Source organism: Nocardia sp. NPDC003482, assembly GCF_053588115.1.
The window spans coordinates 1-113547 of record NZ_JBSFPI010000007.1 but is presented as its reverse complement, the minus strand read 5'-3'; the positions used below and the strand labels follow the sequence as shown (position 1 = coordinate 113547).

Genomic DNA, 113547 nt, shown 5'->3' with positions numbered 1-113547 from the left:
CTCGGCCACCTGCGAGGTCACCTTCGGCGGCCACGGCGTTCCGGCCAAGGGCTGGCTCGTCGGCGAGGTGCACAACGGCATCGCGCAGATGTTCGAGGTCATCGAGCACGCGCGAATGATGGTGGGCACCAAGGCCATTTCGACGCTGTCGACCGGCTACCTGAACGCGCTGGACTACGCCAAGCAGCGCGTGCAGGGCGCGGACCTGACCAAGATGACCGACAAGACGGCCCCGCGCGTCACCATCACCCACCACCCCGACGTCCGCCGCAGCCTGGCGACCCAGAAGGCGTATGCCGAGGGTCTGCGGGCGATCTACCTGTACACGGCCGCGCATCAGGATCCGGTTGTGGCCGAGCGGGTTTCGGGTGCGGACGCGGATCTGGCGGCGCGGGTGAACGATCTGCTGCTGCCGATCGTGAAGGGCGTGGGTTCGGAGCGGGCCTACCAGTACCTGACCGAGTCGTTGCAGACCCTGGGCGGTTCGGGGTTCCTGCAGGATTACCCGATCGAGCAGTACATCCGGGATTCGAAGATCGACTCGCTGTACGAGGGCACGACCGCGATCCAGGCGCAGGACTTCTTCTTCCGCAAGATCGCGCGTGATCGTGGTGTGGCGTTGGGTCATGTGGCGGGGCAGATCCAGACGTTCATCGACTCCGAAGCCGGCAACGGCCGGTTGAAGGGGGAGCGCAAGCTGCTGGCGACCGCGCTCGAGGATGTGCAGGCGATGGCGGCGACGCTGACCGGGCATCTGATGGGCGCGCAGGAGAATCCGGCCGAGTTGTACAAGGTCGGTCTGGGTTCGGTGCGGTTCCTGCTGGCCGTGGGTGATCTGCTGATCGGCTGGCAGTTGCTGCGGCAGGCCGAGGTCGCCCTGGCCGCGTTGGACGGGGGTTCGACCGAGCCGTTCTATCAGGGCAAGGTCGCCACCGCGCAGTTCTTCGCCCGCAACGTGCTGCCGGAGCTGACCGCCGTGCGGACCGTGCTGTCGAACCTGGACAACGACATCATGGAGCTGGACGAAGCGGCCTTCTGATCCGAGGGTTCCACTCAGGCCCCGTCACCCCGCGGTGACGGGGCCTGATCCGTTTTCCGGAGCCTGCACGATGACGACGGTGTTGCCGCCCGCGTTCTTGGCCCGGTACATCGCGACATCCGAGGCGCGCAGCAGGCGGCGGCCGGTCTCCTCGGCGTCCTCGGCGGCCCCGGGCTCGCCGAGCGCGACGCCCACGCTGGCGGTGAGGCGAATGGGAAGGTCCCGGATCGAGGCGATGGATCTCCGCAGCCGTTCGGCGATCTCGGTGACGTCCTCGGCGGGTCGCAGCGCGCCGACCACCACGAACTCCTCGCCGCCGTTGCGGGCCACGACCGCGTCCGGGGCGGCCGCGATCCGCAGCCGTTCGGCGGTCTCGACGAGGGCGTCGTCGCCGGAGGAGTGGCCGAAGGTGTCGTTGACGGATTTGAACCGGTCCAGGTCGAGGGTGATCACATAGGCCCGGCGACCCACCCGGGCGGCGTGCGAGTCGACGTAGCGGGACAGGTAGTAGTCGAGCCCCCGCCGGTTCAGCAGCATGGTCAGCGGATCCGACAGCGCGTCGCGGCGCAGCAGCCACGTGCAGAAGTGCAACTGCGGCAACGCGATCAGCATCGCCGCCGCGATGATCAGCACGATCGACCCGGCCAGGGCGTAGTCCCCGCCGAACTCCTGATCGCCCAGCACCAGCCGCGCGGACAGCGCCACCACCACGAGCAGCGACCAGCCGACGTGCAGCGCGAGCAGCCGCGGCCCGTGGAAGATCGTCACGTACCCGCCGATCACCACCGACAGCACCGTAGCGACCGCGCCGAAGAGCCGGTTCTGCTGGGCCAGGCAATTGCCGAGCACGGCGAGATCGGCCAGGCTCACCCAGATCAGCGATTCGGTCCGGCTCGGCCAGGGCAACAGCCACCACCGCAGCGCCCACGCCGCCGACAACACCGCCACCAGCGCGCTGACGGTCAGTCCGGCGACACCCCGGGGACCGGCCGCGGACAGCGCGCTGAGCACGGTGATGGCCAGCAGCAGCGCGCCGCCGGAACCGACCATCCAGCGCATCGGCCGCAGCGCGTGGTGGGATGCGAAAGTATCCACCAGCCAGCGATAATCGACCCGATCTCGCCACCACGCACGCACCATGGAACGGCTGCCGCTCATCGGTACCGCCTTGTATCGGAGGACAAGGGGTTTACTGACCCGAGCGTGCCACATACCCTCGGCGTGACTCACGGAAGGGACCGCAGAGAATGAAAAGATCGCTGTCCGCGCTTGCCGGAGCCTGCGCCGCTGCCGCCGTCCTGGCGGTGGCGGCAGCGCCCGCGGGTGCGGATCCCAACAACATCAACCCGTTCCCGGTGCTCAACGGCACCAACGGGTTGCCCACCCTGCCCGGGCCGACGCAGGCCGTCTTCCAGCTCACCGGCATGGCCAGCCCGAACCACACCGACGGCAACAACGTCCTCGGCACGGATCTGGGCATCATGTGGGACGACGGCCACGGCCAGATGCTCAGCGCCTACGGCGACACCGCCGGGATCGGCGCGCCGAATCTGCTCGCGGGCAGCCTGTGGGCGTGGCGGTCGAACGTACTGTATCGCAGCCCCGCCGGGATCTCCCCCGCCGACGGCATCCGCTACACCAGCTTCGTCGACAATCCGCTGCCCAGCCCGAAGATCCCGGGCATCGAGATCAGCTTCATCCCGACCGCGGGCGTATCCGTCGGCGGGGTGCAGTACATGAGCATGATGTCGGTGCGCGAGTGGGGCGCGGACGGCAAGTGGGAGACCAACTTCTCCACGCTGGCGGTCTCCGGCGACGACGGCCAGACCTGGGCGCAGCTGCCGACCACGCGCCGATCCAACGACGACGGCTTCGACAAGTTCCAGCAGGCGGCCTTCACCAAGGCCGACGGCTACGTCTACCGCTACGGCACGGCCGCGGGCCGCGACAACCTCGGCTTCATCGCGCGCGTCAAGGAACCCGACATCGCCAACTGGGACGCCTACGAGTTCTGGGACGGCCACGGCTGGAAGCCCAAGGACGCCAACGCGGCCCAGCCCATCGTCGGCGGCGTGGGCGAGCTGTCGGTCGGCTGGAACGACCACCTCGGCCGCTACGTCATGCTGACCACCGACCCGGCCAACTCCGTCGTCATGCGCACCGCGCCCGCCCCCGAGGGCCCGTGGACCGACCCGCAGGTCCTGATCGACGCCCGCGACCTGCCCAGCGCCTACGCGCCGATGATCTACCCGTATCAGACGGGCCGTGACCTGTACTTCGCGCTGGGTATCCACAACCAGTACAACGTGGTGCTCATGCGGACGCCGCTGTAGCGGGACGGAAAAGGCCCCGCGGTCATCGCTCGGGGCCTTCGAAACGGAAGGCCCCGCGGTCCTCACTCAGGACCCCCGACGACGGAAAAGGCCCCGTGCGGTTGCCGGGTCGGGGGTCTGGCAACTGCACGGAGCCGATCTGTTTATCGGTGGCCCGCTCGGGGCGTTACACGGGTTCGCGAGAGAATCGACCACGGGCACTGCGACCTGAGAGCTCGGACCCGCCGGAGCTCGGACGACTCGAGGAGATGAGTATGCAGCTGGGAATGATCGGGCTCGGCCGGATGGGCGCCAACATCGTGCGCCGCATCGTCCGCGACGGCCACACCGCGGTCGGCTATTCGCGGCACGAGGACCAGATCAAGGAGTTCAGCGCCGAACTGGGCGAGAACTTCTCGGGCGCCACCGACTACCCCGCGTTCGTCGCGCTGCTCGAGAAGCCCCGCGTGGTCTGGGTGATGATCCCCGCGGGCGCCACCGGCGCCGTCATCGACCAGGTCGCCGACCTGCTCGAACCCGGCGACATCATCATCGACGGCGGCAACAGCCGCTACCACGAGGACATCAAGCGCGCGGAAGCCTTGCGCCCCAAGGGCATCCACTACCTCGACATCGGCACCTCCGGCGGCGTCTGGGGCCTCGAGCGCGGCTACTGCCTCATGATCGGCGGCGAGGCCGAACAGGTCGCCCACCTCGAACCCCTCCTGAAGTCCATCGCCCCCGGCGTCGAGGCGGCCGAACGCACCCCCGGCCGCACCGGCGACCCCTCCCCCGCCGAACAGGGCTGGCTGCACTGCGGCCCCGCCGGCGCGGGCCACTTCGTCAAGATGGTCCACAACGGCATCGAATACGGCGCCATGGCCGCCTACGCCGAGGGCATGAACATCCTCGCCAAGGCCAATATCGGCAAGATCCTCACCGAGGAGCACTCGGCGGAGGAAACCCCCATGGAGAACCCCGAGCACTACCGCTACGACATCAATGTGCCCGAGGTGACAGAGGTTTGGCGCCGAGGCTCGGTCGTGGCCTCCTGGCTGCTGGACCTCACGGCCGCGGCCCTGTACGCCGACCCGGAACTGTCCTCGTTCGGCGGCCGAGTCTCCGACTCCGGCGAGGGCCGCTGGACCATCCACGCCGCCATCGACGAGGGCGTCCCCGCCCCCGTCCTCTCCGCGGCTCTGTACCAACGGTTCTCCTCGCGTGGCGAGGCGCTGTACGCGGACAAGGTGCTCTCGGCCATGCGCAAGGCGTTCGGCGGGCACAACGAGTTGCCGGGGAAGTGATTCGGTTGCTTCGCGCGGCTCTCTCGAGGGCCGCGCGAGGCTCCGCTCATTCGATCATCGATATCTCGACAAGCCTGTACGGAGATTCACCGACCGTCGCCCACCCGCCGACCGGCTCGGCACCCCACCATTCCCGCCCCTCCGGGTCGACCCATCGCACATCGTCCGGATCCGGTGGGCCACCGGCCATTTGGACGTCGAGCAGATTCGACGCCTGCTTACTCGCGAATCCTGACACCCGGTCCTCGACTCCTGGATGCAGCGCGCCACTGATCGGGGAAATCTCGGCCCGAGCACGGAAACCGAAGCGGCCCAACGAGGTTGAACTCTCCCCATAGGCGCTCGGCCTGTTCGAGTACTGCACGCAGATGGCCAATTCGGTATCAACCCAACACGAATCAATCCCGTGCAGCGCGGACGGCTGAGCCGCCAACCACACCAGATTCTCTGCCACAGCGATCGCCCAGCGGCAGTGTGCATCACCGACCAATTCGGTATAGGAGGGGTTCGGTGGACGCGGACCTACGGCAGCGGAGCGGATCGCAGGGACGGAGCCCTCACTCGCCCCGCCGACATAGTTCTTGAAGTGCTGAGGCTCACTCATTCGGCCCGCCCACTGACGACCCGTTCCGAGAACCCGCCATGCTCACACAGTAGGTGCTGATTCGACCACAGGCTCGCTCATCGGCCTCCCTTGACCGTGTTCGGAGTCGATGCATCAAACGAAGCGATCACCTCATCGCGAATACCCACCATCGTATCGCGGTCGGGCGCTTCGACATTCAGCCGCAAGAGTGGCTCGGTATTGGAAGGACGGAGATTGAACCAGGCACCCCCGTCGAGTCGGACCGTCAGACCCTCGAGCCGATCGATGTCAGCGCCGTCGTACTTTTCCTCGATTCTGGCGAGGGTGTCCGGCACATCGGTGATCTGGAAGCTGATTTCGCCCGAGGCGGCGTAGCGGGTGTACTCGCGGACGAGAGTGGACAGGGGTTTGTCGGTGGAGCCGAGGGCGGCCAGGATGTGCAGGGCGGCGAGCATGCCGGTGTCGGCTCGCCAGAAGTCGCGGAAGTAGTAGTGGCCGGAGTGTTCGCCGCCGAATATCGCGTCGTGCTGGGCCATGAGGGATTTCATGAAGGTGTGGCCGACGCGGGCGCGGATCGGGACGCCGCCGTGTTCTGTGACGATTTCCGGGACCGCGCGGGAGGTGATCGCGTTGTAGACGATTGTTGATCCGGGGGCCTTGGCCAGTTCGCGCGTCGCGATCAGGGCGACGATGGCCGAGGGCGGTACCGGAGCACCGGTTTCGTCGACGACGAAACAGCGGTCCGCGTCACCGTCGAAGGCCAGGCCGATATCGGCTCCGACTTCGCGGACCTTGTTCTGGAGGTCGATCAGGTTGGCCGAAACCAGTGGATTCGCTTCGTGATTGGGGAATGTGCCGTCCAATTCGAAGTACATGGGCACGATTTCCACGGGCAACCCGTCGAACACGATAGGCACCATGTGCCCGCCCATCCCGTTCGCCGCGTCCACCGCGACCTTCAGGGGCCGAATCCCGTTCAGATCCACCAACTCTCGCAGATACTCGGCGTATGCGGATGTCAGGTCGCGGCGTGAAACACTGCCGCGCACACCCGTATAGGCGGGAACGCCGCCCTCGAGCATGGCCCGAATCTCCGCCAGCCCGCTGTCCTGACCCACCGGCGTGGCCCCCGCACGGCACATCTTGATGCCGTTGTAGCGCGCAGGATTATGACTCGCCGTGATCATCGCACCGGCGACATCGAGCCGTCCCGCAGCGAAGTACACCAGATCGGTACTCCCGAGCCCGACGTGAATGACGTTCTCCCCCTGGCTGATCACACCTTCGGCGAACGCCTCCGCGAACGATTCCGACGACGGCCGCATATCGTGCACCACCGCGACCGCAGTACCCACCAGACGCGCGAAAGCCGCCCCAACCTCCCGCACGATATCGGCGTCGAGTTCGTCATCGACAAGCCCCCGAACGTCGTACGCCTTGATCAGCTTGGCCAACTCCCGCATACGATGGTGTCCCTTCGTCGGCTCGATAATGCCCTTCGCCGAGCATAGGCCGCGCGGGATTTCGCCCCTCGCTGCGCGCGCAAGGGGACTACGACAAATTCAGGTGACGGTTCATCGCCATCGCCGCATCCGCCAGCTCGGGAATCTCGATGACCGAAACTCCTTCTTGCTGAAGCTTTTCCACGCCGACGCAATCCTCGACGAACGTAGCAGGCTCGCGCCAGGCGATGACGACAGTCGGTATTCCGGCCCGCAGAATCCTGTCGGTGCAGGGCAGGCGAGTCTTGGTCGCTCGCTCGGAACAGGGCTCGAGGGTGCTGTAGATCGTGGCCCTGGCCAATCTGGGATCGTTCGCGTCCAGCTTGTCCAAGGCGGCCTCCTCGGCGTGCACCTTCGGATCGCTCTCCCGGGAGTAACCGGTGGAGATCTCCTCACTATCGACGACAATGACCGCGCCGACCGAGAACGCCCCCTCGACGACCGGGCACAGCCGGGCAAGCTCGATGGCTCGATTCATCCAGTGGTGATGGTCGGTCACGAGTTCTCCTTGGGTTTGTAATGGACTCCCTGTCACGCGAGGAGCAACTGCCGGACGTCTTGGAGGCGGCGGTCGACGCGATCGGAGCCGATATCACCGGTGATCAGTTCCAGTGTGGCCGCGGCGGCGTCGAATTGGCCCGACTTCGCGAATGCCTCGGCGAGCCACGTCCGGTAGAGCGCTACCTCCCGTTGGTGTTCGGTGGGGTAGGCGGCTATCGCACGGGACAGCAGTGGTTGGGCCTTGGGGCCGTCACCGAGTTCGACGTAGCAGCGGGCTGCCATGATGTCGATTTCGTCGCGATTCAACCAGTAGACCCAATCCGGTTCGGGGACTTCGCCTTTCCTGGCCTCGTAGGCGTCGTCCACGGCGTCGAGTGCCCGCCGGGCGCTGTCGGCGTCGCGGGCTCGGGCACTGGCCCACGCGACGCGCTCCCAGAGGAGAGCGCGGGTGACGGGAGTGGCGTCCCGGACTCCCGCCACCGCTGACCGGGCGAGCAGGAGGGCATCAGCGGCGTTGCCGGTATTGGCTTGCTGATAGGCCAGGGTCGAGAGCAACTGCGCGGCCAAGGGCCGGTTGCCCGCCGCCGCCGACGCGCTGTGGCCGTCCAGATAGATGCGTTGCGCTTCGACGACATGCCCGGCGTCGGACGCCACCCACCCGGCGAGCTGGGACAGCTCCCCGACGACGGTGAGCAGGCGTCGTTCGACCGGCGCGCTGTAACTCCCGTCGCGAACCACGGTCTCGACGTCCCGTAGCTCCTTCGAAACGACCGGAAACAGATCGCGCCCTCCGATCGAATCATCCAGTCGCCGAATCTGTTTGACGCGTTGCTCGAGTTCCACCACGAGGCTCTGACCCACGGTGCGCCCAGCACGGCTGTGCACAACTGCCGGAGTGTCGTTCACGAGCCACTCATGGGCGACCCGCAAGGGGTCGTCCGGCGGGGACGTGAGCGTCAGAACGCTGACACCGAGTGCCCGTGAATACGCGCTCACATGTTCCGGCCGAATCTGCCGCTGCCCGGTCTCCAGCAGCCCGAGAAGCGCTTTCGAGTAGTGCGTGCGCGCCGCCAGCGCGGAAAGGCTGAGCCCCACCGATTCTCGCGCGGCTCGAAGACGACTGCCGGTGACAGGATCCACTCTTCGAGTTTAAGCCCGCTGTCGACGCGTGTAGACCCCGAAAGCCTGTTTTCCGTTACGGCTAGGGGCCACTCTGGCGGGGCAGCGTTGTCTCAGCAGAGGGGAAGACATGCGGCAGTACTCGGTTCGGGTTCATTGTTGCGGTTCGCGCTGGATCGTTCACGTCCCCGCGTATGAAATCTGGACGCTCGTGGATGACAAGAAGGCGATAAGGCGGACCGCCACAGCGATGATTTCCGAATCGTCCGGATTGTCGGCAGAGTCTTTCACTGTGGACCTCGAAGAGGGTCGTGTCCTCGCAGGGCCGGACGAATTCGTACTCGGCTTCATCTTCGCTCAGCGCTGGGACGGAGTCAGCGGTGCATCCGATGAGATTTTTCCACCGAGAGAGGAGACGTGATATGCCAGCAATGGGATCGACGCTTGCCCGCCGCGCACTCGGGCGGCAACTCCATGCCCTGCGGAAGAAGGCAGAGATCAGCCAATTACAAGCGGCGAAGTTTCTAGGGATATCGCCACAAACCATGGGGCGCATGGAAGATGGCGTGTCCATGCGGTCGGCCACGGATCTGCATGTGAACGAGTTGTGTAATCGCTACGGCGTGGATGACGAGAAGCGGCGGATGGTCTTGGCACTGGCTCGGGAGGTGCGGATTGTGGCCAAGAATGGGGGTGGTTGGTGGCGGGCGGATGCGGATCAGGGGGACGGGTTCGATCATTATCCGGTCCTGCTCAGCGCGGCTCGACGGATGACGGCCTGGCGGGTGATTCTGTTGCCGGAAGTAGTGCAGACGGTGGACTATCAACGCGCGGTGGTGTGGGCGAAGTACCCCAACCTGACGTCCGAGGAGATCGAGAAGCAGATCGAGTCGGCGGCGAGTCGGCGACGGCCGCTGGATGATTCGGCGTTCACCGTCGAAATCTTCTTGCCCGAGGCCGCGATACGTGAGGAGTGGGGTGGTCCGGCCGTTATGGCCGAGCAGCGTCAGTACCTTGCCGATATCGGGCAACGGTCCAATGTGTCGATTCGTGTGGTGCCGTTCCGGGCGCGCAGCCATGTCGGAGCGCTGGCCGGTTCGTTCTCGCTTCTGGAGTTTCCGGTCCTGGCTCACTCGAAGCTTGTCGAGCCGCCGGTTGTCCATATCGAGGAGTACACCGGTACCCTCTATCTCGAACGAGCGGAAGAGATCCGCCGCTATCGCGACGCGATCGCCGAGTTGCGGCGGGTGGCATTGAGTGAGAGCGACTCCAGCGCACTGATCCTGGGGATATGAGTCCGGGCGGTGGGAATCCCACCGCCCGGCTTTCAAGCAACAGTCACTCGAACGACCGATCCAGCCAATCGATCGTCTGCATACCGAAAAGATCCGTCCCCCAACCGTAAAGATTGGTGATCATCCGAATCATGCTGCAATCCGTGGGCTGGTAGCTGACGTCCACGCCCTGAGAACGGTACGTGTCGGCCAGTTCCCGCGAATCCCGCGCCGGAACCAAAGACATGAACGAATCATCCGCCGCACACGAGGCGATCAGGACCTTCGCCTTCGGCGTCCCCGCCTTACCCAGTTCATTGTCATCGAACACCGCCTGGAAGTCGGGCTCGTCGGCCGGATTCCGGTTCGTGTTGAACAAGGTGTTCAGCGGAAGGAACGGGAGGCCGAAATAGGCGGGCGTCTGGCACTGGGTGCGGAAGAAGTTGGCGATGCCCTGCCCGGCCGGGGTCAGCTTCGAGTCCAGCTTCATCTCCGGATACCAGGGGTCCAGGCCCAGCAGCGTCGCGAAGGCGAATCCGGAGCCGACCGAGCCGTTCGCCACGCGCATGAAGTTGCGCTGGTTGACGACCATGCCCTCCAGGACCGCCGACTTCACGTTCAGCTCCGGCGCGTACTCGGGCTGCAGTTCCGCCGAAAAGCCCGCTCCCACACCGCCTCCCGCGATGCCGAACAGGGCCACGGGAGCGTTCGGATCCAGGCCCGCGTCGCCGTAGCCCAAAGCCGCGCGCACCCCGTCCAATTGAGCGTGTCCCGCGAACTTCCCCGCGAACACCCCGTGCGGCCGCCGGTCGGCATCGTTTCCGACATCGGAGATCATGACCGCGTACCCCTTGCCGAACATCAACGCCAACGGCCCCAGCGCCGACCACGACGCGCCGTCGAGCGGATCACCGCCCGTCCACTGAGTGCTCGGATGGCAGCCCCACCCCACGCTGTCGTTGGCCTCCTGATACGAGACCACCCGCCGCTCCGAATTCGGCCGTCCGTCACGCGGAATCATGAGGATGCCCGTGCTGACGACCGGAGTGACACCATCGACGCCCGTGGTCACGTACATCAGTTTGTAGGCGTCCAGATCCGCGGGCTTCACGCCGGTGAACAGGACATCCACCCGCTTCGCCTTCAACAGCGTGCCCGGCTTCTCGTCGCCGGTCAGCGGGGGCTCCTGATAGAACGGGTCGTCCGCGCGCAGGGCCTCGAACGCCTCCTGGGGTGAGGCCAGGGTCGCGCCGCGCAGCGTGCCCACGACGTAGCCGTTGAACACCTCGTCCAGGCCGGGGGTGCGGCTGGGCGTATCCGTCTGCGCCCCAGCGGTTCCCGCGACGCCCAGCGCCAACGCCACGACCACCACGACCAGAGTTCGTACCCGCATGTCAGTCCCCTTGCCCCGCGGGCTCCACCCGCAACTCGTTCGCCGCCGACAGCAGCAACTGCGGAATGTTCAACAACGGCCGATGCGATTCCAGCTGCACCTCGTACGGCGTCCGCAGCGTGGCTTCCAGTGCGGGCCAATTGTTCTCGACCTGCCACTTGTACTTGGGCAACAGTTCGCCGGTGATGTAGTCCCAGCGATCGTCGAGCACCGACCAGTTCCAGCTCGGCAGCGGCAGCACCAGGCGCAATGGTTCGCCGTTCGCGCCGGTGAAAGGCACTCGGACGGGCCGGAATTCGCGCGGCGGGATCACGCCCGCCACCGATGGCGATCCGGCCGCACCGCTGAGGTAGGTGATGGCCTCGCCGACGCTGCCCTTGTAGGCGCGGGTCTGATCCCACTGACCGCCGATGGCCCAATCCTGTTCGCGGCGCAGCAGGGTGGCGTTGCCCGTCGCCACGCGGTTCTCGTCGCCGGAGGCGATATCGCGCCACGCGCCCATGATGTCGTCGCCGAACAGGCCCGCCGCCTCGAATTCGCTCAGCGCGGGCAGGCCGCCGGTCACGTAGGCGTCGTGCATGGGCATCAGATCGGAGAAGATGTTCTTCTGCATCACCAGGATCATCCCCAGGATCCAGCGCAGATCCTCGGGCGTGATCCGGGTTCCGGCGTCGGCCAGCGCGCGCAACCCCTCCGGCAGCAGCGCGAGCGCCTGCGGGCCCGCGGTCTGCACGACCGCGTTCACAACGGTGCGGGCCGCGTCCGCGATTCCGGGCAGGTCGTAGATATCGCTCATCAATTCGAAATCGATGAGCCCGCCGCCGAAATCGGCCCCGACCTGACCGCCCATTCCGGCCCACTGCAATTCGCGATGGGCCAGTTGCAGGTCCTCGTAGTAACGGTAGGAGCGAATCAGGTTCTCGCGGTTGGCCTGCACGCCCGCGCGCGGATTCCAGGAGGCCAGATCGATCCCGGCCTTGGTGGTCGCGTCGACCAGCCAGTACTGGTACAGCAGCGCGGCGTATCGGGTCGGCGGCACGCCCCGCGAGCGCGCCTCGTCCAGCAGGCCCGCGAGTTCGCCCTCGTCATAGGGCAATTCGGGGTTGACCCCGCCCGGTCCCTGAGCCGCGTCGCGATTGACCAGCGGCAGATCCAGATAGTGGTAGAGATCGTCGGCCGCGACCGCGGTGCCCGCGGTCCCGAGTCCGAGCGTCAGCACTGCCGCGAGAGTCAATCCCGCGCCACGCACGAGCGCGCCGATGCGCATGGTGTTCAGCCTTCCGAGTTGGGATTACCGAGCGAACGAGTCAGGACACGCCGATCAGCCGTCGAATAGCCGATTTCCGCCCAGACGATAATTCACGATCGACCGAACTCCTTTACCGACGTGCCGAGAGTCACCGAGCGACTCCTGGGTTACGGGCAGGTTACCAACCGGTGGTCACGGCTGGCGGCGCGGGTCGCGAGGACACCGGAAGATCCTGTCCGGAAATCGAATTGGGTAATCACGTTTCGATAACACGCGCCACGCGCCCGCGACCGACCGCGTGCCGCCGCGCCGATTCTGGTTTTCCGGCGCTCCCACGCGGTACGGTCGGAACCCATGCGCATCGTTCCGGGGATCCTCCTCGCCGTGGCCGCGGTCGCCCTGTCGGCCTGTTCGAGCGGCGGCGGCGACACCACCGCGTCGTCGAGCCCGTCGACGCCCACCCCCGCACCCACCACCACGACGGAGACCACGACGACCAGCCGAACCGATTGCGGCGCGGGCTATCTCGCCCAGTTCTCCACCCGGCAGAAGCTGGCCCAGCTGCTCACCGTGGGCGTGGCGAGCGCCGCGGACGCGGAGAACGTGGTGCGCGCCGAGCAGATCGGCGGCATCTTCGTCGGCAGCTGGACCGACCCGGCGCTGTTGGCGGACAAGCAGATCGACCGCGTCAAGGCCACCGCCCGCACCCCGCTCATGGTCACCATCGACGAGGAGGGCGGGCGAGTCTCGCGGCTGGCCAACCAGATCGGGGCCGCGCCCTCGGCCCGGGTCACCGCGCAGACGGTCTCCGCCGACGACTTCTACACCCAGAGCCTCGCGCGCGGGCGGGCCATGAAGGACCTCGGCGTCACCGTCGATTTCGCGCCCGACGTGGATGTCAGTGCGCAACCGGACGATTCGGTGATCGGCGACCGGTCCTTCTCCACCGATCCCGCGGTGGTCACCGAGTACGCGGGCGCGTTCATCCGGGCCATGCACGACGCCGGGGTGGGCGCGGTCATGAAGCACTTCCCCGGCCACGGTTCCGGTTCGGGCGATTCGCACACCGGCGCGGTCCGCACGCCGCCGTTGGACCAGTTGCAGCAGGTCGACCTCGTGCCGTTCCGCAATCTGGTGGGTTCCGGCGCGGCGGTCATGGTCGGCCACCTCGACGTGCCCGGCCTCACCACGCCGGACACCCCGGCCAGCATCAGCCCGCAGGTCATGTCGCTGCTGCGGCAGGGCAGCGGCTACGGCGCGGCGCCCTTCGACGGGCCGATCTTCACCGACGACCTGAGCGGTATGGCCGCCATCACCAGCCGCATGGGCATCGCCGACGCGGTGGCCGCCGCGCTCGAGGCGGGCGCGGACAACGCCCTGTGGATCAGCACCGACGCGGTCACCCAGGTGCTGAACCGGTTGGAGCAGGAGGTCCGCGACGGCCGCCTGCCGCTGAAGCAGGTCGACGACTCCGTGCTGCGCATGGCCCGGTTCAAGGGCATCCCGCTGACCTGCTGATCACCGGCGAATCGTCGGCAATTGTGCCCAGTGGAACTTACCTTGGAGTAAGATAGGGGCTTCGACATGGGCTAGGGAGAGACGGATGGCAGGCGGAACGAAGCGGCTCCCTCGGGCGGTTCGTGAGCAGCAGATGCTGGACGCCGCCGTCGAGGTGTTCTCGCGCAAGGGTTATCACGACACCTCGATGGACGCCATCGCCGCCGAAGCCAAGATCTCCAAGCCCATGCTGTACCTGTACTACGGGTCCAAGGACGAGTTGTTCCGGGCCTGCATCCAGCGCGAGAGCATCCGGTTCATCGAGGCCGTCGCCGTCGCGGGCAACCCGAAGCTGACCCCGCACGAGCAGTTGCGCGCGGGGCTCGAGGCGTTTTTGTCCTATGTGGACAACAACCGGTTGTCCTGGCAGGTGCTCTACCGGCAGGCCCTCGGGCAGCAGCCGTTCGCCTCGGAGATCGCCAACAGCCGTGAGCGGGTGATCGAGCTGACCGCGAAGCTGCTCGAGTCCAGTGCCAAATACGCCGAGCCGGGGACGAATTTCGACATCGTGTCGGTCGCGGTGATCGGCGCGGGCGAGGCCATCGCCGACCGGATCGCCAGCGGTGAGGTGGATGTGGCCGAGGCGGTCGATCTGCTCGACAATCTGGCCTGGCGTGGTCTGGCGGGCAAGAAGAAGGCCGAATAGAGTTCATGATCGAGTGACGGGACGGCCGCATCCGGCCGCTGAGCTTCGGGACGGATGTGTTCGGACTTCTCACCCCCTGCGCGCACCACGCGGGCGACCACGGCATCGACGCGCGCGAATGGCATTCCCAGCTCTGCGGCCTGTGCCTCGGCCTGCGCGACACCCACGGCCAAACCGCCCGCGCCGCAACCAATACCGACGCCGTCGTGCTGAGCATCCTCACCGAGGCGCAATCCCCCGCGGCCACGGCCCGCACGACCACCGGCCCCTGCGCCCTGCGCGGCCTGCGCCGCACCAGCGTCGCGCCCGCCGACTCCCCCGGCGTCCGGCTGGCCGCCACCGCGTCCCTGCTGCTGGGCGCGGCCAAGATTCGCGACCGCGTGGACGACGGCGAGGCCGGTTGGGCCGGACGCCCGATGGCCCTGGTCGCCGACCGCTGGTTCGACCGCGCCCGCACGAGCGCGGCCCCCCTCGGCCTCGATATCGAACCGCTCATCGCCGCCATCCGCACCCAGGCCGCGACCGAGCGCGCGCTAACCCGAAACCCTTGCGGTGCTGACGGTTTCGCCGCTCCCATCAGTGCGGAGACCGCAGCCGAGCCCGATCACCCGCTCCGCGACGCCCTCGACGACCGAGGCGCGAGCGCCGAACATCCGCACTGCGACGCGGGCCGCGACACCATGGCCGACCAAGGCGCGAGCGCTGAACACCGGCACCGGGACGCGGGCCGCGACACCATCAGCGACCAAGGCGTAAGCGCCGAACACCCGCACTGCGACACCGCCAGCGACCAAGGCGCGAGCGCCGAACACCTGCACCGGAAAGCGGCCCTCGACGGCCGGGTAGGCGACGAGCGTGGGTTGGCGGCGCTGACCGCCGCGACCCAGTTGTGCGCGGCCGAATTGTTCGGGCACACAGCCGTTCTGGCGGGGCGGACCGAGAATCGGGACGCGTTGTGGGAGGCCGGGTGGCATTTCGGGCGGATCGCGCATCTGGCCGACGCGATCGAGGATTTGGACGAGGACGCGCGGCGGGGGCGGTTCAATCCGTTGACGGCGACCGGGACCTCCCGGGAGCGGGCGTACGAGCTTGTGCGGGAATCGGATTCGCGGATCCGGGCGGCGCTCGGCCGGGCGGGGTTGAGCGAGGCGGGGCTGGTGCGGTGGTGGTTGCTCGATCCGTTGCGCGGGGTGGTGTGGACCCTGCGGCGGGCGGCGGGGCTGGCGTGCGGATGTGCTCGGGGAGCGGCCTGTTCGGTCGGGGCGGCGGCGGGGACGGTCGCGCTGCTGGGACAGCCGATGATGCACGCGTCGGGGAAGTCGGTGCGCCCGGAGCAGCCCGGCCTGCTGGAGGGCATCGGGATCATCTGCACGCAGTACTGCACCGGATACGCCTGCTGCGCCGAGCACACCCGCCCGTGCAGCGGCGAACGGCGGCGGGCGTGGTCGGATCGCTGCGATTGCGACTGCGATCCGGGGTGCGGCGACTGCGGTGAGTGCTGCAACTGCTGCGACTGCGGGTGCGACTGCGGCTGCTGAAATCCGCTGGGCCACAGCGCGTCCGCGGGCGGATCGGATCCCCCGTGCGATCCGATCCGCCCGCGGCCCGGCTCAGCGCAGTGTCGCGGTGAGGTGCGGGTACCCCTTCTTCGGGTGCTTGAGCGACAGATCCCAGCCGCCCTCGACCTGATCGGCGTACACGTTCACCGTCGACGGCAGCAGGATGGGCTTGCCGAACTTCACCGCGTAGGTGGTCCGCGCGGGGATCCGGCCCTCGATCGCGCCGAGAACCGCGGCGCACGACCACATTCCGTGCGCGATCGCGCGCGGGAACCCGAACGCCTTGGCGCTCAACGCCGACATGTGGATGGGATTGCGATCGCCCGCGGCCGCGGCGTAGCGGTGGATCAACGGCTGATCGACCTTCAACGTGCGCAGCGGCGGCGGGGGCACCTCCTCCGGCTTGGGCTCGGGCTTCGGGCCGCCCGACAGCGACGTCCGCTGCTGGTGCAGGAAGGTGGTCACCTGCCGCCACACCAGTTCCCGGCCCACCTTGACCTCGCTGATCGCGTCGACCAGCAGACCGCGCGGATGCTCACGCAGATTCTCCACGTGCGCGTGGATGTCCAGCGGCTCGCTGACCGAGATCTCGCGGGTGCGCTCGATCAGGTTCTCCGCGTGCACCGCGCCGACCGCGATGAACGGGAAGTCCCGCGCGGCGACCAGCTGGGTGACCACCGGGAAGGTGAGCACGAACGGATAGGTCAGCGGCAGCGCGTCCCCGAACCGCAACCCGGTCGCGTGGCAGTAGGCGGCCAGATTGTCCGGATCGACGCGGAAGTTCCGCAATTCGACCGCGCGATCGGGGATTTCGGGTTTGCGCGCCGAGACCAGCGGCAGCGGCAGGGCGCCCAGCGCCGCCTTGAGGTAGAGGCCGCCGAGCTTGGGTGGCTCGGACAGCGAGATGGTCTCGGTCATCTCAGGCTCCGATCATGGCCTGGCCGCACACGCGAACCACGTTGCCGCTCACCGCGTTCGAGGCCGGGCTGGCGAAGTAGGCGATGGTCTCGGCGACGTCGACGGTCTGGCCGCCCTGCAGCAGCGAGCTGAGCAGGCGGCCCGCCTCGCGGGTGCCCACCGGGATGGCCGCGGTCATGGCGGTCTCGATGAAGCCCGGGGCGACGGCGTTGATGGTGATGCCCTTCTCGGCCAGCTTCGGGGCCTCGGCGTTCACCATGCCGATGACGCCCGCCTTGGACGCGCCGTAGTTGGTCTGGCCGCGGTTGCCCGCGATGCCCGCGATCGAGGAGACGTCGATCACCCGGCCGCCCTCCTTCAGCGCGCCCTTGGCCACCAGACCCTCCGTAATGCGGTGCGGGGCGGCCAGATTCACGTTCAGCACCGAGTTCCAGCGCGCGTCGTCCATGTTGGCGAGCAGCTTGTCCCGGGTGATGCCGGCGTTGTGCACGATGATGTCGATGCCGCCGAACCGCTCGGTGGCGAACGCGGCCAGCTTGTCCGCGGCGTCGGGGGCGGTGACGTCGACCGCGATGGATACGCCGCCGACCTTGTTGGCGGTCTCGGCGAGCGCCTCCCCGGCGGCCGGGATGTCGGCCACGATGACCTTCGCGCCGTCGCGGGCGAAGACCTCGGCGATGGTCGCGCCGATGCCGCGCGCGGCGCCGGTGACCACGGCGACCTTGCCGTCCAGCGGCTTGGCCCAGTCGATTCCGGCGGCGGCGTTGTCGTCCTTGCCGACGCGGAAGACCTGGCCGTCGACGAAGGCCGACTTGGCCGAGAGCACGAAGCGCAGGGTGGACTCCAGGCCCGTCGCGCCCGCGGCGGCCTCGGGGTGCAGGTACACCAGGTTCGAGGTGGCGCCGCGCAGCAGCTCCTTACCCACGCTGCGGGTGAAGCCCTCGAGCGCGCGCTGGGCGATCTGGCCCTCGACGCTGCCCGCGAGTTCGGGGGTGGTGCCGATGACGAGCACGCGCCCGGACGGGGCGATGCTGCGCATGGCGGGCTGGAAGAACTGGAACAGCTGCTCGAGCTCCTCGACCGAATTGAGTCCGGTGGCGTCGAAGACGAGCGCGCCGAACTTCACGCCGGGGCTGACGGAGTCGACGAACGTGTAGTCCGACAACAGGTTCCGCACGGCGTCGGCGACGCGGCCCTTGCCGCCGAGCAGCACCGGACCCGGCAGGGCCGGTTCACCCGGGGTGTAGCGGCGCAGCTTCTCCGGCTGCGGCAACCCCAGCTTGCTCGCCAGGAAGTGACCGGGGGCCGAGTTGACGAACGATCCGTACAGGTTGGGAGCGCCCTTGTTCTTGCTGGCTGCCACTTTTCCTACCTTTTCCTTCGTGTCGGATGAGGTCCGGTGTCGACAATTAACTTACTCCAGAGTAAGTTTAATGTAAACCGACGTCGAGACATGTGGAGACTCGAGTGACCAGCAAAGCCCGTTCGACGAAGGCCGCGTCCGCGAGCGGCGGGGCCAAGTCCACCAAGCAGACCCGTCCCGTCGCCGTTCTGGGCGGTAATCGCATCCCGTTCGCGCGGTCGGACGGCCGCTACGCCCACGCCTCCAACCAGGACATGTTCACCGCCGCGCTGAACGGTCTGGTGAGCCGCTTCGGCCTGCAGGGCGAGCGGCTCGGCATGGTCGTCGGCGGCGCGGTGCTCAAGCGCGTCGGCGAGCACGGCATGATCCGCGAGAGCGTGCTCGGCAGCGAGCTGTCGCCCTACACCCCCGCCCACGATCTGCAGCTGGCCTGCGGCACCGGGTTGCAGTCGATCGTCACGGTCGGCGACGCGATCGCGCTGGGCCGCATCGAGGCCGGCGTCGGCGGCGGCACCGACACCACCTCCGACGCGCCGATCGGGGTGAGCGAGCCGATGCGCGAGTGGATGCTCGACGCCAATCGGGCCAAGAAGAACTCCGACTACGTCAAGCTGGTCGGCCGGTTGCGGCCGAGCATGGTCGGCATCGAGATCCCGCGCAACGCCGAGCCGCGCACGGGTCTGTCGATGGGCGAGCACGCGGCCATCACGGCCAAGGAGTTCGGCATCGCCCGCGAGGCGCAGGACGAGCTGGCCTACCTGTCGCACAAGAACATGGCCGCCGCCTACGACCGCGGCTTCTTCGACGATCTGGTCACCCCGTTCCTGGGCCTGACCCGCGACGACAACCTGCGGCCGAACTCCTCGCTGGAGAAGCTGGCCACGCTCAAGCCGGTGTTCGGCACCAAGCTGGGCGACGCGACCATGACCGCGGGCAACTCCACCCCGCTCACCGACGGCGCGTCGGCGGCGCTGCTGTCGAGCGAGGAGTGGGCCGCCGAGCGCAACCTGACGCCGCTGGCCTATCTGGTCGACAGCGAGGTCGCCGCGGTCGACTACGTGTGGGGTCCGGACGGGCTGCTGATGGCCCCGACCTACGCGGTGCCGCGGCTGCTGGCGCGCAACGGACTCACGTTGCAGGACTTCGACTTCTACGAGATCCACGAGGCGTTCGCCTCGGTGGTCCTCGCGACGTTGCAGGCGTGGGAATCCGACCAGTACTGCAAGGAGCGCCTGGGCCTGGACGGCGCGCTGGGTCCGATCGACCGCAGCAAGCTCAATGTCAACGGCTCCTCGCTGGCGGCCGGTCACCCGTTCGCGGCCACCGGCGGCCGCATCATCGCCCAGGCCGCCAAGCAGCTGGCGGAGAAGGGCTCCGGCCGCGCGCTGATCTCCATCTGCGCCGCGGGCGGCCAGGGCGTGGTGGCCATCCTGGAACGCTGATTCGGAATGCCCTGCCCTGCGCCCTGGAGGGCACAGGGCAGGGACAAATGAGCGCGGCCCGAGGCGGGGCGGGGCGGGGACAGAAAACGAGCGCGGCCCGAGGCGGGGACAGAAAACGAGGGCGTCCTGAGGAGAGCCCGGCGCGTCGCGTGATGCGCGAATGAGCTCGCGCGCGGCCTGGTTCGGTGGCATGGCCTCATCCGACCGGGCGTGGGTAGTGGTCGGTGACGTGGCGGCGGGACAGGTCGAAGGTGCGGCGGGCGAGGGCGGTGATGCTGGTGCCGTCGTAGCCGGAGACGGCGGTGTGGAGGGTGTCGTGCAGGGGGGCGGTCCAGTGGGTGGGGATGCCGCTCGCGCCCGCGAGGACGCCCGCGACCGATCCGGCCGTGGCGCCGTTGGAGTCGGTGTCCCAGCCGCCCTGCACGGTCAGGCCGATGGTGGTGGTGAAATCGCCCGCGCCCCAGAGTAATCCGGCGGTGATGACGCAGGCGTTGCCGATCGCGTGCACCCAGTTGTAGTGCCCGTGGCGGGCGTGGATCGCGGCGAGGGCCGTGTCCCAGCCCATTCCGCGTCGATGGTCGTCGAGCACCTCCGAGATCGCCCGCGCCAGACGGGAATTCGCGGGGATCACGCGCTGGGCGACGTCGAGCGCGGCGGCCGCCGATCCGGCCGTGAACGCGGCGGCCACCAGGGCCGCGCCCCAGCTCGCCGCCCAGACGCCGTTGCCGGTGTGCGAGACCGCCGCGTCGCGGGCGGCGAGTTCGGCGGCGCGGATCGGATCGCCGGGGCACACGTAGCCGTAGACGTCGGCCCGGATGAGCGCGCCGATCCATTCCCGATAGGGGTTGCGGTGGCGGGCCGTCTCGGGCGGGGCGAAGCCGTCGATGAGATTGCGGTAGGCCACTCGCTCGGCGGTGTAGGTCTGCAGGAACGGCAGCAGTTCCAGCCACTGGCCCGCCACGTCGGCGGCGGTGAACCCCCAGCCCTGCTGTTCGAGCAGGTGCAGACCGAGCACCGTGTAGTCCAGATCGTCGTCGCGAGGGCAGCCGTCGACGCGGTCGCGGGTGGACTCGGGCCAATTGCCCTGGAGCCGAGGGCCTTCCGGCATCGGGGACAGGACGGGCACATAGTCGGTCAGCGGGTAGGCGTCGGCGCGCTCGAGATAGGCGCGGATGCGCCCGGGGGACCACAGCACCCCGTTCTCGAGCGGTTTGCCCAGGGTGCAGCCCACGCAGCGGCCGAGCCAGCCGCCGAGGACGCGGTCGTAGAGCCGGGTCGGCACGGGCGGGTCGCCGGGCGCGGGCGGGTCCTCGACCGGATCGCCGTCCTCGACGTAGGGCCACGACGGATCGCGCGGCGCGGATTCGACGCGGTCGAGCAGCCGCCAGCAGGCCCCGTCGTCGGCGATCGGGGCCCCGGCGAGATCGTGCACCTCCTCGCCGAAATCGTCCACGCGGAAACCGGATTCACGGCGCTGCGACCATTCGAAGTACAGCAGGGCGCGCGGGTCCCCTTCCGGGTGCCGGAAGTGGGCCGTATCGATGAATTCCATGACCTTCACAGGATGGTGATGACCGCCGCGACGAGCTCGGACAGCAAGGGCAGCGATTCGTCACGCTGCGGGGGCCGAGCCCACCAGCGCCCCTCGTGGGTATGCCGGCCGAAACCGGTGGGCAGGATGACGTTGCTGCGATGCGGGCCGATATCCACGCCGTGACGCTCCAGTTGGACAGTGCATTCCAGGGGAGGGTACCCATCGAAGACCGCGAGGAACGTCCGTCGCGCCGGTCGATCCCGCACCAGCACCGGCCCCGCGGTGCCGCGCCGGATCATCTCGTCGAGTATCAACGCGCCCAACGGTTCCGGCGTGTTCACCGCCGCGATGGAATCCACCAGCGGTAACACGACGAATCCAGGGGAGGTGACGTGCACCCGCGGGAAGCCGAACACATACCGATACACCGCAGCCCAATCCTGCGGGGTGACAAGCTCTTCCAACCGCACGACAACCTCGCTCGGCGCTCTCCGTACCGACATCCCTGCCCCGACGTCGGTGATGGTGCTGACAGTCAATCCCGAAACGTCCGGTGTGGCAGCGATTTCGGTGAATCGTTAGCGAATTGTCGAAGACCGCTCCGTGCCGGAGGCATACGGACCGGACGTCCCGCACTTCCGGATGGATACGACAATGATTCGATCACCTTTTCCCATCGCGACCGGAAAATGCCGAGGCGATACCCTCGGATGCCCGTTTTCCGGCGGCTCCCCGGGTACGCTCGGGCACGTAGCCGACCGCTGAACCTGGGAGGTTCGTCATGGCGTGCGATCTGATGCTCATCGCCTACGACGGTTCCGAGAATGCGAAACGAGCCGTCGAGTACGCGGGCCGATTCCTGTCGGCGACCAAGGCGATCGTGCTGACCGCCTGGGAGCCGATGGTGCGCCAGGCCGCGCGCATCTCCGGCCTGTCGGGTGTCACGCAACCGGAATGGATCGGCGACGAGGAGATCGAGGACGTGGCCTACGTCGACGCCAAACAGGTCAATACCGAGGGCGTGCGGCTGGCCAAACTCGCCGGGTTGAATGCCGAGGCGCGCACGGTGGAATGCACCTCGACGATCTGGAATGCGATCGTCGACGTCGCCGACGAACTCGATGTGGACATCATCGTCGCGGGGACGCGGGGGGCCACCGGAATTCGCGCGTTACTGCACTCCAGCGTCGCCGAGGCGGTCCTCAAACACTGCCACCGTCCCATTCTGCTGGTGCCGCCGGGCCGAAATCCGGTCGGGCACGAGCATTGACGGGCGGATTGAGATATTGATCGCTGTCCGGCCGTTCGGGCGGAATGCGGGGGCTATGGTCGGGTCATGGACGGCTTTCTCCTCGCGCAACCCGGAGGTGTGATCCGGACGTCGGGAATCCGGCGCACCTTCGACGACGCCGGGCGGGCCGCCACGGCACTGCGCGCGGGAGCCGGGCTCGTGGTCGGGGCGCTGGCGTTCGACCCCCGCGAACGCGCCGCGCTGTGCGAGCCCGAGCGCGCCGAACGCACCGCCGGGCCGTGGCGTCCGGCCGCGCCGCCGGAGCCGCCGCCGGTGCGGGTGGTCACCGAAATGCCCAGTCCCGCCGAACATGTCGCGCGCGTGACGAAACTCGTCGAGCAGCTCTCCGATCCCGGGCAGCCGCTGCGCAAGGTGGTCGCGGCCCGCTCACTGCTGCTCGCCGCGGACGCCCCGCTCGATCCGGTGGTCGTGGCGGCGCGGTTGCTGACACGGCATCCGCGGGCCAATGTCTTCGCCGTCGATCTGGGTCCGGCGGGGCGGCCCGGCGCGACCCTGGTCGGCGCGACGCCGGAGGTGCTGGTCGCGCGGCACGGCGATACCGTCACCCTGCGTCCGCTCGCGGGCACCGCCCCCCGGCATCCGGATCCGGGGATCGATGCCGAGCGTTCGCGAGAGTTGTTGGCCAGCACCAAGAATCGCGCCGAGCACGCCTTCGTCATCGACTGGATCCGCGAGCGCCTCACCCCGGTCTGCGCCGAACTCGACGTGCCCGCCGAGCCCGAGTTGATCAGCACGGCCGAGGTGTGGCATCTGGCCACCCCGATCCGCGGGCGCCTGCGCGATCCGGAGGTGACCGCGCTCGAGCTGGCGGTCCTGTTGCATCCCACCCCCGCCGTCTGCGGCACCCCGACCGAACTGGCCCTCGAGACGATCACCGGGCTGGAGGAGGACCGCGGCTTCTACGGCGGCGCGGTCGGCTGGTGCGACGGCCGCGGCGACGGCGAGTGGGTGGTGGCGATCCGGTGCGCCGAACTGTCCGCCGACGGCCGCACGGTCCGCGCGTTCGGCGGCGGCGGCATCGTCGCCGACTCCGACCCCCGGGCCGAACTCGACGAGACCACGGCCAAATTGCGCACTCTGCTCGGCGGGCTGCGCTGCGAACTGCCGCCCGCCTGACCCGCCCGACTGCCCGGTCCGTACGCCATGTTGTAGGTTGGCTCGGAATACGACTGTGTCGACCATGTGGGAGTGCCGCGATGAAGTTTGCCGTTCCTGGGGTAGCGAGCGCCGTCGCCGGGGCTGTGCTCGGTGCCGTCGCGGTGTTCGTCATCACGCTGGCGGCGCAGCAGAATTCGCGGCCCGAGGTGGATCGCAGCGGCAACGCCTCCTCGTCGCTGCTCAACAACGTTGAGTACGGCGCACGCTGATTCGCCCTCTCGCGTCGATCCGGCAGCACCGCTAGGGGCGCGCTGGGTCGTCGGCACGGTCGTCGCGGCGTTCCTGCTCACCTTCGCGCAGGCGCCCGGAAACACCGTCGCCGACACGAAATACGATCTCGCCCAGAACCCGCTGGGCTTCCTGGCCCGCGCGGCGCACCTGTGGAGCAGTCAGGCCCCGATGGGGCAGGTGCAGAATCAGGCGTACGGCTACTTCTTCCCGCACGGCGCGTTCTTCTCCCTCGGCCATGTGCTCGGATTGCCCGCGTGGGTGACCCAGCGGATCTGGTGGGCGCTGCTGATCCTGGCGGGCTTCTGGGGGATCGTCCGGCTGTGCGAGGCGCTGGGCATCGGCTCGCGCGGATCGCGGGTGGTCGCGGCGGTGGCGTTCGCGCTGTCGCCGCGCGTGCTGACCACCATCGGATCGATCTCCTCGGAGACGCTGCCGATGATGCTCGCGCCCTGGGTGTTGCTGGCCCCGGCCGCGCTGGGCCGCATGCGGTTGCCGCGCCGGGGCGCGGCCTCACCCGCGGGCAGCGCGCTCGCGCTCGCGTTGATGGGCGCGGTGAACGCGGTGGCGACCGCGGCCGCGTTCCTGCCCGCCGCGCTGTGGTGGATCTCGTATCGGCCGGACCGGAATTGGTGGCGCTTCACCCGGGTGTGGCTTCCGCTGCTGGTGCTCGCCACATGCTGGTGGGTGGTGCCGCTGCTGGTGCTCGGCAAGGTGAGTCCGCCGTTCCTGGACTACATCGAATCCTCCGGGGTGACCACCCAGTGGGCGTCGCTGGGTGAGGTGCTGCGCGGCACCGACAGTTGGACGCCGTTCGTCTCGCCGGAGCGGATCGCGGGGGCGGTGCTGGTCACCCAGCCCGCGGCGGTGCTGGCGACCGGACTGCTGGCGGCGGCCGGGACGGCCGGGCTCGCCCTGCGGTCCATGCCGTGCCGCGGCCGGTTCACCCTCGTCCTGATCGTGGGACTGGTCGGGATCTGCGCCGGATACGCCGGGCAATTGGGCGGGCCGTTCGCCGAATCGGTGCGGATGTTCCTGGATTCCGGCGGCGCGCCGCTGCGCAATGTGCACAAGCTCGAACCGTTGATCCGGATTCCGCTGGTGGTCGGGCTGGCGCATCTGCTGCGCCGGGTGCCGCTGCCCGCGTCGGTCCGAATGCCGGTGTGGCGCAATGCCTTCGCCCATCCCGAGCGGGACCGGATGGTCGCGGTCACCGCGCTGATCCTGGCCGCGCTGACGCTGGCGACCTCGCTGGCGTGGACCAGCCGACTCGCCCCGCGCGGCGCGTACGACGCGGTACCGGGCTACTGGCGGCAGACCGCGCAATGGCTGGCGCACAACGCCTCCGACACCCGCGCGCTGGTGGTGCCGGGCGCGCCGTTCGGCAGTCAGATCTGGGGACTGACCCGCGACGAACCGTTGCAGGCGCTGGCCACGACCCCGTGGGCGGTGCGCGACGCGGTGCCGCTCACCCCGCCGGGCGCGATCCGGGCCATGGATTCGGTGCAGCGGCTCATCGCCGACGGGCGGGCCTCGACCGCGCTCGCGCCGACCCTGATCGATCAGGGCATCGGAATCCTGGTGCTGCGCAACGATCTCGACCCGGACACCTCGCGCTCGACCCGCCCGATGCTGGCGCACGCGGCGATCGAGGGTTCGCCGGGGCTGACGAAGGTCGCCGAATTCGGCAACGATATCGAGGTCGGACACGGCGACGGGCTGGTCACCGACGGTGATCTGCGGCCGACGTATCCGGCGATCGAGATCTATCGGGTGACCACCCCGCGGCCCGGCACGCCCGTCGAACCGCGCAGCGGGACAGGCGCTCCCGGATCGTTCCCCGGCGCCTACACGGTGCCGCTCGGTTCGGTGCCCGTCGTGCAGGGCGGACCCGAGGTGCTGGAACGGCTGCGCCGCACGGCCGCCGCGCCGAACGGTCCCGCCCTGCTGGCCGCCGACGCGCGGCAGGCGGGGCTGGCGAACCCGTCGGTGACGGTCACCGACACCCCGATGGATCGCGAAACCGATTTCGGGAAGGTGGACAACCACAACTCGGCCCTGCGCGCGCCGACCGACGCCCGCCGGACACACAACCTCGTGCCGGACTACGCGGTGCCGGGCGAACGGCTCGTCGAGGGCGAATGGTCGGGGGCCGTGGTGACCGCGTCGAGCTCGGCCGCCGACGCCACCCAGCTCGGCGGGTCCGCGCCGGGCAGTTCCACCGCCGCCGCGGTCGACGGCGATCCGACCACGGCCTGGCTGAGCAACAGCGCGGAAACCGCTGTGGGGCAATGGCTTCGGCTTCAGCTGGCACAGCCGGTCCGGGTCGGGGTGCTGCATGTGACGACCAGTCCGGCCGCCATCGGCGATCCCGTGAAGTGGATCGAGGTGCGCACCGCGGGCGGTACGGTCGCCGCGCGCATCACCGAACCCGGTGCGCCTGTGACGGTTTCGCTGCCGCCGGGCAGCACCGACTGGCTCACCGTCACCGCGACCCGCACCGAGAACGGCACGGGCGGTGGACAGTTCGGGATCAGCGAGATCTCTCTCGAGGACTACGCCGATCGGGAGAATCCGCGGGCGGTGGAGATCCGGCATCGCACGGTGCTGCCGCCGGTGGCGGCGGACACGCGCGTGCGGGGATGGAGTCTGGGGCAGGAATTCCCCGGGCGCGCAGGCTGTTTCGACGCACCCGACCGGGTGCGGTGCAGTAAGGGGCTGGGCCTGCCCGCCGAGGAACCGGGGGCGTTCGAGCGGACCCTCCAGGTGCCCGAACCCATGACCGTCACGCCGGGGCTGACCGTCCGCGCGCGGCAGGGGCCCGCGCTCGAGGCGCTGCTCACCGATCCCGACCGGCCCGTCGCCCGCGGCAAGGCCGATGTCGCGGATCTGCGCGGATCGGCGTTCGCGGCGACCGACGGCGATCCGCGCACGAGCTGGATCGCGCCCGAGGAGGATGTGCGCGCTCCGGCCGGGGCCAAGCCGACGCTGACCCTGTGGCTGCCGCGGGCGGAGCTGGTGACCGGATTGGACGTGACGCCGTCTCCGGGGGCGCTGCCCGCGCGGCCCACCTCCGTCGCGGTGAATCTCGGCGACGGGCCGCAGGTGCGCGAGATCGATCCGGACGCCGAGCCCGGGACGCCGGTGCGGGTGCCGCTGGAGCCGCGGGTCACCGATCGGATCGAGCTGAGCATCGACAGCTGGAAGCCCGTATTGGACCGCAACGCACTGGGTTTCACGCAGGAGCAGCCGCCGGGGCTGGCGGAGGTCGCGGTGCTGGGGCCGGATCTGCCGCCGTCCGGCGGGCCGGACCGGCCCGTCACCGTCGACTGCGAGCACGGGCCGACGCTCATGGTGGCCGGGCGCGTCGTGCACACGTCGGTGACCGCGACGATGGACCAATTGCGTTCCGGGGCACCGGTTCCCGCGCGGGTTTGCGCCGGGGACGGCGATCCGGTGGAGCTGCCCGTGGGCCGGGTCGACACCGCGGTCTCCCCCGGCGACCTGTTCTCCGTCGACGAACTGCGCCTGGACCGCACCTCCGACGTCACCCAGCCCGTCGCCGCTCCGCCCGGCACCCGGCTGCTGGTCCTGCCGTTGAGCACGAATGTCGGCTGGCGGGCGCGGACCGGCGACGGGCACGTCCTCACCCCGATCGTCGTGGACGGCTGGGAACAGGGCTGGCTGCTGCCCGCCGACGCCGCCGGGCCGGTGACCATCGACTTTCCCGTGGATCGCTGGTACCGGTGGGCGATTTTCGGGGGGCTGGTGTTGTTGATTCCGTTGTTGGCGTTGGCGATTCCGGGGCGGCGACGGAGAGGCACCGCTCGTCCGCCGGAGGCAACGAGTAGGACTGCGGACGCCGTCGCCACGGAAGAACCACTGCCGCAGGCGGATTCGTCGGCGTTTAGTCGGACGACGGCTGGCGACGGCTTCCCGCCTCGGGCGGATCGGGCGCCGGCGTCGGCACGGACGGCGGAAGACGAACTGCCGCATCATGATTCGCGGCCTGGGGCAGCCGCAGGCGAGCCGCCGCGGCCGTGGCGGGCTCGGGTCGTGGGAGCGGTGGGGTTGGTCGCGGCGGCGGGAGTGATCTCCGGCCCGGTGGGGGTCGGGTTGGCGGGGGCCGGGCTGGTCGCGGCGTGGCTCTTCCCGGCGGTGATGCCCCGGGTGTGGGTGGCGCTGGCCGGGTCGGGGACCGCGGTGTCGGCGGCGGCCTTGTCGACGGGGCCGTGGCGTGCGCCCGGAGGGTATATGGGCGGGTCGTTGTGGGTGCAGTTCCCGGCCCTGGTGGCGGTGGTGGCCGCGGGGCTGGCGGCGCTCAGCCGAAACGGCGGCGAACCCAGTGGCGGACGGGTTCTTCCACGAGTGCGTAGCTGGCGGCGGCGAGGGGGACGGTGAACGCGATGGTCAGGACGAGGACGTGCAGGAAGCCGCCCGCGAACGGGATCATGCCGAACACCGGGAAGATGATGGCCAGCACCGCCAGATGCCAGATGAAGATGCCGTAGGACCAGCGGCCCAAAGTCGCGGCCACGCGGCTCTCCAGCCAGCGGTGCCGCCCGTCGCCCAGGACCAGGGGGGCGAGCAGGCCGAACCCGATCAGCGCGCCGAGCCCCATCTTCACGACGTACTGCCACGGCTCGCCGCGGGTCAGCCCGACCGGTCCGGCCAGTTCGGTCGCGGCCAGCGCGAACGCGACCACCGCGAGAGACCACATGGCCCAACGGTTTCCGAGGATCCGCCACGCGCGCGGCGACTCGTCCTCGACCAGTTCGGCGAGCACCATGCCCGCCGCGAACCACGGTAGATAGCCGGGCAGCCAGTTGTCGGCGTGGATCGCGTCGGGCGTCGGCACCGGCACCAGATTCCAGCCGAGGCCGACGATCCCCAGCCCCGCGACCGTCGCCACCCGCCAGCGCGGCGAGCGCAGCCGCACCAGCGCCCACGCCAGCACCGGCAAGACGAGATAGAAGGCCACCTCGACCGACAGGCTCCACATCTGGGTGAGCCCGTCGGTCAGCGTCAACGGCACGAACACCTGCACCAGAGCCAGATTCGCGAACCACACCCGCCAACCCGCCGACGCCGCCGCCGACGGCAGCAGGATCAGCACCGCGCACACCACCACCCAGTAGGCGGGCAGGATGCGGGCCGCGCGATGCAGCAGATAGCGACCCGCCGACGGCGCGGCGCCCCGGCCCCGCGCGGCGGCCGCGTGCGGACGCCACAACAGGAAGCCCGACAGTCCGAAGAACACGGCCACCGCCATATCGAAGCGCTCCCACACCCGGCCCAGCACCGGCATGGAGGTCGCGCCGGTCTGAAACGCCGCATGGGTCAACAACACTCCCAGCGCCGCCAGCGCGCGCATCCCCTCCAACGCGGGCACGAACGCGCGCGGCGCCACCCGCGCGGGCGCGGGGGAAATCGGTGCGGCGGCGTCGGTCACGGTGGCTGTCATCGCGCTCCAGTGTGCCCGGTAACAGCGGGCGCGCGAATTCCCACTCGGATTCGGGAACTTTCGGCACTCGGCTCGCCACTGTAGGGTGCGCGGCTGTTAGTGTCGGGGCTCACGGCGGCAGTGACCGCCCGGTAACGGCCTGTTCGACGACGAGGAGAGTTTGCATGGCACTCGGTGCCGGTACCAAGAGGACGGTGGCCTGCGTGCTCGTAGGGCTCGGCACGCTGCTGATCGTCGCGGCAGTGCTGACCCCCACGTATGCGGTCTCACAGCTGGCCAAGACTCCCCTCGATCTCGAGATCACGACCATCGCCACCAACAATCCGAACGCGCCCAGCGAGGTGCTGGACTCGAAGTCGCTGACCTCGGGCACGGATCCGGCGAAGGTCGACAAGAACGTCTCGCTGATCTCGCAGCGCTTCCTCACCGTCGAGGATCCGTCGGACAAGAAGAATATGACCATTCAGGCCGGTCAAACGCTGCGACGCATCGACAAGCAGGGCGACACCGGCCTGCTCACCGCGACCATCGACCGGGTGACCATCGACCGCAAGACCGGGATGCCGATCGATTCGGACCCCAACGGTTCCATCGCGGTCACGGTGAACAGCAAGGGTGAGAGCGTCGCGGATCCGGTGCAGCACACCGGTTTGCAGTACCGCTTCCCGATCGGCACGGAGAAGAAGGACTACCCCTACTTCGATCTGAACGTGCGCAAGACCTTCGACATCAAGTTCCTGGAGGAGACCGAGATCAACGATCTGAAGGTCTACCACTTCCAGCAGCAGGTCCCCGTCACCGATCTGGCCAAGGTGGTCAACTCACCCACCAACCGGCTCACCCTGCCCGCCGCCAAGTGGGGCGTCGAGGGTGACGGGGATGTGACCATGGACCGCTTCTACTCCAACACCCGCGACGTGTGGGTCGAGCCCAAGACCGGCACGGTCATCAAGGGCGGCGAGCAGCTCAATATCTTCTACGCGCGTTCGGGTGACAAGCCCGAGGTCACCGCGCTGAAGTCGAATGTGGTGTTCGACGACAAGACGATCGACTCGCAGATCGCGGAGGCGAAGAAGTACAGCGACGAGATCTCGCTGTACAGCCGGGTGTTGCCGATCGTGCTCGGGGTGATCGGGGCGGTGCTGTTGATCGCGGGGATCGTGCTCGGGTTGCTCGGGGGCGGGGATGACAAGCCGGGGCGGGTGGTGCGGAAACGGCCGGCCGGTGGGGCTACGGTCGCTGATGACAATCCGACCCAGCAGATTGATATGGGGCGGCGGCTTTAGGGGTTGGGTGGTGGCCCCTCGGAGAGTGTCTCCGGGGGGTCATTTTTGTTTTCGGGGTTCAGTGCTCCGGCTGCGGTATGTGGTTGCTGTCGCGGCGGCATCTCGCGGCGTTCGGCGGTGGGCGTAACCTGAGCGCAGGGCTTGTTCGGTCGGGCGTACGTCAACTCAACTCTGTTGACTTGCAAGCGTTTTCGGCTGGGTGGACAGAACGAAGGCGATGAGGGCGGCGGTGACCGTGGCGGTGACGGCGGTCGTGAGCGCGATCAAGGCGGGGAGGGAGTGAATCACGGTGAGCGCCAAGGCGATTTCGATCCCCAGGCCCACCCAGGTGAGGACGGCCGGAGCCGTCCGATCGACCGCGATGGCAGACAGCAAGGCCCCCTGGAGCAACGCGAGCAGGGCCCCGTCGAGGGCGAACAACCACAGCAAGCCCTCGATCGGCGCGTAATCCCGTCCCGCGAACAACGGGGCCAACGGCGCCAATACGGCCGCTCCCACCACCGCCACCACCCCGATCCCGGCCAACACCCCCAACGCGTCCCGCACGGCCCGAGCCGAATGCCCCGGCCGAGCCATCCGCGGATACAACACCACCCCCACGGCCTGCGGCAACCAGAACGCGATCTTGGTAGCGATAGCCCCCAACGCATACCGACTCGCATCCACCTCCCCCAGAACAACCCGCGCCACAATCAAATCCACCGACGACAACGCCATCAACGCCGCCTGCACCTGCGCCGCCCGCACCACCGCCCCCACCCCAGCCCGCCTCCCACGGCCACTCCCCCTAATGCCCGGCAACCCAGCCGCACCCTTTATTCGCATCCGCACCCCTTGCAGGGCTCTGAAACGGGTGCGGATTCGAATAAAGGGTGCGGCTGGAGTTGCCTCAGCTTGGTGGGGGTGCTCCTGGGGTGGGGCGGGGTCCGGGGTTGGGGTGGGTTCCGCCGCACTCTTTATTGGGATCCGCACCCCTTGGGGGGGCTTGAAGGGGGTGCGGATTCGGATAGGGGGTGCGGATTGGGGTGGTGGGTTTTGGGTGTGGGCGTAGAGGGCGGCGAGCGTGAGGCCCAAGGCGGCGGCGGTGAGGGTGGGGGTGGTGGTGGCGCCCAGGGCGAGGGTGAGGAGGGCGGGGGTTACTCGGGCTGTGCCGGTCAGGGCTAGGACCTTGGCCAGGGGGCGGAAGCGGTGGGTGCCCTGGAGGATGCCCTGATCGGCGGAGATGAGGACGAGGATGGGGGCGGAGACGAGGGCCGCGGCGGCGGCGGTGACGGGGACGTGGAGGGCTAGGGCGGCGGCGGGGGTGAGGGCGGCGGCGAGGAGGGCGACCAGGGCGGCGCAGCGGTAGCCGAGGGCGCGGGCCTCGGAAACGGGGATGCCCCGGACGATTTCGCGGGCGATCACGTTCTGCAGGGCCAGGGCGGGGACGGCGCACAGGAGCTGAACGGCCAGCAGGCTGGCGAATTCGCTGTACCCGGCCACGCCGAGCCAACGGCCCGCCAGCAGTTGCAGCAGGTAACCCGCCACATTGGCGACCATGGCACCCGCCGTCACCAGGGTCATGTCCGCGACCATGGGCAGACGACGCGAGGCAGGCACCCCGCCATGCTGCCACCCCGCATCGGGCGGCACGTAGGGTGGCTGAGCGTGACGGCGGGTGATCGGGACGGCGGCGGCCCTCGGCGGCAGTGGCTCCCGGCCGCTTGGAGCCTGGCCCTCGCCCTGCTCGTCGTCGGCCCCCTGCTCGCGCCCGGCTACCTCTTGCTGCGCGACGCCGTGAGCACCCCCCGCTCCTACCCCACCGACGCGGCCCTCGGACTCGGCGACGCCGCCCCCCGAGCGGTCCCCCAGGACGGACTGCTGGCCGCCCTGTCGACCGTCGTGGACGGCGGTCTCGTCGTCAAGGCCGTTCTCGTCGCCGCCCTCTGGGCCGCTGGCTGGGGAGCCGCGGTCCTCACCCGCCGCACCCTACGCGCCCCCCTCGGCCCGCAACTGGTCGCCGCCACACTGGCCATCTGGAATCCCTATGTCGCCGAACGACTTCTACAGGGCCATTGGAGCCTGCTCACCGGCTACGCCGCACTGCCGTGGACAGCCCTGGCGGCCCAGCGCATTCGCTCGCGCACGGACACCACCGGCAGATTCCGCCGCGCTCCCCGCCAGCACCCTGAACGCCACCACGACTCCGGCGGCCCGAATCACCAGACCCAGCAGGCCGATTCGACATCCGCGACGAACAGGGTGCCGGAACCGGGCCGCTGGTTCCGTCGCGCCCCGCGGCCGTTCGACGTGCGCGACCGCCAGCACGTCGACCACGACCACGGCGGCGAATTCAGCGGCCCGGGTCGTGAGGTCGGCCAAGTGGGTTCGGCGACGGTGGGGGGCGGCGGGGCGTCACGTCGACGGGCCAATGGACGCCGATGGCTTGCGCCGAAGGTTCAGCGGCGCTACGACTCTCGGCTCACGGGCAATCGCGACGGGTGGAGCGGCTCGCGCCGGGAAGTGGAATCCGGGACGGGACGGGAGTGGGCGGGGCTGGCGGGGTGGTTCGCCGTCGCGGGATTGACGCCGACGGGGTCGTTGTTGGCGGGGATTGTCGCGGTGGTTGTGGTGGGGCGGCGGAATGTGCTCGGGGTGCTGGGGTTGTGGGTGGTGGCTGCCGCGCCCTGGTTGGTGGGGGCGGGGTTGTCGGGGGGTGGGGCCGAACCTTCGGATCCGGCGGGGGTTGTGGCCTTTGCGGCGCGGGCCGAACCGGGGCTCGGGACGTTGGGGAGTCTTGCCGGGCTCGGGGGGATCTGGAATGGCGACGCCGTACCGGCTTCGCGCACAACGGGTTTCGCGCTGGTCGCCACGGTCGTGTTGGTGTTGCTCGTGGCGAGCGGGGTGCGGGCGGTGGCCGCCGCGGGTGATCCGGGGACCCGGCGGCTGCGGCGGGCGCTGCTCGTGATCGCGGCGGTGGCCGTGGTGATGCCCGCGCTGGGAGCCACGGGGTGGGGGTTGGCGGTCGGGGAATGGCTGGTGACGCGGGTGCCGGGGGCCGGGCTGTTGCGGGACACCCAGAAGTACGTGGCCTTGGCCGTGCCCGCCTACACCGTGTGCGCGGCGGCGGGCTGTCGCGCAGTCGCGGCCGCCGTGCGGAACCGGGCCCCGGCGGTCGAGGCGGTGCCCTTGGTCGCGGCACTGTTCGTCGCCGTGCCGCTCGTCACCCTGCCGGATCTGGCCTGGGGAGTGGGCGGGGCGCTGCGGCCCGTGCACTATCCGGCCGGATGGCAGCGGGTGGCGGCCGCGATCGACGGGCCGGGGGATGTGGCGGTGTTGCCCGCGGGCATGTTCCGCCGATTCCCCTTCAGCGGCCGGGTCGCGGTGCTCGATCCCGCGCCGCGCCTCCTGCCGCGCGATGTGCTGCAAACGGGCGAACTTCCCGTGCGCGGCCGCGTCGTGGCGGGCGAGGGCGGCCGGGCGCGGGACGTCGAGCGACTGCTTGCGAACGGGGCCGCGCCGGGCGAACTGGCCGCCCGCGGCGTCGGCTGGGTGCTGGTCGAGAAGACCACCCCGGGCCCGCTCGGCGCCTCGGAAACCACACTGGCCCAACTGGATTCACGCTACGCGGACGCCGACCTCGCGCTCTACCGGGTGCCGGGGCCGATCGATCCGCACGGCCCGTCCGATGCCACCCACCGCGCCCTCGCCATCGCCGCCCACCTCGTCTGGGCGCTGTGTCTGCTCGGCGGCGCGGTGTGGTCGACGGCCCGGCGCGCGAGAACGTCGCCTGCACGGCGGTGACCAGCCGGGCCGCGAGCACCTCGGCGGCGTCGGCGTACGGGATCGCCTTCTCGCCAGCCTGGGGTCGGCTCGGGTCCATCCGAGAGAATACGGCCATGACCAGCTACCCCACGCTCCGATCGATAGTCCTCGACACCACCGACGCGCGCGGGCTCGCCGAGTTCTATCGGAGCCTGCTCGGCTACGAATACCGGGCGGGCGACGAACCGCCCGACGCCGTGGAACGGGACTGGCTCGTGCTGCGCGATCCGGCGGGCACGGCGCGCATCGCGTTCCAGCGGGTCCCGGACCTGCCCGCGTCGACCTGGCCGGAACCCGGAGTGCCGCAACAACTTCACCTCGATCTGACCGTCACGAGCACCGACGAGCTTGTCGCGCAACGTGATCGGGCCCTCGAACTCGACGCGACACTGCTCTTGGACCGTTTCGACGATCCGGCCGAGCCGCTCTACGTCTTCGCCGACCCCGCGGGCCATCCGTTCTGCGTCTTCGTCGCCGACCCGAACGAGGAATAGGTCAGGCCGCGCGGTCGCTGTCCGAGCGCGCGGTGACCAGGCCGGAGGCGAACTCGCCCCGCACGGCGGCCGCGAGCACCTCGTACACGCCGTTCGCCGTTTGCTCCCAGGAGAATTCGCGGGAGCGGGCACGGGCCTTCTCGCCCATCACCGTGCGCTCCTGGGAATCGACGAGGAGGTCGCCGACCGCGGTGGTGAGGTGGGTGACGTCGTCCACCAGCAAGCCCGTGACGCCGTCGACGATCGAATCGGTCAGGCCGCGCGAGCCGCGGTAGCCGACGGTCGGGACACCGTGCTGGGCGGCCTCGATCACGGCCAGGCCCCAGCCCTCCTTGCGGGAGGGCAAAACGTGCACCCAGGCGCGAGCGAGCAGTTCGTGTTTGCGGCACTCGTCGACGTGGCCGTGGAAGGTGACGGCGTCATCGATATCCAGTTCGCGCGCACGGGTTTTCAGGTTGTCGGCCCACCAGCCGTCGCCGATCACGTCCAGCCGCAGCCCGGGAACGCGCTGCCGGAGCCCGGCGACCACCGCGAGGGCGTCCTCGATCTGCTTGTGCGGCACCAGCCGGGACAGCACGACGATGCTCGGATGGCGGGTGCGGGTCGCGCCCGCACCGGTCGGGGCTAGCGCCGGAACGGGCTCGGCGCCGTTGCGCACCACCGCGATTCGGGCACGGTTCACCCCGAGCGTCGCCAGCTCCTCGGCCGAGGGCAGCGACACCGTCAGGTACTGGTTGTGCCGATGCACCCGGGGCGAGAGCCGCGACTCGATCCACCAGCCGATCCGCCCGACGAGCCGACCGGCGACCGGCCACTGTTCGCGATGTCCGTGGTGCACCAGCACCACCGCGGGCGCGGGCGTGGCGAGGCGGGCGAAGAACGGAATGCCGTTCTGGGTGTCGATCACCACGTCGGGGCGCAGCCCGCGCAGCGGACCCAGACCGGCCCGGCCGAGCAGCATGGCCGCGAGCGCGCGGGGATAGACGCTGAAACGGCCACCCGCCCTGCTGATCTCGATGCCGTCGCGGCGTTCGCGCCGGGGCGCGCCCGGATAGCGGGCGGTCCGCAGCGTCACCTTGATCCCGCGCGCGGCCAGGTGCGCGCCGACCTGCTCCAGATAGCGCTCGCTGCCCCCGCCCTGGGGATGGCCGGTATCGCGCCAGCAGAGCAACAGCACCTCACGCACTCTGCCGGGATCGGACACGGCACAACTCCAGATGATCTAGGGACAAGTGGCTCCACCCTACAGCTTGGGCGCGGGCGGTCTCATCGAGCCGCTGTGCGAAACTGGTTCGCCATGCTCACCGACCTTCGCTTCGGGCGCCGCGCCACGCTGCGCCGATCGCTGCGGCTGCTGAGCAGTTTCCGGTTCGAGCAGACCGACCCGGGCCTGTTCTACGGCGGCATCGCCGCAGACACCGTGGATCTGGTCGACGACTTCCATCGCGATCTCACCGGCCGCGACCTGTCCGGCACCATCGTGCTGGATGTGGGCGGCGGGCCCGGCTACTTCGCCGATCGGTTCGCCGCGGCGGGCGCGCGCTACCTGCCGGTGGAACCGGATCCGGCCGAGATGCACGCGGCCGGGCTGCGGGTGCCGGGTTCGGTGCGCGGTTCCGGGACGGCGCTGCCGTTCCGCGACGACGCGGTCGACATCTGCGTCTCCTCCAATGTGGCCGAGCACGTCGCGGATCCGTGGCGGATGGCCGAGGAGATGCTGCGGGTCACCAAACCCGGTGGGCTGGTGGTGTTCTCGTACACGGTGTGGCTCGGTCCGTTCGGCGGGCACGAGACCGGGCCCTGGCATTATCTGGGCGGGGAGTTCGCGGCGCGGCGGTATCGGCGCAAACACGGCCGCGAACCCAAGAATCGTTTCGGCACATCGCTGTTCGCGGTCACCGCGGCCGCGGGGCTGCGCTGGGCGGACGGACTCGGGGGGCGGGGCGAGGTGCTCGCGGCGTTCCCGCGGTATCACCCGCGCTGGGCGTGGTGGCTGGTGCGGGTGCCGGGACTGCGAGAGTTGTTGGTCAGCAACCTCGTTCTGGTGATCGCGAAGCGCTGAACCCGGGCGGGGTCAGCGATCCTGGCGACCGCGCAGCCACGTCCGGCGCGCGCCGTGCACGGCGGGTTCGCTCCAGGGTGGCTCCTGCATGGCGAGGCCGACGGTCTCGAGCGGGGTGAGCCCGACCCGGTCGGCCAGCGCGCGCACCGCGGCCACCGCCTCGGCGGCCTGCAACGCCGCCGCGGCCTGTTCGAGGGTGAGGGTTCGGCCGGGCAGGAAGGACACCACCCAGCCGCCCATGCCGACACACCTCGCCTGATGTGGGGTCTGATCGCTGGTCATCAAGGACCGGCCGACCACTTGCACCGCCATGACTCGGACTCCCCTGCGATTGCATCTGAAAAATCGAGCGGCTGAGAGCGAATAGCTACAAGCATGCTCCGACCGCTCGCGGAACGCAATAGTGCGTTTTCGCGAAATGCCAACCGGCAGGTAGGGTTTGGGGCTTTCGTTCAGTTCTCGGGCATGCGCACCCGAAGCACGGGCTGCCCGGCGTGATCGGCGCGGAACGGATCGACGATGTCGACCTCCCAGCCGGGCGGCAGCACGGCCTCGAGGCGGCGCGCGACCCGGCGCAGCGGAGTGCTGGCGGCCGGATCGAACGCCTCCGGTACCAGGGGTGCGTCGAACTGTAGATCGGTCATCCCAATCACCCATCTCTCACACGCTCGGCCCGACCGGTCGCGGAGGAGACGAACCCGCGAGCAACGGTGTGGCAATCAGTCCACTCGAATGGCTAACTACCTGCAATCGAACTGGTCAGTCATGAGATGTAGAACACACCCAGAACTCGGGCAACCGCCTCGAATGCATCTTTACACAGCGCGCGCGGCCCGGGAAAGGAAACGCCCGCACACCTGGGGAATACCCAGATGCGCGGGCGTTAGGCCGGGGACTATCCCAACCGCTGCTTCAGGGCCTCGAACTCGTCCCGGACGCCGGAGGGGAGCTTGTCGCCGATGAACTCGAACCACTCCTCGATCAGCGGGATCTCCTTGCGCCACTCGTCGAGGTCGACGCCCAGGGCCTCGTCCACATCGGCGGGGTTGACGTTCAGATTGTCCAGGTCGAGGTGGGCGGCGGTGGGGACGTTGCCGATCGCGGTGGCCTCGGCCTCGGCCCGGCCCTCGATGCGGTTGACGATCCACTCCAGCACGCGGGAGTTCTCGCCGAAGCCGGGCCACAGGAAGCGGCCGTCGTCACCGCGGCGGAACCAGTTGACGTAGTAGATCTTCGGGAGCTTGGTGGCGTCGGCGTTCTTGCCCAGGTTGATCCAGTGGCCCAGGTAGTCGCCGACGTGGTAGCCCAGGAACGGCAGCATGGCCATCGGGTCGCGGCGCACGGTGCCGACCTTGCCCTCGGCGGCGGCGGTCTGCTCCGAGGACAGCGTCGCGCCCATGAACACGCCGTGCTGCCAGTCGAAGGACTCGGTCACCAGCGGGACGGTGGTCTTGCGGCGGCCGCCGAACAGGATCGCCGAGATCGGCACGCCCTGCGGGTCGTCCCACTCGGGGGCCAGCGTCGGGCACTGCGACATGGGCGTGCAGTACCGCGAGTTGGGATGGGCGGCAAGCGTTTCGGTCTCCCGCAGGAACCAGTCGTGGCCCTTCCAGTCGATCAGGTGGTCGGGCTCGTTCTCCAGACCCTCCCACCACACGTCGTTGTCGTCGGTGAGCGCGACGTTGGTGAAGACGGTGTTGCCCGCGTCGATGGTGGCCATCGCGTTGGGGTTGGACTTGTGGTTGGTGCCCGGCGCGACCCCGAAGAATCCGAACTCGGGGTTGACAGCGTAGAGGCGGCCGTCCTTGCCGAAGCGCATCCAGGCGATGTCGTCGCCCAGGGTCTCCGCGCGCCAGCCCGGCACGGTCGGCTGGATCATCGCGAGGTTGGTCTTGCCGCAGGCGCTGGGGAACGCGGCGGCGATGTAGTAGTTCTTGTTCTCCGGGGAGATCAGCTTGAGGATCAGCATGTGCTCGGCCAGCCAGCCCTCGTCGTGGGCCATGGCCGAGGCGATGCGCAGCGAGTAGCACTTCTTGCCCAGCAGCGCGTTGCCGCCGTAACCCGAGCCGTAGCTCCAGATCTCGCGGTCCTCGGGGAAGTGGGTGATGTACTTGGTGTCGTTGCACGGCCACGGCACGTCGGCCTGGCCCGGCTCGAGCGGCGCGCCGACCGAGTGCAGACACTTGACGAACGGCTTGTCGGCCCCGAGCTTCTCCAGCGCAGCCTTGCCCATGCGGGTCATCACGCGCATCGAGACGACCACGTACTCCGAATCGGTCAGCTCGACGCCCAGCTTGGGGTCCTCGGCGCCCAGCGGACCCATGCAGAAGGGGACCACGTAGAGCGTGCGGCCCTTCATCGAACCGCGGTACAGCTCGGTCATGGTCTTGCGCATCTCGTCGGGGGCGACCCAGTTGTTGGTCGGTCCGGCGCCGGACTCCTCGCGCGAGCAGATGAACGTGCGGGATTCGACGCGGGCCACGTCGGAGGGATCCGACAGGGCCAGGAACGAGTTGGGCTTCTTGCTCGGGTTGAGCCGCTTGAACGTGCCCGCGGCGACGAGTTCGGCGGTCAGCCGGTCCCACTCCTCGTCGGAGCCGTCCGCCCAGACGACGCGCTCCGGCTGGGTGAGTTCTGCGACCTCCTGTACCCAGGCGAGCAGTCCCGCGTGCTCGGTCGGTGCGGTGCCATCGGATCCGTGAAGACCGGGAATGGTCACTGAGGTCATCGAAAACTCTCCTGAGTGGGGCGGCGACTCCCGGCAGCTCGCGACGCCGGAGAGCCACCGTTGGCGGGTGGGTACCCGCTCCGGCTCGACGGCACGCCCCGGGTCGGACGGCGTACAGGACGAAGCGGACGCCCAGGTTCCTTGTGTAAAGAGGTTAACGCGATGTGACCGCCGGTACGGAATGGGGTTCCTCACTCGATATCCGGCTGAAATTTGCCGGGCGCGTGCGGTGAACGTGTTATCGCGCGTCGAGAACGGCCAGGTCGCGTTCGCATGCGGCCAATTGCGCCGGACGATTCGAGTGCAGTTGGCGCAATTGCGCCTCGAGTTCGGCGATCCGCTGGTCGGTGGCGACGACCCGCGCGGTGCTCGCCCGCACCACCTGGTCGGTGAGTTCCGACTCGGCCTCCATGAGCGCGGTGGACATCCGCCGCTCGAGTTCGGACTTGACATTGCCGAGGGCCTCGGCGATCCATTCGCGCAGGTGCGCCCGGTCGGCCACGTGCCCGCGGGCCCGGACCACCCAGTAGGCCACGCCCGCGCCGAGCGCGAGTGCGATCGGCCACGTCGCGTAGTCCAGCGCGGGGACCAGCGACAACGGAGCGACCACGAGCCGGCCGAGTCCGAAACCGGCCGAGGCGCCCACGGCAACCATCAGGCGATCCTCCACGCCGCGGCGGCGCGGGGCGAAGTCCGGGCGCAGGCGTGGGGGCGGATCGGTGCGCGGGACGGGCGCGGTGGCCGGACCGGTGAGGGCCTCGAGCTGGCGGGTGATCTCGGCGAGCCGACGGGTGAGCATGGCGTCGAGTTCGGCGGTCAGCTCGTGCACGGCCTGTTGGAGCCGGTCCTGGAAGGCGGCGGCGTCGCGGCGGCGGAGCCGTTCCAGATCGGCGCGGGCGGTGGTGTTCAGGGTGCGGACGCGGGCGCTGGCCTCGTGCACCAGATCGAGCCGGGCCAGATTCGCGCGGTTGCGCAGGGCGCCCAGGGCCTGGGCGCGGCCGCCGTCGCGCCCGGCCAGCAGGGTCGCGCGCTCCTCGCGGACCTGTCGCGCGAGTTCGCCGGAGCGCAGCGCCTCGGCCTGGTCGAGGATGCGGCGGCGGGTGTCGGCGAGGACCCGCTCGACGACGACCCCGTTGCTCCCGGCGGGCGCGCCGACCGCCGCGGTGAGCCGGGCGTGCAGCGCGCCGACGCCGGACCGATCGAGCAGGGCGGCGTCGCCGCGGTCGCGGGCGGTGGCCGCCATGCGCGCGGACACCGGCAGCACCTCCGGCTCCGCGCCGAGCGCTCGGCCCAGCAGGGTCCGATCCCGTTCGTGGATCGCCCGCCATTCGGCGTGGGCGTGAAAGCCGTTGAGCGCGAACACCATTCGCGACCCTGCCGCGTGCAGCCGGGCGGCCAGATCGAGGGTCGCGGCGCCGAGGGCGGCGCCCGCGTCGAGCAGGATCAGCGCCACGGCGGGCGGGGCGGCCGGATCCGGGCCGGGCTCGGCGAGTTCGACGCAGGGCTCGAATCGGCCCAGTTCCCAGCGCAATTGGGCCGTGGTGGCGTCGTCGGGTCCGATCACCGTGACCGGGACGCCGCCCGCGCCGCCCGCCGGGGGCACCGCGCGCAGCAGCGCGTCACCCTGGGGATTCCAGCGGGCGACGACGGCCGCGACCGCCGGGGACAGCGGTTCAGAGTCCGACACTGCTCATCCGCTCCCAGATCCGGACGTACCCGTTGTGCACGCGGACCGCGGCCCGGCGCGCGTCGGCGGGCAGATCGCTCGCGATCACCGCGCGCCAGCGCTCGGCCCGGGCCAGGGCGTCGTCGGCGTCGGCGGGCCGCGCCGGACCCGAGGCGAGGTGTCGCACCTGCGGGCAGGCCAGCCCCGCTCGCACGCCGAGCCACAGCGCCTCGTCCCCGGCCAGGTAGTCCTCGATGAGATCGCTTGCGCGCGAATCGGATTCGGGCAGCGCGCGGGCGGCGAGGCGGGCGAGTTCGTCGAGCAGTTCGCCGCCGCGCCGCGCGACGATTCCCTCATATTGCACGTGGACGCGGGTGTGCACGGCGTCGATGCCGCTGACCGCGTGCAGCAGCCGCAGCAGCGGTTGCGGGCCCAGCCCCGGTTCGTGGCGCAGCGCGACGAGCGCGCAGGCCACCCCGTAGAGACCCCAGCGATCCAGCAGCGCCTGCCGATCGGCGGTGTCCGGGCCCGCGTCGGCGGCGGTGAACAGCTCCGGGGAGAGGGTGAAGGCCGGATCGTCGCGGCCCGCGTGGCGGCGCAGCGTGCGCAGATCGTCCTCGCTCGGCGTGCCCGCGCGGGTATGGGCGGCCAGCGCGGACACCACCGGCAGCACGGGCAGGCCGAGTTCGCGGGCGTAGCGGTCGGCGGCGGTGACCGCGTCGGCCCAGCGCGAGCCGATCGCGTCGGCCTTGTTCAACACGACCACGACCCGATCCGGCGGCAGCGCGGCGAGGACGCGGCGATCGGCGGGTTGCAGCGCGGCCGCGAGGACGTAGACGATCAGGTCGCCGTCGAGGTCCGGTTCCGGTTCGCCCGGTTCGTCCACGGGCGCGGTCTCCTCCGCCGAGATCAGCGCGAGGGCGCGCAGCAGGGTGCTCTTTCCCGAGCGGGCCCGGCCGGTGACCTGGATGCGCAAGGGCCGCCGCCATTTTCCGACCGCCGCGGCCAGTCCCTCGGCCGCACCCGGATCGCCCGCCCGCCGCAGCGTCGCGAGCAGCTGATCGAGACCCGGTGTGCGCCCGCCGTAGTCGCCGACCAGGCCGGACGCCGTGACACCTGCTGACAACGGAGCGCACCCCCTTCCGGCGAAGGATTCTGTCAGAAGTGGGCCGAATTGTCGGCAGGGCGACCGGTTTTCCTGTGTCCGCGCTCACAACCCGTGGGCGAGTAGTATGGACGGTCTGGGGAAATCGTCACGATATGTTATGGCTTGTCCTGTGGGACAGCACAATTGGCACCGAACTGTCTTCCTGCGTAAACAGCCGGTCACCTATCGTGAACGGATCGGCGCTTCGCCGATGCGCGGCTTCGGCACCGCGGTCCCCGGGCAGATCCGGCGCCTGCGCGCCGCCGGATCGGCGGCGAACCGGAGGAGGTTGGGGATGAGCGTCATCGGTGACGTCATCGAGGAGATCGGCGCGGGCCGCCCGCTGCCGCCGTCACAAGACCCGTTCCTGCGCCCGCCCGTCGACCTGGCCGGATACGCCCCGGGCACGATCCTGCGCACCCGCGCGGTCCGGGTCGCGCTGCTGGGCCTCGTCCCGCAGCAGGTCTCGGCCTGGCAGCTGCTGTATCGCAGCAACGATCTGCACGACCGGCCCGAGGCCGCCATCACCACCGTGCTGCTGCCCGCGGACGCGGATCCCAGCCAGCCGCGACCGCTGCTGGCCTTCCAATCCGCCATCGACGCCGTCTCCGAACGCTGCGCGCCGTCCTACGCGCTGCGGCTGGGTTCGGCCGCGCTCGGCTCGATCACCCAGTTGGAGTGGATGCTGGTCGCGGGCGCGCTGCGGCGCGGCTGGGCGGTGAGCATCGCCGACCACGAGGGACCCGACGGCAACTTCGGCGCCCCGCGCGAACCGGGCTATCGGGCCCTGGACGGCATTCGCGCGGCGCTGCGCTTCCCGCCGCTGGGCCTGCACGCCGACACCCCGGTCGCGGTCTGGGGATATTCGGGCGGCGGTATGGCCAGTTCGTGGCTGGTCGAGATGGCGCCCACCTACGCGCCCGAGATCGATCTGGTCGGGGCCGTGCTCGGCGCGCCCGTCGGCGATCCGGGCCAGGTGTTCCTGCGGCTCAACGGCGGCCGGTACGCCGCGCTGCCGGCCATCGTGATCGCGGCCATGCACCGCATCTATCCCGCGCTGGGCAGGGTCATCGACGAGGATCTGACCGAGACCGGGATGAAACTGGTCCAGCGGGCCGCGCGGCTGACCCCGGCCGCGGCGATCTTCCGGCTCGCCAACCAGAACGTGGAGGATCATCTGCGCCGCCCGCTGGCCGAGGTGCTCGACGAACCCGAGATGCGGCTCATGCTCGACGACATGCGCCTGGGCGGCCACGCCCCGCGCTGCCCGATCCTGGTCGTGCAGCCCGTGCACGACCAGATCATCCACGTCGAGGGCATCGACGGACAGGTCGACCGGTACCGCCGCGCGGGCTCGGTGGTGACCTATCTGCGCGACCGCCTCAGCGACCATCTCACCCTGTTGCCGTTGAGCACGCCGCTGAGCCTGGAGTGGCTCGCCGACCGGATCGCCGGGCGGCCCGTGATCGATACCACGACGCGAACCGTCTGGTCGGTCACCACGGCACCGGAGAGTCGCCGCGGCCTGCTCGAAATGCTCGGCACCGCAATACGAGTCGCGCTCGGCCGCCCGTTGCGGCAGGAGAGCGCACCGGAACTGCGCCCGGCCCACACCCTCGCCGCCTGAGCCCGGCACGACGCCCCGGGGATGCGGTCGATTGCTGCGCCGATGATCGAACCTGGACAATGGACGAGTGAACGACGCCGCGAACCACACTGCCGAGACAGTCCCGGGGCCGCGGTCCACAGCCACCGGCTCTCGCCTGTATCCCCGCGTGACCAGTTTCCGGTCCCGCCGAGGCGCGCTCACCCCGAGCCAACAGCAGGCGTGGCAGCGGACCTGGCCGCGGATCGGACGCGAGGTGGGCGACGAACCGCTCGACACCGCCGCTTGGTTCGGCCGCGAGGCGCCGCTGATCGTCGAGATCGGCTGTGGCACCGGCACCGCGACCGCGGCGATGGCCCAGGCCGAACCGCAGTTCGACCTGCTCGGCATCGAGGTGTACAAGCCGGGCCTGGCCCAGCTCGTGCACCGCATCGAGCGGGAGGGCATCGAGAACATCCGGCTGTTGCGCGGTGATGCCGTGGACGTCCTCGAAAACATGATTGCCGACAATTCGCTGACGGGCGTTCGCGTCTTCTTCCCGGATCCCTGGCCGAAGGCCCGCCACCACAAGCGGCGATTGCTGCAACCGGCCACCATGACCCTCATCGCGAATCGGCTGCGGCCCGGCGGCGTGTTGCACGTGGCCACCGACCACCCCGGCTACGCCGAGCACATCGCCGCCGTCGGCGCGGAAGAACCCCAGCTCATCGGGCTGAACACGGCCGCCGGCGGCGACGACGAGACCTTCCGCGCGACCGCCCCGATCGGCTTCGATCGGCCCGTCACCAAGTTCGAAGGCAAGGCGCATCGGGCCGGTAGCGCCATTACGGAGCTCATCTGGGGGAAGATCGAGGCATGAGCGTCAGTGAGATGGCCCACGAGGTCATGGATGTTGCCGAAATAATGCACGGCAGTGTCTCCGAGGGCCCGAGCACCTCGTCGGCGCTGCCGCCGGGCGGAGATCTGCGCCGGGTGCTGCTGGTGTGGGACGCACCCAATCTGGATATGGGCCTGGGCGCGATCCTCGGCGGCAGACCCACGGCCGCCTACCGCCCGCGCTTCGACGCGCTGGGCCGCTGGCTGCTCGCGCGCACGGCGGAACTGTCGGCGGGCAGTCCGCATCGGGTGGAGGCGGAGGCGACCGTGTTCACCAATATCGCCCCGGGCACGGCCGATGTGGTGCGGCCCTGGGTGGAGGCGCTGCGCAACGTCGGCTACGCGGTGTTCGCCAAGCCCAAGATCGACGAGGACTCCGATGTCGACAGCGATATGCTGGCGCACATCGAATTACGCCGCCGCGGCGCCGGACTCGCCGGGATCATGGTGGCCTCGGCCGACGGACAGGCCTTCCGCGAACCGCTCGAGGCGCTCGCGACCAGCGGAATTCCGGTGCAGGTACTGGGATTCCGCGAGCACGCGAGTTGGGCGGTGACGTCCGATATCCTCGAGTTCATCGACCTCGAGGACATCCCGGGCGTGTTCCGCGAACCGCTGCCCCGGGTCAGCCTCGACTCGCTGCCCGAAGAGGGAGCCTGGCTGCAGCCCTTCCGACCGCTGTCGGCCCTGCTCACCTCCCGCCCCGCACAAGGAGTCGCTTAGTGTTCACCCGCTGGGGCGACCTGGTCTTCAAGTTCCGCTTCGCCGTGCTCGCCGCGGTGGTCGCCGCGCTGCTCGGAATGGGCGGATACGGCTTCGGGGTGGAGAAGCACCTCAGCTCCAGCGGGTGGTTCGATCCCAATGCCGAGTCGTCGCAGGCGGCCCGGCTGGTCGACGAGGCGTACGGGCGCGACCACACCGGCGACGTGCTGCTGCTGTACACCGCGCCGGACGGGAAGACGGTCGACGATCCCGACTTCAGCGCGCGGATCACCGACTCGCTCAACGCGCTGCCGCAGCAGCATCCGGACCAGATCACCGGCGTCAACGCCTCGTACTGGCGGCTCGCGAATTCGAAGACGCAGTACTCGTCGATCCTGGCGACCCAGGACAAGAAGGTGGCCTTCGCGTCCGTCGCCATCAAGGGCGACGACGACACCACCACGATGAACAACTACCGGGATGTCAAGGACGCGTTCCTGATTCCCGGGGTGAACGTGCAGATCGCGGGCCTGCAAGCGGTTTCGGGCACCCTGCAGGACACCATCGCCAACGACCAGCACCGCATGGAGGTGCTGGCGATCCCGGCGGTCGGCGTGCTGCTGTTCTTCATCTTCGGCGGCGTGGTGGCCGCGGCCCTGCCGCTGATCCTCGGCGGGCTGACCATCTGGGGCGCCAACGGCATCGTCCGGTTCATCACCAACTTCACCGAGGTCAACTCGTTCGTCGGCGCGGTCGTGTCGATGATCGGCCTGGGTCTGGCCATCGACTACGGCCTGTTCATCGTGAGCCGCTTCCGGGAGGAACTGGCCGAGGGCTACGACACCCGGGCGGCCGTGCGCCGCACGGTGATGACCGCGGGGCGGACCGTCACGTTCTCCGCGATCATGATCATCGCGGCGAGCGCGGGCATGTTGCTGTTCCCGCAGGGCTTCCTGAAGTCGCTGGCCTACGGCACGATCGCGACCGTGCTGCTGGCCGCGGTCTCCTCGATCACCATCCTCCCGGCCATCCTGAGCATCCTCGGCCCGCGCGTGGACCTGCTGGGCCTGAAGTGGATGCGCAAGACCAAGACCGCCGAAGAGGTGGAGAACGGGCTGTGGGGCCGCAGCACCCAGTGGGTGATGAAGCATCCGCTGAAGGTGGCCATCCCGCTGTGCATCGCCCTGCTGCTGCTGATCATTCCGGTGAAGAACCTGCAGTTCGGCGGGATCAGCGAAAGCTATCTGCCGCCGGACAATCCGACGCGCGTGGCGCAGGAGGAGTTCGACCGCCTCTTCCCGTCCTTCCGCACCGAGAAGATCCAGCTGGTCGTGGTCGGCACCGACACCAATGCCGTGGGCTCGGTCATCAAGCAGGCGAGCAAGGCGCCCGGCCTGATCCAGAGCTTCCCCACACCGGGTTTCCCGCCCAAGGGTTCGGACGTGTGGAAGACCGACGCCCAGCCGAAGGATCCGGACCATTCCGAGGAGACCGTGGACTATCTGCGGTCGATGGATGTGCCCGATTCGGTGAAGGTGTACGTCGGCGGGCAGCCGGTGCTGATGAAGGACAGCCTCGACGCGCTCATGCAGCGGATGCCGATCATGATCGCGCTGGTGCTGTTCGCGACGACGCTGCTGATGTTCCTGACGTTCGGTTCGCTGGTGCTGCCGATCAAGGCCGCGCTCATGAGCGCGCTCGGATTGGGTTCCACGCTGGGCATTCTCACGTGGATCTTCGTCGACGGGCACGGCGCGGGACTGCTGAACTTCACGCCGCAGCCGATCATGGCGCCGGTGCTGGTGTTGATCATCGCGATCATCTACGGCCTGTCGATCGACTACGAGGTGTTCCTGTTGTCGCGCATGGTGGAGGCGCGCGCCCAGGGCGCGTCCACCACCGAGGCGGTGCGCATCGGCACCGCGCAGACCGGGCGCATCATCACCGCGGCCGCGCTCATCCTGCTCGTGGTGACCGGGGCGTTCGCGTTCTCGGATCTGGTGATGATGCAGTACATCGCGTACGGCATGGTGTCGGCGCTGTTGATCGACGCGACCGTGCTGCGCATGTTGCTGGTGCCCGCGACGATGAAGCTGCTCGGCGACGACTGCTGGTGGGCGCCGGCGTGGATGAAGCGCATCCAGCAGCGGGTGGGCCTCGGCGAGCCGATGCTGCACAGCGAGCGGCCCGGCGACGAGGACGTCGTGGACCTGGTCAAGACCACGCCGGTCACCGATCCGGTGACCATGCAGATCCCCATGCTGCCCGACGGCACCCCGGCCAAACCGGCCCGGAAACCCAAGCGCGCCAGGTTCGTTCGCGACGCCGATCCCGACGCGCCGACCGAACGTTTCGGCCGGGTGCCGAAGAAGGGCGCGGCCCGGGTGACGCCGCCGCCGGTCGTTCCGCTCGCGCCGCCGCCCGAGCCGGACGCCGGATCGACGGCTCGGTCGGAAACCATTGCGCCGCACGGTGATTCGCGGCCGCCGACGCCGCCGCAACTGCCCAGTGTGTCCACCCCGCAGGTCTCCCGGCCCGCCGCGCCGCCGCGCCTGGCCCCGCCCACCCGGGGCGTCGATCCGGCCGCGCCGACGGCCCCCGTCGGGGCCACCCCGCGCGTCCTCCCGCCCCAACCGCAGCCGCACCCCGCGAGCCGGGCCCAGCACTACGCGCGGCCCGAACCCGAACAGGGCGGCGCGGAGAGTGCGGAGCGGGACTACCCACGGCCCGAGCAGCAGGGCACGGAGAGTACGGAACAGCACTACCCACGGCCTGAGCCGCAGGGCGCGGAGAGTGCGCAACAGCATTACCCGCGGCCTCAACAGCAGGGCGCGGAAGGTGCGGAACGGTACTACCCACGGCCCGAACAGCGGGACGTGGAGAGTGCGCCGGAACGTCGCGCGCCCGAGGGCGCGGAGCAGCGGGGCGTGGAAATGCCCGCGCCCGAGGCGGATTCGGTGCCGGAGCCCGATCCGGCCGATCGCAGCAGCATCGAACGGTGGATGTCCGATCTGCGCGCCTCCCGTCGCCGCCCGAATCCCGGTGACGCCGACGGTCCCAAGCAGCCCGGCAACCCGAGCCGCACGGTCAGCGTGAACGAACTGCTCCGCCGCCAGAACCGCGACTGATCGGCGGACTCAGAACCCCGACATCATGCGCCGCCACTGCGCGGCGAAGGGGTGTTTGGCGGTGACCGAACCGAACCGGGTGCGGCCGTGCACGACCAGGTGCAGCGGACCCATCGGCGGCCCGGTGCGCACCTTGTTGTTGGCGCTGGACCCGATCAGCTCCACGCCGTTGAGGTCGGCGGTCGCCTCGGCGGGCAGGATGAGCGTCAGCGAGCTGCAGAAATCGTCGAGCCGCACCTCCACCACCTGGGTGCTCATGACGGCCTGGGTGAAGTCGAGCGTGACGCCGGACAGGTAGTTGTTCAGATACAGCGTCGGCGGCACCTGCCACGGACCCTTGCGGGTGACCCCGGACATGCGGGCGCGGATCACATTGCCCGCGGGTCCGGGCGCGCTCGGCGGCGGCGCGTACCGCGGCCGGGGCGTCGAATTCGGCTGTCCCGCAAGGCGAATCCCGGGTAGATCGATCAGCACCGCGTTCAGTTCGCCGCGCGTCTTGGCGGCCAGCGCGGTATCCATCCGCTCGGTGAACTCGCCCAGCGACAGCATCCCGAGCCCGACCGCCCGTTGCAGCAACATCCCCACGTGTTCCCGCTCGGCATCCGACACCCGCAGATCCCGATCGCCCACGGCGGGAGAAACCGTCTCGCCCATGCGATCGAGGCTACCGACGCGACGGCTCCCGCACATCAGGGCAATCCCTGATCCGCTGGGCCTAGGGGCCTGATTGTCCACAAGCAATCCCTGATCCGCTGGGCCAAGTGCCGGGGGCCTGATCAGGTCCACGGGCAATCCTCGATCCGCTGGGCCGGGTGCCGCGCGCGCCGGGGTGGCCCGATCAGGTGGCGGGGGCGGGTGGGTCGTAGCGGCCGGGGGTGGGCTCGTCGGGTTCGGCGTGGAACAGGCGGGGCTCGTCGTCGCCGGTGTTCAGCTCGTACAGCTCCTCGGGGCTGTCGGCGAGCAGGGAGCGGATGGCGGTGTTGAGGACCGCGACGAACGGGACGGCCAGCAGGCCGCCGGGGATTCCGGCCAGCACCACGCCGGTGGTGATCGCCAGCACCACCGCCAGCGGATGGATGTCGACCGCGCGGCCCAGCAGGAGTGGTTGCAGCACATGGCCTTCCAGCTGCATGACCGCCACCGTGATGCCGAGCACGATCACCGCCGTCACCCAGCCCTTGGTCATCAGCGCCAGGAACACCGCGATGGAACCGGCCAGCACCGAACCGACGATGGGGATGAACGCGCCGATGAACACCAGCGACGCCAGCGGCAGCGCGAGCGGCACCCCGAGGATCGCCAGGCCCGCGCCGATGCCGATCGCGTCCACCGCCGCGACCATGACCGTGCCGCGCACGAACCCGATCAGCGTGCCGAAGCCCAGCCGCCCGGCGGTGCGGACCCGTTCGCGCTGCGGGGTCGGCACGATCCGGGTGAGGAAGTCCCAGATGTGGTCGCCGCCGTAGAGGAAGAAGATCAGGATGAACAGCGTCAGGAACGCGCCGGTGAAGAATTCGCCGATCGCCGCGGCCGTGGTCAGCGCGCCGTTGGTGAGCGAATCCTGGTTGGACTCAACGGTTTTGATGATCGTATTGCCCGCGTCGCGGATCTGGTCGTTGCTCAGGTGCAGCGGCCCGTTGATCAGCCAGTCCTGGATCTGATGGATGCTGGTCTTGAATTCGTCGGTCAGCTGCGGGACACCGGTGACGGCCTGTTCGATCACGAACGTGAAGATGCCCGCCACCAGCCCGAGCGACCCGATCAGCGCCACGAACACCGCGAGCCCGCGCGGCACCCCGACCCGCTGCATCCAATCCACCGCCGGGGAGAGCAGCGCCGCCGCCAGCAGCCCGATCGCCAGCGGGATCACCACCGTCGTCAACTTGTGCGCCAGCCACGCGACGGCCAGCACCGCGACCAGGATGATCAGCAGCCGCCAACACCACTCGGCGGCCTCGCGCACCAGCGGATGCACGGCGTCGGCCGCCGACTTGCGCGCCCGCTCCGCCCCCGATCTCCGCGCCGAACCGGCGGTCGCCTGGATCTCCGTGCCCTCGTTCACGTCGCGAGCCTATCCGCCCCGGCCCGCGCGGGCACGCGCGTAATACCTTGTCGCCCCGCCCCGCCCACTTCGATATCCGCTGTCGAGGGCGAACACGGCCGCGCGAACGCGGCCCGGCGACTGCCACGCCCCCGGCGTGGGCACGTGTGTGCGAGGGGCTGGCGCTAGATTGGTGATCGTGTCGGCGCCCACCCTCGAAGCGGTCAAACAGACCATGCGAACGCGCTGGCCGCTGTACCTCGCATCGATGCTGGCGGCCAACGCCTTCGGTGCGATTCTGGTGTACGCGTTCATCCAGTACGGCCTGCCCGCGCCCGAGGGCAGCCCCAACGGGATTCGCCGGACCGGGGTGCTGGTGCCAGGGCTGGTCTTCCTCGTGGGCGGGGCGCTGAGCGTGACCGCGTCGGCGCTCATGCTGCGGCCGGTGATGCGCTGGCAGATGCGCGGCGGGCCGCCGAGCCGGCAGGAGCAGATGGCCGCGCTGCACGCGCCGCTGCGGCAGGCCATCGTGCATCTGGCGCTGTGGCTGGTCGGCGGGGCCGTGCTGGCGTGGTCGATCATCGCCGACACGCCGCGGCTCGCGGGCGCGGTGATCGTCACCGAATGTATGGCCGCCACCATCGTGTTCGGCTTCACCTACATGCTGGGCGAGCGCATCCTGCGCCCGGTGGCCGCGCACGCCTTGCAGACCGGCACCTTCGACCACACCCTCACCCCGGGCGTCGGCACCCGCATGGCGATGACCTGGGGTATGGGCACTTTCGCGCCGACCATCGCGATCGTGCTGCTGTGCGTCACCCAGATCACCTCGCAGGTGCAGTTCTCCGCTCGTTCGCTGGCGGTGTCGATCCTGCTGCTGTGCGGGGTGGTGATCCTGCAGGCGCTGGCGCTGTCCATGCTGACCGGCTCGAGCATCTCCGATCCGGTGCGGCAGCTCTCGCGCGCGATCGATCGGGTGCAGGAGGGTGCCCGCGATGTGCAGGTCGAGGTGTTCGACGGCAGCGAGATCGGGCTGCTCCAGGTCGGATTCAACCGGATGATGGAGGAGGCCGCGCAGCGCCGCGAACTCCAGGAGCTGTTCGGTCAGCACGTGGGCGAGGAGGTCGCCCGCCGCGCGCTCGAGTACGGCACCGAACTCGGCGGTGAGACCCGGTTCGTGGCGGTGTTGTTCGTGGACATGGTCGGTTCGACGGCCACTGCGGCCGAGCGCCCGCCGACCGAGGTGGTGAGCCTGCTCAACGAGTTCTTCCGGATCGTGGTCGATGTGGTCGACCGGCACAGCGGCCTGATCAACAAGTTCGTCGGCGACGCCGCGCTGGCCATCTTCGGCGCGCCCCTGGATCGTCCCGACGCGCCCACCGCCGCGCTCGCCGCCGCCCGCGAACTGCGCGAGGCCCTGCGCGAGGTGCCCGGTCTGGACATCGGCATCGGCGTGTCGGCCGGGCTGGCGGTCGCGGGAAACATCGGCGCCGCCAACCGTTTCGAGTACACCGTCATCGGCGATCCGGTGAACGAGGCGTCCCGGCTGACCGAACTGGCCAAGGAACATCCCGGCCGCGTCCTCGCCTCGGGCAGCGCGCTGTATTTCGCCGACGGGTTCGAGCAGCAATTCTGGAATACCGGCGAAGAGGTCCAATTGCGCGGCCGCCGCCGCAAGACCCAATTGGCCTGGCCGAAGGAGGGTTCGGCGCTGTTAGGCTGACCTCGTGACGGCCGATGGTGACTCCGCCGACGGCCCCCCGTCCGCGGTGCGGCCCCGTCGTCGGGGGCGTTTGCGCTGGGTGAAGCGGATACTCGTGGTAGCCGTGGCCGCCCTGCTGGTGGTCGAGGGCGTGTATCTGTGGCCGCGGCTGCACGAATCCTGGCGGACCCTGACCGAGATCCATTGGGGCTGGGTCGCGGTCTGCGTGCTGATGCAGGCCGTCTCCATGGACGGCTACGGCCGCATCCAGAAACAGCTCCTGCACGCCGGTGGCGTGAATGTGAACCAGAGCAAGTCGGTCGCGGTGGTCTACGGCGCGACCGCGATGTCGGTGACGCTGCCCGCCGGGCAGGTGTTCTCCACCGCGTTCACCTATCGGCAGACCCGGCGCTGGGGCGCGAGCCCGGTGCTGGCCTCCTGGCAGCTGGCGATGTCCGGGGTGGTGGCCGCGGCCGGGATGGTGCTGCTCGGGGTGGGCGGCGCGGTGCTGGCCGGGGATCGGATCGGGCCGGGCAAGCTGATCCCGACGCTGGGCGGGGTGGTGCTGCTGGTGTGGGCGGGGAACTACGCCTCGCGTCATCCGGGTTCGGTGCGGGCACTCGGCCGTCGAATCCTGCACCTGGTCAACCGGATTCGCGGACACCGGCCCGACGACGGCAGCGACAAACTCGCCGAGACGCTGCGGCAGCTGGAATCGGTGGAGCTGGGCCGCCGCGACGGGGCCCTGGTCACCCTGTGGGCCCTGATGCACCGGCTCGGCGATGTGGCCTGCCTGGCGGCGGCCTGCTACGCGGTCGGGGCCGAACCCCGCGTCGCCGGTCTGATGATCGCGTTCAGCGTGGGCAAGGCGGTGGGCACGATCCCGCTGGCCCCCGGCGGCCTGGTCTACGTCGAACTGACCCTGGTCTACAGCCTGTCCGCGGCCGCGGGACTGCCCGCCGCCCAGGCGGTCTCGGCCGCCTTCGTCTACCGCCTGATCAGCTTCATCCTGGTGGCGGTCGTGGGCTGGATCGTGTTCGCCTTCCTGTTCCGCAAGCCGCACGCCGACGACGCGGCCCTGGAGCGCGAATTCGAGAGCCGGTACTAGCCGATTACCCTGGCGGCGTGACGAAACTGGTGCCGCTCGCGCTCGACGCCCTGCTGGTGCTCGTGTTCTGCGCCATCGGCAGGCGCAGCCACGACGAGGCCGTCCTGCCCGGCCTGCTCCGCACGTTCTGGCCCTTCGCGAGCGGGCTGCTGCTGGGCTGGCTGCTGGCCCTGTGGTTGTTCGCGCGCGCCGAATCGTCCACGGCCGCGCGCGGTTTCGAGGACCGGGGGCGGTTGCCCACGGCCGTGCTCACGGGGTTCGACGCCGGGCGGCTCTGGCCCACGGGCGTGGTCGCCTGGCTGGGCACCCTGATCGGGGGCATGGTCCTGCGCGCGGTGAGCGGGCAGGGCGTCGCGGTGAGTTTCGTGATCGTCGCGGCCGTGGTGCTCGGATTCTTCCTGCTGGGGTGGCGCGGGGCCTGGAAGGCGTTGCGCTGAGCCGCTATTTGTCGTCCGGGGCCGCGAGCGACTGGAGCAGGCGGGCGGCCATGCGGGCGGTGGCGTCGCCGGAGTCGACATCGTCGATGTGGATGGCGAAGGCCAGATCGCCCATCGTGGCCACCAGCCAGCCGTTGGTGCCCGCGGTGGCGGCGTAGGCGCCCACATCGGCGTAGCGGCGCAGGCCGGCCAGTTCGGGAGCGGCGAGGCCGTCGCGCAGCGTGCCGCGCAGCCGGTCCACGACCTCGGGCGGGAGCGGGGCGAGGTCGGCCTCCGTCGTTGCGGGACGGCCGATTTCGATCATGGGCGGCGCCACGCCGCCGCGCGCGATCGCGGCCGCCGCGACGGCCAGCCCCAGCGGGCTGGCGAGAATCGGGTCGTTGCCGCCCTGGCGGACCTGTTCCACCCCGCGCCCGCCGATGGGCAGGCGGCCGGTGGTCTGGTCCAGGCCGGGCACCTTGAAGCCGATGCCCACGCCGACGGCGGCCGCGGCCTCGGCCATGTCCTGCGTCGAAACGTCCTGCGGCGCTTTCTTCTTGACGATCGCGGCCACCGCGCGGAACAGCTCGTTCATCCCGCCCGTCGGGTACACCCCGGTGAAGGCCACCGACCCCTGCGCGCTGGCGTAGGTGTTCTGCGCGGCGGCGACCACCGCCCCCGTGGACGGCTGGATGGCCACGATCGAGGCCGCGGTGCCCGCGCTGACCACGGCGTCCTCGGCCGCCCGCTGCAATCGCTGATCCATGGTCGAGGCGATGTCCGGGCCGGGCGGCCCCTGTTGCCCCGCGAGCTGGGTGACCAGTTTGCCGTCCGGCTCGAACAGCTGAACGCCCCAGCCCGCGTGCTGATCCCGGTTCTCCTGCCAGACCTTGCGCAGCCCGTCCAGCAACGGTGACCACACACGCCGGTCCGCGGCGATCAGCTGCGGCTGCTTCTCCATCACCACACCGGGAATCGGCGCCATTCGCGGTTCCAGGATGGCGAAGTCGTCCTCGCGCAGGTTCACCGCGACGATCGGCTTGCCCTGGGAGGCGGCGAGCTGCTGCATCAACGACGGTCCGGTGATCAAAGGCGCCACCGGCGCAATGGCGTCGGCGAGGGCGTTGGTGGTCCCGACCGGGTCGCCGGTGCGGCTCGGATCGACCTTGATCACGTTGATGATCTGCTCGGTCATCAGGGGTGCGCCCGCGTTGTCGTTCACCTTCGGCGACGGCGTGGCGTCGGTCTTCACCAGTTTGACCGTGCGCTTGTAGTCGAGCTGCGGCATCACCACGTTCGGCTCCCACGAGATTCGCCAGCCGATCGCCAGTTTGCGGATGCTGCCCTGGAGGTCGTAGGTCCAATCCTTACCGGGCCCGAAGTTCCAGTCCGCCTTCAGGTTGAACATGGCCGCGTCGGCGTCCAGGCCGATGTACTGCTCGACCTCGTAATCGGGTTTGCCGGGATTGAGCCCGGCGAAGATCTGCTGCAACGTGGCCTCGGCCCCGCCGGGGTAGGAGGTCAGCTGCGCGGCGCCGGTGGCGTCCTGTTTGTCCAACAGCTGGGTGAAGCGTTCGACGATGGATTTGGGGTCGCTCGGGGTGTCGTGAAACCCGCACGCTCCCAACGCGATCGCCAGGGCGGCAGCCGTCCCGGCTGCCACTGCGCCCCGAACGCGAAAGCGGCGGGATCCCCACACATCCATATCGCCCACTCTTCACTCTTGACACTTCAGCAACAAGACCAACGGTAAATTCACCATGCTCAGCGACCACAATAGTGCCCGATTCGACGCAGCCCGGGCACCGGTCGCCGAATCGTCGGCCACCGTTGCCGAATCGCCACCCGACCTCGTTCTCCCAGAGCGCAACCCGCGCGTCGCATTTCGTCGTAATCTTGTAATCACTGAAACACTTCTTGCACAGACAAGCGAGGCATTACTCATGCGACACGGACACAGAGGACGCGGATTCGGTCGTCCCGGCGGCTGGCAGCAGGCCGACCTCCCCGACGCCGCGGACGCCCCCGATTGGTTCGCGGGAAGATTGCCCGCGGACTGGTTCGTCGGGACGCCGACGGTGGAGATCGATCGCGACGAGATCGTCGTCATCGGCGAACTCCCCCTGCCCACCCCCGATTCCGGCCCGACCGACGCCGAACAGCCCGCCGACGCCGAACCGCCCGCCGGCTCGGTTCCCCGGGCCACCCGCGACGGCGCGGTCGCCCGCTTCCGCGAATCCACCCGGCCCGCGCGAATGCAGATCGCCCAGGAGGCGCAGGCCCGCTACGGCCGCAGCGTGGCCTGGGGCGTCTCGGTCGAGGGCGAGCGAATCATGTTCACCCACCTGGCCGTTCCGGTCATGACCCGGCTGCGTCAGCCCGAGCGCAAGGTGCTCGACACCCTGGTGGACGCGGGCGTGGCCCGGTCCCGCGCCGACGCCCTGGCGTGGACGGTGAAGCTGGCGGGCAAACACGCCGAGGAGTGGCTCGAGGAGTTGCGCTCGGCCATGCGCAAGGTCGACGACCTGCGCGCCGAGGGGCCGCGCGGCCTCTGAGCCGGACCCGAGCGGCTAGATTCGGGGCATGGCCCCGATCCTCGTGCTCAACGGCCCCAATCTGAACATGCTCGGCGTCCGCCAACCTGAGGTCTACGGCGCGCAGACCCTCGACGACGTGGTCGAACTGTGCCGCCGCACGGCCGCGCGGTTCGACCGGGAGATCGTGGCCTTCCAGTCGAATCACGAAGGGGCGCTGATCGATCGGATCCACGCCGCCCGTGGGGCCGAGTCCGCCATCGTGATCAATCCCGGCGGGCTCACCCACACCTCGGTCGCCCTGCGCGACGCGCTGGTGATCCCCGAGGTCCCGATCGTCGAGGTGCACATCTCGAATGTCCATGCGCGCGAGGAGTTTCGGCACCACTCCTACATCTCGCCCATCGCCACGGCCGTGATCGCGGGGATGGGCGTGCAGGGGTACGCCGCCGCCATCGAATTCCTCTGCGCGCCAGCCTGATTCCCGATCGCCCCCGCCGCACCCTTGCCCGCCCGTCTATGTAGTAGATATGCTACATACCATCCTGGTATTACTACGGAGGGCAGGATGACGGTAGGCGACCGGATCGCACTCGACGTCCGCGGTCTGCGGATGCGCTACGGCGACCGAGACGTATTGCAGGACGTGACATTCCGCGCGCACAGCGGCGAGGTGCTGGTGCTGCTCGGCCCCAACGGCGCGGGCAAGACCACCACCATCGAGGTGCTCGAGGGGTTCCGGATGCGGTCCGCGGGCGAGGTCACCGTGCTCGGCACCGATCCCGCGCACGGCCGCGAGGACTGGCGCGCGCGCATCGGCGTCGTGCTCCAGTCCTGGCGCGACCACGGCCGCTGGCGGGTGCGGGAACTGCTCGCCCACCTGGGCACCTACTACGCGCCCTATACGACCCCCGCCATCCGAAGGCCCTGGGATCCGGACGAACTCGTCGCCGCCGTCGGCCTGACCGAACAGGCGGACAAGAAGATCGCCACGCTCTCGGGCGGCCAGCGCCGCCGCCTGGACGTGGCGATCGGCATCGTCGGGCGGCCCGAACTGCTGTTCCTCGACGAGCCGACCGCCGGATTCGATCCGCGGGCGCGACGCGAATTCCACGATCTGATCCACCGGCTCGCCGACGACGAGCGGACCACGATCCTGCTCACCACCCACGATCTCGACGAGGCCGAGAAACTCGCCGACCGCATCCTGGTCCTGGCGGGCGGGCGGATCATCGCCGACGGCTCGGCCGACGAACTGTCGCGCCGCATCCAGGGCGAGGCGGAGATCCGCTGGACCCGCGACGGGCAGCGGTTCGTCCACACCACCACCGAATCCACCAAATTCGTCCACGAGCTGTTCAAGCAGTACGGCGAGGGGATCGACGAGCTCGAGGTCCGCCGGGCCTCGCTCGAGGACACCTATATGACGCTGGTCCAGCGCTTCGAGTCCGGACAGTTCGACACCGCGACGCACACGCTCGAGGAGGTGACCCGATGATCTCGCTCGGCGTGGCCACGCGGTCCGGGCTGACCCGCGGGCTGATCGAACTGCGGCAGAACCTGACCAACGGTATGGATCTGTTCACCCAGTTCCTGTGGCCCGTCATCCTTCTGGTAGCACTGTTCTTCATGCGCAACGGGCACTTCGGCGGGACGGGCTTCGGGCTCGGCGCGCTGGCGTTGCCCGGCGTCATGGGCATGCTGATCGCCTCCAACGGCATCTTCGGCATCGGGCAGTACCTGGCGCTGGACCGCGAGGACGGCACGCTGTTGCGGGCCAAGGCGATTCCGAACGGGATGGTCGGCTATCTCATCGGCAAGCTGGTCACCGTGTCCGGCGTCGTGCTGATCCAGGTCGCGGTGGTGCTGATCTTCGGGCTCACTGTGCTGGGCGGGCTGCGGCTCGACGGTCCGCGCGGGTGGGCGCTGTTGATCGGGGTGCTGGTGCTGGGCCTGTTGGCGACGCTGCCGCTGGGCGCGATCGTGGGCTCGGTGTTCGAGAGCCCGCGCTCGATCGGGTTCGTCTCCTTCCCGGTGATGGGCCTGGTGGCCGTTTCGGGCGTCTTCTATCCGATCACCTCGATGCCGGGGTGGGTGCAGGGCCTGGCGCAGGTGTTCCCGATCTACTGGCTGGGGCTGGGGATGCGGTCGGCCCTGCTGCCCCCGGAGGCCGCGGTCGTCGAACTCGGGCAGTCGTGGCGGCACTGGGAGACGTTCGGGGTGCTCGGCGTGTGGGCGGTGTTCGGACTGACGGTGGCCCCGATCGTGTTGCGGCGCATGGCCCGTCGCGAATCGGGTTCCCATGTCGCGGCCCGGCGCGAGAAGGCGATGGCGCGTGCCTACTGAGGTCATCTACAACCGCATCGCGATGCTGCGCGCCGAGCGCGGCATCTCGCGGCGGCAGCTGGCCGAGGCGCTCGGGGTGCACTATCAGACCGTCGGATATCTGGAACGCGGCGAGTACAGCCCGAGCTTGCATCTGGCGCTGCGCATCTCGGAGTACTTCGAGGTGCCGGTGGAGGTGGTGTTCTCCACCCGGCCGTTCCCGCGGCTCGGGTCGTCCACCGAGACCGCTTGAGCGTCAGGCGGTTTCGCCGCGCATGAGCCGGTACAGCGTGATCGGTTCGCCCGCACCGGAATTGGCCTCGACGCCCTTGCGCCACAAGCGGTGTGCCGCGTGCGAGAGCGACGCGTCCACGCCGACCTCCTCGCTGGCGTCGATGATGTGTTGCGCACCGGCCACCATCATGGTGTAGCTCGCGAGATCGCCCCAGCCGCCGGCCTTCGCGCTGGCGGCGTACTCGGTCATGAAGAACGGGAACGCCTCGTGGGAGCGCAGTGCGTAGGGCAGGAAGCGGGCGACGTCGTGTCCGGAGTTCTCGATCAGTGCCAGGGCCTGGTGATAGCCCAGCGTCCAGGGATGGAACACGGTCAGCAGCGCCTGGTAGAAGACCTGGGCGAGACCGTCGTCGTCGCCGAGGTACTCCTGCGGGCTCAACGGCCGCAGCAGGTCGGCGTGCGCCTCGAAGTCCGCCCGCGGCCCGCTGTAGAACAGGTACGAGGCGGGGTGGGTGATGTTGTCTCCCGCCGACATGAATCCGCCCGAGAGGAACCGCGCGCCGTGCTCCCGGACCCAGGCCCCGCCCCTGCGGGCGTTCTCGGGCGAGTCCGAGGACAGGTTCGCGATCACCTTCCCCGGCAGGCGGTCCGGGGCCTGCCCGAGGACGTCGTACATGGCGGCGTAGTGGGTGAGGCTGAGCACGATCACCTCGTTGGCGTCGAGCGCCTCGGCCACGGTGGCCGCGCGCGTCGCCCCGAGTTCGGCCATGGCCGCGGCCTTCTCGGGGCTGCGGTTCCACACCGTCACCGCCACCCCGGCGTCCAGGAAGGCCCGCACCATGGCCCGGCCCATGGGTCCGAGACCGATGACGGTGACCGATCGTTGTGGCTGCATGTATTCCTCCGATTCCGTAATGTCCCTGGTGGGAATGGTTGTGCCGAGCGGAGGATCGGGCAATAACGCACGTGCGGATGCGGTTGCTTACCGAGACGTACGCAATACGGTCAGGAGGACGCGGTGACGACTGCGAGTGATACGGATCACCAGGTGTGCGGCATGTCGATAGCCATCGACGTGGTCGGCGGCAAGTGGCGCATGCACCTGATGTGGGTGCTGGGCGAGGGCCCGCAGCGCTTCGGGCGGATCCGCGCGCTCCTGCCCGGCGTGAGCGAGAAGGTGCTCACCGAGAACCTGCGCCACCTCGAGTCCGCCGGTGTCGTCCACCGCGAGATCTACCCGGAAATCCCACCCCGCGTGGAATATTCGCTCACCCCCCTCGGCGAGGACCTGGCCCAAGCCCTGAAACCCCTCGAGGACTGGGGCGACCGCCACCGCCACCGCCTCGCACCCCCGGCCTGAGCGCCAACCCAGCCGCACCCCTTATTCGAATCCGCACCCGTTGTGGGGCTCTGAAAGGGGTGCGGATTCGAATAAAGGGTGCGGCTGGGTTGGTCAGGCGGGGGGGAGGTGGGTGAGGGCTAGGTGGGTGGCCAGTTGGGTGAGGAGGGGGGCGGCGGCGGGGATGGAGCGGGTGGGGTCGGGTTCGAGGTCGGAGAGGGGGTGGCAGGCGGTGAAACCGGCTCGGCGCCATTGGGGTTCGGTGAGGAGGCAGCGGCCGGCTACGGCTATCACCGGGATTCCGGCGGCGCGGGCGGCCTCGCTGACGCCGAGGGGGGCCTTGCCGTGCAGGGTTTGTTCGTCGAGGGAGCCTTCGCCGGTGATCACGAGGTCGGCGTCGGCTATGCGGGATTGGAAGTCGATCAGGTCGAGGACGACTCGGATGCCGGGGCGGGCGACGGCGTCGAGGACCGCCATGGCTCCGAAGCCGGTACCTCCGGCGGCGCCCGCGCCGGGGCGGTCGGCGGTCTCGGGTGCGACGACGCGGGCCCAGTTCGCCAAAGCCGCTTCGAGAGTCGCGCGTTGCTCGGCGTCCGCGCCCTTCTGCGCACCGAAAACCATTGCGGCCCCGCGTTTTCCGAGGAGAGGATTGTCCACGTCACTGGCGAGGACGAACCGCGCCTCGCGCAGGGCCGGGTGCAGTCCGGCGCGATCGATGCGGTCCGCGTTCGCGAGAGCCGCTCCCCCCTCGGGCAATTCGCGGCCCGCGGCGTCGAGTACGCGCAGGCCGAGCGCCCGCAACATGCCCGCTCCCCCGTCTGTGGACGCGCTACCACCCAGCCCCAGCACGATCTCGCGCGCCCCACGATCGAGGGCGTGCGCGACGACCTGACCGAGCCCGAAGGTACTGGCGCGCAACGGATCCGGCCTCCCGCCGGGTAACCGCGCCTGACCCACCACCGCCGCCAGTTCGATGACAGCGGTCCGGTCACGCACAGCGTAGACCGCCTCGCCCGGCTCCCCGGTGGGCCCGCCCGCCGTCACCGTCACCCGATCCCATCCGGCCGCGAGGAACGCGTCCACCGTCCCGTCCCCACCGTCGGCCACCGGCAGACAACGCAACTCCGCATCGGGCCGCACCCGCGCGATCCCGGCCGCCAGCGCCGCCGCCACCTCGGGCCCGCTCAACGACCCCTTGAACTTGTCCGGCGCGAGGACAACCCGAACCCGCTTCTCCCGCATCCCGACATTCTGCTGCCCGCCCACCATCACCGCATCAGCTGATCCGCTGCCGGGCCACCACCACCACGTCAGCCGTCCTGCCGCCCCGCCACCAGCACCGCGTCGATCTTCTGCTGCCCGGCCACCACGTCAGCCGAGGGGAGCCTGGTCGGCGTGGTCGATGGTCACCGTACCGGTGCGCAGGTAGGTGAGCACCGCGTTGTCGAGGGTGGGGTTGCCGCGGCCGAAGGTGCCGTGGTCGCCGCCGTCGACTGTGATCAGGTGGCCGTTCAGGGCGGCGGTTGTTGCCGGGCCGCCCTCGTATTGGGTGAGGGCGTCGTGGCGGCTTTGCAATACCAGCGGTGGGGTGTGTAAACCGTTGTCGGCGATGGGTACCGGGGTGGTGACGGGGGGCCAGTCGTCGCAGGCGATGCCGGAGCGGATGAGGTCGGCGCGGGCGTCGAGGGCGTTGCCTCCCGAGGCGACGGTTGCGGCCGCCGTGCCGATCAGTTCCGGCCTGGCCTCGATCGCGTTCTCGTTGCAGGTGATCGCGGCGAAGACGGCTCGGCCCGTCGGGTCGGTTGAGGTCACGCCCTCCAGCGCGCGCATGATCCGGGTGTCGTCGGGGTTGGTGTCGGTGTCGGCCATGGCCCGGGCGAAACTCGGCCAGAAGCCGCGGGTGTAGGTGGCGACCGAGGTGGCCGCCAGCAGCGGCACCTGGGCGGAGGCGCCGCCGGAGGCCAGGGTGCGGGCCAGATTCTGGGCCTGGCCGATCTGGTCGCGGCTGCCGTTGAAGCCGTCGCGGGCGATGTCGGCCAGCGGCGGCGGCACGGTCGCGGGGACATCGGCGGTGGTCGCGGGCGGCGGGGTGAGATTGGCGTACCAGCCGCCGCCCTGCGCGACCACCAGCCGCACCCAGTTCTGATACACCCGCAGCGGGGTGTCACCGAGGTGGTATTCGGCGTCGTGCGCGGCGATCCACGCGAACAGATCGTCCAGCCGCTGCTTGCCCGCCACCTGCTGCTGGGCGAACTGCTCGGTCCACACCCAGTGCGGATTCACATTGGAGTCCAACACCATTCGATCCACGCGCCCCGGGAACAGCGCCGCGTACACCGCGCCCAGATAGGTGCCGTAGGAGATGCCGAGGAAGTCGATGCGGTCCACGCCGAGCGCGGACCGCACGGCGTCGAGATCGCGCGCGGTGTTCTCGGTGGTGATGGTGTCGACGTAGCCGGGCTGGGCGGCCTCGCACGCGGCCCGGGTGGGCGGGCGGTCCCTGCCGTCGGGCGACGGGCAGTCCAACGGGGTGGACCAGCGCATGCCGCGCGGCTGCACCGCGACCCGGTCGTAGTGGGCGCCGAGTTCGGCCGGGAGTTCCCGCACCCGCCGCGACCAGTAGTCGAGCGCGTCCGCGCCGGGGCCGCCGGGATTGGCGAAGATCGTCCCCCAGCGTTCGCCGGTGGCGCGAATCCGGCTCACGGTCAACTCGATTCGGGGTCCCGTCGGGGAGGTGTAGTCGCGCGGGACCGTGATCACCGCGCACTGCGCCCCGTTGCCGGGCGTCACCGCGCCCGCCGGGCAGGCGCCGAACACCGGCGCGGCCTCGGCGCCGGCCACCCCGCCGAGCAGGTGCGCCGCCAGCACCGCGGCGAACATCCCGACCATCGCGCGGGTCACCGTTCGTGTCGCCATCTGCGTCAATCTCTCCGGTCGTGCCGCCCGCGCACGGGGGCCGCCTCACCCTCGACCCGAACATTCTGGGCAGCCGAACCCCCGCCGACAACTCGAACGCGACAAGCCGGGCCATCCGCGCACACTCGGCAACCCTCGGGTTCTAGGCTCGACGAGTGACAGCAGCGCTGACAGTCAGCAACAACACCGAGCAAGCGCGCTTCGAACTGCGGGTGGACGGCAATCTCGCCGGAATCGCGCAATATCAGGACACGGCCGGGGAACGCGCCTTCGTGCACACCGAGATCTATCCGCGCTACGAGGGCCAGGGCTACGGCCGCAAACTCGTGCAGGCGGCCCTGGACGACACCCGCGACGAGGGTTTCGGGATTCTGCCGCTGTGCCCGATGGTCCATCATTTCGTGGAATCGCGGCCGCAATATGTCGCATTGGTCCCCCATTGGGCGCGCGAACGATTCGGCCTGCCGGACAACTTGCCGGGATAAGCGGTAAACGGACACAACTCGAGCGGGCGTACGGGTTGATCCGGTGCGATGATGACCTAGTGGCACGCGCAGAGGAACACGGCGATCGCTCGCGACGCGAATTCCGGCACGAAGAACAGACGGTGCGGCCCGGCACGCTGCTGATCTCGGCGACCGATCTGGTCGAGCCGTCGTTCCGCCGAACCGTGGTGTACATCGTCGAGCACAACGACGCGGGCAGTCTGGGCGTGGTGCTGAACCGCCCCAGCGACACCGCCATTCACGACGTGCTGCCCCGCTGGGCCGAACTGGCCGCCCCGCCGCGCGCGCTGTATCTGGGCGGTCCGGTCAAACGCGACGCGGCCCTGTGCCTGGCCACCGTCCGGGTCGGCGCGTCGATCGATCGGGTGGCGGGCCTGCGCCGGGTGGACGGCCGGGTCGCCCTGCTGGATCTGGACTCGGATCCGGATCTGGTCGCGCCGCTGATCGAGGGCATTCGCGTCTTCGCCGGATACGCGGGCTGGACCTTCGGTCAGCTCGAGGGCGAACTGGAACGCGGCGACTGGATCGTGCTCTCGGCGCTGCCGTCGGACCCGATCGCCGGGCGCACCGACCTGTGGGCGCAGGTGCTGCGCCGCCAGCCGTTACCGCTGTCGCTGCTCGCCACACATCCGATCGAACTAGAACGCAACTGAGATACGTATTCACCCAGTGTGGGCATTTTCTCGCGATCGTCATACCGACTGACTCGGTGAGCTCGTGGCGGGCTCATCCTGGTCGCCCCGCGACGGGGCCGACACGCAGCCGTCCCGGGTCGGTCCGCCGATTCCCGACGGGACCGACGGGGATTCCTCGCAGGCGCGACTGCTGCGGGTGCTCTACGACGAGCACGCGACCGCGCTGTGGCGCTACACCTACAGCCTCGTCGGGGATTCGGGACGGGCCGAGGACATCGTGCAGGAGACGCTGCTGCGGGCGTGGCAGCGACCGCACGTCCTCGATCAGTCGACCGCGTCGGCGCGGGCCTGGTTGTTCACCGTGGCCCGCAACATGGCCGTCGACGAACATCGCAGCGCCCGGCGCCGGCGCGAGTACCGCACCGACAATCCGCCCGAACAGGCCAGCCCCGATCAGGCCGATCGCGCCCTGGACGGCTGGCTCATCGCCGACGCGCTCGCCCGGTTGAGCACCGACCATCGCGAGGTGATCGTGCGGGCCTACTACCGCGGCCTGTCCACCCACCAGATCGCGACCGAACTGGCCATTCCCGAAGGCACCGTGAAATCCCGAATGCACTACGGCATGCGAGCGCTGCGCTCGGCACTACAGGAGATGGGGGTGACGAAGTGACCGACGACGAGTACGCGACGTGGGACGCGCCGTACGTACTCGGCGCGCTCGATCGGGCCGAACGGCTGGAATACGAGGAGCATCTGGCCACCTGCCGCCCCTGCCGGGCCGCGGTGGCCGAGCTGGCCGGGCTGCCGAGTCTGCTCGGCCGGGTGGAACCGGCCGTGGCCCTGTCGCTGGTGGATCCGCCGCCCGAACCGCTGCACGAGCGGACCAATCATCGTTCCGAACCCGTTGCGCCGCAACCCGATTCGACGCCGGAACTGTTGCCCCGGCTGGTGCGCCGGACCGACGCGAGTCGCCGGAGGGGACGGCTCGCGGCGGCGGGCGCGGCGGTGCTGGCCGCGGCCGCGGCGGTCGCCGTCGCGGTCCCGATCACCGTGGGCGTGACCCATCGGGACACCCCGTCCGCGGCCGCGACCGGGCAGGTGGTGGCCGAGCGGCAACTGGAACCGCTGGCGGCGACGGCCGTCTCGGCCACCGTCAGGATCATCGACGCGGGCGGGCGGGCCACGGTGGAGATGTCGTGCCGCTACGCGCCCGGCTCCTCCCCGTACCAGGAGAACTTCGAACTCTGGCTGACCTCGCGAACGGGGTTGACCGCCAAGCTGGTCGGCTGGACGGCGGGCCCCGGCGACGATCTGACCCTGACGCGCACGACGGACGTGCCGCCGGATCAGATCGCCGCGATCGAGATCCGCGCCAAGGGCGCGACGATCCTGCGCTCGGCGATCTGACGCCTAGCGGCGCAGGCTCTCCTCGTCCGGCGTGGCCCGCACGGTCAGCGACCACAGATTGGTGTCGTCGCGCCGCAGCGAGCGCCGGATGCCGTCGCCCGCGGGATGATTCAGCGCGTGCCGCACCGCGGCCGCGGCGGCCGGATCGCCCACCGCGATGCGCGCGCTGCCGTCCGGATACCCCTTCGCCGCGATACCCGCGCGGGCCAGTGTGTCGGCGATCCCCGAACCGGGCAGGTACAGGAAGTTCGCGCGGCTGCGCGGCACCCGGAAACCCTCCCGCCGCAACGCCGTTCGCAACAGCTCCCGCTCGGTGGTGATCCGCAGGACGCGCTCGGCCAGTTCGGATTCGGCGGCGTAGGAGGCCGTCACCGCCGCCACCGCCGTCTCCGGAATGCCGAAGGGCACCTGCAACCGGCGCACCCGGCTCACCAGTTCGGGTGCGCCGAAGACGTACCCGATCCGCAGCCCCGCCAGACCGTACGCCTTGGAGAAGGTGCGCAGCACCAGCAGATTCGGATACCGGGCGACCAGGTCGAGCGGATCGAGCAGGTCACCGGCGCCGAGGAATTCCACGTACGCCTCGTCCAAAATGACGGGGATGTGCCGGGGCACGGCGAACAGGAACGCCTTCAACTCGCTCGCCGGAACCACGGTGCCCGTCGGATTGTGCGGACGGCACACCGCGACCAGGCCGGTGCGGTCGTCCACCGCGCGCAGCATCGCCCACAAATCCTGCCGCCCCGACGAATCCAACGGCACCGCAACCGATTCCAGCCCGACCATCTCGGCCATGATCGGATATCCGTCGAAGGTCGGCGCGGCGAACACCATGCGCTGCCGCGGTGCGGTGAGCGCCTGCATGATCTGCATGATCACCCCGGTGCCGCCCGCGCCCACCACCACGCGGTCCGGCGGCACCCCGAGGTGGTGGGCGATCAGGTTCGGCAGTCGCCGCGGCAGGAACTCCGGGTAGCGGTTGGCGTGCGCGACCGTGCTGCGCACCGCGTCGAGGACCGAGGGCAGGGGCGGGAACGGATTCTCGCTGAGCGTCAGGTCGTAGCGCGACCCGACCGGACGGAACACCTCGTGTTCCCGCGAACGCGTCGGTTCGGTGCGCCACGACCTGCTGCTCATCGTGTCGCTCCCCACCGCACGGCCGCCGCGGCCGCGAAGTCGCCCGCGTGCGCGAAGGCCGACATGAGCACGACCGAGCCCGGCCGCAACCGGCCCGCGGAGTTCTCCACGTCCAGCGTCACCGGAATGCCCGCGGCGAACAGGTTTCCGCACCGGTCGAAGGTGTCGGGATGGCGTTCGGCGGGCAGTTCCAGCGCGTCGTGCCAGTTGCGCAGGAACAGCCGGTTGGGCTGATTGGTGACGAAGGTGTCGATGTCGCGGGCCTTCACCCCGATCCGCTCGCACACCGCCAGCGCGACCTCGGGCACCAGCCGGTTGCCGCGCGCGAACACCTTGGTGATCTTGGATTCGGTGAAGCTCACGCAGCCCTGGCCCTCGCCGGGTTCCCAGTACTTGCGCTCGGAGTTGGTGCTGAACTCCATATCGCCCGCGAACTCCGGATAGGTCCGGCACTCGATGTCGAGGATCGGGGCGTCGGCGTTCTTCACCAGCAGCCCCACCCCGCAGCCGTCGCCGGGCACGGGCGCCTGGGCCAGGCCGCGGATATCGGTCTGGGTGAACACCGGACCGGCCGTGTTCTGCGACACCGCGATCAGCGCGCTGCGCGCGTCGGTGGTCCGCAGGATCATCCGGGCCAGCGACATCAGGTGCACGAAGGCCGCGCAGCCGCCGTTGTGCACGTCGATCACGTGGTCCGGGCGCATGTTCAGCCGCCGGGCCACCTCCGGTCCGCACCCGAGGACGGGATTGGTGGGCAGCTGGGTGTGGGTGAGCAGCACGTCCACGCCCGAGATCGCCTCGCGCCCATGGCGTTCCACCAAGGGCGCGATCGCGCGCTCGACCATGTCCACCGCCGTCTCGTCGCGGTCGACGTGGTGGCGGGCCTTGGGCGCGCGGAACATGACGTTCTTGGCCATCCGCTCGGAACGGGAGAACTGGGTGAAGTATTCGGTGCCGACGGGTTCGCCGGGCAGATAGCTCGCCACGTCGACCAGGCTCACCGGTGGTGCTGTCGTGTCCATGCCGGATCTCATTTCATCCACTCGGGTTTGATCGGAAGGCCGTGCGCGGCACGGTATTCCGCGATCGCCTTGAGGTTGTCCAATTCCAGTTGGTGGCCCGCGGAGAACATCTCCCAGAAATCGCCCACCCACACCGGACGTTTCGGCGGCGCGGCCTCGGGATAGGGGTTCTCGTCGTAGAACGGGTGACGGCAATTCGTCCACAGCACAACCGAACCCGGCTTGTCGAACACCACCTGCGCGTCGACCACCCGCATCAGATAGATCATCCACAGGTGTTCACCCTGATCCCACGCGCAGTGGTAATCGACGGTCATGGCCTCGGGATTGGCGACCGTGCGGGTGTAGATCTTGGTCTCCGGGCCGAGCCGGTCGTAGGCCAGCCACAGCCCCGGCCGCTCGGTGGGCACGAAACCGCGCAGGCTGTAGGTCCATTCCTCCAGCGAGCGGGTGTCGGCCAGATACTCGTAGAGCTCGCGCGGCGGCGCGTCGATATACCCCTGCACCGGGCAGAAGTCGCCGTAGATCTGGTCGTGCGGATACACCGACCGGAGCATGTCCATGATGATCGGGGTGGTCGCCTCGCGATCGGAGTTCTCGATGCGCAGTACTCCCGGAATCACCTTCTCGGGAATATCGCTGAGTGCGGGCAGGGCGCTGGTGGTCACGAATGCCTCCTCGGTGCCGACAAGAACGGTAGAAACGGCGGAATCTCGTCCGGGTCGCAGTCGATCGAGACGAACGACGGGCCCGGGTGCTGCGTGCAGCGGCGGACGGCAGCACTCAATTCGTCCGCGCTGGCGGGCGAATACGCGGGTAGGTCGGGGAACATCGCCGCCATGCCCGCGCCGGGATGCGCGGGCCGGAAACGGTTGAAGCTGTAGCGATCCCCGTAGTAGAGCTGTTCGCGGGTTATGCACATGGCGTGCGCGTTGTTGTTGAAGATCACGAACGTCACCGGCAGGTCGTATTCGATGGCGGTGTGCACCTCCATGCCGTGCATGAAGAAAGCGCCGTCACCGGCGATGACGAAGGTCCGCCGCACCCCGCCGTCGGGGCGGCGCCGGCGCGCGAAGGCCGAGCCGATGCCAGCGCCGAACGCGTACCCCATCCCGCCCATCCCCAGGGCGACGACGAACCGTCCCCCGCGCGGCAACCGCAGGTGATGCACCACGGCCGCCCCGGTGTTGCCCGCGTCGACGAAGACGTCGGTTCCGGGTTCCATTGCCGCGCCGAGGGCTTCGACGATCTCCCGATAGCGCAGGCCGGGTCCGGTGGCCTCGGGCACCGACAGCGGGGTGGTGCGCGCCGCGGCGCTTGTCGCGGCCCGCCCGTCGTCCAGATCGTCGGCCAGCTCCGCCAGCGCGGCGGCCAGGTCGCCGGTCGGAGCGTGCGTCGAATCCGCGTACGGCGCTTCGGCTCCCACGCTGACCAGCGCCGGATGGGTGAGCGCCTCGTCCAGTCCGGTGCGCGCGGTGATCGGTAGCCGAGTGCCGACCAGCAGGCACACCGCCGCGCCCCGGACCGCCTCGACCAGTTCGGGATGCCCCATGCTCCCGGCCACCCCGCAGAAGCCGGGTTCGTCGTGGTCGAAGACGTCCTTGGCGTCCGGCGCGACGCCGACCGCGGCGTCCAGAACCGCTGCCAGCCTGCGCAGTTCGCCGCGCGCGTCGTCGCGCGCCACCTGATCGCCCGCGATGAGGGCCACCTTGCCCCGGGCGTGCCCGTGGCGCAGGGCGTCGCGGACGCGGGCGAGCGCGGCGGGATCCGACAGCGGCGCGCGGCGCGGCGGGCGGAACGGTTCGGCCGCGAGCGGGGCCTGCTGAACGTCCTTGGGCAGCAACAACACCGCGGGCCCGCCCCGGTGCAGGGCGCGCACGGCGCGCTCGAGCTGGTCGGGCAGGTCGGCGGCGTCGGACACGCGCGCGCAGAAGTACGAGATCGGCTCGAAAACCCGTGCGGCGTCGAAGGTTCCGGCGAGCCCGCTGGTGTCCTGGAACGCGCCCGCGCCCGCCAGCGCGGTCGGCGGCTGTCCCACCAGGGCCAGCACCGGGACTCGAGAGGCGAACGATTCCGCCAGTCCCGCAACGAGATTCATGGCCCCGCCGCCGGATGTGGCGGCGACGACCCCGAATCCGGCGGTCGATCGGGCGTACCCGTCGGCCATGGTGGCGGCGGAGAACTCGTGCTTGGCGACCACCGCGGTCAGCTCGTCGGGCGCGTCGAAGATCGCGTCGTAGAGATCCTCGATATTGGCGCCGTCCACCCCGAAGATGTGCCGGACGCCGAGTTCGGCCACGGCCCGCACCAGGTAGTCCACCGCTCGTGACGGCATCCGTGCTCCTTTCGGGGGTTCGAGCGGGCGGACGTCCGCCGTCGCTCTCACACCCGGATACGAGAAACCCCGCCGTCGGGTTCATCGCCGCTTGCCTTGTACGTATACGTCTACATATAGTGGAGCCATGCCCAACAAGACCGTGTACGTCTCCGACGACGACCTCCCCCTGTTCCAGCGCGCGCAGGAGCTTGTGGGCGGCAATCTGTCCGGCGCGATCGTGACGGCCCTGCGGCGGTTCATCGAACTCGAGGAGGGGCGGCAGGAGGGGTACGACGAGGTGGTCGTGCGGGTCGGCCGCAATGGCGCCCGGCAGGTGCGCTTCTCCGGCGCGCTGCTGGGCGAGTCGCGCGACGTCAACGATCAGGACTGGCGATACCTGCGGGTATGGCGTACGCGCAAGGGCAGATTCGCGCTGCACGTGCAGATCTCGAAGTGGTCGGAGTACCCGACCCAGACCCACAAGAACTGGATCAAGGAACTGACCGACTGGCGTCGCATGCTCGGCGTCGTCGATCCGGACTGGGGTGATTTCACCCTGGACACCTTCGATTCGATCACCGACCTGAAGGACAGGATTCCCGACAGCCTCTACGCCCGCGTCCGCGATCTCGCCGAGCACCCGCAGATCGAGGACCTCGACATCTGACGTAACCGCCTGTCCCACAACCGAATACGACCCACCTTGACCGCGAGTCCACGGCGGTCACGGCGTGGCCGAAGCATGCATTCATAACCATCCATTGATGAAAGGAACGCCCGTGCATACTGGGCAACCCGCACCGGCCATCGCCGTGACCGGCCTGCGAAAATCCTTCGGCGAGCAGGTCGTCCTCGACGGCATCGACCTCACGGTGCCGCGCGGCACGATCTTCTCGCTGCTCGGCCCCAACGGCGCCGGGAAGACCACGACCGTGCAGATCCTGTCGACGCTGCTGCGCGCCGACGGGGGCGAGATCCGGGTCGGCGGCCACGACGTCGCGGCCGATCCGGACGCCGTGCGCTCGCTCATCGGGGTCACCGGCCAGTTCTCCGCGGTCGACGAACTGCTCACCGGACGCGAGAACCTGCTGCTCATGGCCGATCTGTACCACCGGCCGCGGGCCGAGCGCCGCCGGTTGGCCGACGACCTGCTCGACCGCTTCGACCTGACCGAGGCGGCCGACAAGGTGGTGAGCGGCTACTCCGGCGGGATGACCCGGCGGCTGGATCTGGCCATGACGCTGGTCGGCGAGCCCGAGGTCATCTTCCTCGACGAGCCGACCGTGGGCCTGGATCCGCGCAGCCGCCGCGCGGTGTGGGACATCATCCGCGAGTTGGTTTCCGGCGGCGTGACCATCTTCCTCACCACCCAGTACCTCGACGAGGCCGACGAGCTCGCGCACCGCGTGGCGGTGCTCGAACACGGCCGCATCGTCGCCGAGGGCACGCCCGAACAGCTCAAGCGGCTGGTGCCCGGCGGGCACATCCGGCTCACCTTCGCCGAGTCACCGGATCTGGCGGCGGCCGCGGATCTGCTGGGCGGGGTGGCCGAGGCCGAGGACCGCACCCTCGCCGTGCCCACCGACGGGTCGGTCACCGCGCTGCGGGCCGTACTGGATCGGCTCGAGGGGGCGCGCATCGAACCCGAGGCGCTGTCGGTGCACACCCCCGATCTCGACGACGTCTTCCTCACCCTCACCGGTCAGTCCGTTCCCGAGAAGGAATCCGCACGATGAGCACGCTCTCCTACACCCTCGCCGATTCGGCGACCATGCTGCGCCGAAACCTGGTGCACGCCAAGCGGTATCCGGCGTTGACCATCGGTGTGCTCGTCATGCCGGTGCTGTTGTTGTTGATGTTCAACTACGTGTTCGGCGGGGCGCTGGGCAAGGCGATCGAGGGGAATTACGTCGACTACCTCGTGCCCGGGATGATGTTGATGATTCCGGCGTATCTGATCGTCAGCGTGGCGGTCGGGGTGGCCTCGGATATGACCAAGGGCATCGTCAACCGGTTCCGGACGATGCCGATGTCGCATTCGGCGATCCTCACCGGACAGGTCGTGGGGACGGTCATCCAGGGGTTGCTGGGTGTGGCCGGGATGGTCGCGGTCGGCGTCCTCATCGGCTTCCGCCCGCACGCCGGCGTTCTCGGCTGGCTGGGCGCCTTCGGCCTCATCGCCCTGGTGATGTTCGCCCTCACCTGGCTGGGGGCCGGATTCGGCCTGGCCGCCTCCACTCCCGAGAGCGCCAGCAACACCCCTACCGTCATCGTCTTCCTTCCGTTCCTCGGCAGCGGTCTCGTCCCGACCGACACCATGCCCACCGGGGTTCGTCACTTCGCGGAGTATCAGCCCTTCACGCCGCTGACCGAAACCCTGCGGGGGTTGTTGATGGGTGGGCCGGTGGCGAGTCACGCTGTCGTGGCGATCGCGTGGTGTGTGGGGATCACTGTGGTGGGGTATGTGTGGTCGGTCACGCTGTTCCGGCGTAAGACTCGTTAGCCCCTGCGCCTTCGGCGCGGGGACAAGGGGGTGGGCGCGGCGACAAGGGGGTGGGCTCTGAATCCCCGCCCGGTCCCTCTCGGCTCCCCAGTTCCCAGCCCGGTCCGCCCAGCGGGCCGGGCTGGGATTCCGAGCATCATGGAACCCATGGACCACCCGAGCGGCTTCCGACCGAACCCGCCTCCCGCCACGGGCACTCGCAGCCGCGTTCTGGCGCGGCTGCGTGTCGCCCGTTGGGAGTTGATCCTGCGGCAGACGATCATCGAGCCGGGCGGGGACAGTGGGTGGCACTACCATGACGGGACGCTGGTGGTGCTGGTGACCGGCGGGACGCTCGATCATCCCGGAATGGATTGCGCGCCGGTGCGTTACGGGCCGTGGCGGGTGTTCCGCGAGCCCAGTGGGCGCGAGCGCGCGCATCTCGCTCGCAATGGGGGGACGAAACCGTTGATGCTCACGGTCCTGTATCTCAATCCCGCCGACAGTCCCTTGTCCCGGCAGGTCGAGCCGCCGCCGTGCGCTCAGGACGCGCGGTAGGCGCGCAGCCAGTCGGGGAACGCGGTGAGGTCCGGCAGGACGACATCGGCCCCGGCGGCGCGCAGTTCGTCGGCGGCGCACGGGCCGGTGGCGACCGCGACCGAATACGCCCGCGCCGTGCGGGCTCCCAGGACGTCGCCGATGTGGTCGCCGACGTAGACGCTCGCGCCGTGGTCGCGCAGGGCCTCGGCCTTGCGTTCGGCCCACAGGTCGCCGATGACCGCGTCGGCGTCGATGCCCAGATGCTCGAGGTGCAGTTTGGCGTTGGGTTCGTATTTGGCGGTGACCACGACGCTGCGCCCGCCCGCGGCCCGGACCGCCTCGATCGCCTCGCGCGCGCCGGGCATGACGACCGTGCCGGTGATGGCGTGGGTGGGATACATCGAGCGGTACAGCTCCGCCATCGCCGTCACGTCCTCGGCCGGAAACCAGTGTCCCAGTTCGATTTCCAGCGGCGGGCCCAGGCGCGTGACGGTGAGATCGCAGTCGATGGGGACCCCGGTGCGTTCGGACAGCGCCCGGTAGCACTCCCGGATGCCGGGCCGCGAATCGATCAGCGTCATGTCCAGGTCGAAGCCGACCGTGAAACCGGGCATCGCTCAGTCGGCGGTCCGGCAGGCGTCGCGCAGCGAGCACGCGCCGCAGGCGCTTCCGCAGCCACCGGTCTCGGGGACGGGCGGCAGCGCCCGCGCGGCGGCGTCGACCCCGGCGCCCAGGGTGAACAGCGCGATCACCGCGGCCACGGCGGCGGCCACGAATCCGATCGGCCCGCCCACGACGAGCACGACGAAACCCCCGGCGGCCAGCAGCACACCGGCGCCCACGGAGGTCGGCGCGGCGACGCGATTGGCGAGGCGGAAGGTCTCCTCGCTGCGCAGCGCCGGTTCGGTGTGCACGCCGAAGAAGCGATTGGGGGGCAGGGAACCGGTCAGTCCGAGCAAGCCGGTGACGACGGCCACCGCCGCCAGCACGAACAGGATCAAGGCCACCACGAACACTCCGATCACGCTACCCCGCCGTACCCGCCGCCCCTCCTCGGGCCCCGCCACCGCACGTTCTACCCTGGTGAAGACCGCTGACCAGGGAGAAGGCATAACAGTGCAGGACACTCGCGACACCGAACCGACCGGTACCGCCGCCCGCGGTGACGGCGGCGTGCCCGCGCACCGCTACAACGCCGACCTCGCCGCCCGCATCGAGCGCAAGTGGCAGCGGACCTGGGCGGAGCGCGGCACCTTCCACGCGCCGAATCCGGTCGGCCCGCTGGCCGGGGACCCGCCCGAGGACAAGCTGTTCATCCAGGACATGTTCCCGTACCCGTCCGGCGCCGGACTGCACGTGGGTCATCCGCTGGGCTATATCGCCACCGACGTGTTCGCCCGCTATCACCGGATGCGCGGGCGAAATGTGTTGCACGCCTTGGGTTACGACGCGTTCGGCCTGCCCGCCGAGCAGTACGCGGTGCAGACCGGCGCGCATCCGCGGGTGACCACCGAGTCGAATATCGACACCATGCGCCGCCAGCTGGACCGGCTCGGGCTGGGCCACGATCCGCGGCGCACGTTCGCCACCACCGATCCCGAGTTCTACAAGTGGACGCAGTGGATCTTCCTGCGCATCTACAACTCCTGGTACGACCCGGTCGCGAACAGGGCCCGGCCCATCGACGAGCTGGCGGCCGAATTCGCCGCGGGTGTCCGGGCCACCCCGGACGGGCGGGCCTGGGCCGAATTGTCGCCCGCCGAACAGGGTTTCGCGCTCGACGCGCATCGGCTGGTGTACCGGTCGGATTCGACGGTCAACTGGTGCCCGGGGCTGGGGACGGTGCTGGCCAACGAGGAGGTCACCGCCGAGGGGCGCAGTGAGCGCGGGAACTTCCCGGTGTTCCGGAAGCGGTTGCGGCAGTGGATGATGCGCATCACCGCCTACGCCGATCGGCTCATCGACGATCTGGAACTGCTGGACTGGCCGGAGAACGTGAAGGCCATGCAGCGCAACTGGATCGGGCGTTCGCGCGGGGCGCGGGTGCGGTTCGCGGTGGGCGAGGAGAGCATCGAGGTGTTCACCACGCGGCCGGACACGCTGTTCGGCGCGACGTATGTGGTGCTGGCCCCCGAACACGAGCTGGTGGATCGGCTGGTGGCCGAGCGGTGGCCGGACGGGATCGATCCGCACTGGACGTTCCAGTCGCCGACGCCGGTGGAAGCCGTTGCGGCGTACCGGAAGTCGATCGCCGCGAAGTCGGATCTGGAGCGGCAGGAGAACAGGGACAAGACCGGCGTGTTCCTCGGGGTGTACGCCGTCGATCCGGTGCGCGGCGAACGGGTTCCGGTCTTCATCGCCGATTACGTACTGAGCGGATACGGGACCGGTGCGGTCATGGCCGTGCCCGGCCACGATCAGCGGGACTGGGAGTTCGCGACCGCCTTCGGGCTGCCGATCCGGGAAGTGGTCGCGGGCGGGGACATCGCGGCGGCGGCGTACTCCGGGGACGGGACGCTGGTCAACTCCGGATTCCTCGACGGACTCGATGTGGAGACCGCCAAGGCGCGGATCGTCGAACGGCTCGAGGCGACCGGGGCCGGGGCGGGCACGGTGCAGTACAAGCTGCGGGACTGGCTGTTCGCGCGGCAGCGGTACTGGGGTGAGCCGTTCCCCATCGTGTACGACGAGCAGGGCCGGGCGCACGCGCTGCCGGATTCGATGCTGCCCGTACTGCTTCCGGAGGTCGAGGACTTCGCGCCGGTGACCTTCGATCCCGACGACGCCGATTCCGAGCCGTCGCCGCCGCTGGCCAAGGCCACCGACTGGGTGCACGTGGAGCTGGATCTGGGTGACGGGCCCAAGCGGTATCGCCGGGACACCAATGTGATGCCGCAGTGGGCGGGCAGCTCCTGGTATCAGCTGCGCTACACCGATCCGACCAACACCGAGGCCCCGGCCGCGCCGGAGAACGAGCGGTACTGGCTGGGCCCGCGTCCCGCCGAGCACGGACCCGACGATCCGGGCGGAGTGGATCTGTACGTCGGCGGCGTCGAGCACGCCGTGCTGCATCTGCTGTACGCGCGGTTCTGGCAGAAGGTGCTGTTCGACCTGGGCGTTGTCTCCGGTTCCGAGCCGTACCGGCGGCTGTTCAACCAGGGGTACATCCAGGCGTACGCCTACACCGACGAACGCGGTACCTACGTGCCCGCCGCCGAGGTCGTCGAGCGGGATCGAAAGTTCTTCTGGACCAACGAATCCGGTGTGGAACTGGAGGTGTTCCAGGAGTACGGGAAGATCGGCAAATCGCTACGGAACGCGGTCTCGCCCGACGAGATGTACGACCTGTACGGGGCGGACACCTTCCGGGTCTACGAGATGTCCATGGGCCCGCTCGACACCTCCCGCCCCTGGGCCACCAAGGACGTCGTCGGCGCCCACCGCTTCCTGCAACGGGTTTGGCGCCTGATCGTCGACGAGGAGACCGGCGCCCCGCGCGTCACCGACGAGGCCCCCACCGACACCACGCTCCGCCTCCTGCACCGCACCATCGAGGGCGTCGACGCCGACTACGCCGCCCTGCGCGACAACACCGCGGGCACCAAACTCATCGAACTCACCAACCACCTCACCAAGACCTACCCCGACGCCACCCCCCGCGCCGCCGCCGAACCCCTCGTCCTCATGCTCGCCCCCATGGCCCCCCACATCGCCGAGGAACTCTGGGAACGCCTGGGCCACACCACATCCCTGACCCACACCCCCTTCCCCACCCCCGACCCGACCTACCTCACCACCACCGAAATCGAATACCCCATCCAAATCAACGGAAAGGTCCGCACCCGCATCGCGGCCCCCGCCGACGCCGACCCCCCCACCATCGAATCCCTCGCCCTCTCCAACCCCAAGACCCAAGAGCTCCTAGCCGGCCGCACCCCCCGCAAGGTGATCGTCGTCCCCAACCGCCTGATCAACATCGTCCTCTGACCCCGCCGAGCGAAGCGAGGTGGGGGTTACGGGAGGAGGACGTCGTTGAGGGTGACCAGGGAGAGGTTGCGGGAGCGGATGATGTCTATCAGTTGGGGGTAGACGTGGGTGACCGGGGGGTGGTTGGCGTGGCCTATGACTATGGCTTGGGGGGTGAAGTATTGGCGGGCCATGTCCAGGAGGTAGTCCTCGGTGATCAGTTGGGAGTCGGCCAGGGTGCCGTACCACATGGTGGGGATGGTGTAGCCGCAGTCGGCGGCTACTCGGTCGACGGTGGGGTCGTGGTAGCCGTAGGGTGGGCGGTAGTAGGGGGTGCCGTCGACGCCGAAGGTGTTGTGCAGGAAGGTTTTCGCTCGGTTGAGTTGGTCGGCGACCTGGGTGGGGGAGAGTTTGGTGAGGGCGGGGTGGTCCCAGGTGTGGTTGCCGAGTTGGATCTGGCCGGAGTCGACCAAGGGGCGCAGGGCGTCTCGGTGGGTGGTCCAGGCGTCGTAGTAGGCGGTGACGAAGAAGGTGAAGCGGGCGCCGGTGTCGCGGGCGAATTGGATGTAGGCGCCGACGACCTCGGGGCTGGCGCCGTCGTCGACCGTCAGGGCGAGGTTGTTGCCGGGGCCGGGTAGGGCGGTGAGGGTGCCGTGCGGCACGGGTGTCCTCGGGCCGGCGGGCGGGGGCGGCAGCAGCGACGGGGGCGGCGGTGGCGCGGCGGGGCCGCCGCCGGAACCACTGGGCAGCGGCGGATCGCCCTCGGCGAGGGTGGATCCGGCCAGCGCGGCCGTGGCGCCGACGGCACCGGCCGCCAGCAGGGTCAGGAACTGGTGCCGGGACAACCTCGAACTCATAGCGCACCCAACATATTCCGGGAGCCGCCCGCACCGCATGAATTCGAGATGACGTCGAGCCGAACCTTCTCAGCGCGCGATCGGCCGCAGCACGATCTCGGTGGGGTGCGCGTCGCGCGGCGTCTCCACCGCGTTGCGGATCGCCCGCGCCACCGTCTCGGCGGTCAGGAAATCCTCCGCCCGGTACGCCCGCCCCTCCCCCGCCACGATCTCGCGCTGCATATCGGTATCGATCCGCCCGGGATGGATCGAGGTCACCCGCAGGTCGGGTTCCTCCTGCCGCAGCGCGTCCCCGAACGCCCGCAGCCCGAACTTGCTCGCCGCGTACAACCCCCACTCCGGATGCGCCCGCAACCCGGCCCCCGAATTGATCAGCAGCACATGCCCTTTCGCGGCCCGCAGCGCAGGCAACAGCACCCGGGTCAGTTCGGCGACCGCGATCAGGTTGGCCTCCAACGTCTCTCGCCATCGCGCCGCCGACGCCCCCGCGATCGGGCCCAGATACCCGGCCACCCCGGCGTTGTTCACCAGCACGTCCAGCCGCTCGATCCGCGCGGCGGCCGCCGCCACCGCGTCGTAGTCGGTCAGATCCACGGGCCAGGCCGTGGCCCCGGGCAATTCGCGCAGGATCGGTTCGAGCGACGCGGCGGTCCGCGCCCCGAGCAGCAGCCGATGGGTCGGCGCGAGTTCGCGGGCGATCGCCGCCCCGAGCCCACGGCTCGCTCCCGTGATCAGCGCGGTCGGTCCGGCGGCGGGGCTGTGGGTGACCATGCCCACACCGTAACGTTCGATTGGCGTAACCAGGCGGTCACGTCCGACGATGGATTCGGCAGCCCGCCCGTCCGGGGGCTTCCAGGCACTCCAGTCACGAACCGAGGCGATGTGGTGACAACGACAGGAGAACCCGCGCAACGCGCATACCCGCGGGTGGCACCGCAGAATAAGGGGATGAAGGGACCGGGTTTCACCCCGACGCAGCTGGCGGCGCGCGCCGCGTACCTGTTGCGCGGCAACGACCTGGGCACGATGACCAGCGCCGCGCCCAAACTCTATCCGCACATGTGGAGCTGGGACGCCGCGTTCGTCGCGGTCGGGCTGGCCCCGCTGAGCGTCGAACGCGCCGTGGTCGAACTCGACACGCTGCTGTCGGCGCAGTGGAAGAACGGCATGATCCCGCACATCGTGTTCGCGGGTGGTAAGGACGGCTACTTCCCGGGTCCGGCCCGCTGGGAGTGCCGCAGGCTGGCCGCCAACGCGCCCGACGGCGTCGACACCTCGGGCATCACCCAACCGCCCGTGCACGCGATCGCGGTGCAGCGCATCCTCGATCACTCCCGCCGCCACGGCCGCAGCACGCGCGCGGTCGCCGAGGAATTCCTGGATCGCCGCTGGACCCGGCTCATGCGCTGGCATCGCTGGCTCGCGCACTCCCGCGATCCGAAGGGCAACGGCCGCATCACGCTCTACCACGGCTGGGAATCGGGCATGGACAACTCGCCGCGCTGGGATCGCGCCTACGAGAACGTGACTCCCGGCCCCGGCATGCCGCCCTACGAGCGCGCCGACATCCTGCTGGTCGATCCGGCGCAGCGGCCCACCGACCGCGAGTACGACCGCTACCTGTGGCTGGTCGAGCAGATGCGCCGCTGCGGCTACGACGATTTCCAGCTGGCCTCGACGATGAACTTCGCGGTCGAGGACGTCTTCGTCACCGCGATCTTCGCCCTGGCCTGCGAGGTGCTGGCCAATATCGGCGAGGACTACCGGATGCCCCACGCCGATGTGCGCGAGCTGTACGAGTGGTCCGACTACTTCCGCGCCGGGGTGATCGCGACCACCGATCCGCGCAGCGGCGCGGCCCGCGACTACGACGTGCGCCTGGAACGCTGGATCGATACCGAGACCCTCGCCATGTTCGCCCCGCTGCTGTGCGGCGGCCTGCCGCGCGACACCGAGCGCGCCCTGCTGCGCCTGTTCGAGGGTCCGCGCTTCTGCGGCCACCCGGATCTGCTGTACGCGCTGCCGCCGTCCACCTCGCCGGTGTCGAAGGATTTCCGCGCCCGCGAGTATTGGCGGGGACCGGTGTGGCCGGTGATGAGCTGGCTGTTCTCCTGGGTCTTCGCCCGCCGGGGCTGGGCCGAGCGCTCGTTCATGCTGCGCGCGGAGGGGCTACGGCAGGCCAGCGACGGCAGTTTCGCCGAGTACTACGAGCCGTTCACCGGCGAGCCGCTGGGCAGCATGCAGCAGTCGTGGACGGCCGCATCGGTTTTGGACTGGTTGGGCTAGCCTCGAGCAATTTCTGTGCCGAGTCACACCCGCGAATCGTGGCCGCGGCGGGTGTGGCTGCTTACCCTGATAGCCATGCATCGACGCGCAGTGGCTCGTTCCAAAGTACGTCGCACCCTGCTCGCGCTGCCGCTCGCGGCGACGCTGGGCTTACTCTCGGCAACCGGTCTGGCAAGCGCCGAGCCGTCCGGTCCCGATGTGTCGTCGTGGCAGCACATCGACGGGCGCTTGATCAACTGGTTCGAGGTCCGCGCCTCGGGCAACAATTTCGCCATGGTCAAGGCGACCGAGGGGTTGTCCTACGTCAATCCCTATTTCGTGCCCGACAGCGTGCTCATGCGGGCGGCGGGTGTCGCGCGCGGCACCTATCACTACGCGCGCCCGGCGCTGCCGCCCGAACCGCAGGCCGCGCTGTACGCGAGTGTGGTGCTGGGGCAGAACGGTCCGCTGGATCTGCCGCCGGTGCTCGACCTCGAGGATTCGGGCGGCCTGCCCCCGGCGGCGCTCATCGATTGGACCCACCGCTATCTGAACACCGTGCAGGCGCTCACGGGCCGGACGCCGATCATCTACACCTATCCGAACTTCTGGCGGACGGCGATGGCCGACTCGCACGAGTTCACCGGCTACCCGCTGTGGATCGCCGACTATCGCGGCAACGAGCAGCCGGAGGTGCCGGGCGGCTGGGCGACGTGGACGTTCTGGCAGACCACGGATTCGGGGCGCATCCCCGGGATCGCGGGCAACACCGATCTGAACGTGTACAGCGGCGCGCAGGGCGATTTCGCCCGGTTCGCCAACATGGGCTGACACGTCTTCGGCCGCCGCGCGAAACCCGCGGCGGCCGAAGGGTTTTCGATCAGCTGTTCACCGGGATCGCGATCACCACCTCGTCCTCCCGGCCGGGCAGGTAGCGCACCTGCACGATCCGGCCGACCTGGAGGGCGGGCACGGCCGCGGGCGGGACGAACTTGTCGGTGCGCGCGGTGAAGACACCGCCGTCGGGCCGGGTCACCCCGAGTTCCAGCAGTACCTTCACGTGCCCGTCGCGGATCTCGCCCGGGGCGGACAGCGACCGCACCACCGCCTGGGCGGCGACACCCCGTTCGGCGATGTCGAGCTTGTCGCGGGTGGTGACGCCGCGCCGGATCATGGCCTCGTTGTAGGCGGCCTGGGTGCGGGCGGAGTCGCCGGAGCGGTCCAGTTCGACCCGGTCGGTGCGGCCGGGCAGGTAGCGCACCGGCAGCACCACACCGGGCCGCAGCAGCGCCAGTTCGGTGAGCGGGACGATGACCTTGGCGTGCGAGGCGAAGGTCTGCCCGTCCTCGCCCTCGACGTCGAGGTCCAGCCGCACCTGGGGCTGATCGTTGACGGTCAGCCCGGTCTGACGGACCGCCCGGACGGTGCCGATGCCGATCGCGCCGTCCCGGAACGCGGAGCTGTTCCTGCCGGTGAACGCCTCGAATATGCCCGCCCCGGTGAAGGCGAACACGATCGGCACGACGGTGAGCGCGATGATCGGCAGGCCCATTTGCCAACCGACCCAACCCCATTCGTCGCCGAAGCCGTTCGGGTCGTGGTAGGTGATGCCGTGCCAGAGGTAGTACCCGATGGCGAGCGCGGCGAGGATGAGGGTGCCGGTGCGGATCTTCGTGGTCACGGGTCAGCCTCCGACGATGGTGGAGCAGGCGAAGGTGAGGTCGAACGTCGACGTCTTGACGCCCGCGAGCGGGTTGGCCGGATCGGGCGCGGCGACGCCCTCGCCGGTCACCCGGTAGGTGTTGCCGTCCTTGCTGACCCGCGCGGATCCGCCCGGCTGGCCGTTGCCGAAGCCGACCGCGTAGGGCAGGCCCGCGGAGCCGCCCTTGCTGCCGGTGATGCCGACCGCCTGGACGGTGTCGGCGCCGGTGATGGTCGCGCTGGCGGCGAGGTTGCCGTAGGTGGCGTTGGCGGCGTCGGTGATCGAGAGGGCGAGCACGCCGCCCTGCTTGGCGCAGGTGGTTTGGAAGGCGCCGCTCAGCGTCTTGCCGTCGACCGACACGACCGAGACGTTCGAGGTGCTCTTGCCCGGGGCGGCCGGGCCGTTCGAGGTGGTGGTGGCGGGGGCGCTCCCGGAGGTGTCGCCGCAGGCGGTGAGGGCGGCGGTGACGGCGGCGGTGGCCGCGGCGGCGATGAGGCTGCGGCGAATGATGGTGCAGTTCATGATGTTTCCTCTTTCGTGTGGTTCTCGTGGGCGGCGGTGCCGATGAGAGAAAGGTAGGAAGGCCGCGCGCCCTACCGATCCCAGGTTTTTCGCCGCGTGCGCTCCCGAAATGTCGGTTAACCTGGCGGTATGCGACGACCGCGCGCGATGGTGCTGGACGAGGTCTGGCGCCGGATCGAGGGCGTCGAGGCGCTCAGCGGACCCCAGGGTGGGCCGCTGAGCCGCACCGTGAAGTTGATCCTCGATCCGCTGGTGGTGCGGCCGGTGCAGCATCCGGCGTGCGCGGGCCCGGTGGTGACCGCCGAGGGAGCGGCCCTGCTGGCCACCCGGATTCGGTCGGCCGCCCCGGCGCTGCGGGCGACGGCGGAGTGGTTCACGCTGTTCAAGCAGGTGCGGCGGGCGTCGCGGATCACCGAGGGCAATCCGCAGGATCTGTACTTCCAGCGCTGTTTCGAGCTGGCCACGACCCGGGGCCGCCCGGATCCGTTGCGCGGCAGGCAGATCGCCGAGGACGTGCTGCGGGAGGTGCACGCGACGACGGCGGGCCGGACTACCGCGGCGCTCGAACGGCACCTCGCGAGTCCCGAGCGGCGGGCCGAGCTCGAGAGTCTGCTCGCGGTGGCGTGGTCGCGCAGGCCCCTCGCGGATCCCTCGACGACCGATTTCGCCCCGCGGTTGCGGACCCTGCTGGACGTGTGCGCCGCGGCCCGGCTCGCGGACGGTCGCGACGACGGGCGGAAACTCGCGGCCGCGTTGTCGGCCGAGCGCGCGGGAACGCACACCGGGATCCGGCTGTGGTCCGGGACCGCGGCGCGCGATCTCGGACTCACCGAATACGCACCGCCGCAACGGCCTTCGGTGGGCGCCTCGGCGTCGACGGCCACCCTCGCGCTGCCCTTCGACCGGACCGTGTACGAGCGGGTGTTCACCGTATTGCAGGCAAGCACGGACCGCGCCGACCTGCCGCCGGTGCCCGAGCTGGTGGCCGCGGAGGTCGCCCGCGGTTGCGCGCCGTGGGCGCTGCTGGACGAATCGCTGCGATTGACAGCGGCGGCCGGGGCGGCACTCGCGGTGGGTCTGTCGCCATTGGGGACGGACGACGAGCCGGAGGCGTTGGCGCTGCGGGTGATTCACCGGCGGTGGCGACGGGAGGCGTACGTGCTGCGGGCGCGGCGGCTGACGGTGTGCGCCGACGAGGCGGCCGCCGGGGCCTTGGCCGCGGTCGCCGCGGAACTGCGTACGCCGTGGCGGCCGTATCTGCGGCGGTTGTGGGTTCGGTTGCACGGCCGCGACGTTCGCGAGTTCGCCCTCGAGGTCGACGAGCTGTGGGATCTGATCGACGGGGTCGCCCGGTCGGTGCTGTTGGACCATCGCATGCGGGTGAAGCAGGCGCTGGCGGCCGATACCGGTGCCGCTGAACCGGATTCGCTCGACTCGAGGGCGAGCTGATGACCGAGGTGGAGCTGCGTTCCGGACCGGACGATTCGATGGTGATCGGGCCTTACTCCGCGCCCGTCGCGAATGACGGTGTGCCGCCGCTGGATACGCTCGTCCTCGAGGTCGAGGGCGGGCTGTTGACGTGGAGTCTGCTCGACGGGCAGGACGTTCCGGCCGCGACGATCGACGATCCGAAGGCCGCCCAGGACTGGTTGTGGGCCGTGTACGGCGAGGAGATCGCCCTGGCCGTGGCCGATTCCGTCCCGGAGGCGCGGCATCCGGCCCGGCCCGGCCTTCCTGCCCTGGCGACCAGTGCCCGTCGCCTGGCGTACGCGCACTGGGCCGCGCGGTGGTGGCCCGCGTCGACCGTCGACGGTATCGCGCCGCTGGACGAACGACTGCTCGAGCGCGATATCGCCGCCCTCACCGAGGAATGCGATCTCCTGGTCGCGGGCGCGGACGCGTTCGTTCCGGTGGCGCGGGAGATTCCGGCGACCCCGCGGGCCGCGGACTACGCCTTGGCGGCCGGTCCCGAAACCGTTACGGCCCCACTGGTCCTGGCCCGGGGAACGGCCGACTGGGATTGGCGACGCTGCCCACCCGGACTGATCGACGCGTCCGAACGGGCCGTCTCGTGGGAGCTGCGGCGCGAGCGGAACATCAGCGTCCTCCGCGTCCGCGCGGTCGCCGCACCGCGGCTGCGCTCGGCTGTCCACAGTCATCTACAACCCCGGGTCCGCGTGCACACCCCGGATCCGATCACCATCGAACTGACCCTGGTGGGCGAGGTGTGGACCGGCGAAACACCGCTGCCCACAACGGTTCCGGAGCCGACGATCGAGTTGTTCGTGCCGGGCGTCGGCCCCGCCGGGTCCGATCCCCGCGACGAATCCGAGCCGCGCCGGCGCCTGCGCGCGCACGCCGCCGATCGGCTCCGCCGCGCCGCGTCGGACCTTCCGGACGCGCTGTCGGCCGAGATCGCCGCCGCCGCGGAGGACGACTTCTGACATGCCGGGCGAGGAGGAGTTGCGGGCGGGCGCCGACGCGTACGCGCGGGGGGAGGTGGCCGAGGCGCGCCGAATCTTCGCGGCGGTTGCGCGGGACGGCGAGGGGTGGGTTCGGGTGGCGGCGCTGGTCAACGCGGCGAGTATGGCCGACGAACTCGGGGACCATCGGGCCGCGGCGGGGTGGTTCGAGGAGGCGCTGCGGGGAATGGAGCCCGGCCCGACGCGGGCGACGACCCTGATCAACTTCTCCCAGGCATTGCAGCACCTCGGGGATCTGGACGGGGCGGGCCGGGCGCTGGCCGAGGCGCGGGAGTCGCTCGGGGACGATCCCGAACAGGGGGCGGTGCGGGTGGCGTGTCTGCTGTCCTCGACCGCGGTGGCGATCCATCGGCAGCGGTGGGCGGAGGCGATCGAGCTGGGCCGTGAAACATTGGCCCTGACAACACGTTTCGCGCCCGAATTGGGCGGACATCCGCTGATGAATCTCGCGGCGGCGTACTTCGAGAGCGGGCGGCGGGAACTCGCGCTCGATATGGCGGGGCAGGCGTTGGACGCGTTTCTCGCGGCCGGGGACGAGAACGGGGTCGCCGAGACCCGGCAGAATCTGGCGTTGATGCACATCAGATCGGGCGCTCCGGGACCGGCGCGGCCGTTGCTGGAGGCGAGTCAGGAGTATTTCGAGAGCCGGGGGCTCACACCGCGCGCGGGCATCGGACTGAAGGCCCTCGGCTTCCTCGCCGAACACGACGGCGACACCGACACGGCCGCGAGGCGATATCGACAGAGCCTGGCGGCGTTCACGGCGGCGGGCGCCGAACTCGAGGCGGCGGAGGTACGAATCCGATTGGCCACCATCGCCTTCGCGGGCGATCCGGCGGACGGCGAGCGGCTGCTGGCCGACGCCTTCCGCGCGTTCGCCGCGCGCGGCCTCGGTCTGCACTGCGCCCAGGTCGACTACTGGCACGCCGCGCTCCTCGAGGCCACCTCCCCCGATCCCGAAACCGCCCGCCGTGCGGTGCTTCTCGCAGTTCCGGCCGCCCTGGCCCTCGATGCCGTCCGGCACACCTTCACCAACGGCAACCAACGTCACGAATGGAATCGCCACCTCGCCGAACCGGCGATCCGGCTGGCCTTCCGGCTCGCCCGCCTGGCCGGGGACGGGCGGTTGCTCGCCGACCTCGTCGAAACATGTTGTGCGGGAGCGACTCCGGTTCCGCACGACGCGCCGCCCGCCGCCGAACTCCCGTTCACCCTGCCGTCGCCGCCACCGGACCCCACCGACGCCCTCCGCCTGGGCGCGGCCCTGGCCGACGCCGCCGACGCCGCCGGACTCGCCGTATCCCCGCCCCCGCGACTGCGTTTCGCCGCCGACGGCCGGATCGCCCTGGCCGACCACATCGCGGTCGCCGAGCGGCGGTACGGCCGCCCCGTCCGTGACGACCTGGTGCTGACGCTGTGAACCCCGATCGACCCACCGCGTACATCCGCATGGCCGATGCGGGCGATCTGTACATCACCTGGCGCTGGAGCGACGGCACCGGACCGGGCGGGGTGGGGATCGTGCCGGAAGATCAAGTGCGGCAGGCTGTTTCGAGAACCACCGCGGCGCTGCCGGACCCGTCGCGACCCGGCGGCCTCGAATCCGCCCTGCGCACCGGGGAACTGGCCCGTTACGACGCCGAGAACGATCTCGCCCAGTTCCTTTCGCGCGTCTTCCTGCCCTACCGCCTGGCGGTGGACCTGCACGGTCTGCACACCCGGGGCGTCCGGCCCCACCTGCGCATCCAGCCCGCTCCCCGGGTGGCCCACATCCCCTGGGAACTGCTCGCCCCCGACCCGGCGCTGCGCCTGCTCGACCTCGCCGACCTCAGCCGGCTCGCGCCGATCGCGCTGACCGCCACCCGCACCCCGCGCCGCTGGGCCGACACCCGGCACCTGCCGATCGTCGCCGTCCTCGATCCCCGGGTCCCGGGGTTCCGGGCCGACTCGCCGCTCGGCTCGGTCCTGGGCCGAATGACCGCTCCCACACCGCTTCTCGAGCGCGTCGAGCGGTACAGTCGCGCGGATCGGCTGCGGCCGCGGGTCGCGGAACCGGCAGACGCGTTCCGCCGCACCGATATCGACCGCGACTGGCTCGGCCGCACCCTGCGCGCGGGCGCGTCCCGCCTGCTCTACGTGGGCCACGTGACCGCCGCCGCCCCCGAATCGGGCCGCGCCGAACAGGCCCGCCTGCACCTGGCCTGCACCGCCGACACGGTCGGGCGCGCCGAACCGATCCGCGACCACCGCCCGCTGTCCGCGCTGGACCTGATCCTCGGCACCGATCTCGACGGACCCGAGCGCTGGCCGATTCCGGCCCGGGTCGCGCTGATCGCCTGCGAGAGCGGCGGCGATCAGCGCTTCGGCGAACCACTCGGGTTGGTGGCGGCCATGATTCACGGCGGCGCCGAACTGGTGACGGCGAGCCGCTGGACCCTGCCCACCGACCTGGCCCATCAGCGTTTCGGCGGAACAGACGCGCACCCGTTGCGGGAGGCGATCTGCGCGATCGACGCCGCGCACGAGCGACCCGACCCGGTCCACGCCCTCAACGCCTGGCAACGCGAACGCCTGAACGCCTGGCGCGCCACCGGATCACCCGCCGACACGCCGCTGTCCTGGGCGGCCTTCACCACCATCGATGCCGCGGGCCCCGCGCCTCAGTGCTCGTCGTAATGGCCCTCGTGGGCGGCGTGACGGCATCCGTCGTGCAGATAGTCGACGTGGTCGCCGTGCGGGATCGCGACGTGGCCGCAGCCGTCGCCGTGCACGTGCGCGTGGTCGGCGTGCTCCCGGTGGCCGGCCGGCTCGCACTCGTCGAAATGATCGTCGTGGGCGCGGTGCACGTGGCCGTCGTGGAGATAGTCCACATGGTCGCCGTGTGGAAACGCGACGTGTCCACATCCCTCGCCGTGTCGGTGGGTGTGATCGGTATGCGGAGCATGTGCTGTCGTCATAGAACTCCCCTCGAAATCGTCATGGACGATGCATGGTACGACTTCGCGGGGAGTTCGCCGGACGTCAGGCCCCGATGGCGGCGTTACCCTTCTTCCACACCGAGACCACCGCGGGCCGGGGCAGGCCGGCGCCGCCGTCGGGCCAGTGCGAGGCGGGCTTGTCGAAGGTCGCGTCGTCGCGCTCGCCCGGATGCTGCACGCACACCGTGATCCGCTTGTTCGTGACCGTGGGGCCGCAGGTCTCCGCGCCGAACGGGACGGTCAGGAACTGTTTGGTCTCACCGCGATTCGGGCCGTCGAGCACCACCGAGAACAGGCCGTCGTTGGCCTGGTTGGCGCGCGAGGCGTCGGTGGCGATCCACAGGTTGCCGTGCTCGTCGAAGGCGAGGTTGTCGGGCGCGGCGATCGGGCTGATCTTCGCCTTGTCGAAACCGGCGAAGTAGGTGTCGGCGGTCTTCGGGTCGCCGCAGAGCATGAGCACGGTCCAGGTGAAGGTCGTGCCCGCGTGGTCGTCGTCGATCTCGAGGACCTGCCCGAACTTGTTGCCGGTACGCGGATTCGCCTCGTCGGCGGCGGCCTTGCCCTCGGTGCCGCGCTGCTCGTTGTAGGTCAGCGCGACATACACCTTGCCGGACTTGGGATTCGCCTCGAAGTCCTCGGGGCGATCCATCTTGGTGGCGCCCGCCTTGTCGGCCGCGAGCCGGGTGAACACCGCGACCTCCTCGGCGGTGAAACCGTCGACCTTGGCGGTGGCCTTACCGTCCTCGCCGGTGACCAGCAGCGGAATCCACTGGCCGGTGCCGGTGAAACCCTTGTCGGAGGGCGCCTTTCCGCTGCCGTCGATCTTGTCCGGGTGATCGCCGGTGAACTTGGCGACGTAGAGCGTGCCCGCGTCCAGGATCGTGGTGTTCTTCCGGCGGTCGGCGGCGGTGCCGCCCGGGGCGACCTTGCGCGACGACACGAACTTGTACATGTAGTCGAACCGCTCGTCGTCGCCCATGTACGCGACCACGGTTCCGTCCTTCGCGACGTGAATGGTGGCGGCCTCGTGCTTGAACCGGCCCATCGCGGTGTGCTTGATCGGGGCGGCGGTGGGATCCCACGGATCGAGCTCGACCACCCAGCCGAACCGGTTCGCCTCGTTGGGCTCCTTCTCCAGATCGAAGCGGGGATCGTGCAGTTCCCATTTGCGTTCGGAGGCAGCCTGATTGAAGCCGTAGCGCTTGAGCCGCGCCTTGGTCGGTTCGTCGGCGACCTTGCCCGCGTTGGCGAAGTACTGGTTGATGTTCTCCTCGCCCGACAGCACCGTGCCCCACGGCGTCACGCCGCCGGAGCAGTTGTTCAGGGTGCCGAGCACCTTGGTGCCCGTGGGATCGGCGGAGGTCTTCAGGTACGCGCTGCCCGCGGCCGGGCCGGTGACCGTGAACTCGGTGCTGCCGGTGACGCGGCGGTTGTAGCGGCCGAATTCCGGGGTCAGCTTGCCGGTCTGGCTCTCCCCGCGCACCTGCACCACCGAAAGGCCGTGCGCGGCAAGGGCGATGCGAAAGTGCTGTTCGGAGGGGTTGTCCTTGCTGTAGCCCGGCAGCATCTGCGGTTCGGTGGTGTACTCGTGATTGACCACCAGCAGATACGAGTCGGGCTGGCCCTCGATGGGCAGCAGGGCCGCGAAGTCGTTGTTGAAGCCGAACTGCTTGGCCTGCGCCTCGGGGGTCTGCGCGGCCGGATCGAATTGGGGCGCGTCGGCGAACAGCGGATCGCCCCAGCGGATCACGACATTGTGCTCGTAGCCGTCCGGAATGATAAGGGCGTCTTCGGAATTCGGCGCGACCGGGGTGAAGTTGGTGCCGACCGGGACGCCGTCGACCAGAGTGCCTCCGGCCGCGGTCTTTGCGGGCTCGTCGTCGGCGCAGGCCGCCAGCAGTCCGCCCGTACCGATCGCCGCGACGAGCGCGGCGCCGCCCTTCAGGACGCCGCGCCGCGACAGGGCCGCGCGGACCACATCGCCGAAGTACTCGTTGGCCGAGGTGTTGGGCGCCTCGTGGGAACAGGCGTTACCGCACTTGTAAGTGCAGGTCACGGCCGCGCGCCGGGGATGGCCGTCCCGGCCGACGAACAGAGGCAGCGGTTTGATCACGTGGAGCTCCAGGGTTCACAGGGTTGCGCGAACCCTAATCAGCCCAGGCGAGTCCCCAACGACGAACAGGTGAACCGCTGACCAATTAGTCGGACGTCATCCGCTCACAACACCTGGTCCAGGAACTGCCGCAATCGCGGGGTCTCGGCGGCCTCGAATATCCGGTCGGGGGAACCGGATTCGACGACCCGGCCGGCGTCCATGAACACCACCCGATCCGATACCGAACGGGCGAAGCCCATCTCGTGGGTCACGACGATCATGGTCATGCCGCCCGAGGCGAGATCGGCCATGAGGGCCAGCACGCCCTTGACCAACTCCGGATCGAGCGCGGAGGTGGCCTCGTCGAACAGCATGAGTTCGGGCTTCATGGCCAGCGCGCGGGCGATGGCGACGCGCTGCTGCTGGCCGCCGGACAGATTGGCCGGGCGGGCGTCGGCGCGTTCGGCGAGACCCACCGTCTCGAGCTGTTCGAGGGCGACCGCGCGGGCCTGTTCCTTGGACAGCCCGCGCAGTTTGCGCGGCCCGAGCGCCACATTGTCGGCGACCGACATGTGCGGGAACAGGTTGAACTGCTGGAACACCATGCCGATCCGCTGCCGCAGCCGGTCCGGATTCTCGCCGAGGACCGATACGTCGTCGATGAGCACATCGCCGGAGTCGGGTTCGTGCAGGCGGTTCAGCACCCGCAGCAGCGTCGACTTACCCGACCCCGACGGCCCGATGACGGTCGTGGTCTTGCCCGCGTCCACATGAATGTCGACGCCGCGCAGAATCTCGTTGCCGCCCAAGGTGAGATGCAGATCGGTGCCGGTCAGCGACGAACTACGGAATTCGCTCATGCGCTGCGTCCTTCCGGGCACGAGCGGAGGCCCTCCGTGGTTACGCACGCTGCCTCCTCCGGGCCTTGACCGCTCATGCCCCACGACCTTCCGTGACGACCGCCTCTTGGACCGGTTCGGCCGCGTTCTCCCGGCGGCCCGTGCGCAACCGTTTGTCGATGTAGTTCACCAGGTGGGTGAGCGGGATGGTCAGCAGCAGGTACACCAGACCGGCCGCGACCAGCGGGGACAGATTGCCGGTCTGGGCGTTGAGGTCGCGGCCGACGGCGAACAGTTCGCGCTGGGTGGCGAGCAGGCCCAGGAAGTAGATCAGGGAGGAGTCCTTGATCAGCGCGATGAACTGGTTCATCAGCGCGGGCAGCACGCGGCGCACGCCCTGCGGGATCACCACCAGCGTCATGGCCTGGCGGTATCCGAAGCCGATCGCGCGGGCCGCCTCGAGCTGCCCGGCCTCCACCGACTGGATGCCGGAGCGGAAGATCTCCCCGATGTAGGCGGCGGCCAGCAGCGCCAGCGCCACCGCGCCCAGCCAGTACGGGTTGTTGCCGGTGGCGTTCTTGACCACCGGCCCGATGCCCAGGCCGATCAACAGGATGATCACCACCGCGGGCAGGCCGCGGAAGATGTCGGTGTACACCCGGGCGGGCCAGCGCAGCCAGCGCGTGCGCGAGATGCCCGCGACCGCCAGCAACATGCCGATGACCGTGCCCAGCACACCCGAGACCAGCGCCAAAATCAGCGTATTGGGCAGGCCGGTCTTGAACAGGTCGGGAAACGCCTTGCGGTACAGCGACCAGTCGAAGAACGTGTCCTTCAATTGGGCCAGGGTGGATTTCGGCGCGTTCTGCGGGGTGTCGCTCTTGTGGTTCTCCGCCGCGATCTTGTCGAAGTCCGGAAGTTGCGGCGCGGCAACGGCTTTCGAGCCCGGCTTCCAGCCCGGCGGGAAGGGCCGCGGCTCCCAGTCGGCGTACAGCTTGGCGTAGGTGCCGTCGGCGATGACCGCGTCCAGCCCGGCGTTGAGCGCGTCGATCAGCGGCTGGTTGTCCTTGCGCACCGCCCAGGCCGTGAAGTTGTCCAGGCTGAAGGTGTTCTGCACGATCGACGTCGAATCGCCGGGTTTGATCGCGCCGGTGGCCTGCGCCGAGGGGGCGACCCAGGCGTCGATCTGGCCGGACTTCAGATTCGCGTAGGCCGTGTTGTAGTCCGGAAACTTCACCGCGTCCAGATGCAGCGTGTTGGCGACGTACTCGTCCTGCACGGTGCCCTGCACGACGCCGATCCGCACGCCCTGGCGCAGATCCGAGAAGCCTTTCACCGCACTGCCGTTCGGCACGACCAGCGAGAAGTAGCCGAAGTCGTAGCCGTTGGTGAAGCCGACCAGCTGCCGGCGCGCGTCGGTGGTGGTGATGCTCGACGAGCCGACGTCGAAGCGGCCGTTGGCGACCTGGGCGAGCAGGCCCGCGAACTCGGTGCCCGAGAACTGCACCTGGAGACCGAGTTTCGCGCCGATCGCCTTCAGCAGTTCGTTGTCGAACCCGGTGAACGCGCCCTGGGAGTTCACGCAGATGCTCGGCGGCGCGTCCGACAACGTGCCCACGCTGAGCTTGCCGGGGGTGAGCAGACCGAGCTTGGTGATGTCGACGCGATCCAGCGGGACGGTGTTCGCGGTGGTGAAGCGGTCCGCGCCCGCCGAGGCGCCCGACGCCAGGTTGGTGGGCGCAGAGGAGGCCGAGGCGACGCCCGGCGGCGAACACAGATCGCGACTTGCCGACGATTCGCCGCCGTTCGAGCCGCAGGCCGTGAGGAACAGCAGGCCGACGACCGAGACGACCGCGAACAGCGCACGGGATCGCGAGACGGGCAAACGTGCCATAGCCGGAAACATTAGCCGGAGCCGATTCCCGATCAACCGACCACGCCCCAGTGCAGCACCCGCGAGGTGAACAACACCAGCCCGAGCGAGACGGCGGCGACCACGACGAGCCCGACCACGGCCACCAGCAGCGGCCGCCAGCCGGCGCGGCCGAGTTCACGGAAGTCGGTATTGAGCCCGACGCCCGCGAAGGTCAACAGGAACGCCCAGCGCGAGACGTTGCCGAGATTGGTGAGCTGGGACTTGTCCAGCCAGTGCGCGGTCGCGATCGCCGACACGACCAGGAAGCCGAGCACGAACTTGGGGAACTTCTCCCATACGAAGGCCGCCTTGGCCCGCAGACCGGGCGCGAGCGCGTCGGCCTCCCCGCGCGCGGCCCAGAACAGCGCGAAACCGAGGACGACGAAGCCGATCAGCGCGTTGCGGGTCGACTTCACCAGCACCGCGAGCTTGCCCGCCGCGTCGGAGTAGGCGTACCCGGTGGCCGTGGTCTCAGCGGTGTTGTCGACGGCCAGGCCCGACCACAGCCCGAATTCGTGATCGGTCAGGCCGATGCCGTGGCCGATGGCGGGCAGCGTGAACAGCGCGACCGCGCCGAGGGTGAGGATCGCGGCGATCGCGTAGCTCACCTCGGCGTTGCGGGCCCGGATCGCGCCGCGCGCCGCCACGATCGCGGACACGCCGCAGATCGAGGTGCCGACGGCCAGCAGCGAACCGAGCTTGCCGGACAGGCCCAGCAGCCGGGCCACGGTGAGGATGATCGCGCCCGCGACGGTCATATCGATGAGGATCAGGACGAAGCTCGTCCCACCCAGCTTGGCGACGTCGCCGAGCACGAACCGGGAGCCGAGCGCCACGATGCCGACCTTCAGCCAGAACTCGTAGGTGCCGATGCCGGGGCGGAAGATCCTCGGCACGCCGACGGTATTGGCGATGATCAGGCCGAAAACGATTGCCCACAGGACGTATTCGATATCGGGGAAGCGCCAGTGGTGGGCCTTGACGGCGTCGTTCACCCAGATCTGGGTGTACTTGCCGAGCAGGCCGACGACGATCAGCAGGGCGATGCCGGGCAGATAGGCGAGCAGGTCGCGGCTCGCGCGCGGGGCGGTGGTGGTCTCGGCGGTCATCGGGTCACCACGGAATCCTCGGCAGCACACCGGCGACGGCGGCGAGGGTGATGATTCCGGCGACGATGACGGCCCACCAGTCGACGCCTATCCGCGCGAGCGCGGACCGTTCCGCGGGGCCCGGTTCACTCATGATCACTCCTCATCACTGCCGATCGTCCGAGATCGGCAGTCCATGGTGAGCGTTTCCCGGCCCGGCGAGAAGCTATGGACTCGAGGTGATTCGAGCTATCCGTTCTGCTGATCGCGCCAGCGGACGGCCTCCTCGACGCGGGTCAGGTCGTAGTCGGGACCGTCGGAGCCGACGGTGAACAGCGTGGCCCCGGCCTCGACGAACGCGGGCGCGGCCTGCGCGCCGGGCCAGGACACCGAGCGTTCGATGGCGGCCGGATCGGTGCCGACGGCGGCGCAGTGCTCGGCCAGGATCCCCGACTTGTGGTGCAGCGCATCGAGTTTGGCGAAGCTGTGCCAGATCGTGGCGTACTCGGCGACGAGCCGCAGCGTCTTGCGCTCCCCGCCGCCGCCGATGAGGATCGGGATGTCGCGGACGGGCGCGGGGTTGACTCGCTTCAGGCGGCTGTCGATGCGCGCGAGGTTCTCCTTCAGCAACGCCAAACGCGTTCCGGGCGTACCGAAGTCGTAGCCGTACTCGTCGTAGTCGCGCTGGAACCAGCCCGCGCCGATGCCGAGGATCAGGCGGCCGTGGGAGATGTGGTCGACCGTGCGGGCCATATCGGCGAGCAGATCCGGGTTGCGGTAGCCGCCGCCGGTGACCAGCGCGCCCAGTTCCACGCGTTCGGTCTGTTCGGCGATCGCGCCGAGCATGGTCCAGCACTCGAAGTGCTCGCCGTCCGGATTGCCCTGCAACGGATAGAAGTGGTCCCAGTTGAACACGATGTCCACGCCCGCGTCCTCCGCGCGCCGGACCGCATCGCGGATGAGGTCGTAGCGGGGCGCGTGCTGCGGCTGGAGCTGGACTCCGATGCGGATCCGTCGGCTCATGGGAGGCACTCCTCGTCCGGGTTGATGGCCGTTCCCGAGGCTACTCGCGCCCCCCGGCCGTAGGATGCGAGCGCGGCCCGCGCGTCGCACCACCCTCTACTCGGATCGTCCGGCACGTTCCTGCCGGTGAAGGGATGTTCTCTCATGGCCACGGTCACCTTCGACCGCGCGACCCGGCTCTACCCGGGCGCCACCAAACCCGCTGTCGACGAACTGGATCTGGAGATCGCCGACGGCGAATTCCTGGTCCTGGTCGGCCCCTCCGGCTGCGGCAAATCCACCTCGCTGCGCATGCTCGCCGGACTCGAGGACGTCGACGGGGGCCGCATCCTCATCGGCGACCGGGACGTCACGCACGCGGAACCCAAGGAGCGCGATATCGCCATGGTGTTCCAGAACTACGCGCTGTATCCGCACATGACGGTCGCGGAGAACATGGGCTTCGCGCTGAAGATGGCCAAGGTCGCCAAGGCGGAGAAGGAACAGCGGGTGCGCGAGGCGGCCAAGCTGTTGGATCTGGAGCCGTATCTGGACCGCAAGCCGAAGGCGTTGTCGGGCGGCCAGCGTCAGCGGGTGGCGATGGGCCGGGCCATCGTCCGGCAGCCGCACGTGTTCCTGATGGACGAGCCGTTGTCGAATCTGGACGCGAAGCTGCGGGTGCAGACGCGCACTCAGATCGCGCAGTTGCAGCGGCGTCTGGGGACCACGACCGTCTACGTCACGCACGACCAGGTCGAGGCCATGACCATGGGCGACCGCGTCGCGGTCCTCAAAGACGGTCTGCTGCAACAATGTGCGGCCCCGCGCGAGTTGTACCGCGATCCGGCCAACCTGTTCGTCGCCGGATTCATGGGCTCGCCCGCCATGAACCTGTTCACCCTGCCGCTGTCGAACGGTTCGGTCACCCTGGGCGGCCACGCGCTTCCGGTGCCGCGCAGCGTGTCCGACGCGGCCGAGGGCGGCACGCTGGTCGTCGGCATCCGCCCCGAACACCTCGAATTCGGCGACGCCGATTCGGGTATCGCGATGGAGGTGGACGTGGTGGAGGAATTGGGTTCCGACGCCTACGTCTACGGCCGCAGCCTCGGCGAGTCCGGCCCGGGAACGGGCGAAACCCTGGTGGCGCGGGCGGATTGGCGCAAGCCCCCGGCCAAGGGCGAGCGGTTGTCGTTGCACGCGACGGCCGAGCACATCTACTTCTTCGAACCCGCTACGGGGGCTCGGCTCAACTGACACCCTTCGCGCCGGAACGTGCCACGCCGCCGCCGCGTAAACGTCTGCCGAACGGCGGCCTTCGTGCCGCCCTCGGGAGATGTCCCAACATTATCGTGGTGTGGGGGCCGACCGAGTTGGCGCTGCTTACGATGCGTTCGAGAACGAGGGAGGGTCATGGAGTTCGAGTTGGGTGAGCAGTTGCTGGAGGGGTTGCGGAACAAGCGGGAGTGGCGGCGGGGGGAGCCGACGGCGGAGGATCTCGCGGTGTTCGCGGAGTTCGAAGCGGCTGTGGCCGAAGGGATTTGGCGGCTGCTGTGAGGTCAGGGGTTGGCGCGGCGACCGCGGCGCCATTCCTCGTTCACCCGAACGCGCAGACTCTCCAGCGGGACCCGCTTGCCCGACGGGGTGAACAGGTCCGCGCGGACGGGCTCGCCCGTCTGGTCCTCGACGCGTTCGAGCGGGGGGACGCCGTCCTGGAGGTACTTGTCGCCCCACTGCCACAGGCCGACCACCACCGGTAGGAGGTCGCGGCCCATCTCGGTGAGGACGTACTCGTGGCGGGTGCGCTTGCCCTCCTCCTGATACGGGCGACGGGTCAGCAGCCCGGCCTCGGTGAGTTTGCGGAGCGCCGCCGAGGCCGCCGCGTCGGTGATGCCCACCCGGGTGGCGAAGCCGTCGAAACGGGTGGTGCCGTACATGGCCTCGCGGAGGATGAGCAGGGCCGAGCGGGTGCCCACCAGTTCCAGGGCCTTGGCTATCGAGCAGCCGTCGGGCTGCCAGCGGTCGAGGTGACGCAAGGGGCCTTCGAGTACTGCGGGCATGACGTTCATCATACGCGCGCTGACTTGCGGCTACTATTGCCAGCTCGTACTCTGACTTTAGAGCGATTAAGCCAGATACCGCAGCGGTGCGGTGCTCGGAAGGAAGACGCCATGAGAGACGCGGTGATCGTCGAGGCCGTTCGCACTCCCATCGGGAAGGGCAAGCCGAACGGGGCGCTGCACGAGGTGCATCCGGTGGACCTGCTGGCGCACAGCCTGCGCGAAGTGGTGGGGCGCAGCGGGATCGATCCGGTGCTGATCGACGATGTGATCGGCGGGGTGGTCACGCAGGTCGGGGAGCAGGCCGCGAACATCACGCGGCGGGCGGCGCTGGCGGCCGGGTATCCGGAGTCGGTGCCCGCGACGACCGTGGATCGCCAGTGCGGCAGCAGTCAGCAGGCCATCCACTTCGCGGCGCAGGGGGTGATCGCGGGGGCCTACGACGTCGTGGTGGCGGCGGGGCTGGAGTCGATGAGCCGAATCCCCATGGGCGCCAACCTGATCGGCGCCACCGATCTGGAAGGGGTGGCGTTCCGGGAGCGGTACCCGGACGATCTCGTGCCGCAGGGCATCAGCGCCGAGTTGATCGCCGCGCGCTGGGGGTTGAGCCGGACCGCGCTGGACGAGTTCTCGCTGGCCAGCCACGACAAGGCGGCGACCGCGACGAAGAACGGATCGTTCGACGCCGAACTCGCGCCGATCGCCGGGCTCACCGCGGACGAGGGCATTCGGGTCGGCAGCACCCTCGACACCCTCGCGAAACTGCGCCCGGCCTACTACAGCGACGCCTACGCCGCCCGCTTCCCGGAGATCGGCTGGAACGTCACCGCCGCCAATGCCAGTCAGATCAACGACGGCAGCGCCGCCGTACTCATCACGACCAGCGAGAAGGCGCGCGAACTGGGCCTGCGGCCGCTGGCCCGGCTGCACAGCTTCGCCGTCGCGGGCGACGATCCGCTGCTCATGCTGACCGCGGTCATCCCGGCCACGCGAAAGGTGTTGGCCAAGGCCGGACTTCAGCTGTCCGATATCGACCTGATCGAGATCAACGAGGCGTTCGCCTCGGTCGTGCTGGCCTGGCAGCGGGACACCGGTGCGGATCTGTCGCGGGTCAATGTGAACGGTGGCGCGATCGCGCTCGGGCATCCGCTCGGCGCGTCCGGCGCGCGGCTGGCCACCACCCTCGTGCACGCCATGCGGGAGCGGGGCGCGCGGTACGGCTTGCAGACCATGTGCGAGGCGGGCGGCCTGGCCAACGCGACGATCTTCGAACGGTTGTAGTCTCGCCGCGTGAGCGACGCCCTGGACTACGGATCGGCCCTCGTCTACGCGATTCCGCTGCGGAACCGCTTCCGGGGCATCACCGTCCGGGAGGGCATGCTGATCCAGGGCCCGCTCGGCTGGGGCGAGTTCTGCCCCTTCCCCGAGTACGACGACCGCGAGGCCGCGCACTGGCTGGCCACCGCCGTCGAACAGGCGACGGTCGGCTGGCCCGCGCCGGTCCGCGACCGCGTCCCCGTCAACTGCACGGTGCCCGCGGTCGGACCCGAACGGGCGCACGCCATCGTGGCCGGATCCGGTTGTCGCACCGCCAAGGTGAAGGTCGCCGACCATCCGGACGCCCTGGCCGAGGATCTCGAACGGGTGGCCGCGGTGCGGGACGCGCTCGGCCCCGGCGGCGCGATCCGGATCGACGCCAACGCGGTGTGGGATGTCGACACCGCCGTCGCGCACATCGCCCGAATCGACCGCGCCGCAGGGGGTTTGGAGTACGTCGAACAGCCGTGCCGGACCGTCGAGGAGCTGGCGGCGGTGCGGCGACGGGTCGAGGTGCGGATCGCGGCCGACGAATCCATCCGCCGCGCGGAGGATCCGCTGCGGGTCGCGGTCGCGGGAGCCGCCGATATCGCGGTGCTCAAGTGCACGCCGCTGGGCGGGGTGCGGCGCGCGCTGCGGGTGGCGGAGGCGGCGGGGCTGCCGTGTGTGGTGTCGTCGGCATTGGAGACGAGTGTGGGGCTGGCCGCGCAGCTCGCGCTCGCGGGGAGTCTGCCGGATCTCGAATTCGCTTGCGGGCTGGGCACTGTGACGCTGTTCGAGGGGGATGTGATCGGCGAGTCGCTGCGGCCGGTGGACGGGTATCTTCCGGTTCCGGCGACTCCCCCGGTTCCGGATCCGGATCTGCTCGCCCGCTATCGGCATCCGGATCCGGATCGCGAGAAGTGGTGGCGGGCGAGGTTGGAGCGGGTGCGGTCAGTGGTGTGAGTAGCCCATGGGGTGGATGACGTAGGAGAAGCAGCGGACTCGGGGGAGCCATAGTTGGAGGTCGGCCAGGTCGGGAAAGGTGATGGTCTTGCCGACCACGGTCAGCCCGCGGTGCAGCCGATGCCAGTGCGGCACATGGGCGTTCGGGATCTGGCCGATGATGCCGTTGGATCTGCCCGTGCCCGACCAGCGGGGTTCGATATCGGCCAGGAACTCCGACCAGGGTGTGTCGGCGTCGCGATGGGTCAGGCCGCCCGCGATGCCTTCGTTGCGATTGGGCGCGGCGTCGAACAGCGGCGCCACCACACACGATTGGGCGGCCAGCACGCCGAGCAGGACCGCGACCGCCTCGAATTCGCCGGGCCGCTGATCGAGGCCGAGAAAACGCGATGTGGACGAGAGATCCCGGGTCGAGCGAATCATGCGGTACAGGTTGAGCATTCGCTTGGCCTCGCGCGGCGTCTCGACGAACAGGTCGAAGGCGCTCAGGACGGCCAGTTCCCGATCGGTCAGCGGATGCGGCGGTTCGGCGGCGATCGGGGTGAAGTGCTGGGTGTCGACCTCGGAGCCGGGTTCGATGGGGATCGCCGCCTGTTCGGCCACCGGCTCGGGAGCGGGGGCCACGGCCCGCACCGGGGCGATCTCGCTGCCCGCGAACGACTTCAGCAGGCGCCCGAGACTTCCGGCGGACATGCGCGGCAGGATGAGCGGGACGTTGAGGATCTTCTCGAGGTAGTCCTCGGGCGAATGCCATTCCTCGTCGGCGTCGGGGTCCTCGTCGGCGACCAGCAGTTCGGAGTACCGGCTGCGCAGCGAGCGCAGCAGCCAGCGCGGGTCGACGCCGACCACGACGATGAACAGTTCGAAGGCGAGCAGCAGGTGCACGGCTTGCAGCACGTCCACGACCTGGGCGGGCGAACAGCGGTCGAGGTCGTCGATGTAGAGGACGACGCGGTCGATGGGGCGGCGCGACGCCAGCGGTTCGGGATCGCGGCGCCACTCGTCCATGAGGGTGACCAGCTGCTGGAAGTCCTTGCGGATCATGGACACCAGGCCGAGATTCCCGGCGTAGGAATCGCCCTGGGCGCGTTCGGCGAGGAAGGTGTAGAGCCGTCGGCCCGGTGCGAGCTGGGCGAGCTGGCGACCGAGTTCGCCGACGTGGGTCACGACATCGTCGAGTTGCGCCTGGGCGACGCGTTGTTCGGCCTCGGCCGCGCGTAATTGCTTCAGGGTCCCCGACATTCGCTCGCCGACCGTCTCCTCGGCGGCGGCGTGCATGTCGTCGGCCAACTCCTCGCGCAGGCTCCGCAGCCGGCGCAGACCGGCGTGTCCCCGGCTGACCAGGTAGGTGATCCCGCTCAGCCCGGCCACCAGCGCGGACAGACTCGTTCCGAGCGCCAGCCGGTTCGCCACCTGACCGACCACGATCGCGACCAGCAATCCGAAACCGCCCAGCGCCAGCGCCCCCACCAGCGACAACCAGCCCACCCGGGAGCGTGTCGCGCGCCGCAGCAGTTCGGCCTCGCCGAGCGTGCCCTCCAACTGCTCGGCCAGAACACGGGCCTGCTCCCGCTCCTCGCTGATGCCGAGCTGCCGCCACAGCCGCTCGGTGGTGCGCCGGAACGAGGCCGAGGCACGCAGGGCGCGAATCAGATTCATCGCGGACGCCTCGCGCCGGGTCACCGCCTCGTGCACCTTCGCCTGGAGTTCGGCGACCGTGTCACGGGCCTGTGCGGTGGCGATCTCGAGCTGTTGCCGCTGGTCCAGTCGTTCGCTGAGCTCGGCGCGCAACCGCTCGGCGCGCTCCGGGGCGACCGCGCCCGTGCCCGCCAGCTGACGGAAGATCTCGTCGCCGAGGCTGGCCCAGAGGTTGGTGTCGGTGTAATGCCAGGCGTTGAAACCGATCTGGACGATCTCCTGGCAGTAGCGCGGATCACCGGACGCGCCGAGGTGGCGGATGCGTTCACGCAGCATGGCCATGAAAAAGCTCTTGCCCGAACCCCATTCGCCGAATACGCCGACCGAGAGCGGTAAGGGGGTGGACCGGTCGGCGATGACGGTGGCGAGCATGGAGACGTAGGGGGCGACGCCGAGACGGTCCTCGGACAGGGCGATGCCGCGGTTGGGGTCGACGAGGTCGCTGGAGACGCCGCCCGCGAGGTCGAGGGGACTGGTAGTTCGGACGGTTGGAACAAGCGCGAATTCGGCATCGATAGCGGCGGCGGTGAGCCGGTCCTCACAGACGAAGATCAACTCGTCAGGGTGGTGGCCGGGAAGATTCGGCACAGTGTCAACCGCTGCGGGGACGACGGCCCGGGCGACACGGCGAGCCGATTCGCCCAAGGCTCCAGCGGCAAGCAGCGGCAATCCGATTGCTCTGGCCCCGGTTTCACCGGCCGCGCGCAGGGACGCGACGGTCGCGGTCCGCAGACTGCCCTCGGTGATCGCACCATCCTCGGTGCGGACATCGATCAGGACCGCACGCGCGAGTATCGTGTTCGGCATATCGCCGGTGGGAAGCCTCAGCACGTACGGCCGAGAGGCGGTGAGTTCCGGCCCGAGCGCCATATCCCATGCCGCGCCCTGAAATCGACGGCTCAGCGCACGCCCGAGATTGCCGAGACCTGACGACCCTGCCGACACCACGATCGCGTCGATGTTCAACGTCCACGGTTCGTTCGTGATCGCGATCGAGAAGCGCACGCCCCCTGCGGTTCCCAGATCGAGCAACTCTGTCCCGGCCATGCACACCGCCCCTCGAACGAATGGTCAGCAGTCTAGCCCCGACCCCTCCAACTCGGCCGCGATCCGTGCGGCCCGATCCCGCACGGCCGCCGCGTAACTCGGGTCGGTTGTGACGAACATCCGATCGGATTCGACCGCCGCCAGGATGGTTTCGGCCGCGCGTTCGGGAGAGACCGCGGCCGCCTTCATGTTTCGGGCCTTGGCCCGCGTCGGCTGGAATCGCTCCCACTGCTCGGGGGTGAGCGCGGACAACCACGCGCCCCGGCCTTCGGCGGGTCGCTCGTCGGTGTCGTCGGGGACGCCGTGCAGTAGGCGGGTGACCCGGGGAGGGGGTGCGCGCAGGGCGGGGGCGCGGTGCCGATCAACCGATTCGGACGCCGCAGCCGAGCATGGTGGTGCGTAGGACGAGGGCGGCCTCGGGGCCGATGATGCCGTCGACGAGTTCGAGGTAGCGGTCGCAGAATTCGGGGCCGTGGGGGGCGAGTTCGGCGGCGAGGGGTTCGAGGTGGTGGGCCAGTTCGTGCAGGATCACCAGTTCCCGCAGGGCCCAAGCGGTTCCGCGGTGGTGCAGGGGGACGGCGAGGACGGCCGTGTCGGATTCGTAGTGGGCGGCCGTGGCGCCGGCGCGGGCGCGGACGGTGAGGGGGGTCGCGGCGCGGGGCCATCGGGCGCGCACCCAATTCAGCGCGAGCACCCGATCGATGTAGTCGCGCACCGAGTCCACGGACGCGAATCGGCGCTCGATGGGCAGGGTGATCTGGGAGCCGTGCAGTTCGACGGTCCGGACGCCGCACTCGTCGGCGCGGTCGAACATGCGGCGCGCCAGACCCTCGGCGTCGTAGACCCGGCCGCGCTGGGCGTCTCGGGCGTTCGTACCCGTCATTCGTCGCCGGACTCCAATTGCCCGCGCGCGCCGCCCAATTCGGGGGACGTGCCCAGGCGGGCAGCCCGGCCCGCCCGATCCCCGGCCCGGCGCGCCCCGGGCGAGTAGCCCGCCGACTCCTGCGGCCCGCGCCAGGTGCCGCGGGCCTCGGAGGTGCGGCTGTAGAAGTCGTGCAGTTCGATCTCCTTGTCGCGCAGGGCCAGTGCGGTGCCCGCGGCGGCCGCCGGTTCGGCCTTGGCCTCGGCCTCGACGTCGGCCCGCACCTCGGCCAGGCGCTTGCCGATCCGCGCGGCGAAGGCCATCTGGAAATTCAGGCGTGCCGTCACAGCTGCGACAGGTGCCTGTATGCGCCGCTCGACCCTTCGGCCCCAACGACTTTCGACCACGATCTTCTCCACCGTCGCCGACTTGTACTGGCCGGACTTGATGTACTGGTCCGACGCGCGCACCATCTGCACCAGCAGGCTGGCGTACAGGGCCTCGCAGGTGGCGATGTCGGTGTCGAAACCGTAGGCGTAGACCTGGGTCGAGGAGCGGGCCACATCGCAGCGCACATCGTTGGCGGCGGCGATGGCCACGAACAGCTGCACATACGTGCGCAACCCCCGCTTGCCCGCCTCCCCTATCGCGATGACGCGCTGCACCGGCGTCGGCCGCCGCTCCCGCCCGGCGATATGGGCGCGGGCCACCGTGAGATCGATCGAGGACCGGGTCGCCAGTCGTTGCGCCGCAGCCAGAAAGGCCTCGGCCTCGTGCTCGTTGTCGGTGGACTCGGCCTGGCGCAACAGGCCACCGATCCGGGTGAGCAGTTTGTCCTGGGTCAGCTGCGTCGACATCGGCCCCCAGAATAGAGAACCGGAGGACACGAGCGGGCGTGGGCAATGTATCTTGCCTTGTGCAACCGGCAGAGTGTGCTGGCGCTCACGTCCCTACTCTGGAGTATCGATGGCTTTGAACACGGTGTCGTCACGACGCTCGTCCCTGGTCTCCCGTGCCGCGCTGGCCGCCGCCTCGGCTGCGCTGTTGACCGCCACCTTCACCAGTGCCTGCTCGAGCGGGGGCGGCAACAATCCCACCTCCGAAAACCTCGGTGGCCGTGGCCCGATCACCTATGTGGAGGGCAAGGACACCACCGAGACCGGGGCGGTGAAGAACCTCATCGATCGGTGGAACGCGGCGCATCCCGACGAGAAGGTCACCTTCAAGGAACAGTCCAACGACGCCTCGCAGCAGTACGACGACCTGGCCCAGCACCTCAAGGCCAAGCAGTCCGACTACGACGTGATGGCCCTGGACGTGCCGTGGACGGCCGAATTCGCGGCCAAGGGCTGGATTCAGCCGCTGAAGGATTCGTTCTCCATCGACACCGCGACCCTGCTGTCGCCGACCGTCGCCAGCGCGACCTACAAGGGCACGCTCTACGCCGCGCCGCGCAACACCAACGGCGGCCTGCTGTACTACCGCAAGGATCTGGTGCCCAACCCGCCGAAGACCTGGACTGAACTGCTCGGCGACTGCGCCGTCGCCAAGGACAAGGGAATCGGTTGCTACGCCGGTCAATTCGCCCCCTACGAGGGTCTGACCGTGAACTCGGCCGAGGTGATCAACGCCTACGGCGGCACCTTCGTCGGCCCGGACGGCAAGACCCCGACCGTGGACAGCCCGCAGTCGCGCGCGGGTCTGCAGGTGCTCGTGGACGCCTACAAGAACGGCGACATCCCCAAGGAGGCCATCTCCTTCAAGGAGCCCGAGAGCCAGAACGCCTTCGCCCAGGGCAAACTGCTGTTCCTGCGCACCTGGCCGAACTTCTACGGGGTGGCCAACGCGGATTCGTCGGTGGTCAAGGGTGATACGGCCGTGGCCCCGCTGCCCGGCAAGGACGGCATCGGCGCCTCCACCCTCGGCGGCTACAACGCGGCCATCAGCGCCTACTCCAAGCACAAGGCCACCGCGCTGGACTTCCTGCGCTTCCTGATCAGCGAGGACGCGCAGCGCATCGTCGCCGAGGGCGCGTTCCCGCCGGTGCGGGCCTCGCTCTACGACGATCCGGCGCTGATCGCGAAGTTCCCCTACCTGCCCGCGTTGAAGGATTCCGTCGCGAGCGCGGTGCCGCGCCCGCTCACCCCCTACTACAACGCGGTGTCGAAAGCCATCCAGGACAACGCCTATGCTGCCCTGACCGGTAGCAAGTCGGTCGACGACGCGGTCACCGGCATGAAGAAGGGCATCGAGGCCGCCGGTTCCTGACCGACGGCGTCGTCCCAGTCGAGTCAGCCCCGTAGGAGAGTTGAACGTGTCGGATCCTTCGGGTGCGATCGACCTCGCGCCGCCCGCCGCCCCGACCGCGCCGCCCCCGCCGCGGCCCGGCCGGGGCAACGCCCTGCAGGGGCCCGGGCGCGCCTGGTTGTTCGTCGCCCCCGTCCTGCTCGCCCTGGCCGTCGTCATCGGCTATCCGGTGGTGCGCGCGGTCTGGATGTCGTTCCAGAAGGACGCGGGCATCGACGACGCCACCGGCATGTTCGTCGAGGGCGGGCCCGCGGGCGTCAGCAACTACACGCACTGGCTGCTGCAACAGTGCACGCTGCCCGCGGGCGGTGTGGAGGCTTGTCCCACAGGCAATCTCGGCTCGCAGTTCTGGGCCGCAATCGCGGTCACGCTGCTGTTCACGGTCGTGACCGTGACGCTGGAGGCGACCATCGGGCTGGGCATGGCCATGATCATGGGCAAGACCTTCCGCGGCCGGGCGCTGCTGCGGGCGGCGGTGCTCATCCCGTGGGCGATCCCGACGGCGGTGACGGCGCGGTTGTGGGAGTTCATGTTCCAGTACGACGGAGTGATCAACCGGGTGCTCGGCACCCACATCCTGTGGCAGACCGATCCGACGTGGTCGCGGGTCGCGGTGGTGGTGGCCGACGTGTGGAAGACGACGCCGTTCATGGCGTTGCTGATTCTGGCCGGGCTGCAGATCATTCCGGGCGACGTGTACGAAGCCGCGCGCGTGGACGGCGCCTCGGCGTGGCAGCGGTTCACCCACATCACGCTGCCGCTGCTCAAACCCGCGCTGCTGGTGGCCGTGCTGTTCCGCACGATGGACGCCCTGCGGCTCTACGATCTGCCCGCGATCATGACCCAGGGCAATCCGAACACCCGGACCCTCTCGATTCTCGTGGTCGATCAGGTGCGTCAGGGCGCCAACAGCGCGTCGGCGCTGTCGGTGCTCACCTTCCTGATGATCTTCGCGGTGGCCTTCGTGCTGGTGAAGGTGTTGGGCGCCAACGCCGTCGCGACCCAGGAAGAACAGCGGAAGGCGCAGTAGTGGCAACGATCTCCGGCAGCGGCGTGCCCTGGTCCAAGCGGCTCGGTTCGGCACGGGTCTACCTCGGCGCGCTGATCATCCTGGTGTGGGGGCTGGCCCCGTTCTACTGGATGGCCGTCACGGCCTTCCGCGATCCGGCCTTCACCTTCGACAACACGCCGTGGCCCACGCACATCACGCTGAAGAACTTCCAGAACGCCTTCGACACCTCGCGCGGCAACAACTTCGGCAAGGCGCTGACCAACAGCATCGTGATCGGCACGGCCACGACGGTCATCGCGCTGGTGGTCGGCGTGATGGCCGCCTACGCGATCGCGCGAATCGAGTTCCGCGGCAAGCGAATCGTGGCCGGGCTGATCCTGAGCGCCTCGATGTTCCCGGTGGTCGTGCTGGTGACCCCACTGTTCCAGCTGTTCACCGACATCGGCTGGATCGGACAGTACCAGGCGATGATCCTGCCCAACATCTCCTTCGCGCTGCCGATGACGGTGTACACGCTGGCGTCGTTCTTCGCCGAGTTGCCCTGGGAACTCGAGGAGGCCGCGCGGATCGACGGGGCGAGCCGGTTCCAGGCGTTCCGGCTGGTGATGCTGCCGCTCGCCGCGCCGGCCGTATTCACCACGGCCATCCTCGCGTTCATCGCGGCGGTCAACGAATTCCTGCTGGCCAGCCTGTTGTCCAGCGACGCGACCGAACCGGTGACCGTGGCCATCGCGCGCTTCTCCGGCAACGACCCGCACGTCGCGCCGTACGCGGCGATCATGGCGGCGGGCACGATCGTGACCGTCCCGCTGGTGATCATGGTGCTGCTGTTCCAGCGCCGCATCATCTCCGGACTCACCGCGGGTGGCGTCAAGAGCTGACCGGCCGTCGTACCCTGGTTTCGGATCCCTTCTGCGCGGTAGATCGATCTTGCTCGTGTGGTTTCGCCGAAAACCCGGGAGGATGTCGTGCGATTGTTCCGCAGGCGACGAGACGGCAGGCCCCCTGCCCCGTACCCGTCGGTCGCCGGGTGGAACCAGATCCCGACGGTGGCGGCGCGCCGGGAGCGGAGCCGGGGACCGCGGCGACGCCTGCGGCCGGAGGCGCCCGAGGAGTCCGAGCCGCGCCCGCCCCGCACCCGCGCCCAACGGGTCCGGCGGCTGCTGCTGGCGCTGTTCCTGATCTTCGTGGCGATCCCGTCGCTGCTGGTGGTGCTGGCCTACTGGAGCGCCGACATCCCGGATCCGGCGCATGTGCCGACCGACAAGATCGCCACCGTCACCGCCCTCGACGGCACCACCGAACTCGCGAAAGTCGTTCCGCCCGAAGGCAACCGGACCCCGGTGCCGCTGTCGGACGTGCCCCAGCAGATGCGCGACGCGATGCTCTCGGCCGAGGACCGCGACTTCTACCGCAACCCCGGCTTCTCCACCGAGGCGTTCCTGCGCGCGGCCCGCGACAACCTCACCGGGCGCGAGGACGCGGGCGGCGGATCGACCATCACCCAGCAGTACGTCAAGAACGCCTTCCTCAGCTCCGAGCGCACGCTCTCGCGCAAGATGCGGGAGCTGATCATCTCCGCGAAGATGGCCCGGCAGTGGAGCAAGGACGACATCCTCGCCGCGTATCTCAACACCATCTACTACGGCCGCGGGGCGTACGGCATCGCCGCCGCGGCCGACGCGTACTTCCGCAAACCCGTCCCGGAACTCACCCTGGCCGAGAGCGCGGTGCTGGCGGCGGTCGTGCGCACGCCGTCGATCCTGGATCCGGAGACCCACCTCGACCAGCTGAAGGCGCGGTGGAACTACGTGCTCGACGGCATGGCGTCGATGGGCACGCTCGCGCCGGGGCTGCGGCAGACGGTCCGGTTCCCCGAGATCGCGCCCCCGCCGCAGGCCACCGACGACGCCGCGCACAGCCCGGCGGGGCTGCTGCGCACCCAGGTGCTGCGCGAGATCCGCGCGGCCGGGGTGTCCCAGCACGACATCGATACCGGGGCGTTGAACATCGTCACCACGATCGACCCACGCGCCCAGCAGGCCGCGCTCGACGCGGTGCACACCACCCTCGACGGGCAGCCGCCCGAACTGCGCGGCGCGGTGGTGTCGATCGATCCGCGCTCGGGCGCGGTGCGCGCCTACTACGGCGGCGAGGACGGGGTGGGCTTCGACTTCGCGCAGGCGCCGTTGCAGACCGGTTCGTCGTTCAAGACGTTCGCGGTGCTCGCGGCGTTGCAGCAGGGCATCACGCTGTCGTATCAGCTCGACAGCGCGCCGGTGACCGTGAACGGGGTCAAGGTCACCAATGTGGAGGGCGAGTCCTGCGGAACCTGTTCGCTCGCAGAGGCGTTCAAGCGGTCGCTAAACACGAGCTTCTATCGGCTCGCCCAGACCGTGGGCGCGCAGGCGATCGCGAACGCGGCGCACGAGGCCGGTATCCCGCAGGAGATTCCGGGCGTGCCGGGCCGCACCCTCGCCGAGGCCGACGGGCCGCCGCAGCCGTCGATCGTGCTGGGCGTGTACTCGGTGCGGCCGATCGATATGGCCTCGGCGTACGCGACCATCGCGGCCTCGGGGGTGTACCACCCGCCCTACTTCGTGCAGCGCGTGGTCGCCGGGGACGGGCGGGTGCTGCTGGATCGCGGTGCGCCCGAACAACGTCCGTCCGAACCGCGCATCGGCCGCCGGATCGCCGACACCGCCGCCCAGGCCATGCTGCCGATCCCGGCCTACTCCAACGGGCACGCGCTGGCCGGGCGGCCCGCGGCGGCCAAGACCGGGACCACCCAGCTCGGTGACACCGGGGAGAACAAGGACGCGTGGATGATCGGGTTCACCCCGTCGCTGTCGACGGCGGTGTGGATCGGCACCGAACAGCCCGCGCCCCTGCACACCGCGCGCGGCGGGGCCGTCTGGGGTTCGGGCCTGCCGTCGGACATCTGGAAGCGGACCATGGACGGGGCGCTCGCGGGCACGCCGGTCGAGCAGTTCCCGGCGACCGAGCAGCCGCAGCCCGATACCGTGGGGGTCGGTCCGTTCGGCGTGGCGCCGCCGCCCACCGAACAGGGACACGGCCCGTTCGACATACTCGGCCCGCCGTCCAGCTCGGCGCCGCAACCGAATCCGGCCCCGCCGCCCAATCCCGCGCCGCCGCCGCGACCGGTCCCCGCTCCGGCGCCCCCACCTGCGCCGCCGCCGAATCCGCCGCCGATGCCGCCGCCCCCGCCACCGCCCAGACAGGTCGAGATCTTCCCGGGGCTGTCCATTCCGGTTCCGGGCTGACGGCACTGTTGTGCCGACGGCGTTGTTGTGACGAAGCGAATCCTCGTTCTGGAACCGTCGCTTCGAGGCCGCCGATAGGGTGGACGCGGTGAGACCACGGCCCGAGGATCGGACAGGTGCGGCTACGCTGGGCGCAGACGCGAGCGGCGGCAGGGATCGGGCGCGAGCCGCGCGGCATACCAAGCACGAGACATAGGGGCGACACCGGTGGATTTCAATGTCGTTGAGCGCCACGAGACCCTGGTGGCAGGGACGGTGCTACGCAGCCCGGCGCTGGCGGTCGAGGGGCCGCGCCGGCTGAAGGTGGAGGAGGCGTGGAAGCACAATCTCGCGCGCACTCTGCCCGGACCCCCGGCGACCGCGTACGTCGATCACGCGCCGGAGATCGGTTCGTATCTGACCCACATCGTGGGCTATCGGCTCGACAGCCCGGACGATCTGCCGCCCGGCGACGTTCTGGCCCGGGTGCCCGCGGGCCGGTTCGCGCGGTTCATCCGCAGCGGCGACAACCTGGGCGACACCATCGTCGCGGTCTGGCGGGCGGTGTGGGATCTGGAGGCGGCCGGGGCCATCGTCCGGGCCTACACCGGCGACTTCGAGCACTATCCCGACGCGCACACGGTCGAGGTGTTCGTCGCGGTGACCGAGCCATCCGAGGGCGATAGGTAGGGGAGCGGGAGTGGACTTCGAAATCGTCACCTTGAACGGCAGTCTGGTCGGCGGGCTCACCGTGCCGCTGGCCGGGCGCGAGGTCACCGCGCGCGATCTGGACCTGGTGAACTTCACCTGGGATCGCTATCTGGCCCGGGAGAAGAACGTGCCGCGCGTGGCGGCCTACGTCGGGCAGAACGACCACGCCGTCGCGGTGCTGGGCTACGAGCTGACCTCATTGGCCGAGCTGGACACCGGCGACGTCCTCACCCGCATCCCCGCGGGCCGCTACGCCAAATTCGTCGTCTCCGACAAGCCCTACGATCTGCTGCGCACGGCCTGGGCCGCGGTCGCCAAGGCGGAGAACGCGGGCACGATCACGCGCTCGCACACCGCGGAGATCGAGCGGTACACCGGGCCCACGTCGGTCGAGGTGTACGTGTCGCTGGACTGACCCTTTTCGGCCGGGGCCTCGTCCGAGACCCCGGCCGAAAAGGCATGGCGCACAAGGCATCACGCCCCGATGATGAACTCCTCGAGTTCGGTGCGCGCGATGTCGTCGGCCATCTGCTTCGGCGGCGACTTCATCAGGTAGGCCGAGGCGGGCAGGATCGGGCCGCCGAGGCCGCGGTCCTTGGCGATCTTGGCCGCGCGGATGGCGTCGATGATGATGCCCGCCGAGTTGGGCGAGTCCCACACCTCGAGCTTGTACTCCAGGTTCAGCGGCACGTCGCCGAAGGCGCGGCCCTCGAGGCGCACGTAGGCCCACTTGCGGTCGTCGAGCCAGCCGACGTGATCGGACGGGCCGATGTGCACGTCGCCCGCGCCCAGCTCCTTCTTGAGGTTGCTGGTGACGGCCTGGGTCTTGGAGATCTTCTTCGACTCCAGCCGCTCGCGCTCGAGCATGTTCTTGAAGTCCATGTTGCCGCCGACGTTCAGCTGCATGGTGCGATCGAGCTGGACGCCGCGGTCCTCGAACAGCTTGGCCATCACGCGGTGGGTGATGGTCGCGCCGACCTGGCTCTTGATGTCGTCGCCGACGATCGGCACCCCGGCGTCGGTGAACTTCTTCGCCCACACCGGATCGGAGGCGATGAACACCGGCAGCGCGTTGACGAAGGCCACGCCCGCGTCGATCGCGCACTGGGCGTAGAACTTGTCGGCCTCCTCCGAGCCCACCGGCAGGTAGGACACCAGCACGTCGACGCGGGCGTCGCGCAGCGCCTGCACGACGTCGACCGCCTCGGTGTCGGAGAGCTCGATGGTCTCGGCGTAGTACTTGCCGATGCCGTCGAGGGTCGGCCCGCGCTGGACGGTGACCCCGCTCGGCGGCACGTCGGAGATCTTGATGGTGTTGTTCTCGCTGGCGAAGATCGCGTCCGACAGGTCGAATCCGACCTTCTTGGCGTCGACGTCGAACGCGGCGACGAACTTCACATCGCGGACGTGGTAGGGGCCGAACTTGACGTGCATGAGACCGGGCACGGTCGCGGTCTCGTCCGCGTCCTTGTAGTACTGCACGCCCTGGACCAACGAGGAAGCGCAGTTGCCCACACCCACGATGGCCACGCGAATCTCGGTGGCTCCTGCAGCCGTGTTGACATCACTCATGGCCGATATTTCCCTCTTTCTGTGGTGCCGCCTTCAGTGATTGCTCCGCGGCAATCAACTCGTTGAGCCAGCGCACTTCGCGCTCGCTGGATTCCAGGCCGAGCTGGTGGAGCTGGCGGGTGTAGCGATCGAGGGTCCCACTGGCCCGTTTGATCGCCTCCCGCAGTCCTTCTCGGCGCTCCTCGACCTGCCGCCGCCGGCCCTCGAGGATGCGCATCCGCGCCTCGGCGGGGGTGCGGCTGAAGAAGGCGAGGTGCACGCCGAAGCCGTCGTCGGTGTAGTTCTGCGGTCCGGTGTCGGCGAGCAGTTCGCCGAACCGCTCCCGCCCGGGCTCGGTCAGTTGATAGACCCGCCGCGCGCGCCGCGTGACCGCCCCGGCCGGACTCTCCTCGGCGATGAGGCCGTCGGCCTGCATCCGCCGCAGGGTCGGATACAGCGACCCGTAGGAGAACGCTCGGAACGGTCCGAGCAGGCCCGTCAGCCGCTTGCGCAGCTCGTAACCGTGCATCGGGGATTCCAGGAGCAGCCCGAGAATCGCCAGCTCGAGCACGGGCCACACCTCCTGACTGTGCTCTACAGACCTAACCGATGGATGCGATTCCAAACTATATCGCACCGATATAGTCGTCGATAGATCACCCCGCCCGCGGCCCGAACCGGCCCGAAGACGCCACGGCGACCGGTGCGGGCGGCCGCTACTCTGGTTCTCGTGCGAATTCAGCGGCAGGTGGTGGACTATGCGCTCCGGCGCCGGTCACTGCTGGCCGACGTGTACGCGGGACGGGTCGATGTCGCCGAGGTCTGCGACGCCAACCCCTATCTGCTGCGGGCGGCCAAATTTCACGGGCGGGGGAGCGAGGTCACCTGCCCTATCTGCCGGAAGGAACAGCTCACCCTCGTATCGTGGGTCTACGGTGAGGGGTTGGGTCAGGTCGCGGGTTCGGCTCGCACGCCCGAGGAGCTGATCCGGCTGGCCGAGTCCCGCGAGGAGTTCACGGTGCACGTCGTCGAGGTGTGCCGGACCTGCAGCTGGAATCATCTGGTGCAGTCCTACGTGCTGGGTCGCGCTCCGACACCGTCGCGGCGCCGCACCGGCACGCGACGGACCGCCGCCGAATGACGGGACCCGCTCGCTGACCCGCGGCGTGCTGGCGTGCCCGCGCGGTCGCACGACCGCGAACCCGGACCGTATCGAGTTATGGAGATCCAGGCTGTGACTTCGCCCTACGACGATGGACCGAACGGCGACCGCCGACCGCGCGGCTCGCAACCCGGGCCCGGCGGCTACCCGCCCCCGCGCCCGGGCGGCCCACCGCCCGGAGCCAGGCCACTGCCGCCGCTTCGGCAGGGTCCGCCCACGGGCGGCGCCCCCCGCACCGGGCCGCAGCCCGGCCAACCGCCGCGGGCACCGGGCGGGCAAC

Annotated in this window: 105 protein-coding genes (1 of these 105 only partly in view); 56 read left to right on the top strand and 49 right to left on the bottom strand. The window is 69.7% G+C overall.

Translation table 11 applies throughout. The features are described 5' to 3' along the window. Positions 1 to 1039: the 3' portion of an acyl-CoA dehydrogenase gene (locus ACWDSJ_RS12895; protein WP_387358049.1), read on the top strand. It extends 788 nt beyond the left edge of the window; 1039 of the gene's 1827 nt are visible here — the last part of the coding sequence; its start codon lies beyond the left edge, outside the window; it ends in the stop codon at positions 1037 to 1039. 24 nt (positions 1040 to 1063) lie between these two features. Here ACWDSJ_RS12895 and ACWDSJ_RS12890 read toward each other — a convergent pair whose 3' ends face one another. After that, the gene (locus tag ACWDSJ_RS12890; RefSeq protein WP_450031696.1) at positions 1064 to 2134 is read right to left on the bottom strand and encodes a diguanylate cyclase; all 1071 of its coding nucleotides are present in this window, start codon (positions 2132 to 2134) and stop codon (positions 1064 to 1066) included. Positions 2135 to 2286: 152 nt separating this feature from the next. Between ACWDSJ_RS12890 and ACWDSJ_RS12885 the strand changes: the two genes are divergently transcribed. Together ACWDSJ_RS12885 and gnd are read left to right on the top strand one after the other, a co-directional pair. Further along, the gene (locus tag ACWDSJ_RS12885) at positions 2287 to 3372 is read left to right on the top strand and encodes a DUF4185 domain-containing protein (protein ID WP_387358053.1); all 1086 of its coding nucleotides are present in this window, start codon (positions 2287 to 2289) and stop codon (positions 3370 to 3372) included. A gap of 254 nt (positions 3373 to 3626) precedes the next feature. Next, positions 3627 to 4655: a phosphogluconate dehydrogenase (NAD(+)-dependent, decarboxylating) gene (gnd, locus tag ACWDSJ_RS12880; RefSeq protein ID WP_387358055.1), complete on the top strand. Its 1029-nt coding sequence runs from the start codon at positions 3627 to 3629 to the stop codon at positions 4653 to 4655. A 46-nt stretch (positions 4656 to 4701) separates the two neighbouring features. Here the strand turns inward: gnd and ACWDSJ_RS12875 are convergent, their stop codons facing one another. The 4 genes from ACWDSJ_RS12875 to ACWDSJ_RS12860 form a co-directional block, all read right to left on the bottom strand. Continuing rightward, positions 4702 to 5109 (bottom strand): hypothetical protein, encoded by a 408-nt coding sequence (locus ACWDSJ_RS12875; protein WP_450031693.1) that lies wholly within the window; start codon positions 5107 to 5109, stop codon positions 4702 to 4704. 227 nt (positions 5110 to 5336) lie between these two features. Next, the gene (locus tag ACWDSJ_RS12870) at positions 5337 to 6704 is read right to left on the bottom strand and encodes a phosphomannomutase/phosphoglucomutase (RefSeq protein ID WP_450031691.1); all 1368 of its coding nucleotides are present in this window, start codon (positions 6702 to 6704) and stop codon (positions 5337 to 5339) included. An 88-nt stretch (positions 6705 to 6792) separates the two neighbouring features. After that, positions 6793 to 7242 carry a deaminase gene (locus ACWDSJ_RS12865; RefSeq protein WP_450031689.1) on the bottom strand — a complete coding sequence of 150 codons (450 nt, stop codon included), beginning with the start codon at positions 7240 to 7242 and terminating at the stop codon, positions 6793 to 6795. Between the two features lie 32 nt (positions 7243 to 7274). Beyond that, complete coding sequence (locus ACWDSJ_RS12860; protein ID WP_450031687.1) at positions 7275 to 8384, bottom strand: helix-turn-helix domain-containing protein; 1110 nt, start codon at positions 8382 to 8384, stop codon at positions 7275 to 7277. 109 nt (positions 8385 to 8493) lie between these two features. Between ACWDSJ_RS12860 and ACWDSJ_RS12855 the strand changes: the two genes are divergently transcribed. Together ACWDSJ_RS12855 and ACWDSJ_RS12850 are read left to right on the top strand one after the other, a co-directional pair. Then, positions 8494 to 8784, top strand: a complete 291-nt coding sequence (locus ACWDSJ_RS12855; protein ID WP_450031685.1) for a hypothetical protein — start codon at positions 8494 to 8496, stop codon at positions 8782 to 8784. 1 nt (position 8785) lies between these two features. Beyond that, positions 8786 to 9658: a helix-turn-helix domain-containing protein gene (locus ACWDSJ_RS12850; RefSeq protein ID WP_450031684.1), complete on the top strand. Its 873-nt coding sequence runs from the start codon at positions 8786 to 8788 to the stop codon at positions 9656 to 9658. Positions 9659 to 9701: 43 nt separating this feature from the next. Here ACWDSJ_RS12850 and ACWDSJ_RS12845 read toward each other — a convergent pair whose 3' ends face one another. Beyond that, positions 9702 to 11030 carry a lipase family protein gene (locus ACWDSJ_RS12845; RefSeq protein ID WP_450031682.1) on the bottom strand — a complete coding sequence of 443 codons (1329 nt, stop codon included), beginning with the start codon at positions 11028 to 11030 and terminating at the stop codon, positions 9702 to 9704. Position 11031: 1 nt separating this feature from the next. Then, positions 11032 to 12297: a hypothetical protein gene (locus ACWDSJ_RS12840; protein ID WP_450031680.1), complete on the bottom strand. Its 1266-nt coding sequence runs from the start codon at positions 12295 to 12297 to the stop codon at positions 11032 to 11034. A gap of 336 nt (positions 12298 to 12633) precedes the next feature. On the opposite strand from ACWDSJ_RS12840, the gene ACWDSJ_RS12835 reads away from it, so the two are divergent. The 3 genes from ACWDSJ_RS12835 to ACWDSJ_RS12825 all read left to right on the top strand — a co-directional run bounded on the left by ACWDSJ_RS12835 (position 12634) and on the right by ACWDSJ_RS12825 (position 16020). After that, positions 12634 to 13797, top strand: a complete 1164-nt coding sequence (locus tag ACWDSJ_RS12835) for a glycoside hydrolase family 3 N-terminal domain-containing protein (protein WP_450031678.1) — start codon at positions 12634 to 12636, stop codon at positions 13795 to 13797. 85 nt (positions 13798 to 13882) lie between these two features. Continuing rightward, positions 13883 to 14482 carry a TetR/AcrR family transcriptional regulator gene (locus ACWDSJ_RS12830; RefSeq protein WP_387358072.1) on the top strand — a complete coding sequence of 200 codons (600 nt, stop codon included), beginning with the start codon at positions 13883 to 13885 and terminating at the stop codon, positions 14480 to 14482. A 56-nt stretch (positions 14483 to 14538) separates the two neighbouring features. Continuing rightward, positions 14539 to 16020 (top strand): DUF5685 family protein, encoded by a 1482-nt coding sequence (locus tag ACWDSJ_RS12825; RefSeq protein WP_450031676.1) that lies wholly within the window; start codon positions 14539 to 14541, stop codon positions 16018 to 16020. Between the two features lie 72 nt (positions 16021 to 16092). Here ACWDSJ_RS12825 and ACWDSJ_RS12820 read toward each other — a convergent pair whose 3' ends face one another. Next, positions 16093 to 16959, bottom strand: coding sequence for a MaoC family dehydratase (locus tag ACWDSJ_RS12820; protein ID WP_450031674.1), 867 nt, complete (start codon positions 16957 to 16959; stop codon positions 16093 to 16095). Position 16960: 1 nt separating this feature from the next. Beyond that, complete coding sequence (locus tag ACWDSJ_RS12815; RefSeq protein ID WP_450031672.1) at positions 16961 to 18322, bottom strand: 3-oxoacyl-ACP reductase; 1362 nt, start codon at positions 18320 to 18322, stop codon at positions 16961 to 16963. A gap of 104 nt (positions 18323 to 18426) precedes the next feature. On the opposite strand from ACWDSJ_RS12815, the gene ACWDSJ_RS12810 reads away from it, so the two are divergent. After that, entirely contained in the window at positions 18427 to 19764 is a 1338-nt protein-coding gene (locus ACWDSJ_RS12810) for an acetyl-CoA C-acetyltransferase (protein ID WP_387358081.1), read from the top strand. A 196-nt stretch (positions 19765 to 19960) separates the two neighbouring features. Here ACWDSJ_RS12810 and ACWDSJ_RS12805 read toward each other — a convergent pair whose 3' ends face one another. Both ACWDSJ_RS12805 and ACWDSJ_RS12800 read right to left on the bottom strand, forming a co-directional pair. Beyond that, positions 19961 to 21316, bottom strand: a complete 1356-nt coding sequence (locus ACWDSJ_RS12805) for an ADP-ribosylglycohydrolase family protein (RefSeq protein ID WP_450031670.1) — start codon at positions 21314 to 21316, stop codon at positions 19961 to 19963. 5 nt (positions 21317 to 21321) lie between these two features. After that, entirely contained in the window at positions 21322 to 21768 is a 447-nt protein-coding gene (locus tag ACWDSJ_RS12800) for a hypothetical protein (RefSeq protein ID WP_387358085.1), read from the bottom strand. Between the two features lie 311 nt (positions 21769 to 22079). Between ACWDSJ_RS12800 and ACWDSJ_RS12795 the strand changes: the two genes are divergently transcribed. The 4 genes from ACWDSJ_RS12795 (at position 22080) to ACWDSJ_RS12780 (ending at position 28397) form a co-directional block, all read left to right on the top strand. Next, positions 22080 to 22568 (top strand): universal stress protein, encoded by a 489-nt coding sequence (locus ACWDSJ_RS12795; RefSeq protein WP_387358087.1) that lies wholly within the window; start codon positions 22080 to 22082, stop codon positions 22566 to 22568. A gap of 66 nt (positions 22569 to 22634) precedes the next feature. Next, positions 22635 to 23726, top strand: coding sequence for an isochorismate synthase (locus ACWDSJ_RS12790; RefSeq protein WP_450031667.1), 1092 nt, complete (start codon positions 22635 to 22637; stop codon positions 23724 to 23726). An 80-nt stretch (positions 23727 to 23806) separates the two neighbouring features. Next, positions 23807 to 23977, top strand: a complete 171-nt coding sequence (locus tag ACWDSJ_RS12785; protein WP_387358091.1) for a DUF2613 domain-containing protein — start codon at positions 23807 to 23809, stop codon at positions 23975 to 23977. Next, complete coding sequence (locus ACWDSJ_RS12780; protein WP_450031665.1) at positions 23958 to 28397, top strand: alpha-(1->3)-arabinofuranosyltransferase domain-containing protein; 4440 nt, start codon at positions 23958 to 23960, stop codon at positions 28395 to 28397. The genes ACWDSJ_RS12785 and ACWDSJ_RS12780 overlap by 20 nt, the downstream gene beginning before the upstream one ends. Here the strand turns inward: ACWDSJ_RS12780 and ACWDSJ_RS12775 are convergent. Next, complete coding sequence (locus tag ACWDSJ_RS12775) at positions 28318 to 29460, bottom strand: acyltransferase family protein (RefSeq protein ID WP_450031663.1); 1143 nt, start codon at positions 29458 to 29460, stop codon at positions 28318 to 28320. The genes ACWDSJ_RS12780 and ACWDSJ_RS12775 overlap by 80 nt on opposite strands. Positions 29461 to 29624: 164 nt before the next feature. On the opposite strand from ACWDSJ_RS12775, the gene ACWDSJ_RS12770 reads away from it, so the two are divergent. Then, positions 29625 to 30746, top strand: coding sequence for a DUF3068 domain-containing protein (locus ACWDSJ_RS12770; protein ID WP_450031661.1), 1122 nt, complete (start codon positions 29625 to 29627; stop codon positions 30744 to 30746). A 165-nt stretch (positions 30747 to 30911) separates the two neighbouring features. Here ACWDSJ_RS12770 and ACWDSJ_RS12765 read toward each other — a convergent pair whose 3' ends face one another. Beyond that, positions 30912 to 32309 carry a polysaccharide biosynthesis protein gene (locus ACWDSJ_RS12765; RefSeq protein WP_450031659.1) on the bottom strand — a complete coding sequence of 466 codons (1398 nt, stop codon included), beginning with the start codon at positions 32307 to 32309 and terminating at the stop codon, positions 30912 to 30914. 84 nt (positions 32310 to 32393) lie between these two features. Here ACWDSJ_RS12765 and ACWDSJ_RS12760 point away from each other — a divergent pair, with 84 nt between their 5' ends. Next, on the top strand, positions 32394 to 34529 hold the full coding sequence (locus ACWDSJ_RS12760) for a hypothetical protein (RefSeq protein WP_450031658.1): 2136 nt from the start codon (positions 32394 to 32396) through the stop codon (positions 34527 to 34529). A 95-nt stretch (positions 34530 to 34624) separates the two neighbouring features. Then, the gene (locus tag ACWDSJ_RS12755) at positions 34625 to 35044 is read left to right on the top strand and encodes a VOC family protein (RefSeq protein ID WP_450031656.1); all 420 of its coding nucleotides are present in this window, start codon (positions 34625 to 34627) and stop codon (positions 35042 to 35044) included. Between the two features lies 1 nt (position 35045). Here the strand turns inward: ACWDSJ_RS12755 and ACWDSJ_RS12750 are convergent, their stop codons facing one another. After that, positions 35046 to 36230 carry a glycosyltransferase family 4 protein gene (locus ACWDSJ_RS12750; RefSeq protein ID WP_450031968.1) on the bottom strand — a complete coding sequence of 395 codons (1185 nt, stop codon included), beginning with the start codon at positions 36228 to 36230 and terminating at the stop codon, positions 35046 to 35048. 111 nt (positions 36231 to 36341) lie between these two features. On the opposite strand from ACWDSJ_RS12750, the gene ACWDSJ_RS12745 reads away from it, so the two are divergent. After that, a complete protein-coding gene (locus tag ACWDSJ_RS12745; protein ID WP_387358105.1) occupies positions 36342 to 37106 on the top strand; it encodes a class I SAM-dependent methyltransferase in 765 nt (254 codons plus the stop codon). 12 nt (positions 37107 to 37118) lie between these two features. Here the strand turns inward: ACWDSJ_RS12745 and ACWDSJ_RS12740 are convergent, their stop codons facing one another. The 5 genes from ACWDSJ_RS12740 to ACWDSJ_RS12720 form a co-directional block, all read right to left on the bottom strand. Further along, complete coding sequence (locus ACWDSJ_RS12740) at positions 37119 to 37418, bottom strand: hypothetical protein (protein WP_450031654.1); 300 nt, start codon at positions 37416 to 37418, stop codon at positions 37119 to 37121. A 140-nt stretch (positions 37419 to 37558) separates the two neighbouring features. Beyond that, entirely contained in the window at positions 37559 to 37750 is a 192-nt protein-coding gene (locus ACWDSJ_RS12735; RefSeq protein ID WP_387358109.1) for a hypothetical protein, read from the bottom strand. Between the two features lie 251 nt (positions 37751 to 38001). Then, the gene (locus ACWDSJ_RS12730; RefSeq protein ID WP_450031652.1) at positions 38002 to 39834 is read right to left on the bottom strand and encodes a phosphoenolpyruvate carboxykinase (GTP); all 1833 of its coding nucleotides are present in this window, start codon (positions 39832 to 39834) and stop codon (positions 38002 to 38004) included. Positions 39835 to 40072: 238 nt separating this feature from the next. Beyond that, on the bottom strand, positions 40073 to 41521 hold the full coding sequence (locus ACWDSJ_RS12725; RefSeq protein ID WP_450031650.1) for a hypothetical protein: 1449 nt from the start codon (positions 41519 to 41521) through the stop codon (positions 40073 to 40075). Then, positions 41508 to 42626 carry a Rab family GTPase gene (locus ACWDSJ_RS12720; RefSeq protein ID WP_450031648.1) on the bottom strand — a complete coding sequence of 373 codons (1119 nt, stop codon included), beginning with the start codon at positions 42624 to 42626 and terminating at the stop codon, positions 41508 to 41510. The genes ACWDSJ_RS12725 and ACWDSJ_RS12720 overlap by 14 nt, the downstream gene beginning before the upstream one ends. A gap of 316 nt (positions 42627 to 42942) precedes the next feature. Between ACWDSJ_RS12720 and ACWDSJ_RS12715 the strand changes: the two genes are divergently transcribed. The 4 genes from ACWDSJ_RS12715 to ACWDSJ_RS12700 are packed head-to-tail and all read left to right on the top strand — an operon-like array spanning position 42943 to position 48959. Then, positions 42943 to 44274 (top strand): lipase family protein, encoded by a 1332-nt coding sequence (locus ACWDSJ_RS12715; protein WP_387358117.1) that lies wholly within the window; start codon positions 42943 to 42945, stop codon positions 44272 to 44274. 52 nt (positions 44275 to 44326) lie between these two features. Then, entirely contained in the window at positions 44327 to 45112 is a 786-nt protein-coding gene (trmB, locus tag ACWDSJ_RS12710) for a tRNA (guanosine(46)-N7)-methyltransferase TrmB (RefSeq protein WP_450031966.1), read from the top strand. Beyond that, on the top strand, positions 45109 to 45852 hold the full coding sequence (locus ACWDSJ_RS12705; RefSeq protein ID WP_387358119.1) for an NYN domain-containing protein: 744 nt from the start codon (positions 45109 to 45111) through the stop codon (positions 45850 to 45852). Before trmB ends, ACWDSJ_RS12705 begins: the two co-directional genes overlap by 4 nt. After that, positions 45852 to 48959, top strand: coding sequence for an MMPL family transporter (locus ACWDSJ_RS12700; RefSeq protein WP_450031646.1), 3108 nt, complete (start codon positions 45852 to 45854; stop codon positions 48957 to 48959). The genes ACWDSJ_RS12705 and ACWDSJ_RS12700 overlap by 1 nt, the downstream gene beginning before the upstream one ends. A gap of 9 nt (positions 48960 to 48968) precedes the next feature. Here the strand turns inward: ACWDSJ_RS12700 and ACWDSJ_RS12695 are convergent, their stop codons facing one another. Both ACWDSJ_RS12695 and ACWDSJ_RS12690 read right to left on the bottom strand, forming a co-directional pair. Further along, positions 48969 to 49589 (bottom strand): DUF1707 SHOCT-like domain-containing protein, encoded by a 621-nt coding sequence (locus tag ACWDSJ_RS12695; protein WP_450031964.1) that lies wholly within the window; start codon positions 49587 to 49589, stop codon positions 48969 to 48971. A 208-nt stretch (positions 49590 to 49797) separates the two neighbouring features. Next, the gene (locus ACWDSJ_RS12690; protein WP_387359157.1) at positions 49798 to 50934 is read right to left on the bottom strand and encodes an AI-2E family transporter; all 1137 of its coding nucleotides are present in this window, start codon (positions 50932 to 50934) and stop codon (positions 49798 to 49800) included. A gap of 301 nt (positions 50935 to 51235) precedes the next feature. Here ACWDSJ_RS12690 and ACWDSJ_RS12685 point away from each other — a divergent pair, with 301 nt between their 5' ends. From ACWDSJ_RS12685 to ACWDSJ_RS12675, 3 genes are read left to right on the top strand one after another with little or no spacing between them, the layout of a single operon-like run. Next, positions 51236 to 52723 (top strand): adenylate/guanylate cyclase domain-containing protein, encoded by a 1488-nt coding sequence (locus tag ACWDSJ_RS12685; RefSeq protein WP_387359159.1) that lies wholly within the window; start codon positions 51236 to 51238, stop codon positions 52721 to 52723. Between the two features lie 4 nt (positions 52724 to 52727). Further along, positions 52728 to 53810 carry a lysylphosphatidylglycerol synthase transmembrane domain-containing protein gene (locus tag ACWDSJ_RS12680; RefSeq protein ID WP_450031644.1) on the top strand — a complete coding sequence of 361 codons (1083 nt, stop codon included), beginning with the start codon at positions 52728 to 52730 and terminating at the stop codon, positions 53808 to 53810. 17 nt (positions 53811 to 53827) lie between these two features. Continuing rightward, entirely contained in the window at positions 53828 to 54247 is a 420-nt protein-coding gene (locus ACWDSJ_RS12675) for a DUF3054 domain-containing protein (protein ID WP_450031642.1), read from the top strand. A gap of 4 nt (positions 54248 to 54251) precedes the next feature. Here ACWDSJ_RS12675 and ACWDSJ_RS12670 read toward each other — a convergent pair whose 3' ends face one another. Continuing rightward, positions 54252 to 55889, bottom strand: a complete 1638-nt coding sequence (locus ACWDSJ_RS12670) for an NTF2-like N-terminal transpeptidase domain-containing protein (protein ID WP_450031640.1) — start codon at positions 55887 to 55889, stop codon at positions 54252 to 54254. Between the two features lie 280 nt (positions 55890 to 56169). Here ACWDSJ_RS12670 and ACWDSJ_RS12665 point away from each other — a divergent pair, with 280 nt between their 5' ends. The 5 genes from ACWDSJ_RS12665 (at position 56170) to ACWDSJ_RS12645 (ending at position 59338) form a co-directional block, all read left to right on the top strand. Beyond that, a complete protein-coding gene (locus ACWDSJ_RS12665; protein ID WP_450031638.1) occupies positions 56170 to 56781 on the top strand; it encodes a hypothetical protein in 612 nt (203 codons plus the stop codon). A gap of 28 nt (positions 56782 to 56809) precedes the next feature. Then, entirely contained in the window at positions 56810 to 57241 is a 432-nt protein-coding gene (gene aroQ / locus ACWDSJ_RS12660; RefSeq protein ID WP_450031636.1) for a type II 3-dehydroquinate dehydratase, read from the top strand. Between the two features lie 87 nt (positions 57242 to 57328). Then, positions 57329 to 58258, top strand: coding sequence for an ABC transporter ATP-binding protein (locus tag ACWDSJ_RS12655; RefSeq protein ID WP_387358134.1), 930 nt, complete (start codon positions 57329 to 57331; stop codon positions 58256 to 58258). After that, on the top strand, positions 58255 to 59106 hold the full coding sequence (locus tag ACWDSJ_RS12650) for an ABC transporter permease (protein ID WP_450031634.1): 852 nt from the start codon (positions 58255 to 58257) through the stop codon (positions 59104 to 59106). The genes ACWDSJ_RS12655 and ACWDSJ_RS12650 overlap by 4 nt, the downstream gene beginning before the upstream one ends. Next, positions 59096 to 59338, top strand: a complete 243-nt coding sequence (locus tag ACWDSJ_RS12645) for a helix-turn-helix transcriptional regulator (RefSeq protein ID WP_387358138.1) — start codon at positions 59096 to 59098, stop codon at positions 59336 to 59338. Before ACWDSJ_RS12650 ends, ACWDSJ_RS12645 begins: the two co-directional genes overlap by 11 nt. A gap of 3 nt (positions 59339 to 59341) precedes the next feature. On the opposite strand, the gene ACWDSJ_RS12640 is transcribed toward ACWDSJ_RS12645, so the two are convergent. Further along, complete coding sequence (locus ACWDSJ_RS12640; protein ID WP_450031632.1) at positions 59342 to 60214, bottom strand: NAD(P)-dependent oxidoreductase; 873 nt, start codon at positions 60212 to 60214, stop codon at positions 59342 to 59344. 123 nt (positions 60215 to 60337) lie between these two features. Between ACWDSJ_RS12640 and ACWDSJ_RS12635 the strand changes: the two genes are divergently transcribed. Continuing rightward, positions 60338 to 60679: a winged helix-turn-helix transcriptional regulator gene (locus ACWDSJ_RS12635; protein WP_387358142.1), complete on the top strand. Its 342-nt coding sequence runs from the start codon at positions 60338 to 60340 to the stop codon at positions 60677 to 60679. Between the two features lie 93 nt (positions 60680 to 60772). On the opposite strand, the gene ACWDSJ_RS12630 is transcribed toward ACWDSJ_RS12635, so the two are convergent. Beyond that, a complete protein-coding gene (locus tag ACWDSJ_RS12630; RefSeq protein ID WP_450031630.1) occupies positions 60773 to 61900 on the bottom strand; it encodes a glycerate kinase in 1128 nt (375 codons plus the stop codon). 129 nt (positions 61901 to 62029) lie between these two features. Beyond that, entirely contained in the window at positions 62030 to 63574 is a 1545-nt protein-coding gene (locus ACWDSJ_RS12625) for an alpha/beta hydrolase (RefSeq protein ID WP_450031628.1), read from the bottom strand. A 155-nt stretch (positions 63575 to 63729) separates the two neighbouring features. Between ACWDSJ_RS12625 and ACWDSJ_RS12620 the strand changes: the two genes are divergently transcribed. The 4 genes from ACWDSJ_RS12620 to ACWDSJ_RS12605 all read left to right on the top strand — a co-directional run bounded on the left by ACWDSJ_RS12620 (position 63730) and on the right by ACWDSJ_RS12605 (position 66125). After that, entirely contained in the window at positions 63730 to 64059 is a 330-nt protein-coding gene (locus tag ACWDSJ_RS12620) for a GNAT family N-acetyltransferase (RefSeq protein WP_387358148.1), read from the top strand. A 59-nt stretch (positions 64060 to 64118) separates the two neighbouring features. Then, on the top strand, positions 64119 to 64733 hold the full coding sequence (locus tag ACWDSJ_RS12615) for a YqgE/AlgH family protein (protein ID WP_450031626.1): 615 nt from the start codon (positions 64119 to 64121) through the stop codon (positions 64731 to 64733). Positions 64734 to 64863: 130 nt separating this feature from the next. After that, positions 64864 to 65388 carry a sigma-70 family RNA polymerase sigma factor gene (locus ACWDSJ_RS12610; RefSeq protein ID WP_387359161.1) on the top strand — a complete coding sequence of 175 codons (525 nt, stop codon included), beginning with the start codon at positions 64864 to 64866 and terminating at the stop codon, positions 65386 to 65388. Beyond that, complete coding sequence (locus ACWDSJ_RS12605) at positions 65385 to 66125, top strand: anti-sigma factor family protein (protein WP_450031624.1); 741 nt, start codon at positions 65385 to 65387, stop codon at positions 66123 to 66125. Before ACWDSJ_RS12610 ends, ACWDSJ_RS12605 begins: the two co-directional genes overlap by 4 nt. Positions 66126 to 66128: 3 nt before the next feature. On the opposite strand, the gene ACWDSJ_RS12600 is transcribed toward ACWDSJ_RS12605, so the two are convergent. Genes ACWDSJ_RS12600 through ACWDSJ_RS12585 form a run of 4 tightly spaced genes read right to left on the bottom strand, consistent with a single transcriptional unit; the run spans position 66129 to position 70619 of the window. After that, entirely contained in the window at positions 66129 to 67262 is a 1134-nt protein-coding gene (locus ACWDSJ_RS12600; protein WP_450031622.1) for an aminotransferase class I/II-fold pyridoxal phosphate-dependent enzyme, read from the bottom strand. Continuing rightward, a complete protein-coding gene (locus ACWDSJ_RS12595) occupies positions 67259 to 68284 on the bottom strand; it encodes a 3-oxoacyl-ACP synthase III family protein (protein WP_387358156.1) in 1026 nt (341 codons plus the stop codon). Before ACWDSJ_RS12595 ends, ACWDSJ_RS12600 begins: the two co-directional genes overlap by 4 nt. A gap of 8 nt (positions 68285 to 68292) precedes the next feature. Further along, positions 68293 to 68952, bottom strand: a complete 660-nt coding sequence (locus tag ACWDSJ_RS12590; RefSeq protein ID WP_387358158.1) for an SRPBCC family protein — start codon at positions 68950 to 68952, stop codon at positions 68293 to 68295. Then, a complete protein-coding gene (locus tag ACWDSJ_RS12585) occupies positions 68949 to 70619 on the bottom strand; it encodes a thiamine pyrophosphate-binding protein (RefSeq protein WP_450031620.1) in 1671 nt (556 codons plus the stop codon). The genes ACWDSJ_RS12590 and ACWDSJ_RS12585 overlap by 4 nt, the downstream gene beginning before the upstream one ends. 127 nt (positions 70620 to 70746) lie before the next feature. Here ACWDSJ_RS12585 and ACWDSJ_RS12580 point away from each other — a divergent pair, with 127 nt between their 5' ends. The 4 genes from ACWDSJ_RS12580 (at position 70747) to ACWDSJ_RS12565 (ending at position 73641) form a co-directional block, all read left to right on the top strand. Next, a complete protein-coding gene (locus tag ACWDSJ_RS12580) occupies positions 70747 to 71268 on the top strand; it encodes an EXLDI protein (RefSeq protein ID WP_450031619.1) in 522 nt (173 codons plus the stop codon). 112 nt (positions 71269 to 71380) lie between these two features. Further along, entirely contained in the window at positions 71381 to 72337 is a 957-nt protein-coding gene (locus ACWDSJ_RS12575; RefSeq protein WP_450031617.1) for an ATP-binding cassette domain-containing protein, read from the top strand. Beyond that, positions 72334 to 73104, top strand: a complete 771-nt coding sequence (locus ACWDSJ_RS12570; RefSeq protein ID WP_387358166.1) for an ABC transporter permease — start codon at positions 72334 to 72336, stop codon at positions 73102 to 73104. The genes ACWDSJ_RS12575 and ACWDSJ_RS12570 overlap by 4 nt, the downstream gene beginning before the upstream one ends. Positions 73105 to 73251: 147 nt before the next feature. Then, on the top strand, positions 73252 to 73641 hold the full coding sequence (locus ACWDSJ_RS12565) for a cupin domain-containing protein (RefSeq protein WP_450031614.1): 390 nt from the start codon (positions 73252 to 73254) through the stop codon (positions 73639 to 73641). On the opposite strand, the gene ACWDSJ_RS12560 is transcribed toward ACWDSJ_RS12565, so the two are convergent. Both ACWDSJ_RS12560 and ACWDSJ_RS12555 read right to left on the bottom strand, forming a co-directional pair. After that, positions 73626 to 74237 (bottom strand): HAD family hydrolase, encoded by a 612-nt coding sequence (locus tag ACWDSJ_RS12560; protein WP_387358170.1) that lies wholly within the window; start codon positions 74235 to 74237, stop codon positions 73626 to 73628. The two genes, ACWDSJ_RS12565 and ACWDSJ_RS12560, sit on opposite strands and share 16 nt — an antisense overlap. Before the next feature lie 3 nt (positions 74238 to 74240). Beyond that, entirely contained in the window at positions 74241 to 74639 is a 399-nt protein-coding gene (locus ACWDSJ_RS12555) for an SdpI family protein (RefSeq protein ID WP_450031612.1), read from the bottom strand. 100 nt (positions 74640 to 74739) lie between these two features. On the opposite strand from ACWDSJ_RS12555, the gene leuS reads away from it, so the two are divergent. Then, positions 74740 to 77610 carry a leucine--tRNA ligase gene (gene leuS / locus ACWDSJ_RS12550; protein ID WP_450031610.1) on the top strand — a complete coding sequence of 957 codons (2871 nt, stop codon included), beginning with the start codon at positions 74740 to 74742 and terminating at the stop codon, positions 77608 to 77610. Positions 77611 to 77636: 26 nt separating this feature from the next. On the opposite strand, the gene ACWDSJ_RS12545 is transcribed toward leuS, so the two are convergent. After that, on the bottom strand, positions 77637 to 78446 hold the full coding sequence (locus ACWDSJ_RS12545) for a polysaccharide deacetylase family protein (RefSeq protein ID WP_450031608.1): 810 nt from the start codon (positions 78444 to 78446) through the stop codon (positions 77637 to 77639). Positions 78447 to 78515: 69 nt separating this feature from the next. Further along, the gene (locus ACWDSJ_RS12540) at positions 78516 to 79217 is read right to left on the bottom strand and encodes an SDR family oxidoreductase (RefSeq protein ID WP_450031606.1); all 702 of its coding nucleotides are present in this window, start codon (positions 79215 to 79217) and stop codon (positions 78516 to 78518) included. A gap of 177 nt (positions 79218 to 79394) precedes the next feature. Here ACWDSJ_RS12540 and ggh point away from each other — a divergent pair, with 177 nt between their 5' ends. Further along, positions 79395 to 80732, top strand: a complete 1338-nt coding sequence (gene ggh / locus ACWDSJ_RS12535; RefSeq protein WP_450031604.1) for a glucosylglycerate hydrolase — start codon at positions 79395 to 79397, stop codon at positions 80730 to 80732. 75 nt (positions 80733 to 80807) lie between these two features. After that, positions 80808 to 81542: a glycoside hydrolase family 25 protein gene (locus ACWDSJ_RS12530; protein WP_450031602.1), complete on the top strand. Its 735-nt coding sequence runs from the start codon at positions 80808 to 80810 to the stop codon at positions 81540 to 81542. 49 nt (positions 81543 to 81591) lie between these two features. On the opposite strand, the gene ACWDSJ_RS12525 is transcribed toward ACWDSJ_RS12530, so the two are convergent. Both ACWDSJ_RS12525 and ACWDSJ_RS12520 read right to left on the bottom strand, forming a co-directional pair. Then, a complete protein-coding gene (locus ACWDSJ_RS12525; RefSeq protein WP_450031600.1) occupies positions 81592 to 82392 on the bottom strand; it encodes a hypothetical protein in 801 nt (266 codons plus the stop codon). Positions 82393 to 82395: 3 nt separating this feature from the next. Beyond that, on the bottom strand, positions 82396 to 82935 hold the full coding sequence (locus tag ACWDSJ_RS12520; RefSeq protein ID WP_450031599.1) for a lipoprotein LpqH: 540 nt from the start codon (positions 82933 to 82935) through the stop codon (positions 82396 to 82398). Between the two features lie 147 nt (positions 82936 to 83082). On the opposite strand from ACWDSJ_RS12520, the gene ACWDSJ_RS12515 reads away from it, so the two are divergent. Genes ACWDSJ_RS12515 through ACWDSJ_RS12500 form a run of 4 tightly spaced genes read left to right on the top strand, consistent with a single transcriptional unit; the run spans position 83083 to position 88094 of the window. Next, the gene (locus ACWDSJ_RS12515) at positions 83083 to 84384 is read left to right on the top strand and encodes a hypothetical protein (RefSeq protein WP_450031961.1); all 1302 of its coding nucleotides are present in this window, start codon (positions 83083 to 83085) and stop codon (positions 84382 to 84384) included. Beyond that, positions 84384 to 85379: a hypothetical protein gene (locus ACWDSJ_RS12510; RefSeq protein ID WP_450031597.1), complete on the top strand. Its 996-nt coding sequence runs from the start codon at positions 84384 to 84386 to the stop codon at positions 85377 to 85379. Before ACWDSJ_RS12515 ends, ACWDSJ_RS12510 begins: the two co-directional genes overlap by 1 nt. A gap of 1 nt (position 85380) precedes the next feature. Further along, positions 85381 to 86838 carry a tetratricopeptide repeat protein gene (locus ACWDSJ_RS12505; protein WP_450031595.1) on the top strand — a complete coding sequence of 486 codons (1458 nt, stop codon included), beginning with the start codon at positions 85381 to 85383 and terminating at the stop codon, positions 86836 to 86838. A gap of 29 nt (positions 86839 to 86867) precedes the next feature. Beyond that, positions 86868 to 88094 carry a CHAT domain-containing protein gene (locus tag ACWDSJ_RS12500; protein ID WP_450031959.1) on the top strand — a complete coding sequence of 409 codons (1227 nt, stop codon included), beginning with the start codon at positions 86868 to 86870 and terminating at the stop codon, positions 88092 to 88094. Here the strand turns inward: ACWDSJ_RS12500 and ACWDSJ_RS12495 are convergent. The 7 genes from ACWDSJ_RS12495 to ACWDSJ_RS12465 all read right to left on the bottom strand — a co-directional run bounded on the left by ACWDSJ_RS12495 (position 88079) and on the right by ACWDSJ_RS12465 (position 95356). After that, positions 88079 to 88375: a hypothetical protein gene (locus tag ACWDSJ_RS12495; protein ID WP_450031593.1), complete on the bottom strand. Its 297-nt coding sequence runs from the start codon at positions 88373 to 88375 to the stop codon at positions 88079 to 88081. The two genes, ACWDSJ_RS12500 and ACWDSJ_RS12495, sit on opposite strands and share 16 nt — an antisense overlap. A gap of 64 nt (positions 88376 to 88439) precedes the next feature. Further along, the gene (locus tag ACWDSJ_RS12490; RefSeq protein ID WP_450031957.1) at positions 88440 to 90506 is read right to left on the bottom strand and encodes a PhoX family protein; all 2067 of its coding nucleotides are present in this window, start codon (positions 90504 to 90506) and stop codon (positions 88440 to 88442) included. A gap of 107 nt (positions 90507 to 90613) precedes the next feature. Then, positions 90614 to 91351, bottom strand: coding sequence for an amino acid ABC transporter ATP-binding protein (locus ACWDSJ_RS12485; protein WP_450031591.1), 738 nt, complete (start codon positions 91349 to 91351; stop codon positions 90614 to 90616). A 73-nt stretch (positions 91352 to 91424) separates the two neighbouring features. Then, positions 91425 to 93224 carry an ABC transporter substrate-binding protein/permease gene (locus tag ACWDSJ_RS12480; RefSeq protein WP_387358195.1) on the bottom strand — a complete coding sequence of 600 codons (1800 nt, stop codon included), beginning with the start codon at positions 93222 to 93224 and terminating at the stop codon, positions 91425 to 91427. Between the two features lie 32 nt (positions 93225 to 93256). Further along, the gene (locus ACWDSJ_RS12475; protein WP_450031589.1) at positions 93257 to 94354 is read right to left on the bottom strand and encodes a YeiH family protein; all 1098 of its coding nucleotides are present in this window, start codon (positions 94352 to 94354) and stop codon (positions 93257 to 93259) included. A 4-nt stretch (positions 94355 to 94358) separates the two neighbouring features. Further along, positions 94359 to 94487, bottom strand: a complete 129-nt coding sequence (locus ACWDSJ_RS12470; protein WP_387358199.1) for a hypothetical protein — start codon at positions 94485 to 94487, stop codon at positions 94359 to 94361. A 95-nt stretch (positions 94488 to 94582) separates the two neighbouring features. Further along, complete coding sequence (locus tag ACWDSJ_RS12465; protein WP_450031587.1) at positions 94583 to 95356, bottom strand: LLM class F420-dependent oxidoreductase; 774 nt, start codon at positions 95354 to 95356, stop codon at positions 94583 to 94585. Between the two features lie 144 nt (positions 95357 to 95500). Here ACWDSJ_RS12465 and ACWDSJ_RS12460 point away from each other — a divergent pair, with 144 nt between their 5' ends. Together ACWDSJ_RS12460 and ACWDSJ_RS12455 are read left to right on the top strand one after the other, a co-directional pair. Then, a complete protein-coding gene (locus tag ACWDSJ_RS12460) occupies positions 95501 to 96589 on the top strand; it encodes an ABC transporter ATP-binding protein (protein WP_387358203.1) in 1089 nt (362 codons plus the stop codon). A gap of 156 nt (positions 96590 to 96745) precedes the next feature. Continuing rightward, positions 96746 to 96889, top strand: a complete 144-nt coding sequence (locus ACWDSJ_RS12455; RefSeq protein ID WP_387358204.1) for a hypothetical protein — start codon at positions 96746 to 96748, stop codon at positions 96887 to 96889. A 2-nt stretch (positions 96890 to 96891) separates the two neighbouring features. On the opposite strand, the gene ACWDSJ_RS12450 is transcribed toward ACWDSJ_RS12455, so the two are convergent. After that, a complete protein-coding gene (locus ACWDSJ_RS12450) occupies positions 96892 to 97404 on the bottom strand; it encodes a winged helix-turn-helix transcriptional regulator (protein WP_387358206.1) in 513 nt (170 codons plus the stop codon). Between the two features lie 99 nt (positions 97405 to 97503). Between ACWDSJ_RS12450 and ACWDSJ_RS12445 the strand changes: the two genes are divergently transcribed. Then, positions 97504 to 98673 carry a thiolase family protein gene (locus ACWDSJ_RS12445; RefSeq protein WP_387358208.1) on the top strand — a complete coding sequence of 390 codons (1170 nt, stop codon included), beginning with the start codon at positions 97504 to 97506 and terminating at the stop codon, positions 98671 to 98673. 9 nt (positions 98674 to 98682) lie between these two features. Further along, positions 98683 to 99654 (top strand): o-succinylbenzoate synthase, encoded by a 972-nt coding sequence (locus ACWDSJ_RS12440; protein ID WP_450031583.1) that lies wholly within the window; start codon positions 98683 to 98685, stop codon positions 99652 to 99654. On the opposite strand, the gene ACWDSJ_RS12435 is transcribed toward ACWDSJ_RS12440, so the two are convergent. From ACWDSJ_RS12435 to ACWDSJ_RS12420, 4 genes are all read right to left on the bottom strand, one after another. Next, a complete protein-coding gene (locus tag ACWDSJ_RS12435; RefSeq protein ID WP_450031581.1) occupies positions 99643 to 102399 on the bottom strand; it encodes a P-loop NTPase fold protein in 2757 nt (918 codons plus the stop codon). The genes ACWDSJ_RS12440 and ACWDSJ_RS12435 overlap by 12 nt on opposite strands. 24 nt (positions 102400 to 102423) lie before the next feature. Then, complete coding sequence (locus tag ACWDSJ_RS12430; protein WP_450031579.1) at positions 102424 to 102651, bottom strand: hypothetical protein; 228 nt, start codon at positions 102649 to 102651, stop codon at positions 102424 to 102426. A gap of 109 nt (positions 102652 to 102760) precedes the next feature. Then, positions 102761 to 103282, bottom strand: a complete 522-nt coding sequence (locus tag ACWDSJ_RS12425; protein ID WP_387358216.1) for a TIGR04338 family metallohydrolase — start codon at positions 103280 to 103282, stop codon at positions 102761 to 102763. After that, positions 103279 to 104118 (bottom strand): DUF2786 domain-containing protein, encoded by an 840-nt coding sequence (locus tag ACWDSJ_RS12420; protein ID WP_387358218.1) that lies wholly within the window; start codon positions 104116 to 104118, stop codon positions 103279 to 103281. Before ACWDSJ_RS12420 ends, ACWDSJ_RS12425 begins: the two co-directional genes overlap by 4 nt. A 109-nt stretch (positions 104119 to 104227) precedes the next feature. Here ACWDSJ_RS12420 and ACWDSJ_RS12415 point away from each other — a divergent pair, with 109 nt between their 5' ends. From ACWDSJ_RS12415 to ACWDSJ_RS12390, 6 genes are all read left to right on the top strand, one after another. After that, the gene (locus tag ACWDSJ_RS12415; RefSeq protein ID WP_387358220.1) at positions 104228 to 105529 is read left to right on the top strand and encodes an ABC transporter substrate-binding protein; all 1302 of its coding nucleotides are present in this window, start codon (positions 104228 to 104230) and stop codon (positions 105527 to 105529) included. Positions 105530 to 105575: 46 nt separating this feature from the next. Next, positions 105576 to 106598, top strand: a complete 1023-nt coding sequence (locus ACWDSJ_RS12410) for a carbohydrate ABC transporter permease (RefSeq protein ID WP_387358222.1) — start codon at positions 105576 to 105578, stop codon at positions 106596 to 106598. Positions 106599 to 106606: 8 nt separating this feature from the next. Then, positions 106607 to 107461: a carbohydrate ABC transporter permease gene (locus ACWDSJ_RS12405; protein WP_450031955.1), complete on the top strand. Its 855-nt coding sequence runs from the start codon at positions 106607 to 106609 to the stop codon at positions 107459 to 107461. Between the two features lie 87 nt (positions 107462 to 107548). After that, the gene (locus tag ACWDSJ_RS12400) at positions 107549 to 109864 is read left to right on the top strand and encodes a transglycosylase domain-containing protein (RefSeq protein WP_450031576.1); all 2316 of its coding nucleotides are present in this window, start codon (positions 107549 to 107551) and stop codon (positions 109862 to 109864) included. A 207-nt stretch (positions 109865 to 110071) separates the two neighbouring features. Beyond that, on the top strand, positions 110072 to 110533 hold the full coding sequence (locus ACWDSJ_RS12395; protein WP_387358223.1) for a GyrI-like domain-containing protein: 462 nt from the start codon (positions 110072 to 110074) through the stop codon (positions 110531 to 110533). A gap of 10 nt (positions 110534 to 110543) precedes the next feature. After that, positions 110544 to 110969, top strand: a complete 426-nt coding sequence (locus ACWDSJ_RS12390) for a GyrI-like domain-containing protein (RefSeq protein ID WP_387358225.1) — start codon at positions 110544 to 110546, stop codon at positions 110967 to 110969. Positions 110970 to 111028: 59 nt separating this feature from the next. Here the strand turns inward: ACWDSJ_RS12390 and ACWDSJ_RS12385 are convergent, their stop codons facing one another. Both ACWDSJ_RS12385 and ACWDSJ_RS12380 read right to left on the bottom strand, forming a co-directional pair. After that, positions 111029 to 112126: an inositol-3-phosphate synthase gene (locus ACWDSJ_RS12385; RefSeq protein ID WP_387358227.1), complete on the bottom strand. Its 1098-nt coding sequence runs from the start codon at positions 112124 to 112126 to the stop codon at positions 111029 to 111031. Beyond that, positions 112119 to 112676 carry a PadR family transcriptional regulator gene (locus ACWDSJ_RS12380; RefSeq protein WP_387358229.1) on the bottom strand — a complete coding sequence of 186 codons (558 nt, stop codon included), beginning with the start codon at positions 112674 to 112676 and terminating at the stop codon, positions 112119 to 112121. Before ACWDSJ_RS12380 ends, ACWDSJ_RS12385 begins: the two co-directional genes overlap by 8 nt. Positions 112677 to 112835: 159 nt before the next feature. Here ACWDSJ_RS12380 and ACWDSJ_RS12375 point away from each other — a divergent pair, with 159 nt between their 5' ends. After that, positions 112836 to 113246: a DUF5318 domain-containing protein gene (locus tag ACWDSJ_RS12375; RefSeq protein ID WP_387358231.1), complete on the top strand. Its 411-nt coding sequence runs from the start codon at positions 112836 to 112838 to the stop codon at positions 113244 to 113246. The last annotated feature ends 301 nt before the right edge of the window (positions 113247 to 113547 follow it).

What these genes read in the sequence shown, in the direction of transcription:
- ACWDSJ_RS12885 (WP_387358053.1), top strand. Translation starts at nt 2,287, where the DNA reads ATGAAAAGATCGCTGTCCGCGCTTGCCGGAGCCTGCGCCGCTGCCGCC.
- gnd (WP_387358055.1), top strand. Translation starts at nt 3,627, where the DNA reads ATGCAGCTGGGAATGATCGGGCTCGGCCGGATGGGCGCCAACATCGTG.
- ACWDSJ_RS12870 (WP_450031691.1), bottom strand. Translation starts at nt 6,704, where the DNA reads ATGCGGGAGTTGGCCAAGCTGATCAAGGCGTACGACGTTCGGGGGCTT.
- ACWDSJ_RS12855 (WP_450031685.1), top strand. Translation starts at nt 8,494, where the DNA reads ATGCGGCAGTACTCGGTTCGGGTTCATTGTTGCGGTTCGCGCTGGATC.
- ACWDSJ_RS12850 (WP_450031684.1), top strand. Translation starts at nt 8,786, where the DNA reads ATGCCAGCAATGGGATCGACGCTTGCCCGCCGCGCACTCGGGCGGCAA.
- ACWDSJ_RS12845 (WP_450031682.1), bottom strand. Translation starts at nt 11,030, where the DNA reads ATGCGGGTACGAACTCTGGTCGTGGTGGTCGTGGCGTTGGCGCTGGGC.
- ACWDSJ_RS12840 (WP_450031680.1), bottom strand. Translation starts at nt 12,297, where the DNA reads ATGCGCATCGGCGCGCTCGTGCGTGGCGCGGGATTGACTCTCGCGGCA.
- ACWDSJ_RS12835 (WP_450031678.1), top strand. Translation starts at nt 12,634, where the DNA reads ATGCGCATCGTTCCGGGGATCCTCCTCGCCGTGGCCGCGGTCGCCCTG.
- ACWDSJ_RS12830 (WP_387358072.1), top strand. Translation starts at nt 13,883, where the DNA reads ATGGCAGGCGGAACGAAGCGGCTCCCTCGGGCGGTTCGTGAGCAGCAG.
- ACWDSJ_RS12820 (WP_450031674.1), bottom strand. Translation starts at nt 16,959, where the DNA reads ATGACCGAGACCATCTCGCTGTCCGAGCCACCCAAGCTCGGCGGCCTC.
- ACWDSJ_RS12805 (WP_450031670.1), bottom strand. Translation starts at nt 21,316, where the DNA reads ATGGAATTCATCGATACGGCCCACTTCCGGCACCCGGAAGGGGACCCG.
- ACWDSJ_RS12795 (WP_387358087.1), top strand. Translation starts at nt 22,080, where the DNA reads ATGGCGTGCGATCTGATGCTCATCGCCTACGACGGTTCCGAGAATGCG.
- ACWDSJ_RS12790 (WP_450031667.1), top strand. Translation starts at nt 22,635, where the DNA reads ATGGACGGCTTTCTCCTCGCGCAACCCGGAGGTGTGATCCGGACGTCG.
- ACWDSJ_RS12785 (WP_387358091.1), top strand. Translation starts at nt 23,807, where the DNA reads ATGAAGTTTGCCGTTCCTGGGGTAGCGAGCGCCGTCGCCGGGGCTGTG.
- ACWDSJ_RS12775 (WP_450031663.1), bottom strand. Translation starts at nt 29,460, where the DNA reads ATGACAGCCACCGTGACCGACGCCGCCGCACCGATTTCCCCCGCGCCC.
- ACWDSJ_RS12770 (WP_450031661.1), top strand. Translation starts at nt 29,625, where the DNA reads ATGGCACTCGGTGCCGGTACCAAGAGGACGGTGGCCTGCGTGCTCGTA.
- ACWDSJ_RS12765 (WP_450031659.1), bottom strand. Translation starts at nt 32,309, where the DNA reads ATGACCCTGGTGACGGCGGGTGCCATGGTCGCCAATGTGGCGGGTTAC.
- ACWDSJ_RS12755 (WP_450031656.1), top strand. Translation starts at nt 34,625, where the DNA reads ATGACCAGCTACCCCACGCTCCGATCGATAGTCCTCGACACCACCGAC.
- ACWDSJ_RS12745 (WP_387358105.1), top strand. Translation starts at nt 36,342, where the DNA reads ATGCTCACCGACCTTCGCTTCGGGCGCCGCGCCACGCTGCGCCGATCG.
- ACWDSJ_RS12740 (WP_450031654.1), bottom strand. Translation starts at nt 37,418, where the DNA reads ATGGCGGTGCAAGTGGTCGGCCGGTCCTTGATGACCAGCGATCAGACC.
- ACWDSJ_RS12735 (WP_387358109.1), bottom strand. Translation starts at nt 37,750, where the DNA reads ATGACCGATCTACAGTTCGACGCACCCCTGGTACCGGAGGCGTTCGAT.
- ACWDSJ_RS12730 (WP_450031652.1), bottom strand. Translation starts at nt 39,834, where the DNA reads ATGACCTCAGTGACCATTCCCGGTCTTCACGGATCCGATGGCACCGCA.
- ACWDSJ_RS12715 (WP_387358117.1), top strand. Translation starts at nt 42,943, where the DNA reads ATGAGCGTCATCGGTGACGTCATCGAGGAGATCGGCGCGGGCCGCCCG.
- ACWDSJ_RS12705 (WP_387358119.1), top strand. Translation starts at nt 45,109, where the DNA reads ATGAGCGTCAGTGAGATGGCCCACGAGGTCATGGATGTTGCCGAAATA.
- ACWDSJ_RS12685 (WP_387359159.1), top strand. Translation starts at nt 51,236, where the DNA reads ATGCGAACGCGCTGGCCGCTGTACCTCGCATCGATGCTGGCGGCCAAC.
- ACWDSJ_RS12665 (WP_450031638.1), top strand. Translation starts at nt 56,170, where the DNA reads ATGCGACACGGACACAGAGGACGCGGATTCGGTCGTCCCGGCGGCTGG.
- aroQ (WP_450031636.1), top strand. Translation starts at nt 56,810, where the DNA reads ATGGCCCCGATCCTCGTGCTCAACGGCCCCAATCTGAACATGCTCGGC.
- ACWDSJ_RS12655 (WP_387358134.1), top strand. Translation starts at nt 57,329, where the DNA reads ATGACGGTAGGCGACCGGATCGCACTCGACGTCCGCGGTCTGCGGATG.
- ACWDSJ_RS12650 (WP_450031634.1), top strand. Translation starts at nt 58,255, where the DNA reads ATGATCTCGCTCGGCGTGGCCACGCGGTCCGGGCTGACCCGCGGGCTG.
- ACWDSJ_RS12640 (WP_450031632.1), bottom strand. Translation starts at nt 60,214, where the DNA reads ATGCAGCCACAACGATCGGTCACCGTCATCGGTCTCGGACCCATGGGC.
- ACWDSJ_RS12630 (WP_450031630.1), bottom strand. Translation starts at nt 61,900, where the DNA reads ATGCGGGAGAAGCGGGTTCGGGTTGTCCTCGCGCCGGACAAGTTCAAG.
- ACWDSJ_RS12625 (WP_450031628.1), bottom strand. Translation starts at nt 63,574, where the DNA reads ATGGCGACACGAACGGTGACCCGCGCGATGGTCGGGATGTTCGCCGCG.
- ACWDSJ_RS12600 (WP_450031622.1), bottom strand. Translation starts at nt 67,262, where the DNA reads ATGAGCAGCAGGTCGTGGCGCACCGAACCGACGCGTTCGCGGGAACAC.
- ACWDSJ_RS12595 (WP_387358156.1), bottom strand. Translation starts at nt 68,284, where the DNA reads ATGGACACGACAGCACCACCGGTGAGCCTGGTCGACGTGGCGAGCTAT.
- ACWDSJ_RS12585 (WP_450031620.1), bottom strand. Translation starts at nt 70,619, where the DNA reads ATGCCGTCACGAGCGGTGGACTACCTGGTGCGGGCCGTGGCCGAACTC.
- ACWDSJ_RS12580 (WP_450031619.1), top strand. Translation starts at nt 70,747, where the DNA reads ATGCCCAACAAGACCGTGTACGTCTCCGACGACGACCTCCCCCTGTTC.
- ACWDSJ_RS12570 (WP_387358166.1), top strand. Translation starts at nt 72,334, where the DNA reads ATGAGCACGCTCTCCTACACCCTCGCCGATTCGGCGACCATGCTGCGC.
- ACWDSJ_RS12565 (WP_450031614.1), top strand. Translation starts at nt 73,252, where the DNA reads ATGGACCACCCGAGCGGCTTCCGACCGAACCCGCCTCCCGCCACGGGC.
- ACWDSJ_RS12560 (WP_387358170.1), bottom strand. Translation starts at nt 74,237, where the DNA reads ATGCCCGGTTTCACGGTCGGCTTCGACCTGGACATGACGCTGATCGAT.
- ACWDSJ_RS12545 (WP_450031608.1), bottom strand. Translation starts at nt 78,446, where the DNA reads ATGAGTTCGAGGTTGTCCCGGCACCAGTTCCTGACCCTGCTGGCGGCC.
- ACWDSJ_RS12540 (WP_450031606.1), bottom strand. Translation starts at nt 79,217, where the DNA reads ATGGTCACCCACAGCCCCGCCGCCGGACCGACCGCGCTGATCACGGGA.
- ggh (WP_450031604.1), top strand. Translation starts at nt 79,395, where the DNA reads ATGAAGGGACCGGGTTTCACCCCGACGCAGCTGGCGGCGCGCGCCGCG.
- ACWDSJ_RS12530 (WP_450031602.1), top strand. Translation starts at nt 80,808, where the DNA reads ATGCATCGACGCGCAGTGGCTCGTTCCAAAGTACGTCGCACCCTGCTC.
- ACWDSJ_RS12520 (WP_450031599.1), bottom strand. Translation starts at nt 82,935, where the DNA reads ATGAACTGCACCATCATTCGCCGCAGCCTCATCGCCGCCGCGGCCACC.
- ACWDSJ_RS12515 (WP_450031961.1), top strand. Translation starts at nt 83,083, where the DNA reads ATGGTGCTGGACGAGGTCTGGCGCCGGATCGAGGGCGTCGAGGCGCTC.
- ACWDSJ_RS12510 (WP_450031597.1), top strand. Translation starts at nt 84,384, where the DNA reads ATGACCGAGGTGGAGCTGCGTTCCGGACCGGACGATTCGATGGTGATC.
- ACWDSJ_RS12505 (WP_450031595.1), top strand. Translation starts at nt 85,381, where the DNA reads ATGCCGGGCGAGGAGGAGTTGCGGGCGGGCGCCGACGCGTACGCGCGG.
- ACWDSJ_RS12500 (WP_450031959.1), top strand. Translation starts at nt 86,868, where the DNA reads ATGGCCGATGCGGGCGATCTGTACATCACCTGGCGCTGGAGCGACGGC.
- ACWDSJ_RS12495 (WP_450031593.1), bottom strand. Translation starts at nt 88,375, where the DNA reads ATGACGACAGCACATGCTCCGCATACCGATCACACCCACCGACACGGC.
- ACWDSJ_RS12485 (WP_450031591.1), bottom strand. Translation starts at nt 91,351, where the DNA reads ATGAGCGAATTCCGTAGTTCGTCGCTGACCGGCACCGATCTGCATCTC.
- ACWDSJ_RS12480 (WP_387358195.1), bottom strand. Translation starts at nt 93,224, where the DNA reads ATGGCACGTTTGCCCGTCTCGCGATCCCGTGCGCTGTTCGCGGTCGTC.
- ACWDSJ_RS12475 (WP_450031589.1), bottom strand. Translation starts at nt 94,354, where the DNA reads ATGACCGCCGAGACCACCACCGCCCCGCGCGCGAGCCGCGACCTGCTC.
- ACWDSJ_RS12470 (WP_387358199.1), bottom strand. Translation starts at nt 94,487, where the DNA reads ATGAGTGAACCGGGCCCCGCGGAACGGTCCGCGCTCGCGCGGATAGGC.
- ACWDSJ_RS12465 (WP_450031587.1), bottom strand. Translation starts at nt 95,356, where the DNA reads ATGAGCCGACGGATCCGCATCGGAGTCCAGCTCCAGCCGCAGCACGCG.
- ACWDSJ_RS12460 (WP_387358203.1), top strand. Translation starts at nt 95,501, where the DNA reads ATGGCCACGGTCACCTTCGACCGCGCGACCCGGCTCTACCCGGGCGCC.
- ACWDSJ_RS12455 (WP_387358204.1), top strand. Translation starts at nt 96,746, where the DNA reads ATGGAGTTCGAGTTGGGTGAGCAGTTGCTGGAGGGGTTGCGGAACAAG.
- ACWDSJ_RS12450 (WP_387358206.1), bottom strand. Translation starts at nt 97,404, where the DNA reads ATGATGAACGTCATGCCCGCAGTACTCGAAGGCCCCTTGCGTCACCTC.
- ACWDSJ_RS12445 (WP_387358208.1), top strand. Translation starts at nt 97,504, where the DNA reads ATGAGAGACGCGGTGATCGTCGAGGCCGTTCGCACTCCCATCGGGAAG.
- ACWDSJ_RS12435 (WP_450031581.1), bottom strand. Translation starts at nt 102,399, where the DNA reads ATGGCCGGGACAGAGTTGCTCGATCTGGGAACCGCAGGGGGCGTGCGC.
- ACWDSJ_RS12425 (WP_387358216.1), bottom strand. Translation starts at nt 103,282, where the DNA reads ATGACGGGTACGAACGCCCGAGACGCCCAGCGCGGCCGGGTCTACGAC.
- ACWDSJ_RS12420 (WP_387358218.1), bottom strand. Translation starts at nt 104,118, where the DNA reads ATGTCGACGCAGCTGACCCAGGACAAACTGCTCACCCGGATCGGTGGC.
- ACWDSJ_RS12415 (WP_387358220.1), top strand. Translation starts at nt 104,228, where the DNA reads ATGGCTTTGAACACGGTGTCGTCACGACGCTCGTCCCTGGTCTCCCGT.
- ACWDSJ_RS12385 (WP_387358227.1), bottom strand. Translation starts at nt 112,126, where the DNA reads ATGAGTGATGTCAACACGGCTGCAGGAGCCACCGAGATTCGCGTGGCC.